Source organism: Paenibacillus sp. FSL H7-0716, assembly GCF_038002705.1.
Taxonomy (GTDB): domain Bacteria; phylum Bacillota; class Bacilli; order Paenibacillales; family Paenibacillaceae; genus Paenibacillus_AQ; species Paenibacillus_AQ odorifer.
Genome location: NZ_JBBODA010000015.1, coordinates 1 through 115,343 on the forward strand (window position 1 = coordinate 1; position 115,343 = coordinate 115,343).

Here is a 115,343-nt window from a genome sequence, read left to right on the forward strand (position 1 = left end):
CATGCCGCTGACGGGCTGGGCCCTCGGCGGCCATCTGCACTTCAGCGGCGTGACGCTGACGGCGCCGCTGCTGCGCGCGCTCGATAACTATCTCGCGCTGCCCATGCTTCTGCTCGAAGACGTCCGCGCAGGGGCGCGTCGTCCCCGATACGGCGTGCTCGGCGATTTCCGGACTCAGCCGCATGGCGGCTTCGAGTACCGGACCTTGCCGAGCTTCCTGGTGTCCCCGGTCATCGCTAAAGGCGCGGTCTATTTGGCTCACCTAATCGTGAGCCATTATGAGGACCTGACGCAACGCCCGCTCGACCGGGAAGACCTGCATATCGCCTACTACAGCGGCGATAAACCTCCGCTGCGCGCCGCAATCCCCCCATTGTTGGCGCAGCTGCGTTCCCTAGGCGGCTACGAGATTGCCGCCCCTTATATCGAGCCTTTATTCGAATATATTGCCGCTGAACGGACGTGGGATGAATCACGGGATATACGTGAGTTATGGTGCAGCAAAGTAAAAGTGTGATTTTACATTTGGTCTACATGTTAACGAGGGTCCATGAACCGATATCTTGAAAACCAAGTCGTTTATAAATAACTCCGGCATGCGGGTTGTCATAAAAGAGGCACAATGACTTTCCTTCATGGAGCAGGTCTGCACAAAGCTGTGCCATTACGCGCGAAGCAAGGCCTTGCTCTCTGAATGCTTGATGTGTGGCAACCCCTACAATCATCGCTGACATGGAATTTTCCGCTGAAGTTGAAGCGGTGACAATGACCTTATCTTCCCGTTCCATATAATACGTGCGGCCGGTGTTGCTTTCCAGCGTTTTACGCAGGCTGGTTCTAGAACCATTCCGGCTGCTTTCAAATTCTTCAATGGTATCCGTGAGTGCGCAAATCGCTTCCACATCCTGAACCGTAGCTTTTTTGACAGGCTCAGCTGAAGAGAAGGACTCACTTATTTTTTTGTTCATTTCTTTTAATTCAGCAAAATACAGCTGTTTTACTTGTTTGAAATTAATTTCCCCATCAAAAGCCTTCACCACCTCTGAAGCTCCGGAGATCATATGTATATCATTATCCTTTCGGATAATCTCAGCGAACCCCTCGACATCAAAAGGGCCATCTGCATAAGGAAGGTAACTTCTATAGAAGCGCAGCAGAACGGCTTTTATCCGCCCGTCGGCTGGATCAAACTCTCCCCATAAATCCATGAAATCCTGCTCAAACCCAAAATTCTCCACATCGCCAATGATAAATAAATTAAGCGCCGGCTCTTTCCGCAGCAATGCCATCAGCAGCTTTTGATCATCCTTCGTTAGCTTTCGTATCATATTGTATTCTCCTTTGATTTTTATATGGGCTGACGCTCTGTGTTAAGATTTTACAATATTTAAAAGCAGAAGAATATACCTCCTGTAAGTGTTTGTCTGATAAGTATTCTAGTCTTTCGTTGTACTAATGTGAGGTTTCAGGGTAACTTTGTCCACCAATTTTCTGTTATAATGGGGGACAGCATTAAATAGGCATGGAGGTTGACCATGGCACAATATACGCCGATGATAGAGCAATATTTAAAGGTAAAGGAAGGGGCTAAGGATGCCTTCCTATTTTTTAGACTGGGCGATTTCTATGAAATGTTCTTTGAAGATGCCATTTTGGCTTCCAAGGAGCTTGAGATTACGTTGACAGGCCGCGAAGGCGGGGGCGAGGAGAAAATCCCTATGTGTGGAGTGCCTTACCACGCCGCCGAGGGATATATTCAACGCCTGATAGAAAAAGGATATAAAGTCGCCATTTGTGAGCAGTTAGAGGATGCTTCAGTCACTAAAGGCATGGTGAAGCGGGATATTGTACGCGTCGTGACACCAGGAACCGTGATGGATGGAAAAATCATTGCTGACAAGAGCAATAACTACCTCGTTTGCGTCACCGAAAGTGACGGAATGATGGCATTAGCTGCCTGCGATTTAACAACTGGTGAGCTGTATGTTACTTCGGTATTATCTGGAGCCGAATGGCTGCGTGATGAGATTGGCATTTATGAACCGGCTGAGATCATCGGAGACGCTGCACTTTTGGAGATCCTGCGAAGCGAAACGCCGTTGTTAGCCAAACCTGTAGTTTACACCCCTTGGGAGAAACGCGAGGAGGAGCTGGCACGTCGTCAGTTCGGTGAAGCGGCATGGGTACGTCTAGAGAAGGAACGTGGACAATGTCTGGCGCTTCTGATCTCTTATCTGAATGAGACCCAGCGGCGTTCGTTAGGGCAGCTTAGTCAGATTTCTCCTTATGAACCAGGCAATTATATGATTCTAGATCCATTTACACGCCGGAATCTTGAACTAACCGAGACGGTTCGTGAACGCTCCAAAAAAGGATCCCTGCTTTGGCTGCTGGATCGAACGGAAACGTCGATGGGCGCCCGTCTGTTGCGTCGCAGAATTGATAAGCCGCTATTGCAGCGAGCTCCGATCGAACGGCGCCTAGAGGCTGTCGATTATTTGTACAATCAGTTTATCGTTCGCGAGGACCTGCGTTTAGCGCTTAAAGAAATTTATGATTTGGAGCGTTTGGTGGGTCGTATTGCTTTTGGCAGCGCCAATGGACGTGATATGAATGCTCTGAAATTATCGCTGGCGCAAATTCCTGCATTGAAGGAATTATGTATGACCTCCGGTTCAGCTACTTTACGAGAGATCGGTGCAAGTATGGATGAATGCGCTGAGCTGCGAGAGGATATTGACCGCGCAATCGTCGAGGATGCCCCGGTGTCTGTGCGCGACGGTGGCATTATCCGTTCCGGTTATCATGAACGTTTGGACGAGCTTAGGGAAGCTAGCAGTAACGGTAAACGTTGGATCGCTGAACTGGAAGCCAAGGAAAGACAGGCCACTGGCATTAAGTCACTGAAGATCGGCTATAACAAAATCTTCGGTTATTTCATAGAGATCACCAAATCCAATCTGGCTGCACTGCCGGAAGGACGATATGAACGTAAGCAGACGCTTGCCAACGCAGAGCGTTTTGTCACACCTGAGCTTAAAGAGAAGGAAGCACTCATACTTGAAGCTCAGGATAAAATGACAGATTTGGAATACAGCCTCTTTACCGAGCTGCGTGATCGCATCAGTGGGCAAATTCCCCGCCTGCAAAATCTTGCAGAAAAGGTTGCCGAGATTGATGTGTATCAATGCTTGGCGGCAGTTAGTGCCGAACATCGTTTTGTGAAGCCAGTCCTTTCGGATGGTTATGATCTTCGGCTTGAAGGGGGCCGTCATCCCGTTGTGGAGGCGGTGCTTAAAGATTCCGCTTTTATTGCAAATGGAAGCACGCTGAGTAAGGAAGAAGGTAACATTCTTCTAATTACAGGTCCTAATATGGCGGGGAAAAGTACTTACATGCGTCAGGTGGCGCTGATCTGTATCATGGCTCAGATTGGATGTTTTGTACCAGCAAACAGTGCTGAAGTTCCGCTTATAGACCGGATTTTTACTCGTATTGGAGCAGCCGATGATTTAATCGGTGGTCAAAGTACATTTATGGTGGAAATGGCTGATATCCAAGTTATGACCGAAAAAGCAACAGCTCGCAGCTTGATTATTATTGATGAGCTGGGAAGAGGTACCTCGACCAGTGAAGGTATGGCCATCGCTCAGGCGGTTATTGAATATGTACATGATGTTATTTCTTGCAAAGCTCTAGTTTCGACGCATTTTCATGAATTGGCTCATTTGGAAGGGAGTCTTAAAGGACTGCGGAATTACTCTATGGCTGTTCAAGAGAGCGGTGATAAAGTAAACTTCCTGCGCAAGCTAGTTCCTGGAGCGGCTGACAGCAGCTATGGGATCTATTGTGCACGTCTTGCAGGTCTTCCTGAAGGGATTATTGACCGAGCTTATGGTCTCTTACAGAACATTGAGCAGGCAGCCCATCCTGGTGGTTCTGAACTTCATTACGGGGGAAGCCTCGAAAGACAGGCGGCTGTAAGAGAAGTTGCTAGCACATCCTCGATGGCGCAAGCCGTAAGTGTCATCACTGAGGCGCCCGTAGAAAATGAGGTTGTTCAGTTGTCTATCTTTGGTGAGGAAGAACCATGCAAGAATCGCAAAGGTAGTGCACCTCAAGTTGCGGTAACTGAGATCCATGAGAATCCCGCGCTAAAAGAGTTCATTTCTTCTGTGCGTGACGCTGATCTTATGAATATGACGCCGCTACAGGCGATGAGTCTTTTGAACGAGCTGAAGATGAAGGTTAAGGATCTGCAATAAAGATTTTATAATAATGATTGCCTAAATAAGAGGTGAATGAAATGGCCAAAATTCATATATTGGACGAGCATATTGCCAACCAGATTGCTGCGGGTGAAGTAGTAGAGCGGCCAGCTTCTGTTGTAAAGGAGCTAGTCGAGAATGCGATTGACGCTGGCAGTACAAGAATTGAGGTATCGGTAGAAGAGGGGGGCTTGCAGAGCATCCGCGTTAAAGATAATGGCTCCGGGATTGATCCTGAAGATTGCGAGACCGCCTTTTACCGGCATGCTACAAGTAAAATTCTGAATGGCCGCGATCTATTTCAAATCACAAGCTTAGGCTTCCGCGGAGAGGCACTTCCCAGTATTGCCGCGGTATCCAAGGTATCGCTTCTAACTGCAACTGCCGATGACGGCAAAGGGCGCCTAGTAGACATTGAGGGTGGCAATCTCATACGAAATGAGGACGCTCCTTCCGGCCGGGGAAGTGATCTTGCCGTTCGTGAATTGTTTTTTAATACGCCGGCAAGGCTGAAATATATGAAGAGTATTCAGACGGAGCTGGGCCATATCTCAGATGCCATGTACCGCATGGCGCTGGCTCATCCGGGGATCTCTTTTACCTTGCATCATAATGGCAATCAGCTGCTGCATACGCTCGGAAATGGTGATCTGCTGCAGGTCATCGCAGCTGTTTACGGAACCAATGCCGCCAAAGCAATGCTGCCGATTACGGCAGAAGACTTGGATTACCGGATTTCCGGATATATAAGTCGTCCAGAATGGACTCGTTCCAATCGAAATGCAATCACTACTATTGTCGGTGGCCGTTATATTCGCAGTAATGGACTGAACGCAGCAATCATGCGTGCTTATCACACCTTGCTTCCGATTAACCGTTATCCGTTATTAGTTCTTGAACTGGATATGCACCCCTCTTTGGTAGATGTCAATGTACATCCAGCAAAACTCGAGGTTAGATTCAGTAAAGAGAATGAGCTTTACACCTTTGTTGAGCAGGAGATCCGCAAAATACTGCTGGGGCAAAGTCTGATTCCACGTCCAAGCAAGGAAACAATCGGACCCAAGGGCAGCAGCTCCTTTATCCAGGAGCAATTTGCTTTTTCCAAAGGAGCTGTTCCATTGTCATCTTCGAATGAGGATGAGAAGGATACAGCCCCCACGGGATCTGCCAGCTTCTTAAGTGGACTACAGTCATCGAACCTTGACCGTAATTCCCGTGATTTTAGTAAGGAAGGTCAGGCGGATCATCAGGTGGCTCGCGAGGTAGCTCCAGCTTACGGGTCAGGCTATCCGTCTTCATCTTCGCAGGGGCGCCAAACTAGTGCGAATACTAGTTATTCCAATAGCTATCGCCCGCAAGAAGCGTCAATGGCGCAGAAGCAGCTCCCTTCGGTTGAGAAGCTATGGGCTCCACCACAACAAGAAGAGCCTGGACTTCCGGCCTTTCCTGAGCTTAATTATATAGGCCAGCATCATGGGACCTATATTATTGCCCAGAATGATGGAGGACTCTATTTAATCGATCAGCATGCGGCACATGAACGTATTAATTACGAATACTTCTATGAGAAATTTGGTCGGCCGGAGGATGCCTCACAGGAGCTGCTACTGCCGATTACACTGGAGTTCACACCTTCTGAAAGTCGTCAGCTTAGTGAACGTCTACATTGGTTTCAGCAGGCCGGGGTATACCTTGAACACTTTGGCGGACAGACCTTTCTTGTTCGTTCCTTGCCCTATTGGTTTCCTGAAGGGGAGGAGAAGGCGGTCGTTGAAGAAATGGCGGAGTGGGTCTTAAGCGAGCGTATGATTGATCTTGCGAAGCTACGAGAAAAGTCATCGATTCTGTGTTCATGTAAAGCCTCGATTAAGGCCAACCATAAACTAACAGAACAGGAAGTGGAGGCTCTGTTGTCCCGACTGGCAGAGTGCAAACAACCGTATACTTGCCCACATGGACGGCCGATTGTGATCTCTTTTTCATCCTATGATTTAGAGAAATTGTTCAAGCGGGTTATGTAATTATACATTTTTTGAAATTTGTTAAGAGCAAGACTGGAGGCACCATGATTATAACTACGGGGTATAGCCCGATAATGGAAATAGTAGAACGCGCGCAAAGCCTTGCGGAGAGAACGGGTTGTAGTTATGCTCCACGTGAGAAGCTCTCCATTACAAGGATGGTTGAACATTACGGAGATGAGGATATTCTGATTCTATCTCAGGACGCTGTTCGACTACACCGCTTAGGAATGGAGCCTATGGAGTTTCATCCGAGCATGGGCTTCGTTCGCGCTAAACGAATTCTAAAGGGTGAGATCGAGCCGATGCTTGTTGCGGCTCGAATGCTTCCCGGAGATAGCGTATTGGATTGTACAGCTGGATTAGGAGCCGATTCCTTACTGTTTGCTGTGCATGGTGGTGAGTCCTCGGAGGTTACCGCTTTGGAGAGCTCTTTACCACTGTTCGCACTGCTCAGTGAAGGGATGTCTCATTACACCTCTGGGCAAGAAAAGGTCAATGAGGCTTTACGCAGAGTTAATGTTGTGCATAGTGAACATTTGGACTATTTACGGTCTCAACCAGATCGAAGTGTGGATATTGTTTACTTTGATCCTATGTTTCGCGTGCCTCTGACGGGTTCTGCCTCGATTTCCCCGCTGCGGCAATTCGCTAACCGTGCTGCCTTATCGACAGAGAGTGTAGCAGAGGCGGTTAGGGTCGCCCGTAAGACTGTTCTTTTAAAAGAAAAGGCTTTGAGTGGCGAATTTGAACGCCTAGGGTTTACTGAGCTGCTCCGAAGCAACTCCAAAACATCGTACGGGGTGATACACATTGACAACTAAAGAAAGGCATAAGGTTCTAGTGCTGTTAGGACCAACTGCCGTAGGCAAAACCCGGTTAAGTCTGGAGCTGGCAGCGGCTTATAACGCTGAGATTATTTCCGGCGATTCGATGCAGGTTTATCGTGGTATGGATATTGGTACAGCTAAGATTACACCCGCTGAAATGAAGGGGATTCCCCATCACCTGATCGATATTCATGATCCGCAGGATGCTTATTCTGCCGCTGAATTTCAAGAGCAGGGCACTAGACTTATCGAGGAGATAAGCGCTAGAGGGAAGCTTCCCTTTATCGTAGGGGGGACTGGACTGTATATTGAGTCTTTATGTTACGGCTTTCAGTTCTCGGAAGCAGTGGCTGATGAAGCTTTCCGTAAAGAGCAGGATCAATTTGCGGAAGAACATGGAGCGCTTGCACTGCATGCCAGACTCGAGGCGGTTGATCCAGTCAGCGCAGCCAAACTTCATCCTAATGACCGTCGCAGAATTATCCGTGCACTGGAAATTCATCACCAGACAAACACTACACTTTCCGCTTCTCATGCTGCTCAAAAGAAGGAATCACCCTATGACTTATGTCTCATAGGTTTGACAATGGACCGGAAAATACTATATAAACGTATTGAGGACCGAATTGATAGCATGCTGGCGGATGGTCTCGTTGCTGAGGTGAAAGGACTGCTGGATAACGGTTACAGCAGAAGCCTTGTGTCCATGCAGGGATTGGGTTACAAGGAAATTGCCGCTTACCTGGCAGGAGAGCTGACGCTGGAAGAAGCTGTGATACTGCTTAAACGCGATACTCGCCGATTCGCCAAAAGACAGTTGTCATGGTTTCGCCACATGAAGGAAATCGAGTGGATCGATGTCGAAGGTGAACAAAACTTTTCTGAGAATTTCTCAAAAATACGTGGTATAATAGCAGGAAAGTTTCTCTCAGGTCTTGAATATACTTCTGAACAATCTAATTGAACCATTGGGGGTACGTCATATGAACAAGTCCATTAACATCCAAGATACATTCTTGAACCAACTACGCAAAGAAAATATCCCTGCTACGGTATATCTGACCAACGGTTTTCAAATCCGGGGAATAATTAAAGCATTCGACAATTTTACAATCGTCATTGACAGTGATGGACGCCAGCAAATGGTGTATAAACACGCAATTTCCACGTTCACACCACAGCGTAGTGTATCACTGATGCAAGACAACAGTAGTGAAGAATAACATTTATCAAAAATGAATTGAAACCTTTCTTGTTTATAAATCGTTTGAATAGAGTGTGAGAGAGCAACCTGTGAAGGTTGTTCTTTTCATTCATGGCAGACCATTTATGTTTATTTCCGAAAGGGAGTCAGGAGGCATTATGTCTAGAGACGATACATCCAGGACGAATCACAATAGAGATAGAGGATCGTCCAGTTCCAAATCAAAATCAAAACCAAAAAAGAAAAAGAAATTTTTGACGAAGAAGCGTGTGCTGTGGAGCTTGTTCTTCGCTACGGCATTGGCCATTTTCTGTGCATTAGGTGGATATCTGTTCATTATGCTAAATGGGCAAAAGCTTCTGCTTGAGAACCAAGATAAGCTAACAGTGAATGAAACGACTAAGGTATATGACCGCAATGCTAATTTAATTGGCGAATTATCACTGGAGAAAAGTGATCCAGTAGAGTATGAAGAAATTCCACCGTTATTGGTTAACGCTTTTGTAGCCACAGAGGATAAACGTTTCTTCGAACATTCTGGTGTGGATTTATGGTCGATTGGCCGGGCAGCAGTAAAGGATATTGCCGCACGAAGTATGGTAGAGGGCGGTAGTACCATTACTCAACAGCTCGCCAAAAACATCTTCCTGACACGGGACAAGACGTTTTTCCGTAAAGCAACTGAGGTGTCTATTGCCGTAGCCCTGGAGAATCAGAAATCTAAAGAAGAGATTATTACCATGTATCTGAACCGGATTAACTTCGGGGGTACAATTTACGGAATTAAAGCAGCATCAGTAAGATATTTTGGTCAAAGTGATTTGAGTCAGCTTAAGGTATGGCAAATCGCGACATTGGCGGCCATGCCAAAAGGCCCGTCACGTTATAACCCGCTGCGTAACCCTGAACTTTCGAAGGAACGCCGCGCAGTAGTGCTTCAGCTTATGTATGAGCAAGGGTACATTACGGAGCAGGAAAGAGACGAAGCAAAAGTCGTAGATTATAACTATAAGCCGCCAGAAAAGAAACAGCGTTATCAAGCATTTATTGATTTTGCAGTAGATGAGGCGGAAGAAAAATTTGGATTGTCAGAAGATGATCTGAATATCGGCGGTTACAAAATTTACACTACTATGGATAAGCATGCTCAAGAAACGGTTGAAGATGCTTTTGCAGATAGTGATAATTTTGAAAAGAGTGTAGATGAAGAGCTGGTACAAGGCTCAATGACGATTGTGAATCAGGAGAATGGCAGCATTGTCGCGCTCCTTGGTGGACGGAATTATGAGAAAAAAGGCTACAGTCGTGTAACAGGCAGCCGTCGTTCTCCAGGTTCTGCTTTCAAACCAATTGTCTCTTATGCTCCAGCGCTGGAAACTGGGAAATTCACCATGAATTCAACGCTAAGCAATGAGAAGCAATGTTTCGCGAACTATTGTCCAACCAACCTGCATGGATATTCTAAGAGCATCAACATGAGTGATGCCATTCAGAAATCGGAGAATATTCCGGCTGTTTGGCTGCTCAATGAAATTGGTGTGAATACCGGATTTAAATTTGCCAAGAAACTAGGCATTGGATTGGAAGACGAGGATAAGAACCTTTCGCTGGCTCTTGGAGGCATGAGCAAAGGAACCAATACGCTGGAAATGGCGCAAGCCTACAGCGCTTTTGCAAATGGCGGCGAACTAAGAGAGGCTTATTCCATTAAATCCATCTCTGACAGCAGTGGTGAGACGGTCTACAAAGCGAATACAACGCCTGAGCGAGTGATGAGTAAGGAAACGGCTTATCAAATGACTGAGATGATGCAGAAGGTCGTGGAGAGCGGTACAGGTAGAAAAGCTAGGATTGACCGTCCTGTGGCCGGTAAGACCGGTACGACGCAAAGTGGATATTCTGGAATCAGCTCGAACCGTGATGTATGGTTTGTAGGCTACACGCCGGAATGGACTGCAGCAGTCTGGATGGGGTACGACAAGCCAAGTAAAAAGCATCTGCTTAAGAACAGCAGTCCGCTTGCCGCTGCTTTCTGGGGTAAGGTCATGGAGGAAGCGCTGAAGGATGTTCCTAAGAAATCCTTCCCGCAGCTCGATAACGAGATTGCCCCTGAGCCTACGGAAACACCAGAAACAGCTCAGACTGTTACTGGACTATCAGCAGCATATGATCCTTCTACGATGACAGTAAATCTCAATTGGGAGGCAGTTCCTGTTGCCGGCGTTGAGTATCGTATTTATCGTAGAGAGACATCGGAAGCTGAGTTTGGCTCACTGTTAAATACAGTGACTACCAGTGCAGGGGATTTTAGTGCACTGCCTGGTTTGGTTTACGAGTATTATGTAACTTCTTATGACCCTGCGCTAAAAGTGGAGAGCGAACCATCCAATGTGGTTAGTGTATCCGTGCAGGATGAAATGCCGACCCCTGAACCCACCATAGATCCTAATCTTCCGACCCCGACCCCAGAGGACGGTGGCAGCAACGGAGAGAATGGAAATGGTGGCAATAACGGAGGCGGCAATGAGGGAGGCGGAAATAACGGAGGTACTACAATCCCTGAAATCACACCGCCACCGCCAACACCAATGCCGACCCCAACTCCAGAACCCACCATCGGTGGAGAGGGTTCCGGCGATGAGAGCGGGAATGTATCCACAAACCCTGATCCAGAGACCGGTTTTGTGAACGGGGATTCTTCCACTCAATAAACGAGTTTGAATTTCAAAAAAATAAGCTTTATCCATGCAACCAAGCTTCGCTTTTTTATAAAGTGAAGCTTGGTTGCTGTTTTTATTAGGTTTAGAAGAAAAATTTCTTGTATTTTGCGGGATGTTTTGAGTGTATCCTCTAAATGTGTTAAGCTGAATAGACCATACTGGAGAGGGTAATTTCTATGAAACGTAAATTCGGAGACCGGGCCAACTGGCGCCGGATTACGCGTCGCCATTTTGCCTGCCGCTATGTGGAGAGCCGGGAATTCAGCGGATATATTACGCTTTATACCATCTACGGGCTGAAAGAACCACTGTGGAAGAGCTATGGACGGCATACATATCGTATTGCAGATAAAGGTTATTCCTGGCTGCAATATTTTCCGAAAGACAGTCACTATATTGTGACGGCTATGTTCGACGAAAAACAAAATATTGTTCAATGGTACATAGACACCTGTAAAGTGCAAGGCGTCACTGACCAAGGTGTGCCTTGGTTTGACGATTTGTATCTGGATGTGGTAGTACTTTGGAACGGCGAGGTGTTTTTGCTCGATGAGGATGAACTGGAGGAAGCACTGGAGAGGCAAGACATCTCAGAAAGCGATTATAAGCTAGCCTGGGAGACTGCCCATACTATTTTACGTGGCATCGATGCTCATGCTTTCCCTTATTTCTCTCTCTCCTTGAAACATCGTGCCGAATTATTTCATCATGGAGAATTCAGGAGGAAATAAAGATGGAATGGTACGTTTATGGAAGAGACTCTTCCCCGATTCGGATTGTTCCCAAAAAACGCCGGATTTGGTCTAAACGAACGTTGCTTGTTGCTTTAATGATTATGGTTGTAGTTGGTTTGTTGTGGTGTGCGTACGCATTGAGGAATATCAATAAAGCCGCAACGACAGATCCTATGCTCAAAGCCGATACAGGGATCATTCTTGGCATGTCGATGTGGGGAGATGAACCTAGCCCGGGATTGAAGGAACGATTGGATTACGGGCTTAAGCTTTATCAAGAGGGGATGTTCCCGCATATCATAGTTTCTGGAGGTTTGGATAAACCTGATCTTAAATATACCGAAGGTCAAGGCATGCGCAATTATTTAGTAGCTCATGGAGTTCCGGATAGCGCCATTTCTGTTGAAAATAAAGCTACCAGCACTTACGAGAATCTTCTGTATAGCAAAGCCATTATGACAAGTGAGGGATTGTCCTCAGCAATTATTATTACGCATACATATCATGGATGGCGTTCACACGAAATCGCGGACGAGCTCGGTTATGTGAATCCTGAACTGGGGCTTACAGAATCCACTGTTCTGTCGATGACAAGGCATAAGTCGCGTGAAATTCTAGCCTATACGAAATGGAAAATCCAGCAGTTGTTCCTGTAATTGTTCCCAAATATCAGAATCTTCTAATAACGCTTCCTATTCCGGAAGAGACTTGATTAGAAAAGCCAGCCCCCAAATGGATTAAACTCTAACTGGGGGCTATTTGATGTTTGTATATCAAAAATAATGGGGTTGTGAAATGATAAAAAAATAAATGTTTGCTCTATGGCTTTATGCATTTCGGTCATTCTATCCACGTGTACCATCGTAGATGATGCGAGAGATAGCAGGGAATCCAATGTCGAAACCCCATTCTTTAAAACAAGTGCATGATGTCATTCGGTTATTGCATATAATGCTCTAACGAGGTGATTACAATGGGTGAAGAAAATTTAAGAAAGATAACCATTAATGATTCCAGAATGAATATAACTTTCAAAAATCAAGACCCAACAAATATTACGAATGAAACATTGGAGAGCGCGCTGGCTCAAAATAATCATTTAGAATCTACAAAAGAAATCCTGCAAGAGCTTCATGAGCTTATCGGTCTTGAAAAGGTGAAGGATCTTATATATGAAATTCATGCGCTTATCCAAGTGGAAAAAATGAGACAAGAACTGGGGTTAAATGTAGTTAATCAGGTTTATCATATGTTGTTTAAAGGCAACCCCGGGACTGGAAAGACAACTGTAGCAAGAATCGTTGCCAAGCTGTTAAAGAATATGGGCATATTAAGTAAAGGTCAATTAATCGAAGTAGAGAGAGCGGATTTAGTGGGGGAATACATAGGGCATACAGCTCAAAAGACCAGAGACCTTGTTAAGAAGGCTATGGGTGGCGTATTATTCATTGACGAGGCTTATAGCTTGGCTAGAGGCGGAGATAAGGATTTTGGGAAAGAGGCAATCGACTGTCTTGTAAAGGTTATGGAGGACAGGAATGATGATCTCATCATTATCTTAGCGGGTTATCCAAATGAAATGGAGATGTTTATGGAGGCTAATACCGGACTTCCCTCACGTTTTCCAATTCAACTTGATTTTCAGGACTACACAACAGATGAACTGATATTGATTGCACATAAAATGGCAGCTGAAAGAGACTATATAATTACTCCAGAAACAAACGGGAAACTAAAAGAGTTAATCCTTAATGAGAAAATTATTGAAGAAAATTTTAGTAATGCGCGGTATGTACGCAATATCCTCGAGCAGGCAATTCGCCATCAAGCGGTTAGATTAATAAGCAGACATGTCAAAATATCCAAACAATCTTTGATGGAGATCTTACCGAGAGACCTTGTTCTTCCGGTCGATGATTATTCAAAAGGGGAGAGTATAATCTCTTAAATAAATTGACACCGGCTAAGTTATACGTGCTTAGTCGGTTTATCTTTTATAAAAGATTGAAGATTATCATAATGAAAATGCTGACAGAATGGTGAGCCGTTCCATTATCAGCCTATATTACCAATGAAACTTATGATAAAATGTTTTGAAGCGCTGTGAATGAACAGTATCATCTGTATAACCTCAGCAAGAAGTGAAAAACTGATTAAATGGTACACAAAGATTCTATTACCGTCATAAGGAGCATGAATAAATGGCAATAACTACGCATGATACAGAAACGGATATTCAAGATCGGGCGATATTGGTCACTCTCGTCACAGATAAAATTAAACGTACCGGTATTGACCCAGAGCTTTCTCTGCAGGAATTAGTACAATTAGCAGAAACAGCAGGTGTTGAAGTCCTGGATGTGTTGCGTCAGAATAAGGAAACACCGGATTCAAAATGGTTTATCGGTAAAGGTAAGGTAGAAGAGCTCCGCATGGCCGCTGATGGTCTTGGAGCTAATACGGCTATTTTTGATCAGGAATTGTCTGGAGCGCAGGTACGGAACCTTGAAGAGTCTTTGGATCTGAAGATTATTGATCGGACGCAGCTCATTTTGGATATTTTTGCTGGGCGGGCCAAAACGCGAGAGGGTATTATTCAAGTAGAGCTGGCACAGCTATCCTATCTTTTGCCGCGGTTATCCGGTCAAGGCAAAAACTTATCCAGATTAGGCGGGGGTATAGGAACCAGAGGGCCAGGTGAAAGTAAGCTTGAGACCGATCGCCGGCATATTCGCGGTCGGATTACGGAGTTGAAACGCCAGTTGGATGAGGTAGTTAAAACCCGTGAATTGCATCGTGAACGCCGCCGTAAGGCAGGAGCAGTGCAGGTTGCTCTAGTCGGCTACACGAATGCTGGTAAATCGACGCTGCTTAAGCAGCTTACAGATGCGGATGTTTATATTGAAAATCAATTGTTTGCTACGCTTGACCCTACTTCACGTGTGCTTCAACTAACGGGTGGCAAAGAGGTAGTGCTTACGGATACTGTAGGCTTCATTCAGAATCTTCCGCATGATCTTGTGGCATCTTTCCGCGCAACGCTGGAGGAAGTCAATGAGGCCAATCTGGTGTTGCATGTTGTGGATGCTTCATCTCCAATGCGTGAGGAGCAGATGGAGATTGTACAAACTATTTTGCAGGACTTAGGGGCAGCCAGCAAACCGCAAATCGTGCTTTTTAATAAAATCGATCTATGTGAGCCTGAGCAACTGGAAATGCTGCCAACAGGCACAGGATTTTTGAAGATCAGTGCGTTTAACCCTGAGGATTTAACCCGGATTATTGAAATTATCTCTGATGAGTTGGCCGGAGATACGCTGAATTTTCGCATTCCTGGAGACCGAGGCGATATTTCTTCCCTGCTTTACAGAGTAGGTGAGGTGCTGGAAACCACCTATGATGAGAACGATGTTATCTATAACGTCCGTCTTAATAAAGAGGATTATGATAAATGGGGTTACATGCTTGCTGATTTTGTGGACCAGCCGTAATCTTCTCTGTTCCCCTAAAGTGGAAATGCTTGTTGTATAGGTATAAAATAATAGCTAATGACAAAAAGCGTCAGGCAACTGTCGCTTTCTGTCATTATGATGGCAAGTAAATGTAAGGAGCGAATAAGAACTAATGGCAGTTTTTGCAGAAGATATTTTAGGAGCGGCAGAGTCCGCAGAAGTTGAAATCGAAGGTGCAGTCAAAGCTCTTGATCGAATTGTCGATAAGAATCAATGGAAGGTTATAGAAGCGTTTCAACGTCATCAGGTCAGTGATTATCATTTTGCGGGTTCAACGGGATATGCTTACAACGACCGTGGACGCGAAGTGCTGGACCTTGTCTATGCTGACGTTTTTGGTGCGGAATCAGCTTTGGTGCGCCCGCATTTTGCTTCAGGAACACATACCATTTCAACAGCCCTCTTTGGTGTGCTGCGACCAGGAGACGAGCTTTTATACATCACAGGTCGTCCATACGATACCTTACACAAGGTGATTGGCCAAGCAGGAGATGGGACAGGCTCACTCGCAGACTTCGGAATTACATATCGGGAGGTTGCCCTTACCGCAGAGGGTAAGATTGATTGGGAAGAGGTAACTCTCTCTATCAATGAGAAGACTAAAGTAATTGGAATTCAAAGATCGCGTGGTTATGATTGGCGTGCTTCCTTCACAGTAGCCGAAATAGGTGACATGACAGCGAGAGTGAAGTCATTGAAACCGGATGTTATTGTGTTCGTTGATAATTGCTATGGTGAGTTTACTGAAGAGCTTGAGCCTCCACAGGTTGGAGTGGATCTAGTAGCGGGTTCATTAATTAAAAATCCTGGTGGCGGAATTGCTGAGACGGGTGGATACATTTGTGGGCGCAGAGATCTAGTAGAGCTTACAGCGTACCGTCTTACAGCTCCAGGTATCGGCGGCGAAGTAGGTGCAATGTTAGGAACTACCCGCGGGTTATACCAAGGACTGTTCATGGCTCCGCATACAGTTGGACAAGCCCTTAAAGGTAGTGTTTTTGCGGCAGCTGTATTTCAGCGCTGCGGGTTTGAGACGAAACCAGCGTGGAATGAACCTCGTACAGATTTGATTCAGGCGGTTTCCTTTGATGGACCGGATCACTTAATTGCCTTCGTGCAGGGAATTCAACGTGCTGCGGCGGTAGACAGCCATGTAGTTCCAGAACCATGGGATATGCCGGGATATGAACATCCTGTCATCATGGCGGCAGGTACGTTTATACAAGGTGGTAGCTTAGAGTTATCGGCAGATGCGCCTATCCGTGCGCCTTATATCGGCTATATGCAAGGGGGATTAACCTACTCCCATGTCAAATATGGCGTTTTGATGGCACTCCAAAGTATGCGTGATCGAAAATTACTGTCAGAAAATCTTACACACCATTGACACGCTGTATTAGGAAATGTACAATGAGATCAGAAAAAGATCATTGGAAGGTTGGATGAGTCATGGGTGATGAAATCCGCAGAAATATGGCATTATTTCCTATTGGAATTGTAATGAAGTTAACTGATTTATCTGCAAGACAAATTCGTTATTATGAACAGCATAGTCTAATCGTTCCTGCACGTACTTCTGGGAATCAACGTTTGTTCTCTTTTAATGATGTTGAGCGCCTATTAGAAATTAAGGCCTTGATTGAAAAGGGTGTTAACATTGCTGGCATCAAGCAAGTGATGAACCCAGTCTCTAAGGAATCCGAAGAAGCTACTGTGATTACCCCTGACACAGAGGTTAGACGTAGAGAGCTATCAGATTCGCAGCTTCACCGTTTGCTGAAGCAAGAACTAGTTTCCGGTAAAAGACCGGGACAGGTATCGCTTATTCAAGGTGAGTTATCCCGGTTTTTTAATAAATAATAATATACAGAGTTTTGAAAGGGAGAGGATCACGTGAGCTTTTCTAAAGAGGATATTTTACGCATTGCCAAGGAAGAGAATGTTCGTTTCATTCGTCTGCAATTTACAGATCTGTTAGGTACTATCAAGAATGTAGAGATTCCGGTTAGCCAATTGGAAAAAGCACTCGACAACAAAATGATGTTTGATGGTTCCTCCATCGAAGGTTATGTGCGGATTGAAGAATCCGATATGTATCTCTTCCCAGACCTTGATACTTGGGTAATCTTCCCTTGGGTGACTGATAGCCGTGTTGCACGTCTGATTTGTGACGTGTATATGCCGGATGGTACTCCATTTGCTGGAGACCCACGTGGTATCCTGAAGCGTTGTCTGAAGGAAGCCGAAGAAATGGGCTTTACAGCGATGAATGTTGGACCTGAACCTGAATTCTTCTTGTTCAAAACAGATGAAAGAGGTAACCCAACTACAGAATTGAATGACCAAGGTGGTTATTTCGACTTAGCTCCTACAGATTTAGGGGAAAATTGCCGTCGTGAAATCGTATTGACCCTTGAAGAAATGGGCTTTGAAATCGAAGCTTCCCACCATGAAGTGGCTTCCGGCCAGCATGAAATTGATTTCAAATATGCTGACGCGATCACTTCTGCTGACCAAATTCAAACCTTTAAGCTCGTTGTGAAGACGGTTGCCCGTCAACATGGCTTGCATGCAACTTTTATGCCTAAACCATTGTTTGGTATTAACGGATCTGGTATGCACGCTCACCAATCCTTGTTTAATGGCAAAGAAAACATGTTCTACGATGAAAGTGACAAGCTAGGTCTGAGCAAAACTGCACGTTATTATATGGCTGGTATTTTGAAGCACGCTCGTGCTTTTGCAGCGATTACTAACCCAACAGTGAACTCTTACAAACGCCTTGTTCCTGGGTATGAAGCACCTTGTTACGTAGCTTGGTCTGCAAGTAACCGTAGCCCGATGATTCGTATCCCGGCTTCGAGAGGGCTTAGCACACGTGTTGAAGTTCGTAACCCGGACCCGGCAGCTAACCCATACCTCGCACTTGCTGTTATGTTGAAAGCAGGGCTAGACGGAATTAAGCGTAAGCTTGATCTTCCAGCTCCAATTGACCGTAACATCTATGTGATGTCTGAGGAAGAGCGTATTGAAGAAGGCATCCCAAGCTTGCCATCCGATTTGAAAGAAGCGCTAAGCGAAATGATCCGCAGCCATGTAATTACCGAAGCTCTCGGCGAACATGCGCTGGCTCACTTCTACGAGCTGAAAGAAATCGAATGGGATATCTATCGTACACAAGTGCATGAGTGGGAAAGAAACCAATACATGACTTTGTACTAGAACCTGTAAACCCTTGACACCTTTGGTGTTGAGGGTTTTTTTGTGTGTGGGTAAGGATAGGAGATATTGTAGAGGTTTATGAACGCCCCCGTAATGCCCCCGGGAAAAGTAGTGATTAATTCGAGGGTACTTCTCATATGAGTTTCAAATTTCTCCTTAATGCTTTCATTTAATTTTTTTTATATATGTGTGTTGTGCGTTGTGATTCTTATACTACCATGATCTAAACGTGTTATTCCTAAGCTTGAAAAGGGTTATAAGCTGGCTAAACGATTTTATGAATTGGACTATAAGAATGCTCTCCAACTTAGGACAAGCCATTTTCGCGACAGGTGAAACTTCTTAGCCTCTTATAATGGAGAATGCTATGACTCAGTCAAATGATTGAATTTTTGAAAATGCGAGCTCAGCAACTTTTGATAAATTTCACTCGTATGTTTCGTTATCGATAATCAATTTAAAGGCGAATCCAAAGCATGCGTTACCTTTGAATTCGTTCTTGTATAAATTGTAAAAAAGCCAGAAGGCGTATCACCATCTAGCTTAGCTGCATAGCGAAAAGTGGATTATTAGGATGAGGGCAAAAAATATGGTTTTTGAGGGAATTGTGCTGCAGACCATAGTCCGACAGTTGGGAAGTAAACGTTCGATCATATACGAAGTATCAGAAAGAAATGCGGGGAATAATGGTGGTATGGATAGAGCTGACGCATCGTTCACACACATCGTGCTACTAGGGCAGTCGATACAATGTCTACTGATTTGCAGCTGAATTTAGTAGCAATAAATTATTATATTTCGCTGCATGCTTTTGCTCATCGAGAATAATGCCATATAAAGTGTCCTTATAAACGCCATATGGAAGACCGAACCATATCTTTCGATACTTTTCAACCGCTGACAATTCACCTTGAAAGGCTTTTTGCAAACCATTGATATACGAATTAACCTGTTCAGGAACTTCGTCGCTAACTCCTGTCACTTCATGTCCTGTCAATTCTCTGTACATTTGTCGAAACATATGATTATGCCCACGTTCATCATTCCGAATAGAAGTAATTACTTCAGCTTGTTCTTTATTCGGAGCAAGTTGAATGAGTTGGTCATAAAAAAGTTCGTCATTTCGTTCACCTTGGACTGAAGTCCTCATTAATTCAAGAGCCTCTTGAGTTGAAGTTGCCCAAATGGGGACAAATTGAGTTCTGAACCAATAAGGATACACCATATACATTAGCACAACCTCCAATAATTTATAAGTATTCTATCACCAATCATATGCTTGCTAACTGATTGTATGAGTATGATCTCACTTCTTACTTTTTCTTAATTAGACCAAAGTCAAGAAAGTGGACGGTAAGAAATAGATATTCTAGTAAATTTCTCAGAAAAACGAGCAGGTAAAAGATACCTTAGCGATCCATACATTCGTTTGCACACAATTGGTTTTCTATATGATTTTCCAGTCGCCATCCTACGATTTCACGTGTACACAGATTCATTACGCTAGCCAGATACAACCGACATCCCCGGCAAGGAATATATGTAATGACAATGACCCAAACCCTGTTGGATTTGAGAATCAACAACGTCAACGGGCTATGTGGGAGCTGCAGCTCAGGGAAGATGAAGATGGATTTAATCTAGCTTTTAGTGATATCAGCAGCTTAGGAACTAAGTGCCGCTTTAGTAACTGTAATCTCGAACTGATAAAACTTTAATGCCTTTGCCGTTGAGGATTTACTTTGTGTTTGTATAGGTAGCCTCTTGAGTATCATTTATGATATGCCCATAAAACGACTACAAATAGTTTGTTAATCGAGGATATTATACAGTCTAACAATTTCAACGTGTAAAATGTTGTTCATTTATCATAAAAAATGGGATATCATGGGATGTACAAGAATTAAACGCAGAGACGGAGGAGTGAATTTGGAAATAGTTTGGTCTAACTTAATATTAACTTTGATAATTTTCGGGATATTAGTTGTTTTGATTTTTAAAGCATTTATCAAAGAGTGTTGACACAAATCTGAGTTACAGAACATTAAGAGTGGCGATTTACAGAACACCCGCGGGTTGGCTGTGAGTCGCTATTTTATTTTTTTTCTGAAAATGTTATAAATAAAGTGTTTTGTGGAATTTGTCTTTTACTTAATTGATGTGTCGTCTGCCTATTAAGATAGTAGGTGCCCGAATCGTCCGGGAACAATTTGAGTTTCGAGCACAACTCCATAGCTGTAAATAAAAACGAGTCGATTGTTTGAAATTTTTCAATCCGTAGCAATAAAAATGAGAAAAGGTTTGAAGAATAAGAGGACACGTCACTCATGTGGGTAATAACTAATATAGTAATAAGGAGGTGCGTAATGAAAAAAATATTATTAACTACAGTTACTAGTATTCTTCTGTCTTCCTCAATTCTCGGTGCATGTAGTAACAATAAAACAACAGACGAGGCAAAACCTACAGCGTCAAGTGCAGCGACAATGCCAGTTGTTGAAGCTACAAGCACTCCTGAACCTTCTGCTACTTCTTCTATGGAGGTGCAGGAGTCTCCCAGTCCGGAGGCCACTGATCCTCTAACATCCGATCGACCAAAGACCAAAGCATTTGGTGAACAGGAGGGAGGGGTCCCAGGGCAAGAAGGTACACTTGAGCAAGGTGATGGATATTCCCTGTATGTCTTTCAGGATTTCACACTAGACTCGCAGTCTAATCGTTTATTATTGACTAAGGATCCAACCTATTATGCCCAAATTGAACACTTACCTGCCGGTTACGATCTCACAGCTTTGAAGCAACAGGGACAAACCGAGCTTTCTGCAATTGGAAAGGCAAACGACCATAGCGGGGAACTAATTGAACATCCTCTAGGTTTTGCTGAGCTATATCTGCAGGCTGCCGGAGATAAAGGGATAGAAGATTATATGGTCTGGAAGAATCAGGCGGGGGAAGCTTTTCTTTTTCGGATACACAATCCTAAGGGTGATTCGTCGAATAAGTTTGCACCTTGGGTGATGGTTTCACTGGCAACACTTGAACTTGAAAGAAATTAAGTGGTATCAGAGCCGTAGAAGTAGTGTGCCATAACCATAATCAAAAAATGGTTGTTGGCACACTACTTCTTCTTTTTGGTACCTTACTTCATTCGAACGCCAATTTCCGTTTGCTGAGGTTGCAAATTTCGCGTATGAGCCCGCTATCGGACCCAGCAGACCTTATATGAAGCTTTACCCTACATTTGGGATACTAAAGGACTCCATAGTCGCTATTGGCATTGAAAAACTCAATATGAGCCTCATCCTTAGGAATAACGTCACTGGAGTCCGAAACCATGCTCCAAAGGCTGAAAAATAGCAAATAGCGTCATCTGGATCCGAAAGTCTTGGCACGTAGTAGAGGGATTTAATGTTAAAATATCTTATATATAGATAACTAATTCTTTCCTGGGAAGGAGTAAGTTCATGCAAATTTTTATTTATATAGGATTGGGCTTTTTTATAATTTCAGGTATATGTGTTGGAGCCTTCACGACAGGTACACAACAAAGAGGTAACTTTTATTCGGAATCTAAGCAAGACCGTAAAATTAAAAACAAAGTAGCGAATGGGTCCGCTTTAGGTGGTCTTATTTCATTAGCTATAGCTGGGATTCTTTATTTGTTGTAATGAACGCAAAATATAAGAAGGAGGAGTGTTGCAGATGGTGAAGATTTTTAATGAAAATACGGTCTCATTTACTCAAAAACAGTCCCCGATCCCAGAGTTTGCTTGGCATACGAGTGAAAGATTAGCTGAAATGGTGGGCTCCAAGCATTTAGTTTTTGATATCAGATCTTTAGATCCTGATAAATATTCTTATCCTTATCATTTTCATAGAAATGCTGAAGAAATATTTGTGATTTTAGCGGGAAAAGCGATGTTAAGAACACCCGAGGGTTTTACGGAGGTTACGGAAGGGGATGTAATATTTTTTGAAATGGGACCGGAAGGGGCGCATCAGCTTTATAATCATACGGATGCACCATGCAGGTATCTGGATCTCCGAACGAATCAGGGAATAGATGTTTGCGAATATCCAGACTCAGGCAAAATCAACATTTTACCCTATCAAGAAATCTATCAAGCGGATGAACAGGCGGATTATTATAAGGGAGAAGAGCATGTAAGGGAAAAATGGAATGGGGGAGCGTAATTGATTAAAGATCGTTGGTTTACAGTAACGGAAATTGATCCGACCACCTATGCAATCAGTGAATATGGACATTGGGAAAAGGTGCATTCTTTTTTACTCTTGGGGCAAAAACAAGGCGCGTTAATTGATACGGGATTAGGTATTGATAATATAAAAAGAATAACGGATCAGTTAACGGATTTACCTATCGCTGTCATAACTACGCATGTGCATGCAGATCATATTGGCAGTCATGAGCAATTCGAGACAATCTATGTTCATAAAGCGGATGAGGATTGGCTGATTAACGGAATAAAAGGCTTGTCCCTTGCCCAGATTCGAAAAGATATGAGCCGGGACATCACCCTTCCTGTTCCTGAAACCTTTGATCCTAACACCTACATACCTTTTCAAGGGAAACCAACGGCTCTTTTACAAGAAGGGGATGTGCTCGACATAGGCGGGCGCAAAATAGAAATTTACCACACACCAGGTCATTCGCCAGGGCATATCAGCCTTTTTGATCATGCCAACGGATATCTGTTTACAGGTGATTTATTATATGACGTTACGCCAATCTATGCTTTTTACCCTTCGACTAGTCCGGTTGATTTAGTGGCATCCTTAGAAAAGATTACTGAAATTCCAGGGGTTACCCAAGTATATGGCTCTCATAATACGCTGGGTCTAGATCCATCTATTTTGCAAGAGGTCAAGAAGGCAGTTCGTGAGTTGCGTGAGCAAAAGCTAGTGGCACATGGTACAGGCATTCACCAGTTTGACGGGTTTAGTGTGCAATTTTAGATCTTTCAATGTCGAAAACAAATGAGAGGTAAGGCGATAACAACTTAATTATTCAGATACGATTGACCTGAACAGTGCATGCAATTGTTGTACTTGGGAGTAAGCTTCCTTGTACTGGTTGTCGGATTGTTGAATAGGCAATAAACCCGGCAAGAAGGAAATACAATACACAGGCGTTTCTTTGCTGTTCATATATATTTTAAGCGTAAGCTCTTCTATCACATTAGCTTCTTCATCGGTGTCCTTAAGGACATTAATATCTGCACTTGTTGCAGTTGTTTTGCTGTTTTGTTGTCTTTTGGATACTTTTGAAAGGGTAAGTGCGTTAACCACAATCTCGGATCCCATTACATTATCAAAAGAGTATAGCTTTGCTACTGCTTTTTTGTTACTCTTCGGATTTTTGGTACCGATTGCCAATTTTTTATTAGGCTCGTTAAGTGCGATCAAGTGTGATTGATTGGGGGGAATGAATGTTTTGGTGAAAATGATGTTAAAAGATGAGGTCGCATTAACTAGCTTAGAAATTTCAGATGAAGCAGATAGCGTTTTCAATTTTATAATGGCGGCACTTAGAATTAAAACAACTCCTAAAATAGCGAATAAGTACATCAAGATAATCAGCATATAATCACACCTCCTAGTTATCTCATTAGACTCAAATTGTTGCTTATTGAAAGATATGCCTGAATGATCCCCACTAGTATCTTTTAAAAGGGAAATTCGTGGAATTATAGGATCGACTTCACGATTAACCCAAAAAAAGCACCCAGAGAAACCTGCCGATTCTGCAAATGATGCAAAATTAGGGGTTGCTGCAAAGGTGCTTTTTAAGGTAATTATGTAAACCTATAGAAAATTGAAGGCAGTGATATGATCGGTATAAACAATCAGCTGTTTGTATTCGATCGGAGTTCCATAACTAGCATAAGGTCTTACAGTAACGTCATTGAGGACAACAAAGTTATAGCTGAAATTTTTATCAGGGTGTTCTGCTCCCAAATAAGATATGTATTCGTCTACAATTACATCATCCATCAAAGATTTTAAATCAAATACATCCTCTTTGTTGGAGACGGTTGGAGAGACGATTCCCTGAATGCTGCCAAAAGCGGTGAGCAAATTCACTTTTTTTCCACTAGCTTGTTCATCATTTAAAAGTAAACCGGACAGCTTACCCAGTGCATCGACTTTAAAATCGACAAGGGTTCTAATTTTTGAATTATTCAAACTAAACACATCCTTTTCAATTTGCAATCCTGTTAACATTATTCGACATATAATCACCAAACTCCTAGTATGCTAATGAAAAAATACTTACTTATGTAATGACCCCCATTTTTTAATGTGATTTGGGGGTTGCCGAGTCTCCATTCGAATTTAATTTCTTATCGTTACTCGTGTACCTATAGGAACAATAGCAGCGAGTGCTAACACATCCTCGTTGTACATCCGGATGCAGCCGTGGGACACCTCTTTCCCAATGGATGAAGGGTCATTGTTTCCATGAATTCCGTAGTGTGGTTTAGACAGTCCCATCCAAAAGACACCGAAGGGACCCCCTGGGTCGGGTTGTTTGTTAATTATAGTGAATTCTCCCACTGGGGATTGGGTTAACATCTTACCGATGCCGACAGGGAAACCTCTAATCACAATATCATTGTCCAGAAGATATAACATTCGTTGAGTCAGATCTACAATAATTCGATAGTTGGGCATTATATGCAACACTCCTTTCTAATTAGGATATGAGCAGAACGCCTAAAGGGTTATTCATAGAAAATGACCATTTTAGCCGGCGAGAACAAATGTTCGTTATTGGTTGGGAAAGCAAAATACGTAGAAAAAAAAGGCTGGTCCGCATTTGCGGAACAGCCTTTTATGTTAGAAGTGCAAACTTAGTGGATATCTCGAAACAATCCGATGACTCTTCCGAGAATAGTTACGCGATTAAGGCGAAGAGGCTCATAAGCTGGATTCTCCGGTTGAAGCCGAATATGATCACGTTCCTTGTAAAAGGTCTTAACGGTTGCTTCATCTTCTTCGGTCATGGCTACAACGATATCTCCGTTGTCCGCCGTTTGTTGTTGGCGAACAATCACATAGTCACCATTCATAATGCCTGCGTCCACCATACTATCACCCATAACTGACAGCATAAATACTTTGTTGTCCCCCACATAGTGAGTAGGAAGTGGGAAGTAGTCTTCGATATTCTCTGTAGCAGTGATAGGTACCCCGGCGGTAACTTTACCTACGACAGGAATCCGTGAGATGGTCTGGGCGAATTGGTGAACATTCTCTGAATCCTCTTGGCCTAGTAATTCTATTGCACGTGGCTTCGTTGGATCACGACGAATAAGTCCCTTCTTCTCAAGCCGGTCCAAATGACCGTGAACTGTGGAGCTGGAAGCAAGGCCAACAGCTTCTCCAATTTCCCGGACGGAAGGTGGATAACCCTTGCTGCGGACTTCGCTTCGTATAAATTCCAGGATCGCCAGCTGGCGACTTGAAATCTTTGACATTGGAATCAACCCCATATAGTAATGTTTGGGAAAATTATAACATAGAACTACCGTTCGCACAAACATAAGTTCTAACTATTATAAATATTAATCTGCTAGAGTTAAAAAATGGTAGACAAGTGATAATAAAATGAACCACTTGAGTCTCTCAAAAAAAAGAGAACAATTGTTCTGAAATAGTATTGAACAAAACACATGTTCGTGTTATTATGAATTCGAAAGTAAGAACAAGTGTTTGGAGGATGATGATTATGCTAAAATACAGTACATACCGCAGCATCTACGATAAGGCCCCAGTGGTTGAATCTTTAGGACATAATGACGTTGCCCGTAATTCCGCTAAGGTGAAAGAGATAACGGAACGTTTGCTTGGAGGGATGATTTCGTTGTTCCGTCAAGATTTCTTTATTAAGTTAATATTGATTATGGTGTTAGTATTATCTGGCCTAACAGTAGTGGGAAATGTATTTGCAGGATCGACGACTATAATGAAGGAAGAGAAGCGGATTGTGGTTGAACGTGGAGATACACTATGGAGTATTGCCCTTAAGAATAAACCAGCTGATATGAAGACAGTTGTTTATATAGAAGGAATTAAACGTTCAAGTGGGATTAAGAGTAGTCAGATTAACGCTGGAGACATACTTACTTTACCTATTTATTAATTTTCTGAGAACATAATAGAATGACCAGTAGAGCTTGCAGGGAGTAGACCTTGACAAGCTCTTTTTCTCATGGCAGAGTTAGAATTAATTTATAGGGGGAGGGAAAGTATTGAATATTGATGAGTTGGTCGCGCGAATTAACGAATTGGCACGCAAACAGAAGAGCGTAGGCCTTAATCAAGAGGAAGTGGCGGAACGCGCCAAGCTTCGTGAAATTTACCTGGGGAATATCCGCAATAACTTCCGAGCACAATTAAATACTATTGAAGTAGTAGATAACGATGAGCATGAACAAGGTAACAAGGGGCTTAAACATTAGCTCGCTGTTCCTTTTCATAGATATTTCAGGATGACTAGGGGGAACGCACATGGCCCGTTCTTGGGAAAGAATGGTTCAACGCAACACACAGCAAATCAACAAGCAAAGAAAGAAACAAGGCAAGGATACGATTTATGCCTCTAAATCTCCTACCCAGAATGCCGAAGTCTTTAAAGGTCGCAACATTGCATTTCCGGTAGTGTTAGTGATTCTTGGCACTATGTTTTGGGTAGTTGGTTCTATTGATCAGGCCAAAGGCAATGGCATGCTGGCTAATTGGCTGGGAGTAGTACTGTACTATTTACTGGCAGCGCTATTGTTCTTCCGTCGTCCGTACTTGAAGGTGGAAAAAGCAAGACTGTCTACTATTAAATTCAATCGTGAACGCGGGCTGCCAGCTGCAGATATTGAGAAAATCACCCTTTCGCGTGGAGCTGTAGTCATTAAGCATAAAGGGAAACGTACGAAATGGATTTTCACAAAACTTATGAATCGCTATGATACTAATGCGATGAGTACACGATTAGAAGCATTTGCTAAAGCTCACAACATTGAAGTAGTTCACGAATAGAACTAGACCAGTTAAAGGGAGAGGGAGACCTGTAATGCCAATTTCTGCTGTACTATTTGACCTTGATGATACATTGCTGTGGGATGATCGGAGCGTCGAAGAAGCATTTCGTTCTGCTTGTGAAGCCGCTGGGGATAACATTGATCCACAAGAACTAGAAGTTGCAGTTCGTAAGGAAGCAAGTAGCTTGTATGAATCTTATGAGACGTTCCCATTTACAAAGATGATCGGAATTAATCCATATGAAGCACTCTGGGCTAACTTTACGGCAGGTGAACAGCCTGAATTCCGTCAATTGGAGCAGCTTGCACCGGTTTATCGTAAAGAGTCTTGGCGTCGCGGACTTGCAGCGTTAGGGGTGGAAGACGAAGCACTAGCTGAGACCTTGGCAACTAAATTCGCAGCAGAGCGCAGAAAACGTCCATACATCTATGAAGAAACAATGCATGTACTGGAGCAGTTACGGGGTCAAGTGAAGCTTTTGCTACTTACGAACGGCTGTCCTGCACTGCAACAAGAGAAACTAGATGGTGTGCCAGAGTTAATTCCTTTCTTTGATCATATTGTGATTTCCGGAAGCTTTGGTAAAGGCAAACCGGATAAGGAAATTTTCCTGCATGCTTTAGAGCTTCTTGATGTAACTCCTGAGCAAGCGGTTATGGTCGGCGATAAGCTTACAACGGATATCCGTGGGGGGCTGGCAGCAGGATTGACCACGGTCTGGATTAATAGAAAAGGTAGAGCACCTAGTCTTGATATTCATCCGGATCATGAAATCAATCACCTTGAGGAACTTCTTCCACTAGTTCAATCCTTGTAAGATATACAGAGCTATTAGCTCCAACATAAAGACTCTATAAGCAGCGAGTTTCTGGGATCTTAAGAAACTCGCTGCTTTTCTGTATACACATACTAACATAAGGATTTCATTAGATTTTTAAGTAAATGATTTAAGTCACAAGTCTAATGCGGAATTGGTGCAAAATACTGAAAAACCAATAATAATGTGTATAATAGATGGAGATGTATAACATGAATTGGTAGTTTCTTATTATTCGATAATGATTGGGAGGGCTCCAAATGATGAGATCGAAGAAATTAGTCGCTGTATTATTAGGTGCAACACTTCTAGTACTAGGTGGATGTTCTTCAAATGGAACCAAGCATTCAGAAATACATAACATGAATATGAACATGTCTATGGAACCTATCAAAGTCGAACTACAATGGAGTCCTGAAGAAGTTGTTGTAAATCAAAAGGTAACCTTTGAAGCTGTGGTGACCCAAGATAACGAGGCAGTAGATGATGCAAAAGAGGTTCTGTTCGAAATTGTGAATAAAAATGATGAGGGACAGAAAATAGAGCTTAAGGGAAAGCTAATTGGTAAAGGGGTCTATCAAGCAGAAGGGACCCTTGAAAAGGAAGGACAATATAATGTCACTTCACATGTGACAGCCCGGACACAGCACTCTATGCCTAGCAAAGAGCTGTCTGTGAAACCATGATTCAAAGGTTCGCAACGGTTACTGAGCAATAACAGATAAAGCAGAGTGGAAAGGAAGGCTTTTCGAAATTCCTTTATTCTGCTAAACTTACTCTAATGTTTTACTGGGGGGACTATTAGTTGGCTAAATATACACTTGAGGAAAGCTTACAACAAAGGATTTTGATCCTTGATGGCGCAATGGGCACGATGATCCAACAGGTGCCTCTTACTGGAGAAGATTTTGGTGGCGATGAGTTGGACGGCTGTAATGAAATGCTGGTATTGACACGTCCAGAAGTCATTCAGACGATTCATGAGCAGTACCTCGAAGCAGGGGCTGATCTCATTGAGACTAACACATTTGGTGCAACCTCTGTTGTACTAGCGGAATATGATATTCCTCAGCGCGCACGTGAGATCAACCTAGCGGCAGCAGAGCTGGCTCGCAGAGCAGTAGACAAATATGACACACCTGACCGTCCGCGATACGTCGTGGGGGCTATGGGGCCAACAACAAAAACGCTCTCAGTAACCGGAGGCGTTACTTTCCAAGAGCTAGTTGATAGTTATGAGGAACAAGCAGTAGCATTGATCGACGGTAAAGTAGATGTTTTGCTGCTGGAGACCTCACAAGATACACTTAACGTTAAAGCTGGAAGTATTGGTATTCGTAATGCTTTTGAAAAGACAGGCATCACATTGCCGGTTATGATTTCAGGAACAATTGAACCAATGGGTACTACATTGGCGGGTCAGAATATTGAAGCATTTTATATCTCACTAGAACATCTGAAGCCTATCTCTATGGGCCTCAACTGTGCGACTGGTCCAGAGTTCATGCGTGATCACATTCGTTCGCTTTCGGAGATCTCCTCCGCAGCCGTGAGCTGTTATCCAAACGCAGGATTGCCGGATGAGAACGGACATTATCATGAATCTCCAGATTCTTTAGCTCGCAAGATTGCAGCCTTTGCCGAAAAAGGCTGGCTGAACATTGCGGGGGGGTGCTGTGGAACGACACCAGAGCATATCCGTGCGATGAAGGAAGCACTTTCTGAATATCCTCCACGCCCGCTGGCAGGTAATCATCCGCCTGCTCTTTCAGGTATTGAGCCTATCTATATTGAGAACGACAACCGCCCATACATGGTTGGTGAACGTACGAATGTACTTGGCTCTCGTAAATTTAAACGTCTTATTGTCGAGGGTAAATACGAGGAAGCTTCAGAAATTGCTCGTGCTCAGGTGAAGAGTGGGGCACAAGTTATTGACGTCTGTGTACAAGACCCTGACCGTGATGAGATTGAAGATATTAAGCTTTTCTTAGAACTGGTTGTGAAAAAGGTTAAAGTACCCCTGATGATCGATACTACCGATCCTAAGGTTATCGATTTAGCTTTACAGTACTGTCAAGGTAAGGCGATAATTAACTCCATTAACCTTGAAGATGGTGAAGAGAAATTCGAGCTGGTGACGCCGATCATTCATAAATATGGTGCAGCTATTGTTGTGGGTACCATCGATGAGACGGGACAAGCCATTAAGGCGACAGATAAACTGGAAGTGGCTAAACGCTCCTATGACTTGCTAGTGAATAAGTACGGTTTAGCAGGAGAAGATCTTATTTTTGACACGTTGGTGTTCCCTGTAGGAACCGGAGATGAACAATATATCGGTTCAGCAAAGGAAACGATTGACGGCATTCGTTTGATCAAGGAAGCACTTCCAGGAGTTCATACAATCTTGGGCATCAGTAACGTCTCCTTTGGATTGCCGGAAGCGGGACGTGAAGTGTTGAACTCAGTATTCCTTTATGAATGTACAAAAGCTGGGTTGGATTATGCGATCGTAAATACAGAGAAAGTGGAGCGGTATGCTTCCATTCCTGCTGAAGAACGTCATCTTGCTGAGGAACTGATTTATAATACGAATGATGAGACGCTTTCTGCTTTTGTAGCTGCTTTCCGTGGTAAAAAAGTAGAGAAAAAAGAGAAGATTTCCAACCTGTCACTTGAAGAACGTTTAGCCTCCTATGTGGTTGAAGGTACAAAGGAAGGACTCATTCCTGATCTTAATGAAGCATTGACCAAATCTGGACCGCTGGAGATCATCAATGGACCGCTGATGGCAGGGATGTCGGAAGTCGGCCGCTTATTTAATAATAATGAATTGATTGTTGCTGAGGTACTGCAAAGCGCTGAAGTGATGAAGGCTTCTGTCAATCATCTAGAGCAGTTTATGCAGAAGGATGAGACAGCGGTTAAAGGTAAAATTATGCTGGCAACCGTAAAAGGGGACGTGCATGATATTGGTAAGAATCTAGTAGAGATCATCCTCTCCAATAATGGTTATCAGATCATTAATTTGGGTATAAAAGTACCACCAGAGACCATTATCGAAGCCTTCCGTCGAGAAAAAGCTGATGCGATAGGATTGTCCGGGCTGCTTGTAAAATCTGCTCAGCAGATGGTGCTCACCGCTCAGGATTTACGTACAGCTGGGATCGATGTTCCGATTATGGTTGGCGGCGCAGCTTTGACCCGTAAATTTACGAAGACCCGTATTCGTCCAGAATATGACGGCCTAGTATTGTATGCTAAGGACGCTATGGACGGGCTGGATATTGCCAATCGGCTTATGAACCCTGAAGAACGGGAGAAGATTGCCGAGGAAATTCGTGTGGAGGCAGAAGCAGCGGTTGCGGTTGCGCCTAAGCAAGAACTGCCGAAACTAACCAGAGCAGTGCGTTCCAAAATATCTCCAGATGCACCTGTTTTTGTTCCACCGGATTTAGAACGCCACGTACTGCGTAACTATCCATTGGGGCATATTATCCCCTATGTGAATATGCAAATGCTGCTGGGTCATCATTTGGGGTTACGGGGTTCTGTAGAAGCCCAATTAGCTGCTGGAGATCAGCGGACTGTTGAACTGAAGGGTACCGTAGACGATATTCTCCATCAAGCGATGCTAGAGGGTACCATTACTCCGCATGCTATGTATCAATTCTTCCCTGCACAATCGCAAGGGAATGATATTATAGTGTATAATCCACAGAATACGTCCGAGATCCTGCATACCTTTACTTTCCCAAGACAAGGGGTAGAGCCTCATCTGTGCTTGGCGGACTTCTTGAAACCTGTTGACAGTGGTATTATGGACTATGTTGGATTCCTAGTTGTAACAGCAGGTCACGGTGTACGTGAATTGTCTACTCAGCTGAAAGAAAGCGGAGATTATCTGCGTTCACACGCCTTGCAGTCGGTTGCACTTGAAGTGGCAGAAGGACTGGCGGAACGCGTCCATCATATGATGCGCGATACTTGGGGTTTCCCAGATCCGGCGGATATGACGATGAAGCAAAGACATGGGGCAAGATACCAAGGGATCCGTGTTTCATTTGGTTATCCTGCATGCCCGGATTTAGAAGATCAAGGTCCACTGTTTAAGTTGTTATCTCCGGAGGATATCGGTGTTCACCTTACAGAAGGCTTTATGATGGAGCCCGAAGCTTCCGTTTCGGCTATGGTATTTGCCCATCCAGAAGCGCAGTATTTTAATGTAGAGAAGCTGTAATTCTTTCATTTATATACCTGGTCTGTAGGGGATTGTATCCCTTTCAGCGGAACCTCCCGTAACTGGGGGGTTTTTTGCTGGAAGAAGGTCGTTTAGAATTGAAAAGAGATGGTTGAGCCAATAAGGAGAAGGGAGGAAAAAGAATGGATTTATATTTTTTAGGTACTAATGCAGGTGTGCCAACGCTACAACGCAATGTAACGTCCGTTACATTAAGACTGCTGGAAGAACGTCGCAGTATTTGGATGTTTGATTGTGGGGAAGGTACACAACATCAGGTTCTTAGTTCGCCGATTCGGTTAGGAAAGCTGGAAAAACTATTTATTACTCACTTGCATGGCGATCACCTATTTGGTCTTCCGGGCCTATTATCAAGTCGTGGCTATCAGGGAGGGACAGCGCCGTTAACGGTGTACGGACCCCCTGGATTAAAAGCATACCTAGAGATCTCCTTAGCTGTGAGCCAATCCCGAATTCCTTACAAGATTGAGATTGTAGAGCATACAGGAGGAATTATATTCGAGGATGATGGCTTTAAAGTTGAAGCGGCATTACTTGAGCATCGCATTGACAGCTATGGCTACCGGGTAACGGAAAAGGATAGTCCCGGAAGCCTCAATACGGAATTGCTTAAGAGTTATGGTTTAAAACCGGGACCGATTTATGGGAAATTAAAAAAAGGTGAAGATATTGTTACGGATGAAGGTGTGCGAATCTGTGCTGCTGATGTTGTCAGGGAACCCAAACGAGGGCGTATTGTTACTATCCTTGGGGATACAAGACCTTGTTCGGGAGCCTTAGAACTCTCTCTTAATGCAGAACTTATTGTTCATGAAGCAACCTTCGCCCACGATCTGGCTGACATGGCGTATCAATATCATCATAGTACAGCGCGCCAGGCTGCAGAGTTAGCAAAAGAAGCCAAAGCAGGACAGCTGTTGCTGACTCATTTCAGTTCTCGTTACAGCTCGCATGAAGAGCTAATTCCTTTGCTTGAGGAAGCTGAACTCATATTCCCAGAGACATTATTAGCTGAGGAATTTAATGCATATCCGGTACCTCGCAGACTAAATGGGCAATAGGGGGAATGATTATTTTCCGGGAAAGCGCAGGAAATGACAGTGCTGTGCTAAAAAATGCTGGATGGGACGGTTGTTCGATTTCATTCGACGAAGTGTGTTAGATTTAAAGTAATCACGGAGTAAAAGACGAACGAATGGCTGGACATATTGCCGAAAATCAGTAGGTGATATCTTCTACCTAAAGGGATGGAGTATGCCTGTAAATCCAAGCAGGGCAAAGGTTACGAGTTAGTTAGTATCATTAATTGTTTATTATATTAATTAAATTATTATGGAAACTGAGGGGTTAGTGATGGAACAAATTGAAGGATTATTGATTGATCTAGACGGTACATTGTACCATGGGCATAAAATGATTCCCGGTGCTGATCTGCTGATAAAAGCTCTTCGTGAAGCGGATATCCCTTTTTTATTTGTTACCAATAACTCATCGCGTACGGCAGCAAACGTTGCTGCCCACTTATGTGGAATGGGAATTGAGGCGAAAGCTGAGGAGGTATGTACCTCTTCTATGGCAGCCGCACGTTACATAGCTGAGGAATCACCCGGGGCAACAGTGGCGATACTTGGAGAAGAAGGACTGCGTATGGCTTGCGAGGAGGCAGGGCTCCAAATCGTCACAGAATCCCCTGATTATGTGGCGCAGGGTATCGATCGTTCTTTTAATTATGCTTCGTTAGCTCAAGCTTCGCGTTGGATTTTGAGTGGGGCAAAGTTTGTGCTCACCAATCCAGATTTAATGTTACCATCAGATGATGGGGTTATGCCGGGTGCGGGTACGATTGGTGCAGCAATTGAGGCTGCCAGTGGTGTGAAGCCAGTAGTGATGGGTAAGCCAGAATCGCATCTGATCAAATATGCGACAGATCTTCTGAGAATTCAACCTGAACATGCTGCTGTTGTTGGGGATAATATGCGTACGGATATCGCTGCCGGTGTTAATGCGGGCTGTCGTACAATCCTTGTTCTTACCGGTTTAACCACTAGAGAGAACCTGGAGCACTATAAAAGCATCACAGGGATCACCCCCGATGAAATATGTGCCGATTTAGCTGAACTTAAAATGTTTCTCGGTGTATAATAGCTAGGGTCTTATTACTTCACCAACTTAGAGGGGACGATGAGTATGCCAGAATTGCCGGAAATGGAGAATTATAGACAGCTGCTTAGCCAGCGTATTATAAATGTTCCGATAACTAATGTAATTGTGAACAGAGAAAAAACAATTAACATGGAAACAGAAGCTTTCATTAATGCCTTGATCGGTGCGCGTGTTGTTTTTGTAGAGCGGCGCGCCAAGTACATTTTGTTTCATCTCCATGATGGACGAAGATTACTATTGCATTTAATGCTGGGTGGATTGCTTTTTTATGGTTCAGAAGAAGAGCGGCCGGATCGTAATACGCAAGTAGAAATCGCATTTGGTGATCAGATCCTTTATTTTATGGGCCTGCGGTTAGGGTTCTTACATTTAGTATCTGTGAAGGAAAGCGAAGCAACGATGGGTAAGCTTGGACCTGAGCTGCTGGATCGACGGATGACGCCGGAACGTTTTGCAGGAATATTAAAAGGGCGGCGTGGTGCGTTAAAAAGTCTGTTAGTGAATCAGCATGTAATGGCGGGTATTGGAAATTGTTATGCGGATGAGATTGCTTTTGACGCAGGGCTTCTGCCTTCAGTTTTAGTACAAAATTTATCACCTGAAGCCATTTCCCGCCTGTATCAAAGCATTCAAAAAGTATTAACTGATGCGACAGAGATCGGCGGATACATGGAAATGCCGTTTATGACTGGTGACACGGTTACGGGTTCCTATAATGATCAATGTAAAGTCTATGACCGTGAGGGCGAGCCTTGCCTACGCGATGGGGGAACGATTATCAAAACAGAGCTGTCTGGACGCAAGGTATTTTATTGCCCAGACTGTCAGCATGAAGCCTAAACCCAAAATAGGGGCTCATGTCAGCATTCGTGGTGGATATGGGAGAGCTGCCCGATTTGCTTGGGAGAGCGGTGCAACAAGTTTTCAATATTTTCCGAAAAATCCGCGCAGTCTGAAGTTAAAGACGGTTGATATTCGAGATACAAGGGATTGTGCACTCTTTTGCCAAGAAAAAGGGATCAACTCTATCGCCCACACCCCTTATGCAATCAATATGGCTGCGAATAGGGATGACGCTACCCCTCGAAAGGTGTATGTAGACTCCCTTCTTAATGATCTGGAAATTGCTGAAGCCTGCGGTTCCTTAGGCATTGTTGTTCATTTTGGACATTTTGCTGGAATGGAGCCGTTACAAGGCTATCAAAATATTATACAATGTATGAATGAGACGCTGGAGTCTTGGGAAGGGAACGCCAAGCTGCTAATTGAGAATCAAGCGGGCAACCATGGTACCGAAGGGATTACACTTGAAGAATTGGTGAAGGTTCGTGAGCTTAGCCAGTTTCCCGAGAAGATTGGATTTTGTCTGGATACCTGTCATGCTTTTGCAGCGGGAATTTGGAATCCTGAGCATACGGAAGACTTGCTTGAACGAGGAAACCAGCTTGGATTTTGGCCACATCTTGTAGCTGTTCATCTTAATGATTCTAAGTTTCCCTTTGGTTCAAGACGGGACCGGCATGCTGGAATAGGAAAAGGTTTTATCGGCGAAAAGGGTCTTGAAAGCTTAATAACTTCTGATCCATTACGTAAAACATCTGTTGTTTTGGAAACTGAAAAGGGTCCAGATGGCAGTCATCGGAATGAAATAGCTACTGTTCGCAGTTGGTTTGAAGCGGGGGGCTAGAAAGTGATTCATATCTATATGGACGATCTCCGTAAAGGTCCGCTTGGATTTGCTTTAGCCCGGACAACAGAAGAATGTCTTCTGATGCTGCGTGAGTGTGAGGTCGGTATTTTATCGTTAGATTATGATATGGGACCGGATGATTATTCAGGCGGGGAAGTGGCTAGACGGATTGTTCTGGAAGGACTGTACCCCTGTGAAATCTATCTACACACCTCCAGCGTTTTAGGGAGAAAAGAAATGTATGAAATCTTATACGCGGCTAAACCTGAGGGGATGCGCTTGTTTAATGGTCCCCTGAGTTCTGATAAGCTTCATGATATCGCTGGGGAGACGGGACTAAAATGAAGGAAATGAATGAAGCGGATTTACTGGAGATACTCACGAGACCGGGAGAACCGCTGGTAGTGTTTTTGCATACTCCGCTGTGTGGTACCTGTAAGGCTACAGAACGCATGTTGGAAGTGGCGGCACATCTGTTGCCTGCTGAACTCCAAATGGTTGCTGGAAATGTGAACATGTTGCCTAATCTGGTCCAACAATACCGTATTACCAGTGTTCCTGCTCTACTAGTGGCTTCTGCTGACCGGATAGAGGATCCTCATATTTATTATTCAATGGTTTCAGTTGAGCGGATTCTGGAATACATAAGGAGTGTTATATCATGATCATTTCATTACAACATTTATCTCTGCGCAGAGAAGAAAGCCTAATCTTGGACGATGTGTCCTTAGAAGTTAAGGAAGGCGAAAACTGGGTCATTTTGGGACGAAATGGTTCTGGCAAAACAACAATTTTGGAGATTATGACAGGTTATTTATTCCCTAGTAAAGGAACTGTTGAGGTATTGGGGAATAAATATGGTCAATGTGATTTACGCGAGGTTCGTAAAGAAATTGGTTATATTGGTCCTTCCTTAATGGAGAAGATGTCTTTAAATGATCCGGTGTGGGAGGTTGTCGCTACAGGAGCTTACGCTTATTTGCGTTTCTACGAGAGCATTCCACACGAAGTGAAGGAGAAGGCAATCCGCTTGCTAGAGGATATGAATCTGGGCAATATGGCACTTCATCCTTTTGGAACGTTGTCACAGGGAGAGCGAAAAAAAGCAATGCTGGCAAGATGTCTTATGGCTGACCCAAAACTGCTGATTATGGACGAGCCTTGTGCAGGGCTTGATCTGTACGAAAGAGAAAAAATGCTGGCTGAAGTAGATAAACTGAGACAACGTAATGTCTCCGTTGTTTATGTAACTCATCATGTGGAAGAAATTGTCCCGCTTTTTACACATGTTGCTTTAATTCGCGACGGTAAGCTAGCTGGTTCCGGACCGAAAGAAGAAGTATTAACCAAAGAAATGATCTTGGCCACCTATGATATTCCTGTTGATGTAGAATGGGATAGCGGTCGTCCCTGGATTAAAATTAGACCTGGAGGCAAAACGATTTGAACGAATTAAGACATGATAACGAAGAGCAGACCACTGCTCCGGAAGAAATAGTGTACTCCCGATATATTTGTACAGCTAATCACGGCTTTGCGCCATATGCTCAGGAAGAGCTTCGGCGCTTGTTCGGCGCAGTGAAGAGTACGCTGCTGTTGCCGGGAGAAATCTTTCTCGCCACCTTGCAGTCTGAACCCGAGGAAGTATCACGATTGCTCACACAGAATCTGCCCATTTTCCTTCGTCATTTACAGCCTGTGCAGTTTCAGGATGAAGGAACCATGGAAGCACTACAGCGTTTGGCTGTGTATTTAAGCCGCCGCAGTGAGCTGGAGGGGGAGAAAGTATCCCTAAATGTTCGTAAAGGGGATCCTTCCTTCTGGCAGGAAAGTCCGGGCGAACTTCGTGAATGGCTGCAGGAGCAATTGCAAAGCTTGGGTGCAGAATTTACAGTACAAGATCCGGCATGGGTCATTTCTGTCTACGCAGACGGGAATGCCTTATATGCAGGAGTGTCCAGACCAGAAGAGAATCTATCCGGCTGGAATGGCGGTGCAATCCGCTTCCGCAAAGAAGACGGACAAATCTCACGTGCTAAGTTCAAGCTGATGGAAGCGGAGAAGGAGTTCGCTATTCCTTTTTACAGCTTCCGTAATGCGCTTGATATTGGCGCCTCTCCAGGGGGCTGGACTTCTTTCTTGCTGGAGCGTGGAATGAAGGTAACAGCGGTTGACCCTGCTTTGATGCATGAATCGCTGCGTAATTACCCGGGTCTGAAGATCCTGCGCAAAAATGCCGGAGAAGTGAAATTCCGCGATAATGAATTTGATCTGCTTGTATGTGATATGAGCTGGAGTCCTAAGCTGATGGCAAAGCTTGTAACCGGGCTGCTGCACAGCCTGTCACCAGGCGGAACAGCGATTGTGACCGTAAAGCTGATGCATAAGAAACCTCTAGCGATGATCAAAGAGATCATTGCAATGTTTGAGGGCGAACGTATGCAGATTCAGCGGGCTAAGCAGTTGTTTCATAATCGTGACGAGATCACGCTTTATATGATTAAATACTAGGTAAGATCCTAATTTAAAAATCTTAAGGGAAAGCATCCCGTTATTAACGTTATCGTAATCTGCGGTAACAACGTTAATGGCGGAAGCTTTCTCTTTTTTTTATGTGAAAAAGGGGGAAGTTCAGTGAATTTTGCATCGAAGCTTGGGATAGGGCAGATATTGGACGCCAGATTCAGAATTATTGATCAGATTGGAACAGGTGGAATGAGTATTGTTTATCTTGCGGAGGATCTGCGTTTAAACGGGAAACGGTGGGCTGTAAAAGAAAGTGTTAGCTCAGCAACGCTGCATTCGGACATTGAAGCGGAAGCGGAGATGCTAATGGGTTTGGATCACCCGCGGCTTCCACGTATTGTTGATTACTATCTTTCGGATAAAGGAGGGTATTCTTATTTAGTCATGGATTATATTGAAGGGATAACTTTAAGTCAGCTGATGAGGGATAATCCCGGACCTTTGCCTTGTGAATTCATCTTACAAATTGCTAAACAGCTTTTAGAAGTCCTGCAATATTTGCATGGTCATCATCCGCCCATTGTTTATCGTGATTTAAAGCCCTCCAATCTTATGTTAACTAAGCAAAAAGAATTAATGTTAATCGACTTCGGAATCGCTCGAAATTTTAGAAAAGGCATCGCTGAAGATACGGTGAAGCTTGGTACAGTAGGATTCGCGGCTCCTGAGCAGTATGGGAATGGGCAGAGTCAACCGGTTTCTGACTTATATGGTCTTGGTGCGTTGCTTTTATATATGGCTACCGGAGGATTATGCAGCCACTGGGAGTCAGGAATGGAAAATAAGTTGCGTGACCAAGTTCCCGCAGCTTTTATTCCGATAATTAGACGTTTATTACGGCCAAATCCGGAGGAAAGATATCAGGAGGCAACAGCTGTTATTCAAGCACTGGTCCGTATGGAGGCTGATATGGATGAAGGTAATCATTCAGCAGTGTCTATACCCCTAGCAGTTGATAAACGGAAAGCTAAAGTGATTGCCTTACTTGGAGTAGGGCCGGGACTTGGAACAACACATACTTCATTTGCGATTAGCAGTTATCTGGCACACATCGGTTCAACAGCTTGGGTTGATCTATCACCGGATTCATCGGTTTATGATCGGATGCACAGTATGCTTGACGCGCAGAGCGCTTCAGTTCCTGCTAAGAGCTCTGAGCTTGCATTTTCCTGGAGGAAGGTTCATTACTGGAAGCGACCTCACCATGGGGATGTAACAGAGCTTATGAGAGGGGCTTATCAATTTGTTGTCTTAGATCTGGGAACGGGTGGATTTGATGGAGCGCTGGAAGAAATCAAGCATAGCGATATTCCCATTCTGATTGCTTCAGGCGCAGATTGGCGATTGGAGGAAACTTTATTATGGATTAAACGGAGTGGGCTGTACCCTGAAAGGGAATGGAGAGTGGGGTTACCACTTGCTGAATACCAATCTGTTGAACTATTGCGAAATTCTTTAGGGATAGATAGGATTTATAATCTACCGTGTCAGCAAGATCCATTTTTACAAAAAGGGAAGTTGGCAGATGTAATTGCTGAGCTGTTAGGGGACATTAAGGGCGAGCGAAACGATGGAAAACGCCGTGGTTTTTTCTTAAGATAGGCTATTGGGACTAACATTTAATTCAGTGTTCCGCTAAAGTGTGATAAAATATATATTTATACGTGATTTGATTTACGCATTATTTAAGTATAGACAGGAGCTTGCGGAGAATTTATGAGTTTACTTACTGTAGAAGACGTTTCCCACAATTTTGGGGATCGGACATTGTTCAAAAACGTGTCTTTCCGGTTGTTACCAGGAGAACATGTTGGAATTGTTGGAGCAAATGGCGTTGGTAAATCGACGCTAATGAATATTTTGACAGGAAAGCTTTTGAAAGATAATGGTAAAGTAGAGTGGACCCCTCGGGTGCGTTACGGTTATTTGGACCAACATACGATTCTTACACCAGGCAAAACGATTCGCGATGTTCTAAAGGACGCTTTTCTGCCACTGCTTGAGATAGAGCAGGAAATGCTGAAGATCACTGAGCAGATGGGTGATGCTTCGCCTGAGGAACTAGAAGTACTACTGGAGCAGATGGGGGACATTCAGGAACAACTGGATATCGGAGATTTCTATCTTATTGATGTAAAAGTTGAGGAAATGGCCAATGGTTTAGGCCTGTCCGTGATTGGGCTTGATCGTGATGTTGCTTCTCTCAGCGGTGGTCAAAGAACCAAAGTGCTGCTGGCGAAGCTGTTGCTGGAGAAACCCAATGTGCTATTGCTTGATGAGCCTACCAACTATTTGGATGTTGAACATATCGATTGGCTGACCAACTATTTGAAACAGTATCCTTATGCGTTTATATTGATTTCCCATGACACTGAGTTCATGAATAAAGTTGTTAATGTCGTTTATCACTTAGAGTTCGGTAAATTGACCCGTTACACGGCGAACTATGACAAATTCCTCGATATGGCGGAAATGAACAAAAACCAGCATATCGATGCCTATGAAAAGCAACAAGATTTTATCAAAAAACAAGAGGACTTCATCCAGCGGAATAAAGCACGTGCTTCAACTTCAGGCCGGGCAAAAAGCCGTGAGAAGCAGCTTGATCGTATGGACCGAATTGATCGTCCTGAAGAGGCTGCTAAGCCTACCTTTAAATTTAAAGAGAGCCGGGCAAGCGGAAAAACCGTCTTCGAAGGAATTGATTTCGAGATTGGTTATGATCGTCCGCTGCTGCCACAGCTAAATATGGTCATTGAACGTGGAGAGAAGATTGCTATAGTTGGCTGCAATGGTGTGGGTAAATCGACACTGCTGAAGACAATTCTGGGAGTGATCCCAACATACAGCGGAAAAACCTATCTTGGGGATTATCTGAACCCTGCATATTTCCAACAAGAAGTGAAAGCAGCTAGTCTTACACCCATTGAGGATGTCTGGAATGAATTCTCCAGTTTAACTCAGAACGAAGTTCGTGGGCATCTGGCACGCTGTGGTCTAAAAAATGAACATATTACACGTCCGCTTAGTATGCTGAGTGGTGGGGAGCAAGCGAAGGTGCGTCTTTGTAAGCTTTTGATGCGCGAAAGCAACTGGGTACTGTTCGATGAACCTACCAATCACCTTGACGTTATTGCTAAAGCAGAGTTGAAGCGCGCTTTGCAAGAATATAAAGGTACAGTTCTGCTTGTATCTCATGAACCTGATTTTTATGAAGATTGGGTTACAAAAATTTGGGATGTTGAGCAGTGGTCAGCTGTACAGGTATAGAATAATCATAAATCCGGAGAATAGCAGACATCCTGCTGTTCTCCGCTTTTTGGATATGGGGAGGAGAGAATGTATGATTCATAACGCTGGGCGAGAAGATCGATACTCACGACAGATACGTTTCGCGCCATTTGGAACTGAAGGACAGCAGGGTCTCGCAAAATCAAAAGTGCTTATAGTTGGTGCGGGTGCGTTAGGTACAGGGATTGCAGAGACATTAGTCCGCTGTGGGGTTGGGCATGTCCTTATCGTTGACCGCGATTATGTAGAGTGGAGTAACCTGCAGCGCCAACAGTTGTATACCGAGATGGATGCGCAGGAGCGAGCTCCAAAAGCCATTGCAGCCCAGAACAGACTGCAGCAGATTAATTCTGAGGTTGTCATAGAAGCGCATGTTATGGATGTGCGTAAGGAAGAGCTGGAAGGACTCATCTCAGGGGTGGACCTGATTATGGATGGGACTGATAATTTCGATACACGTCTCATCATAAATGATATTGCCCAAAAGAATAATATCCCTTGGATTTATGGAGCATGTGTAGGAAGCTATGGAATTACATATACGATTTTGCCTGGAGAAACGCCATGTCTTCATTGTCTTTTAGGTACAGTCCCACTAGGGGGAGATACCTGTGATACAGCGGGGATTCTTCCCCAGGCCGTACAATTGGTTACTGCAAATGCTACATCAGAGGCGTTAAAGCTTCTCGGTAACCGTAAGGACCAATTAAGGAATAAACTGCTGACTTTCGATGTATGGCGTAATGAACATCAAGAAATTGGCGTGAAAAGTGCTAAAAAGGAGAATTGCCCTTCTTGTGGGACTCATCCGATCTACCCTTATCTAACAGCCTTAAATACGGAACGAAGTGATGTGCTTTGTGGCAGGGATACCGTACAGATCCGCCCTGCCCGGCCGCATAAACTTAACTTACAGGAAACAGCCAGTCGTCTGTCTCGTTTAGGAGACGGTGAGGTAGAGAGCAATCCTTATCTAATTTCCTTTAAGGAAGGTCCTTACCGGATGGTGATCTTCGCAGATGGCCGGGCATTGATCCATGGAACGAAGGATATTGCCGCTGCCCGCAGCTTTTATCATCGATATTTTGGATAAAAAAGCATGGTAAACAGATCTTCAGGCCATTTCTTAGGAATGGTCTCTTTGTTTTCCGGGGATTCTATATCTATTAATGGGATGCTGATGCATGTCTGATGGATACGGGGGATCTTCGTGAGTGAGCAAATGATATGGTACATGTCCGCGGAAAACGGAAGAGGAGAGGCAGAACTAGATGCTATTGCGAAAGTGTTTAATGATATCGGTCTGCAAATAACAAAAAGCGAAGATCCCGAAGATCTTCGCTTATCCATTTCTGAAGTAGAACCGGTATTGCTGCTTGCTGATTTAGGCGAGGTGGGAACATGGGAAGGATGGAAAATCATTTCCGCAGTAAGAGATGAGGGAATAATTCTTCCGGTCATGGTGATTTCCGCAGAATTATCTGGTAACGGAGCGGTTGCGGCCTTTTTAGCCGGAGGGAATGATTACATGACAAAACCACTACATACCGGTGAATTTAAATGTAGAATTCTAAATTTATTAACCCTCACGGGTCGGCGTCGAAATTTACAACATCTGTTAAAGGTGGATGGTTTAATGCTCGATCCCAGCCGCAGGCTGGTCACCCGTGAAGGGATCGAGCTTAAGATGACGCATAAAGAATTCGATCTTCTATATTATCTCGCTGCGAATCGAGGGATTATATGTTCCCGCGAGGAAATACTCAAACAAGTATGGGGATATCAATTCCATGCAGATACCAATGTTGTAGATGTATACATCAGGCATATCCGCTTAAAGATTGATAAAGGGTACCGGAACAAGTTGATTCATACTGTTCGCGGAACAGGATATGTAATGAGGGTGCCCGAAGGCAGCACCACATCCTGAGACTAATTCTCTTTTATAGAAAAGACTCTACTATAGAGCTGTTGTTTACAGTACGCGGCGAGCCTTTAGATAAGTCTTTTTCCATGTACCAGAATTAAGTTCAGAAACTGTAACCCCTGGTTTACCGTAAGTGTGCAGAATTTTACCGTTTCCAGCGTAAATAGCTACGTGAGTTACATTTTTACCAGTTGCTCTGCTGCCGCTGGAGAAGAATACAAGATCGCCGACACGAAGGTTAGCTTTGGATACAGCAGTTCCTACTTTTGATTGAGCCGCAGCTGTGCGGGGTAATGATACATTATATTTATTAAAGATATGCTTCATAAAGGAAGAGCAATCAAAAACCTTAGTAGTAGAAGTAGAGGCTCCGAATTTGTATGGAGTTCCCATAAAGTTTTTTCCGAAATTGACAACGCTTTGTCCTTTGGACACCGTAGCGGCTTCAACTTTAGTTGCACCTACACCAGTTGCCATCATTGTTCCTAAACCCATTGTAGTAACCATTCCTATAACAATCGCTTTTTTTATCCATTGTTGTTTATTCATGTTGTAATTACCTCCAAAGTTAGTATATCAATCTGTTTTGCTTGGCTTGTCTTGCTTGCCTGATTCGTAGTATAGCAGGTTATCTATGTCATAAAATTTGGTAGAGTAGCAATAAAGTGAGGCTGGGCCTTGGTTGTAAGCGTTTTATTAAAAATTCATTAAAAGTTACAAAAAATTAATAACTTGATATTTTGAGCAATAAAATAAGCCGTAAACCCCTTGATATATAAAGGATTTAACGGCTTTTTAATTTTGAAACAAAAGTTACAAGGATGTTTCTATATCACTATGTATTTAGTCTTTGCTCTGGATAATCAGCAATAATCCACTACGTATTCTAACTGTTCCAGTGGAGGAAATCAGTTTGTTGCTTACACCTAGAGATTGCCCTAGCTTTAAAGTAGCATCGTTCAAAGGATATTGAAATCCTTCTAATGTAATCCCTGTTACTTCAGGAGTTAATGGAAGCAAAGATACGTAAGTGTAGCCCAAATCTTCAATGACTGTTTGGGATCCGGTAAGTGTCACATAGTTATTAGAATCCATGACGTAACAATTGATTTGACGTTGCAGAGCCCTTGTCATCATTTGAATGCTGGCTAAGGAGTGGTCAATTCGAGTGCCTGTAACTCCTAATAGTAAAATAGAATCGGGCTGCTGATTCATTGCAATATCGAGTGCCATCTCACTGTCGGTTAAATCCTTGTACACGGCGTCACAAGTGATTGTTTTTTTACTTTTAGATTGAATATCCTGAAAAGCCTCAGGCGATACGGAATCGAAATCACCTACCGCAATATCTGGTATATATCCATGTGAGATGAGGAATAATGCACCCCGGTCCGCACCAATAATAAAATCTTCTTCATCTAATAGAGCGAAATAATCCGGAGATAGTTCTCCACCGGCAAAAATAACGACTCGTTTGGATGGCATAACATCCATTCCTCCTCTAAAACTCTAGTTGGTTATCCTGTCCCAGTATAATGCAGATCGAAAAGTTGCACAATTGACCAAGACAACGCTAAAATGATAGTGTGCGATTTTTTATGTGCATAAATTCATATTTACTAATGTTTTAACAATTGGGAGGTGAATGAAATCGTAAACGTGTTATTTATCTGTCTGGGTAATATTTGTCGCTCACCGATGGCGGAGGCAGTTCTGCGCCATAAAATTGATGAACGAGAGCTTTCACATAAGATTCTGGTTGACTCTGCGGGAACTGGAGATTGGCATATAGGTAAGGAACCGCATGAAGGGACCAGATGTATACTTGATCAAAACAAGATTAGTTATGCAAATATGGCAGCGCGTTTGGTCAGTAGCGAGGATTTCCAAAAGTTTGATTATATCGTTTGCATGGACAAGTCTAATGGAGAGAATGTTCGAAAGGTTCCTGGCGGGGAAGAGGCTAAGCTTTTGTTCTTCATGGATTTATTGCCTGAGGAAGAATTGAGAGAAGTGCCAGACCCTTATTTTACTGGTAATTTTGAGCAGGTATATGATTTGATCAATGCAGGCTGTGACGTTTTGCTAGAAATGGTGATCAGAGAAAAGCTGTAACCCGGTTGGGTTACAGTCCTCTCTGATTTGTATTAAAGTAAATTAAGGAAAATTTCTGGATTAAACTGTAAGCGCAAACACTGCTGAAATCTACATACGTTCTTTAGATGTTCATTTTTTGCTTCTATCAATAAGGCATTATGTGTTTAAAAAATAGAGTAGAGATTCAGGGAGTTCCTTTTGCCAAAAGCCCCAGAGATGACGACCGTCTTTCTCACGGTAGGATACAGTAGCTCCACGAGCTTCAAGCAACGCTTTTGTTTCTCTGTTCATCTGAACAAAATCATAGGTTCCAGTATCAGTCTGGTAATCTGTTTCCTGCAGTCCAACGACCATATTAATATTAAGCCAGGAGAGATCTTCCTCTTTAGCCAGCATGGCTTGGGATTCGGGATAGAATGCACCGGATAGGCTGATGATACGTGTGAAGATAGCTGGATAAGCAAGTGCCAGATGGAGGGAGACGCTGCCTCCAAGGGAATCGCCGGCTAAGATTCGTTCGTCGGGTGTACGGCGTACGGGATAATTTTTTTCAATGAAGGGAATAATCTCTTCGGAAAAGCAAGATAGGTACTGCTTGAATCGGCTGCCGAACGGAGCGTATTCTTGAGTCCGAACAGCGACGTTAACTTCTACACCAACGATAATGAAGGGCTCGACATCTTCTTCTATAATAAGTTGTCCAGCAAGTGTAGCAATGCGTCCAAAGTTGAAAAATTCTTCTCCGTCTTGGCAGTACACCACGGAGTAACTGAGAACTTCGTTGTAGCCTGGGGGCAGATAGATACGTAATTTACGTTCCTCCTGCAGATGTTCACTCCAAAGCGTTTCTTTTACAATTGTGCGTTTCAGAAAAACAGAATCGCTCATCGTTGTCACGTCACCTTTCTTGTCGAATTTTGCAATACACACAGGGTTACGCTAAAATTATTAAATGTGTAACTGTGTTATTAATCATTTACTTGTTGGAAAAGTATTAAACTGTTATATAAAATTCTCTCACCTGTTATACATACAAAATTTGAAGGAATATAAATTTTATAAGTATTTCTTTGACGAAAGTAACTAAACAGGTGTATAATAATATTATAACAGAGGCAGCTGATATTCAAATTTTTTTATTGAGGTGAAGATAATGAGTAAAGTTCCTTATGAAGTGTATACAGAGGACGTCGAGGCTCTATCGGTACTTTCCCCGGATGGAGAAATTATCAATAAGGATAAAATGCCAGATTTAACCGACGATCAACTGAAAGAAATTATGTATCGTATGGTATTTACCCGTACTTGGGATGATCGTGCAGTAAACCTTGGCCGTCAAGGTCGCCTTGGTTTCTACGCACCGGTATCCGGTCAAGAAGCTACCATGATTGGTAGTGAGTTCGCTTTGGAGAAAGAAGACTTCTTATGCCCAGGCTACCGTGATATTCCGCAGCTAGTATGGCACGGACTTCCATTGTACCAAGCTTTCTTATATTCCCGTGGTCACCAACATGGTGGAGCTATTCCTGATGGGGTTAATGTATTAATGCCACAAATTATCATTGGTGCGCAAATCCTGCACGCTACTGGTATTGCTATGGGCTTCAAATTGAAAAAACAAAAAAATGTTGCAATTACTTACACTGGTGATGGCGGTTCTTCAGAAGGTGACTTCTACGAAGGCTTGAACTTTGCTGGTCGTTTTAAACTGCCTGTAATCTTCTTTGTTCAAAACAACGGTTATGCGATTACGACTCCGTTCGCTAAACAAACGGCTTCCAAATCGATCGCTCACAAAGCGGTTGCAGCTGGTATTCCAGGGATTAAGGTTGACGGTATGGACATCTTTGCAGTAATCAGTGCTGTACGCGATGCTGCTGAACGTGCACGTAACGGCGAAGGCGCTACATTGATCGAAGCTGTAACTTACCGTTTCCGTCCACACTCCCTTTCTGACGATGCAAGTAAATATCGTTCGAAAGAAGAAGAAGGACAATGGAGTGAAAAGGACCCAATCGCCCGTCTTGCCAAGTATTTGGAGAAGAAAGGTCTTTGGACTGAAGAAGATACACTGCGCGTGAAAGATGAAGCGAAAGCTACTGTTAACGAGCAGATCAAAAAAGCTGAACAAACCGAAAAAATGACAATACCTGGCTTGATCGACAGCATGTTCGAAGTAACACCTAAACATCTGGAAGAGCAAAAAGCCGATTTTGAATAAGGGGGATATCAGGCAATGGCACAAATGAATATGAAAGAAGCGATTCGCGACGCGATGCGCGTTGAACTGAATCGTGACCCTAACGTTCTTATCTTCGGAGAGGATGTTGGTAATGTAGGTGGCGTTTTCCGTGTAACTGAAGGTCTGCAAAAGGAATTTGGCGAAGATCGTATTTTTGATACACCGCTTGCTGAGTCCGCTATCGGCGGTCTGGCATTTGGTCTTGGTGTACAAGGCTTCCGTCCGATTGCTGAAATTCAATTCGTAGGTTTTATCTTTGAAGCACTGGATCAAATCGTTGTCCAAGCTGCACGTCTGCGCTGGCGTTCTGGCGGTAAATATAACGCTCCAGTAGTATTCCGTACTCCTTTTGGTGGCGGAGTTAAGGCTGCTGAGCTTCACACTGACTCACTCGAAGGTTTGATCGCACAAAGCCCAGGGATTAAAGTTGTAATTCCTTCAAACCCATATGATGCTAAGGGACTTCTAATCGCGTCTATTCGCGACAATGACCCTGTATTCTTCATGGAGCACTTGAACCTTTATCATGCATTCCGTGCTGAAGTGCCAGAAGGTGAATATACAGTTGAGCTTGGAAAAGCGAACGTAGTACGTGAAGGTTCTGACGTTTCGATCATTACTTACGGGCTGATGGTACATACAGCTACCAAAGCAGCCGAGCAACTCGAAAAAGAAGGCGTTAATGTTGAAATTATCGACCTTCGTACTGTAAGTCCGATCGACATCGACACTATTGTAGCGTCTGTGAAGAAGACTAACCGTGCTATCGTGGTGCAAGAAGCACAAAAGAGTGCGGGTGTAGCTGCTGAAGTTATCGCACAAATCAATGAAAAAGCACTACTGCACTTGGAAGCACCTGTGCTTCGTATCGCAGGTCCTGATACTGTGTATCCATTCGCACAAATAGAAGATACATGGCTTCCAAACCCTGCACGTATTATTGCAGGCGTGAAGAAAGTTTTGGAATTCTAAATATTTTTATGAGAAACAGTTGTCATCCATATGGATGACAACGTTGTTTCATCTTATAAAGTTTAAATCATAAGGTTAGTCCCAATTTCACGAGGAGGTTTTCAAAGTGGCAAAGTTTGAATACCGATTTCCTGAACTAGGTGAAGGTCTGCATGAAGGTGAAATCATCAAAATGCATATCAAAGCCGGTGACAAGGTAACGGATGATGATATCGTAATGGAAGTTCAAAATGACAAGGCGGTAGTTGAGGTGCCTTGCCCAGTAAACGGTACTGTGTTGGAAGTTCTGACTAAAGACGGTCAAGTATGCCGTGTCGGTGAAGTAGTGGCTATTATCGAAGCAGAAGGTGACGTGCCTGATCAAGAGGGTGCTGCTACTGAAGCTCCTGCTGCTCAAGCGCCAGCTGCACCAGCTGCTCCAGCATCTAACAAAGCATCGAATTTTGAATATCGCTTCCCTGAGCTGGGTGAAGGTCTGCATGAAGGTGAAATCATCAAAATGCATATCAAAGCCGGTGACAAGGTAACGGATGATGACATCATCATGGAAGTTCAAAATGATAAGGCGGTAGTTGAGGTTCCATGTCCAGTGAATGGTACTGTATTGGAAGTTCTGACTAAAGATGGCCAAGTTTGCCGCGTAGGCGAAGTTGTTGCTATTATCGCTGCTGAAGGTGACGTTCCTGAACAAGAAGGTCATGCATCTGCTGAAGCCGATGCAGCAAAAGGAAGTGCAAACACTACTTCTTCCCCTGCAGCAACAAGCCCTGCTGATGCTAAAGAAGGCGGATCTGCAAGTGTAACACCAGCTCCTGACCGCGATGTATTGGCTACACCAAGCGTTCGCAAATTTGCTCGTGAGCAAAAAGTGGATATTTCCAAAGTGAACGGAACTGGAAAAGGTGGTAAAATCACTCGTGAAGACGTAGAAGCCTTCTTGAAAGGTGGTTCTACACCTGTAGCTCCTGCAGCAGCAGCGGCATCTGAAGCTCCTAAGGCTGCTAAGACCGAAGCTAAAGCAGCACCTGCAGCAGCTAGCGGTAACGTTAGTCTTGAAGAAGAACGTGTACCATTCAAGGGTATTCGTAAGGCGATCTCCAACGCAATGGTTAAATCGGCTTACACTGCTCCACACGTAACCATTATGGATGAAGTAGATGTTACTGAACTGGTAGCATTCCGTACACGTATGAAACCTATTGCTGAGAAAAAAGGCGTTAAGGTTACTTACCTTCCATTCATCGTTAAGGCACTTGTTGCAGCTTCCCGTCAATTCCCAGCACTCAATGCTATGATTGATGAAGAAGCAGGCGAAATTGTCTACAAGAAATACTACAATATCGGTATCGCTACTGATACACCAAACGGTTTGATCGTTCCAGTTATCAAAGACGCTGACCGTAAGAGCATTTGGATGATTGCTAGCAGCATCACTGACTTGGCTGTTCGTGGCCGTGACGGTAAATTGTCTGCTAATGAAATGAAGGGCAGCACGATCTCCATCAGTAACATCGGTTCTGCTGGCGGTATGTTCTTTACTCCAATCATCAACTTCCCTGAAGTGGCTATCCTCGGAACTGGCCGTATCAGTGAAAAAGCAGTTGTGAAAAATGGTGAAATCGTAGTTGCTCCAGTAATGGCGTTGTCACTCAGCTTTGACCACCGTATTATCGATGGTGCGACTGCTCAAAACTTTATGAACTACATTAAATCGCTGCTCAATAATCCTGAGCTGCTGGTTATGGAGGTATAATTATGGTAGTAGGAGACGCTTCACTAGATATTGATACATTGGTCATTGGTGCAGGTCCTGGTGGGTATGTGGCGGCAATTCGTGCCGCCCAGCTCGGCCAAAAAGTCCTCATCGTGGATAAATCGGAACTTGGCGGTGTATGTCTGAACCGTGGATGTATTCCTTCTAAAGCCTTGATCGCGGCTGCGCATCAATTTGAATCTGCACAGCATGGTGAAGTTTTCGGCGTTACAGCTGAGAATGTTAAAGTGGATTTTGCCAAAACTCAAGAATTTAAGAACAGCGTAGTTAAAAAAATGACTAGCGGTGTGACTAGCTTGATGAAGGGCAACAAAATTGAAGTATTTAACGGTGAGTGCATGTTTATCAGCGACACAGAAGCACGTGTGTTCAACGATCATGAATCTCCACGTTACCGCTTCAAACACTGCATCATTGCTACAGGCTCCCGTCCAATTGAACTTAAACCTTTCCCATTCGGCGGACGTATTCTGTCTTCGACTGAAGCTCTGGAACTTCCAGAAATTCCGAAGAGCATGATCGTAATCGGTGGTGGATACATCGGTGCCGAGCTTGGTCAAATGTACTCTAAATTTGGCACTAAAGTAACAATCATCGAAGGTTTGGATACTGTACTTCCAGGCTTTGATAAAGATATGACTCGTCTTGTTGCGAAAAACATGGCTAAAACTGGCATCGAAATCGTAACTAACGCTAAAGCTGAAAGTGCTGTTCAGAACGACAAAGAAGTAACCGTGAAATACTCTGTTGGTGGCGAGTCCAAAGAAGTTACAGCAGATTACTTGCTTGTTACTGTAGGTCGTCGTCCTAACACTGACGGTGAACTTGGTCTGGACCTGATCGGTCTTGAGCTCGACGAGCGCGGATTGATCAAAGTTGATCACCAAGGACGCACAAGCATTCCTACCATCTTCGCTATCGGCGACGTTGTTCCAGGTCTTGCTTTGGCTCACAAGGCTTCTTACGAAGGTAAAATCGCTGCTGAAGCAATCGCAGGACTTACATCTGTTGTTGACTACAAAGTCATCCCAGCTGTTGTATTTACAGATCCTGAGTGTTCAAGCGTTGGTTTGACTGAAAAAGAAGCAAAAGACAAAGGCTACAAAGTGAAGAGTGGCAAATTCCCATTCGCAGGAAATGGTCGCGCAGTATCTTTGAACAGCCCAGAAGGCTTCATCAAAATTGTTGCTAACTCCGAGAACAATTTGGTACTGGGAGCTCAAATTGTTGGTATCGAAGCTTCCAACTTGATCGCTGAACTTGGTTTGGCAATCGAAATGGGCGCAACGCTTGAAGATATCGCTTTGACTATTCATGCGCATCCAACCCTTGGCGAAATCGTCATGGAAGCTGCTGAGTTGGTTGAAGGTCACCCAATTCATGTAATGAAATAATTTTTCTCCAAAAATTGCTCTAGCAGGCAACAGAAAGGCGGACGCAAATGCGTTCCGCCTTTTTTTGTGTTTTCCACTTTTTTGAAAAGAGATATACTGGGAGGAAGAGCAATTACTTAATCTGTAATTTATAAATATAGGGAGGTTCAATGATGAGAGCTGATAAATTAAAGCCTGGAGATGAGCTGCGTATTATCTCTCCTTCCAGAAGTTTGTCATTAATCGATGCTCAGCAAAGAAAAATCGCTAAAGAGCAGCTTGAACGGTTAGGTTTTCGGATATCCATTTCAACAAATTCTTTTGAGACGGATGATTTTGTTTCCTCTTCTATTGATTCGAGAATTGAGGATTTGCACGAAGCCTTTTTAGACCCCAAAGTGAAAGGAATATTAACGACCATTGGGGGCTTCAATAGTAACCAGCTGCTGCGTTATATAGATTATTCAATCATTGCAGAGAATCCAAAGCGTTTATGTGGTTATTCGGATATTACTGCACTAAGTAATGCGATTTATGCTCAAACAGGTTTAGTTACATACTCCGGACCGCATTTTTCCACATTCGCGATGCTCCACGATAATGAATATACCATCGAATATTTCCGCAAGCTGATGATGGACAATAAAGAAATTCTAGTGCAGCCTTCCAAGCATTGGAGTGATGATGAGTGGTATCTGGATCAGGAGAACCGGATATTTATTAAAAATGAAGGTCCTTTCATTATCAATGATGGGGAAGCGAAAGGAACGATTATTGGTGGCAATTTATGCACTTTAAATCTTTTGCAGGGAACAGAGTATATGCCAAGTTTAAAAAATTCTATTTTGTTCATTGAGGATGATTATGAGTCAGCACCTGCAACCTTTGATCGAGATCTGCAATCCCTAATTCATCAGCCTGAGTTTGCAGAGGTTAAAGGGTTGGTGATCGGCAGATTCCAAAAAGAATCACGAATGTCCATGAAGCTGCTAACTACAATTATCCACTCAAAAGAAGAATTATCCGATATTCCTGTGATTGCAGACGTGGACTTTGGACATACATCGCCGATGATTACCTTTCCTGTGGGTGGACAAGCAAGCCTTCGTGCATACGGGGCCAGAGTGGAGCTTAGGATAGCGGAGTAGAGATACAATTGCTGAATCAATCCTTTATAATTGAATATGTAGCCTGATTATTAAATATATTTAAAAATTATCTTACCTTCTACAAAAATCGGATTTTTCAGATATAATATATGAGGTGAAATATTACGGAGGTGCAATACATTGACGAATGAGTTAGAACAAACCTATTTGAATTTTTTACAATATATTTTAGATCATGGTGTGAAAAAAGAAGATCGTACAGGAACTGGTACAATTAGTGTATTTGGTTATCAAATGCGATTTGATTTATCAAAAGGCTTCCCGCTGTTTACAACAAAGCGTACACCGTTTCGCTTAATTGCTAGCGAGCTATTGTGGTTTATTAAAGGGGATACCAATATTCGTTATTTATTGAAAAATAATAATCATATTTGGGATGAATGGGCTTTTAAAAGATGGGTTGAATCGGACGAATATACTGGCCCAGATATGACAGACTTCGGGAATCGTTGTTTAGTTGATGAAGATTTTAATCAATTATATCAAGCAGAGATGAAAGCATTCTGTGACCGTGTCTTAGAAGATGATGAGTTTGCTGCGAAATATGGCGAGCTAGGAAATGTTTACGGTAAGCAATGGCGGAATTGGACATCTTCTACTGGCGAATCAATTGACCAATTACAAGACGTTATTCATCAGATCAAAACAAATCCTGATTCTCGGCGTTTAATTGTCAGCGCATGGAATCCGGAAGATGTTATAAATGCTGGGACGAAAGGAAGCAAAGCAGCGTTACCGCCCTGCCACGTGATGTTCCAGTTCTACGTTGCAAATGGTAAACTAAGCTGTCACTTGCTGCAACGCAGTGCGGACTCCTTTCTCGGGGCAAACTTCAATATTCCATCTTACTCCTTACTTACCCATTTAATCGCATACGAATGTGGACTGGAAGTAGGCGAATTTGTATATAGCATTAGTGATGCGCATATCTATTCAAACCATGTTGAGCAAGTGAAAGAGCAATTATCAAGAGAATTAAGAGCATTGCCTACACTGGTTATTAATTCAAAGAAAGAATCAATTTTTGATATTGAACTGGAAGATCTGGTCATTGAGGGGTACAATCCGCATCCTTCGATAAAAGCGCCGATCGCAGTATAACGTAATTCTCAAAAATTAAGATTCGCAAATATAATTTCTGGAAGTATAGTTTTTAATTTAGTTTGGAGAAGGAGGGAACTTCATGAGTGTTAGCTTAATATGGGCAATGGGTGCCAATCATGTCATAGGAAAAGATAACGATATGCCTTGGCATTTGCCACTGGATTTTGCTTATTTTAAAGCAGAAACATTGGGCAAAAGAATGCTAATGGGCCGCAAAACCTGGGATTCGCTCGGAGGCAAGCCCTTAAAGGGCAGAACGAGCCTAATTCTAACAAGGGATACAGATTATTCAGCTGAAGGTGCAGAGGTTCTACACACGCTTGAAGAGGCTCTCAGCGAGGGTAGAAAAGAAGATGAGCTGATGGTGATCGGCGGTGCGGAAATTTATCGCTTGATGTTGCCGTATGCTGACAAGCTAATGTTGACGCAGATCGATCAGGATTTTGAAGGAGATACCCGGTTTCCTGAGATTGACTGGAGGATGTGGAAAGAGGTCTCCAATATTAAGGGAATTCGTGATGAGAAGAATCCGTATGATTACCGTTTTCTTGTTTACGAACGTACGGAATAGCAATAAAACGTTTTCTCTGACATAACATGTGAAATAGTACAAATAATCAGTAGATTTATCCATTACTGTGCAAAAGTGATGAATGTTACTATAATTAAAATTAGAAATGATTATGTATAGGTATAGAATAGAATGTGCAGGTACTTCATTGCGTTGCTGACAACCATACGAAGCCGCAATATGCTACAATGTACTATACTTCAACACGAAGAGAACGGATGGGGGAAACGTAAACATGTCTACACCTACAGGTTTTATGGAGTATAAACGGCAGCTCCCAGGTGATCGGGATCCTGAGCAGCGGGTAAAGGACTGGGAAGAATTCCACCATCATTTATCCGAGGACGAGCTTCGGACACAGGGCGCACGTTGTATGGATTGCGGAACCCCCTATTGCCATACAGGTATCGATATGGCTGGCGGGACCTCAGGTTGTCCAGTACACAATTTAATTCCGGAGTGGAATAACTTGGTGTATCGCGGACTCTGGAAAGAAGCACTGGAACGTCTGCATAAGACAAACAACTTTCCTGAATTCACAGGCAGTATTTGTCCCGCACCCTGTGAAGGCTCTTGCACAGTGGGTCTGATCGGACAGCCGGTAACCATCAAAACAATTGAACTTGCGATCGTTGATAAGGGTTTTGAAGAGGGCTGGGTTATACCTAATCCTCCGGAGAAACGGACTGGCAAAAAAATTGCAATCGTAGGCTCTGGACCTGCTGGACTTGCCGCAGCAGCACAGCTTAACAAGGCTGGACATACTGTAACTGTATTTGAGCGCAGTGACCGCGTTGGCGGACTGCTGACATATGGAATACCTACTATGAAGCTTGATAAAAAAGTTGTACAACGTCGTGTAGATTTGCTGGCTGCGGAAGGGATTAACTTCGTAGTGAACACTGAGATTGGTAAAGACATTCCGGCTCAGCAGCTTGTTGATGAGTATGATGCGGTCGTTCTGTGTGGTGGAGCTACTAAGGCACGCCGTTTCAACATTGAAGGCAGTGAGCTTAAGGGCGTTATGTATGCCATGGATTATTTAAATGGCACGATCAAGAGTTACTTGAATTCCAATCTGGAGGATGGTAACTATGTATCCGCTGAAGGTAAAGATGTAATCGTCTTAGGTGGCGGGGATACAGGATCTGACTGTGTTGCTACAGCGCTTCGTCATGGCTGCGGCAGTATCACTCAATTTGGTACACATGAAAAAGCGCCTCTGCAACGGGATCCGATTGCTAATCCTTGGCCACAATTTCCGAATGTGTACAGCTTGGATTATGCGCAAGAAGAAGCGAAAGCTATTTTTGGCGATGATCCGCGTGAGTTCTCTATCATGACCACTAAATTCGTTGGGGATGAAGAGGGGAATTTGAAGGAGCTTCATACGGTGCAGATCCGCCGGATCGTGGATGAGACAGGTCGTAAAATCTACCAGCCCGTTCCTGGAACAGAAGCTGTATATCCTGCTCAACTCGCTCTAATCGCCATAGGTTTCGATGGTCCGGAGCAAGATATTGTTGAGGAGCTTAATTTGGAGACCGATCGTCGTACCAATGTGAAAGCACGTTACGGCAAATTCAATACGAACGTGGATAAAGTGTTTGCTGCTGGCGATATGCGTCGTGGTCAAAGCTTGGTGGTCTGGGCCATCAATGAAGGTCGTGAAGCTGCACGTGAAGTGGATAAATACCTGATGGGCTCAAGCGTTCTTGTCTAGGCATTAATTCAAGAAGCCGTTTCAAAAGCAGTTTACCTGCTGGAGAAGCGGCTTTTTTTTGGAGCCGACGCTTGACGGAAATATTATTTTCATATAGATTTAATACAATATTTAAATGATAAAAGCATTGACCAAGGACTTACGATCCTAGAAGCGTTAGAACAGAGAGGGAACTCACCGGCTGAAAGGTTCCTCATATACGTGTGGATGGTATCCTGCCTGGGTAGCTGCAGCGTACAACCGCTGCCGGAATCGGCCGTTATTCGATTGAGGATCGCCAAATCAAGTGTAGACTATGTACGGGCTGGCGGTTAAATAAGGGTGGTATCACGACACATTCGTCCCTGACGAATGTGTCTTTTTGCGTTTAGAGCGTTCATTTTTTAGGGAGGGTATAAATATGCGTCAAAGTAATCTTTTATTAACAACTCTGCGGGAGGCACCTTCAGAGGCGGAGGTGAGCAGTCATCAGCTACTGCTGCGTGCGGGATATATCCGCCAATTAGCAGCGGGCGTGTACACTTATTTACCGCTTGGCAGACGTGTTTTACGGAAATTAGAAGCTATTGTGCGGAAGGAGATGGATGTCTCTGGGGCTCAGGAGGTATTGATGCCATCTATGCAGCCTGCGGAGCTCTGGAAAGAATCAGGCAGGTATGAGGTATACGGTAAAGAGCTGATGACGCTGCGGGATCGTCATGAGCGGGAATTCATACTAGGTCCTACACATGAGGAAGTAGTAACCACACTCGTCCGGAATGAGATCAGCTCCTATCGTAAGCTTCCTATTACCGTATATCAGATTCAGACCAAATTCCGTGATGAACGCCGACCACGTTTTGGACTGCTGAGAGGCAGAGAGTTTTTGATGAAGGATGCTTACTCTTTTGACACAAGCCTGGATGGTCTCGATAAATCATATATTCAAATGTTCGAGGCTTATCACCGGGTATTGGAGCGATGTGGATTGAAATTCCGTGCTGTCCATGCGGATTCCGGTGCGATTGGAGGCGAGGGCGGCAGTCATGAATTTATGGCGCTGGCTGAAATTGGAGAGGATACGATTGCTGCATGCTCCGTTTGTGATTATGCGGCCAATCTGGAACAGGCAGAGTCCCTGCGGCCTGTAAAAAATGAGGTTGTCATACAAGTACCGGAGATAGAGAAATTCCTCACTCCTGATTTGCGCACAATTGAGCAACTAGAGCAGGAGCTAGATATCCGGCCAGACCAGATTATCAAAACATTAATCTATGAAGGTGACGGACAGATTTTTGCTGTACTGGTCCGGGGTGATCATGAAGTAAATGAGATTAAGGTAAGTAAATATTTAGGAACGAATGAGATTAAGCTTGCTGACTACGAGGCTGTGAAATCCTTAGCGGGCGTTGAAAGTGGATTTGTAGGACCTGTAGGCTTAACGCTTACTATCCTAGCAGATGTGGCAGTAGCTGGTATGACTCAAGGGATTACAGGGGCGGGAGAAAAAGATTATCACTTCCGTAACGTCGTACCCGGCAGAGATTTTTCGCTTGAGCATGTGGGGGATTTTCGGAATGTAGCAGAAGGTGAAGTTTGTCCGCATTGTTTGGAGGGTATTCTGCATTTTCATCAAGGGATTGAAGTGGGTCATGTCTTCAAATTAGGTACTAAATACAGTGAAAAGCTAGGTGCTTCTTACTTAGATTCTTCAGGCAAAAGTCAACCTATGATTATGGGCTGTTACGGAATTGGTATCTCACGGCTTTTATCCGCTATTGCTGAACAGCATCATGATGAGGATGGATTAATGTGGCCAGCAGCATTGGCACCTTATCAGGTTCATATCTTGATAATGTCCATCAAGGATAGTGAGCAGCGGATGGTTGCCGAAGGTCTCTATGATCAACTAACCAAGCTTGGCATTGAGACTCTGATCGATGATAGGGATGAACGCGCTGGCGTCAAATTTAAAGATTCAAGCTTGATCGGGATCCCTTTATCAATAGTTGTGGGCAAGGAAGCATCTCAGGGAAGAGTAGAGTATCTGGAACGAAACACAGCGGGGAAAGAAGTCTTAGAAATTATGGAAGCTGTGTCTCGGATTAAACAATTCTATTCACCGCTGATATAAATGATCTTTTTTCATTTAATGGGAGTGCCAATGGTCAGGGCAGAAGAGTGTTGCTGGTAATTTTGTGAGAGCATTACCTTTTGCCGCATTGATCTGTGCCTGCGTGAGAAAGAGAGCTTCTGCTAAATTAGCACCTCTGAGGTCAGTATCGCGAAAGTCTGCCCCAATAAGATCGGCACCTCTGAGATCAGCGTCCCTAAGGTCTGCAGCTATTAAATAGGCTCCTCTCAAATTGGCGCCTCTAAGATCGGCTCCTTTGAGCTTAGCTCCTATTAGGTCGGCACCTCGACTGAAATTCTTCGCTGATTTCTTTAGTTTACGGCGAGCCTCAGTTCGTACAAGCTCACTGACCTGCAACAGTAACATATTGATTTGTGCTCGATGAGCGGCAACATCCACTTTTACAAGAGCTTCAGGATTAAGTAAAGTGAGCTGTTCCGTTTCATCGAGAGCTGTTTGCAGCTCAGTATGGATTGTGCGGGTTATTTCTAAGTTCAAAGATTCATGTAAATACCAAAGTAGCTCGTGCAAATGCCACATGATCGGAAATACCTCGAACATCTGCTTCGCAGTTTTCGGCTTTTTCCTCCAGTCTTCTCCAGCATAAGTGACTTGAGAAATCTTTTGCCCAGCTCCAAAACAGTCATAGACCGTACAACCACGATAGCCTAATTCTCTTAGCTCTGTATGTACACCACAGCGAAAGTCCGACTGTAGATTGTGACACGGCTGTCCAGCGTCTTTGTCTCTAGCGAAATCTACGGAAGCAGCAAAAGGTAATGCGGCACAACATAAGCCGAAGCACTGCTCACAATCCGCCTTCAGGGCAGAGAGGCTTCGATCAGAAAAAGGTTCTGTAAATCTGTGATTCTCATACAAGGTTTGTTTCCCTCCGATACATGAATACGCTTATACCAATTTATTTTAAATCAAACGAAAGACTATGAAAAGTCCGGTCGATTAAAAAAAACCGAGGTTAATGTTATAATAGAGTACTGGACCTGTTTTGGACTTAAGAACGAGAAGGTAAGGAGCGAATGTTTTTGAAGACACTGATTATTGCGGAGAAACCGGACATGGGGCGGAATATCGCCGCCGCAATAGAACCAAAGGCTAAAAATTACCGTTCCTATCTTGAAGGGGAGCAGTACATTATTACATGGGCAATAGGGCATCTAATCGGATTGGCTGAGCCGGATGCATATGATGTGAAATACAAAAAATGGAATATTAATGATCTTCCCATTATTCCGGACCAATTCAAGCTGGTTCCTAATGCGCGGACCATTGATCAGCTGAAGGTAATCGGAGAGCTGGCTAAACGAAGCGATCTGCTAGTAAATTCTTGTGACGCCGGGCGAGAAGGCCAGCATATATTTTCGCTCATTCAGCGGCATTTGAAGCTTGAACATCCTGTGAAACGGCTGTGGATTTCCGATTTGACACCAGAGACAATCCGCAAAGGCTTTCAAGAGCTAAAGGATGGGGCGGAATACGAGAATCTTACCAAAGCGGCAAAAGCGCGCAGTGAAGCCGATTGGCTAATCGGTATGAACGGATCACGTGCATTTACTACGAAACATAATGTGCTGCTGTCGGTGGGGAGAGTTCAAACTCCAGTACTTGCACTTATTTATGATCGCCAGAAGACGATTGAGGCGTTCTCATCCCTTAAGTTTTTTGAGGTGGAGGGCCATTTTACACAAAATGAAATGACTTATAAAGGTATGTGGCAGGGTGACCGGCTGACCGATGGTGAGAAGGCGGAGGCGCTGGCTGCCAAGGTCAAAGGAAAACCGGGACGAATTGATTCTTATGAGGTTAAGGAAACGAAAGAGTATCCGAATAAACTGTATGATTTGACGCTGTTGCAGCGGGAGGCGAATGGGAAGTACGCTTTTTCCGCTAAAAAAACACTCGATATCGCACAAGCATTATATGAAAAGCATAAGGTGATATCGTATCCGCGGACGAATTCTAACTATGTTACAGAACAAAATATTCCGGAGATGCATAAGACTTTATCTGCGCTCCAAGGGACGGCTTATGATGAATGGGTGAAAGGTGCGGATCGTAATCTCGTTCATAAAGGAAACAAATTTATCTGCAATCCCGCCAAGGTCGAGGATCACCATGCGATTTTGCCTACATATCGTAAAGCAACAGGGCTTAGTGCGGATGAGGGAAAACTGTATGATTTGATTGTGCGGCGCTTTTTGTCACAGTTCTATCCGGCTGCGGAATACAAAGTGCATACGGTTATGACTGATGTAGAGGATGAAAAGTTCAAAACTACTGTTAAGGAATTATTAAGCCTCGGCTGGAAGGTCATTTACGCGGACCAGAAAAAAGACAAAGCGAAGTCGTCCAAGGGAAAAAACAAGGATGATGAGGAAGACGAAGAGATTGAAGTGAATGAACCGTTCGCACTTGCTCCGACAGATGAAGTGACCTGTAGTGACGCTATCGTTAAAGAGAAAGATACACAGCCGCCAAAACACTATACGGAAGGCACGCTGCTTAGAGCGATGGAAAGTGCCGGAAAGCAGATTGAGGACGAAGAGCTTCGGGATGCTATGAAGGATTCAGGGCTGGGTACTCCAGCCACCCGTGCTGCAACCATTGAACGGCTTAAGAATGTCGGATACATTGAAATGCAAGGTAAAAAAATCGCCATCACGCAAAAAGGACGAACGGCTATTGAACTGATACGTGGAGCGGGCATCGAGCTGTTGACTTCACCTGAAATGACCGGCCAGTGGGAACGACGCTTGAACGAGATATCCAGAGGTACGGCGTCGGACGGACAATTTATGGAGAATGTAAAAAGATTTGCCTGCATGATTGTGGACAAGGTTCGTGTGCAGTCTCGGGCGTCCAAAACTTCTTTTGAAGGGGAAACTCCTTCTGTGAATACAGGGGCTAAAGGTCGGAGCGGTGGAGGTACATCTCGTAAAACCAGCGATAAACCTGCCGCGCCAAGAAAACGTAAACCAGCTAACGAAGAGGGATCAGCAAATTCTGGTCCGAAAATTATCGGAAACTGCCCGCGTCCTGGTTGTGGCGGGATGATTTTTATGGGTAAAAAAGGCTACGGCTGCTCTCATTACAAAGAAGGCTGCAAGTTCGTGATCTGGAAAGAGAACCACGGGCGTACCCTTACAGATACACAAGTAAAGGCATTGATTGAAAAAGGCCGTACGGGTAAGCTGAAGCTTGCGAGCGAAGACGGCACCCCGCTGGAAGGGAAACTTGTGCTTAATAATATGGATACAGGACAATTAACAGTGGAGTCATAGTCTAACTGGAAGTTTGTATGGATCATGAGTGATGGCATCACATTTGCATGTACGAAGCCGCTAGCGGACACAGATGACCCTAAACGCGGGAATACGTCCTTTTGGACTGCTATCGGACCGCATAGTCGTTATTGGCATAAAAAGGGCTATATATGCACCGCTTGCGGGAGAATAGCAGCACTGGAGTCCGCAAACTTGCTCCAATGGCAATAAATTCGCCAATAGCGTCAGCTGGGTCCGTAGTCAAGACAATTAGTCGGACTCGCCCTATATGGGATATGGTTTCGGTGTCGGCTGTGGGAGACTATATATTTTACACATAAAATTCATTATTTAAAGAGTGAAGGACATACCAAAGAAAATAAAATGTTAGACTATATTTGTTGGTTTAACACGGTTTCTGAGTTTGCAAATTGTCAACTTTTAATTAATAAGTTTTAGACTGACTCATTAAAAGAAGCAGCGGCAGAACAAGACTTGATAAATAAGTCTTAGACTGCCGCGGTTGTTTTTAACTAACGTTTCCCGTTAGTTCAATAAATCTTAACCTCAATCCACGTGGCTCAACTTACCCGTCAGATCAATTGATTTTCAATCCTATGATAAAATACTTATAAATCCCACTATAGCCAAATGACCAAAGCGGATATAATCTTACTCTAAATTACTGGAGGTAGCGCTCCGTACTCGGCCCACTGCTCTTTTGTCGGGCCGTATAGATCGGGCACACGAAGGCCTGCCTGACGCATCAGGACTGTCATCTGACCACGATGATGAATCTCATGCTTTACGAGAATATCCAGCATTAAGCCGTTTGGCCATTGATCACCATACATATCGCTCATGATAAGCAGATTCTCATCTTTCCAACTGGACTGTATAGCATCAAGGAATGCTTGTGAGGTCCTCTTATAGACTGACGCGATGTCTGCTGCCGAAGCTGGCACCGGCATATCTTCGTCCGGTCCTTCGAAAGACAGTCCCGTCCGAGATGGCATTTCGTGTAACGTCTGTACAAGGTGCCATGCAACACGTCCAAGCGTTCTATGATCGCTTGTTATCTGTTGGTCAAGAGACTTATCGGTCAGCATCTCCAGTGTCCGCATTGTTGCTTCCGTTTCATTCTGCCAAGTTGCGGCAAAATCTTTAATGTGTTTATACATATCCAACATCTCCTTTTTGTAATGGAATCAAGTTTATTATACCGAACACTAGTTCGCAAGTAAATATTTACATTTACATAAACTACTCCGGTTAACCAAACGAAGCTACCGAAAATCATTGCGCTAATCCCGAAATGAAATAAACTACGTAGGGTTAATATTTTTGATCATTTTGTTTACGCTAGCCTGCCCGTTAATTGAACAAACGCAGCCTAACGTGTTTGAGCTAACGTGTCCCGTTAGCGTATTGTAAATCACTGGAAGTGATGAAACGCAGCTTAGTTCTTCAACCCTCCCTACTGGTTTGTGGCAATTGACCTCCGAAGTCTTTTTCCTTCATTCTTATACCCAATATGATAAAAGCGACATAGATTAGTATGGAAATCGAATCGATTAACGTATCCATAAGTGCCGAAACATCATAAAATGCTGTTACTCCGAGAATGACCATCAGACGAACGAGCAGAAGTGACGCGATTGTCCATGCAGCAGACCGAATCTTCGATCGCTCGCTTTGAAATGACAGAATAATGAATATAATACCGAAGACCAGATTCTCTGCGGTGATAATGTGCCAGACATACGTAAAAATTATCCGTGTATCCATGGCTATATCATTCACAAGGAGCGTCGGCAGTACAGCAGATTGCCCGTTCCAAGCGTGCGTAACAGCAAACAGTATCGCAAGAACGCCAGCAATCAGATAATAATAATTCTTAATTTTGATGTCCATCACAATCCTCCTTAGTTATTCCAGGATCCTTCCTGTGAAGATCCCGGTAAATCTCCCGAACGAACACTGCAAGCCGCTGGTCACTTTCATGATTAAAGTCCCTTACCGCTTCAACGGCTACGTCGAGCAACCGACTGACCTTTTCAAGATGTGCAATTTTTTTTTGTGTTTCTGCTTTTTTGGCATCAAGGAATTCAGCGACCTCCTGGTAATAAGCAGGATCTACACTTTGCATTCTGTGGAACTGAAACTTCCCCTTGATTTCTTCTAGAGAAAAGTCCGCATACTGCATGATTTGAATATTCATCAAATCGACAAGGTCTTCCTTTGAATACCTACGGTAAGAATTGTGTCCCCTGGACGGCGATACGATTCCAATACGGTCATAGTACCGAAGCGTATCCTTCGGAATACCAAGTATCTTAGAAACCTCTTTTATAGAATATTGTTTTTCCATGCATTTACAATAACATTGGAGTAAACTCCAATGTCAATTCTTTTTTACACGGTATTCAGGTAATCTGCCCGTTAGCTTATGAAACGCCTGCCAGTCTAATACTTTATTTTCTCTGAACAACTTGTGCACACAAGATATAATGATTACGTAGGGGGCTGATCTTCACTCTTTTTCTATCCTGTGGGATAAATCCAGAGGTTACATTTTGATAGGGTAGTATAGTCACTTCTAGAATGAAAGGAAGGTTGACATCATGGGAATGCGTGGATATTACTTCGCTATGGATGACAATCTAGTGCAGCAAATTATTGCAGGCGACATTGCATTGAATAGCTTGAAAATAGATGATTATCCCGGACTGGACGTTGATAGATCCTGGGAGGCGATTCACTACTTGCTTTGTGGAGCTATTTCCGATGGAGATGCCCCTCTTGGTTATGTTGTTCCGCTGACATCAGACAAAGGCCTCGATTTTGGCTCATTCGGGGCGTTTTCCTTACGTGCCGAGCAAGTTGCAGAAGCGCATCAGGCTATTTCTGAGCTGGATGAAGCTCCGCTCCGCTTGCGGTATGATTTCCCGGCCATGGTCAAGGAAGAAGTATATCCTCTTGAACCTGATATTGTTTCAGACGAGGATAAAGATGCGTTCTTTGCCTACCTGCTACAGCATTTTAACGAAATCCGGCGTTTCTACAGCCAAGCTGTAGCCGAGGGCAAAGGCCTCATCTTTTATATTTTCTGATTCTAACCAAAAGACGATATACGTCTACTGATTCCATTGAGCGCGATAAAAAACAGAGCCTTGGACTGATGAAGATTATGACGATTAGAGAAAATAAATGACCCATTACGGGAAACGGTAGGTTCAATTAATCGATGAGACGAAGAGGGGGAAACGAAAATGAAGACGATCAAGTGCATGATGGACCACCTGTACTGGGCGGATGCAAGAATACTGGAAGCGCTCGAGGAGAGTGAGATGAAGAACAAGGATCTTCTTAAGCTGGTTCGGCATGTCGCGGTTGCGGAACGAGTCTGGTTGTCCCGATTGCAGGGCAAGGGCAGTTCGCAATATTCGTTGTGGGAGGAAGCAGAAGACCTGAAGGCGATCCGAACGATGTTCGAAGAAAACGCCGAGCAATATCGTGTGTATATCGAAGGGCTCGAGGAATTTGATTTGGACGTGATGGTCGAATATGCGAACCAGAACGGAGTCCCGTTCCAAACGTCCGTCCGGGACATCCTGTCACAGGTCATTTTACATGGGCAATATCACCGGGGACAGATCAACCGGGCATTTCGGATCGAATTGGCAGAGCCTGTCCAAGTCGATTACATCACGTTCGCGAGACTCTAACAGAGTCTAATCATCACTATTACCCGCAATGAGATGGGCATGGAACTCCCCCGAAATGAACTAGTTTACTCACACAGTCTCATGAATTTGCAGGATTCCACCTTAAGCTAAATATGAGATAAGAAGGAAACAGAGGAGGGGTGGCTTAGAACAACTATAAGGGCATATGAGATTAAAGGTGAAATGTTGATATTACAAGGCGAGTTAAGGGGAAAATATCCTCTCTTTTCCGCAAGTAGAATCAAGCAATGCAAATTCCATTACTCTACAATGACTATAGAGTGGTTGAAACGAGGTGAACAAACCGATTGTACAAGTGGCACAAGCAAATCCAAATAATCGTTAATGAAATTGACGAGTGTATTAAGAATCGTAACAGTGAAGCAATAACGCTACGATTTCTTTCTCACAAGTTAGGTTATTCCGAATTTCATACTACGAGAAAATTCAAGGAAATATCGGGTATGCAATTTAGGGATTATCTACGGCATAGAAAATTAGCCTTTGCACTAAAAGAGGTTCGGGATAGTGAAAAAAGCATTTTGGATATTGCTTTTGATTATGGTTTTTCATCACATGAAGCTTTTACCAGGGCTTTCAAGGGAACATATGGTGTAACTCCAAGTGATTACCGGAAAAAGCCTATGCCTGTCACCCTTCGTACAAAAATAAACTCTTTCGACCGCTACTTTTTCGGATTTGGAGAGATTGGTATGATGAAATCTACAGATGATCTTAACATTTATTTTGTAACCATTCCCACTCACAAATTTTTGCACATTAAAAACTATGAGAGTAATGGATATTGGGATTTCTGGCAAAAGCAAAGTCTTATTACAGGACAGGACTGCGAAACAATTTGCGGCTTACTCGATAGTATCAAGGGCAAATTGGATGACGATGGCGGGAGTGAAACTAACGGTGGCAGCGGTCAGATTATGGCTTACATTAATGACCCGGATGGCAGACTCTGCGATTGGGGTATTCCACGTACAGAGTGTTTTGGTGTACGTCTTCCTTTTGATTATAAAGGTGAAGTACCACCACAAATGCTTATGATTGATGTTCTCGAAGCCGAGTATATTGTTTTTGAACATGGGCCATTCAATTATGAACAGGAAAATCGTAGTGTAGAGGAAAAGATGGAAAGGGCAATGGCAACTTTTAATTTTGCAGACACTGGTTACTGCTTTGATACTTCCCCTGGGAGAATCATTTACGTTTATCACGATCCGGAGCGGTTTTTGAAGTATATCAGGCCAGTAGTGAAGTTGACCTCCAAGCTAATCGAAACAGATTAAGCAGGTGCTATGTGTTGATGAAGAAAATAAGCAGACTGTGGTGTAGTCTCCACAATCATATAGTTGCATGATTAGTTGGATTAGCTGCTTTAGAAGCAATATAAGTTTAAAGGTCCCTATTGTTATTTGAGTGGTTGACAGAATATTCCTATTATCTTATATAGCGGATATCCGAATCAAAAAATCACCTCAGAGCTGTCCCGCGAATTATAGTAGATTGGACCGGGATTCTACCGTTACAAAGAAGCATCGTTGTTGGACGATGGCTAAGAGGGCGTTTATTATAAACGTCAATCAGGGTGGTAACGCGGAGCAACTCCGTCCTTAATGGGATGGGGTTTTTGCGTCTTCATAACTTAATTATTAAATTGGCAGGTGAAAAATCAACAAACCGTAAGAAGAACGATTGGTTCGAAAAATCCGGAAATACGTTGAGCAGATGAAAGGGGGATATTGCAATGCAATTCAAATTGTATACGGATGTGCATGAGTTTTACAATGATACCTATGGTATGCTGATGCGTCATGAAGCACAAAATTTGATTCCTCTTGGCAATATTATAATTGGACATGAAGGAAAAGACAAAACAGACTGGCGTGACCCTGTAAATTGGCTTATGGTAACTATTTCGGATGCTAAGGGCATACAACTTACCGCCATAATGACACCGCCACACAATATTACACTTTATGCAACAGACAACATAATTAATCCAGAAGCTATAAACTGTCTGATAGATGGGCTGAAAGACCGTGAAATTCCAGGTGTGATGACCGAAAAAAACTTGGCAGATTATTTTGCCAAGGAATATACCTTGCGCAAGGGAATAACCTTTAAAACAATGATGAGCCAACGTATATATGAACTTACAGCAGTAAATCCAGACATTCAAAAGGTTGGTGTCGTTCGATTGTTAGATGATAAGGATATTCATTTTTTCCCTTACTGGGCTGAAGCATTTTATGCAGCGGGGAGTTATGGTAAAACAGAAATGTCCATTCCGCAAGATGCAGGCCCTTACCTCTACCGAATAGCATCGAAGAAACTCTATATTTTAGAGGACAACGGGATACCCGTATCTATGGCAGGATATACAAGGGAAATGCAGACGGCTATTGGCGTGGCATTTGTTTATACCCCTCCATATGAGCGCGGAAAGGGTTACGCTACTTCAATTGTGGCGCAAATAAGCCAACTTGCGTTGGATAAAGGGTTTACTAAGTGCGTCTTATATACGGACTTAGCAAATCCCACATCTAATAGCATCTATCAAAAGATAGGCTATATGCCAATTTGTGATTCGCTCCAGTTAAAATTCGAATAGTAGAATGATGCGGACAGAACTTCTACTACTTTAGAAAATAAGAGCAGAATATTCACTTTACGACGGCGCGTTATGGTGATGTAGGTTCAACAGATTTTGTTGCAAAGGACCTCTTGGATTGAAGATCCTGAAGGTCGACTGATCGAGCTTTGGGAGAATATAGAGTTCCAACCAAATCCAACTGTATAACTCCAGGGTTGACGAGTTATAAAAAAAATGAGTTGACACAAAAGTAGTTAGGGACCATACTACATATATGAACAACAATAATAAAAAAATAAACGACATTGAGGCTATTCCCTCGCTTGTACAATCCAAGCGTCAGATTGATCGTTACAACCTAGACATAGACGCACAGGCTATACTCGTCGCGTCTAGGCTAATGGCAGCGGGAGCCATGCTTGGACACGCCTCTGAGATTCATTTCTCTAGATTCGGTTTATCAACAGGGCGTTATCGTTTATTGGCAGATCTTGAAGATAACGAAGGAGAAGAGTTGCCTTCGCAATTAGCGGAGCATCTAGGCGTTACACGTGCTACAGTGACTGGTCTTATCGACATTCTTGAACGAGATGGGCTAGTATCTCGGCGATTAAGCTCAGACGATGGCCGCCAGAAATCAGTCGTTTTAACGGAAGAAGGAGCGAAGAAGCTCCGTGAAATGGCTCCTGAGCATTTCGCTCGGCTTGAAGCAATGGTGGGGTTGCTCAACATCGAAGAACGCAGCTTATTTCTCGATTTGCTGGGTCGAGTTACACAGGGCATTTCAGCACTTACGGGCGAATTAGGCTCGAAACCAAAGGGAAACATCAGTAATGAGTAGAATTGGGCTAGTGAAGCTAGCCTATTTTTACTCTTATATAGTTAGGCACCTAATTATAATTCGCTGAAATCAATCGTTGAACTATTTCAAAGAAGAAGGGAGCAACTAAATGAACCAGATGAAATACCCGAATCAGACAGATGATGTTTACAGCATCAAGGCTGTTGGTTCCAAGAAAAAGACTTTTGTACTATGGCGTGAAGTTGTAATGGCCTATGCTGCTCCTGCCATTATGGCAGGTATCGGGGGATTGGTTACTGTAGATAGGGGGCTTCAAATAGCGGCATTGACTACTATTGGCGGTGCATCGGCCTTGATGGCCTTGATGATTGGACTTTTGTTGCACAGCCGAGTGGGCCGTTTGCGATGGGTCATCGGTGCGCCTCACTTGGTTGTGGTAGGGGTATTCGCAATGGCCGGGTCCTCATTTGGGCTATACGCTGCATGGGTGACATCTGTTGTAGTAGAAATTATGATTCCGAGCAATCACTTGGCCTGGGTAAATCGTGTCTGGATCGATTTCCCGTTGTCTGGATTCATAGCGAGCACGATAGTGACATGGCGGTGGCGACTTGCCTTCACAACTAATTTTTCATCCAAAAGGAGAAGATAAAAATGATAGTTATTATCGGAGCAACAGGTACGATTGGAAGTGTGCTTTTGGAACGTTTGGTTGATCTTGGCGTACCTGTCAGGGCGCTGAGCAGAGAGCCAGAGAAGTTGCGTGATCAAATCGGAGAGAAAGGCCGATCGACTACTGAGGTCGCAAGGGTAGATGCTTCCGATCCTGAATCGCTGCGACGTGTGTTTACAGGTGCTAGCCAGCTCTTCCTTGCCATGTCCAACAGTCCAAGACAAATCGAATTGGAAACCTCAATCATTCAGATTGCCACCGAATCTGGAATCAAACATATCGTAAAAATATCCAGTCCAGCTTATGAGCAGAGCTCTCCAGTGGCAGTGGCGGGCTGGCATCAAGAAATTGAGAACACGTTGAGGGAATCGGGTATCACCCATACCGTATTGCGCCCTTATGCGTTCATGCAAAATTTAATGCGCTTTGCACCAACGATCACAACCCAAAATGTTTTCTTCGGCTCTATGGGCGTTTCACCGTGTAACTTTATTGACTGTCGCGATATTGCAGACGTTGCCGCAGAAGTTCTGACCAACCACAAGGTATCAGGCCATATATATACGCTTACTGGTTCGGAGATTTTCAGTTATCCCCAGATCGCGAGTCGACTATCTGCCCTGCTTAATCGGCCGATAAGTTACATCAACATGGAACCTCAAGTACTACTCCGTAATCTTATTGAGCATGGGAATCTGCCTCCTTGGCTCGCGAACCACGTTGTGGAAATTCAAACCATGTCTAGGATGGTGCCAGAAAGTCCAAATGACACTGTGAAGCGTTTGCTCGGCAGAGATCCACGCACACTAGACGCCTTTCTACATGAGTGTGTAGATAATTTCCGGTAGAGGCGGAGTCCACCTATTCTGATATTTGTATCGATAGCAGTATTTTATTCCGATTCCCATATCTCAATGGTTCAGAGTGTATCCCAAAGGTCTTAAAATGACTGCTGGGATACACTCTTTTTATTATGTTCTATGGAACTCATAGAACTTGTTCTTCTATAGCATTTATAACAGCAATACAAGAAATAAGCTAAAATTCGTCAATAAGTTAGTGTTATTTACGAAATAAAACTAAAAAAGCTAATAAAATATTAACTAAAAGTTCATATTCAACAAATAAGTTATATTAATTATAACTAGTTATGCTAACTAACGTAACATTTTTTCTTGACAATCTTTGTGGAAAATTTTAGAATGTAAGCGATTACTCTTAGTTTTCTAAGTGAAATTCAAAAGAAGACATTCGAAACTTCACAAACAAACATCTGAGTTTAAATTTAGGGGGGCAAAACATGAGAAGGTGAAGGATAACATCATAGATAACAAAAAATAAAATGTTATTTTTTAGATTCATGACTATGTACGAGGGGGTTCACTTGAGGATGAAAAAAAAGAACGCGTTCTTAGCTCTACTTCTGTCATTTTCTTTGTTATCTGTGACTGCTTGCAGTAATTCCTCTAATAGTGCCAATGAGAACGGTAAAAATGCTGCAGGCAATAGCAATACTTCGGTAAAAGCAACCAGTGATGTAGGTCAAACGGCAGTTAAGAATGAAGGCGCTTCTGATCTTGAAATTAAAGCGGGAAGTTCGGTAACCGTTTTCAATCCAAAGATCCCGACGCTCGATCCTACACAATGGCAAGGACAAATTCTGGTAGGGCAAGGAACTTTGCTCGAAGGGCTTTATGGCTACAATCAGGATAATGAAATCGTTCCGAAAATTGCGACAGGTTATACCGTCTCCGATGACAAAAAAACTTGGACATTTACCCTCCGTAAAGATGCCAAATGGTCAAACGGCGATCCAGTAACCGCCCATGATTTTTATTTTTCTTATATGTATCAATTGGATCCAGCTAACACAACCGCACAACTTTGGCTAAGTGTACTTAATTTTGTGAAGAACGGATATGCATACCATGCCGGATCAGTAAGTAAAGAAGAAGTTGGTCTAAAAGTAGTTGATGATTACACGCTGGAAATTACGACCACGCTGCCTCACGCTATTCTGGGGGATATGGTTCTTTCCGGGTCGATGCCTATGAATCCTAAAGCGGTCGAAGCGAACCCTGGTAAGTGGTTTGAACCGGGGAATTTTGTGAGCAATGGCCCTTACATGGTTAAATCTTTTACACCTAACGGTGAACTCGTCATGGTGAGCAATCCGAATTATGTAGGTGCAGCTGGCCAGCTTAATCACGGTAATGTAGAGACCATCCATGTTCTTCCGGCAACAACTGTGCCGGTGGAGGATTATATGTCCGGCCATGCGGATGTCGTTCTAATCCAAAGCGCGTCTGATTTACAATACGTGAAGAAAACGGATGAGCTAAAGTCCCAGCTGTATACTGCAGCGACATATGCGATCAAATATTTGCTCTGGAGCAACCCGACAACGGAATCTCCATATGACAAAAAAGAGGTGCGCCAGGCTATCGCTAAAGCGATCCAGCGTAAACCGATCGTAGAATCGGTGCTGAACGGCATGGGCGGTGCGACCAATATCTTTGCTTCTCCAGGCTGGCCAACGGAAAAACTGGAGCAAGGACTTCCGGAAGATCTGGAGGCAGCCAAACAATTGTTGAAGGATGCCGGTTATGAAGGCGGTAAAGGTCTGCCAACCTTATCGCTGTATGTTGGGGTCAAGCAAGTAGATGCTCAGGGTGAACAAATTGCTTTGGCGCTAGGTCAATTACTCCAACAAAATCTTGGCATCAAAACAGAGCTAGTTCAGCTCAATGAGGCGCAGTTTAACGCTTATCAGTACAGCGGACCTCAGGGCGACGCAAAACCAGGCTTTATCCTGGCGTCGGGCGCAACCAACTGGAGTGAACCAGGAAGTTTGGACATGGGTGCAACGCAGCAACTATATTCCATAGGAACACTGGATGCCCCGTTAGAAGCTACGAAACAATTCGTGGCTTGGACCAAGGAAACTTATTATAAACCGGCCATTGAAAAATATGGGGATCCGGATAATAAGAACGCCGGTGTGGAATGGAGCGACTGGGCAGCATTAGAAAAAGCTGCTAAAGAGGATATCGCCTTCTTGGATAAATGGACAGCAGAGCAGCCTGCGGATTGGCAGCCTTATTTGAAACAACCGGGGCTTCCAACGGCCGCTGAACAATGGCAACAGATTGTAGACCTTTGGAAAAACGCTAAAAATAGCGATGAAAAACATGCCGCCTTTGTAACCGCTTGGACCTTCGTAGCACCAAATGCGCCAGGTGGCAAGTTGAATCAAAATGCTCTTGATGTACAGGTATACTACAACAGCTATCAATCTGATACCTTAAGAGATTTGAGAATGTGGCAAGCGCAATTCGTAAATGCGCTGACCGTCGAAGACGCTGCTCCTATCGCGGCTAAGGTAGTTAATAACCTGCTCGAGGAAGCTTATGCTGTTCCGTTATATTATCAACAGCAATACTTCTTGGTAAAACCCGGCATTACAGGAGTGCAATCAAATCCTTGGGCATGGGGCAACTTCTATGGGCTGCATCTTTTATCTGTAGAATAATCCTAAATGGGTTGAATAATTACCAATCGCGGGCGCCAATTATGGTGCCCGTGAATCGGTAAAGGAGGGTCGGATTTGACCATATTGAAATTTATTTCAAAGCGCATTTTACAAATTATTATCACTTTAATCTTGGTCATTTCAGTTAGCTATACCATGATGTATTATTCACCTGGCGGTTTCATGAATACGAATACCATGGCTACGGCACTGGCTCCGCTGCAAGGGCAAAACCCTGTTCTCTACCAACAAGTCATGGACCAATTTCAAAGCCGGTATGGTTTGAATTTACCGCTGTGGCAGCAAATCATGAAGTATATTTGGCATCAATTAACCTTCGATTTCGGTAATTCGATGCAGAATCCATCTTTGCAAATTGCGACTCAACTGAAGCAGGCTTTGCCGATCAGTACACTTCTGGCCTTTGGATCTGTTGTTCTTTCGGTAATTATCGGGGTTCCGCTTGGCATTATTGCAGCACTCAAACGTAACACTTGGAACGATTATGTTGTTAGCACCATCTCATTGACGGGTCAGGCCATTCCGGCATTTGTTCTCGCGGTGATTATGGTTTTGTTATTTGGTGTTGTGTTTCAAGGGATTCTGCCTGTAACGGGATGGGGTCACTGGAGGCAAGCAATTTTGCCGATTATTTGTTTATCTGCGGCGAATGTCGGTGTTGTTGCCAGATATATGCGGGGCAGTCTGATCGAAACTATGAGGTCGGATTTTATGCGAACCGCAAAAGCTAAGGGTGTCAAATACTGGCCGATGATATTTAAGCATGGTGTTAAAAACTCGCTGACTGCGATGATAACCGTCATTGGACCTCAATTTGCTTTTACAGTGATGGGCACGATCTGGGTGGAGCAAATTTTCGCCATTCCAGCGCTTGGTCAGGTGATGCAGACGGCATTTACCAGTTTCGACTATCCGCTCGCCATTACATCTGTATTTCTGCTGGGATCCATGATTATGATTATGAATTTACTCGTTGACATTATTTATGCCTTTATTGATCCGCGTGTCAGATTATAAGCGGCACAGACTATACGAACCTAGGAGGGGGAGCAATTGGCTGGCACAGTTGCAGCAACTCAATCGGATGTAGCTTTGAAGAGAAAAAAGAATCTTCAGAGATCCCAGTTTTATCAAGGTTGGAAGCGATTTAAAAGACATCGTCTTGCCGTTATTGGTTTGGTCTGGGTTATCCTTTTTTTGATCGCGGGGATTATTGGACCTTGGGTGGCCCCATATGACTATCGCACGGGGGATTTTTTGGCCATCAATCAAGGGCCGACCTGGCAGCATATTTTTGGTACGGATAATGTGGGGCATGACATGTTCAGCCAGATTCTGTTCAGTGTTCGAAGTGCTCTGATTATTGCTTTTGGAGCGACTTTGGTCAGCTTCATCATTGGAATCATATTGGGCTTGTGGGCCGGATTGCGCGGCGGAATCGCCGATATGATTATTATGCGTGCTGTGGATTTCATGATGACTTTGCCGGGATTTTTGTTCGCCTTGATATTAGTCATTATGCTGGGACGTGGGTATTTATCTTTGATTCTAGCAATTGGAATTCCGGGCTGGGCGGGGTATGCACGCTTGATCCGAAGTCTGGTCCTAAGTATGCGGGACGGGGAGATGGTGGAAGCGGCAAGAGCGTTAGGCGCATCTCAGGCGCATATTGCCAGAAGGTATATGTTGCCGAATGTTATCGGCAGTATGGGTGTCTCTCTCGCCTTCGGGATTCCCGGTGATCTCATCCAGATTGCAGGCTTAAGTATTTTTGGCATGGGGCTTCGGCCGCCAATCCCTTCATTTGGGAGTATGATTGCCCAAGCCAGTGAGAATATTCTCGGCTTTCCATGGCTGCTGTATTTTCCGGCAGGTATCTTTGCAATAACCTTGCTTTCGTTTCTGTTTGTAGCAGACGGTCTCCAGGAAGCATTCAGTCCAAAAGGAGGCAATTAATATGGGTCAACCACTACTTTCTATTGATGACCTTCATGTGAAGTTTTCCCGCAGTGAAGATGAAGTTTATGCCGTAAACGGCGTCAGTTTTTCAATCAATGAAAATGAATCTTTAGGGATTGTTGGTGAAAGTGGCTCCGGCAAGTCCGTTACATTGATGTCATCAATTGGGCTTATCCGCGAAAATGGAAAAATAACATCGGGGACAGCTCAGTTTAATGGTAAGGACTTACTTAAAATGCGTCCCAAACAATTAGAAGATATTCGTGGACGTGACATCGGCGTTGTTTTTCAAGATCCGATGACCAGCTTGAACCCGATCATGCGTATCGGGGATCAAATAATGGAAGCCATGCTTACGCATCAATATGCAAACCGAAAGGAAGCTTTTGACCGAACCATTCAGCTCTTGCATGAAATGGGGATTCCGGATCCCAAATCACGGTTTAAAAGTTATCCTCACGAATTTTCCGGGGGTATGCGCCAACGTATTATGATTGCTATTGCTTTGGCATGTGAACCACAATTATTGATTGCCGATGAGCCAACAACCGCGCTTGATGTCACTGTGCAGATGCAGATTCTTGCACTATTGCAGGAATTACGCAGAAAACATGGGATGAGCGTAGTGATGGTAACGCATGATTTTGGCCTTGCGACCAACTTTTGTGACAAAATCATTGTGATGTACGGGGGCCAAATCATGGAGAAAGCCACCACGGACAAGTTCATAAGTGAGGCAGCGCATCCCTATTCACTTGGATTGAAACGTTCCATTATCGAAGTGGGCCACAAGGGAAAAGAAATAATGCCTATTCCAAAGACGGCAAAGACACTTACACAGACATTGACCGGCTGCCCATTTGCCGATCGTTGCTTCTATACAACTGAACGGTGTCAGAATGAAGTACCCAAGCTTCGAGATTTTAGCACCGATCATCAGATCGCCTGCCATCATGCTGAGGAGGTCGCTTCCTATGCCCAATAATCCGCTCTTGCGCGTAGAAAATGTCTCGAAAACTTTTCGGGTACAAGGAAAAAAGCTGCATGCCATCGAGAATGTTTCCTTTACACTGGAAGCGGGGAAAACACTGGGGCTTGTTGGGGAAAGCGGCTCGGGAAAATCAACCTTAGGGCGAATGGTTCTGCGTCTACTCGAATCTGACAAAGGAAAAATATTTTTTGAGGATGTTGAACTCTCAAAGGCAAATAAAGAAAAGCTGCGGGCAATGCGCCGGGATATGCAAATTATTTTCCAGGATCCCAAGGCGAGCCTCAGCCCGAGAATGACGGTAGGAGACGCTATTGAAGATGCAATGGCAATCCACAAAATCGGAACTAAACTAAGCCGGCATGAGCGTGTGATCGAACTTCTTGAGCGGGTCGGTTTGCCTTCTGAAGTCCAATACGCTTATCCGCATGAACTGTCAGGGGGACAATTGCAGCGGGTTGGGATTGCCAGAGCGTTGTCACTGAATCCCAAATTGCTTATTTGTGATGAACCGGTGTCCGCATTGGATGTATCTATTCAGGTTCAAGTCATTCAACTACTAAAGGATTTGCAGAAGGAGTTTAACTTGACTTATATCTTTATTTCGCATAATTTGGCAGTAGTGGAGTATTTGAGTGATGATATCGCGGTTCTTTATTTAGGAGAGGTGGTTGAGCAAGCTCCGGCGGATGAATTGTTCAAGAAACCTACGCATCCTTACACGCAGGTCCTGCTAAATTCGATTTTGAAGATTCCGGATAGTGTGGAGCAGAAGCAGCAGATGGTGTCGATTCAAGGCGAGGTGCCATCACCGCTTAACCCACCAAGTGGATGCACTTTTCATCCGCGGTGTTCTTTTGCCTCGGATGTATGTATGGCTGTCAAGCCTGAACGGAAAATCGTGTCAGAAGGCCATAGTGCCGTGTGTCATTTGGTAGAATAAGCAGTGGCTTAATTAAGTAATCAGCAGATGACTTTTGTATATCACAGAAGTCATCTTTTTTAATTCATAGACACAAAAAATCCCTGTAAGAAGGTCACTTTTTTCAAAGTGAACAGCTTATAGGGCACAAGTTAAAGGCTGCTTACTGCTTGTCAATCGCTGCTGCTAACCCTTCATAGGAAGAATCCTGAAGCAGCACTCCGTTCACCATAAATTTAGGAGTACCGTTCACTCCGTAGGAACCAGCGATCTTAAAGTCTTCTTTTACATCGAACATGTAGGTATGATTCTTGAGATCTGTTTCAAATTGAGCGTAATCAATGCCCTCGATGTTATTCTTAACGAATTTTAGAATGAATTTCTGAGTGGCCCAAATTTCGCTCTCATCGCCTTGATTAGCGTACAGCTTATGAAGGTATTCCCAGAACTTCTCGTTGCTTTGCTTGTAGATGGCTTCGCCGGCGCTAGCTGCAAGATAAGAGTCCCGGTCCAAAAATGCAAAGTTCATGAAGAAAAGTTCCACTTTTCCGGTATCCACGTAGTCTTTAATAAAAGTATCCAGATACTTTTCAGTCCACATTTTGCAGGCGGGACATTTGAAATCTGCGAATTCGATAACTTTAACTTTGGCATCAGGACTTCCAAGATGAGGTTGCTTCTCATATTTCAGCCCATCAACAACAATGCTTCCCTTTACGTCGGTGTAGTTGGGTAGATCTGCTGTATCATCAGTCTTATTGCTTAAGATGAAAACAATTACAGCGAGAAGGATTACAACAACGACACCTAATATCATGGGAAGCAAAGGTCTTTTGGTCTGAGATTGTTTAGCTGACACTTTCTTATTCATATCTCACCTCCTAGATAATATAGGAATACTATAAAAATAGTATAATCATCCAGTAGGTAGTGTAGATATGTCATTTGTAACAATGCTACGTAACGTTGTAGCTAGATTATTAGTTTTTGAATTTAGCGGCTGAGCGAATGACAGGAGGCACCTCGTGGATGGACGAAATAGTCATTACGGCTTGCTGCATCTCTTGCTCCAGCTCGATAAGGTTATAGCTCCATTCATTTTGTTGCTTCAGGTAGATACTGTTAATGCCTGCGGTAACTGCGGGAAGTACATCTGTACGTAACGAGTTGCCAATCATCCAAGTACGTTTGCGGTCAAAGCTTTGGGTAGCCAAAATATTTTCAAGTGCCTCAACATTTTTATGCTTCCGAATATAGATACGATCGTCAAAGTAAGCATCCAGCTTCATTTGTTCAATTTTACGTTGCTGAATGGTGTCGTCCCCGCCAGTATACAAGAATAAATGGTGACCCTCTTGCTTCAGCGTATCGAGTGTTTCAACCATGCCAGGGTAAGCTTCAATTTCTTGGTCATAGACGCTTAGACCGAGCTTGTGTAATTGCTGCTCTTGAAAGCGATCTGTCGGACGGTTATATTTGGCGCAGAAATAACGGTAGGTGGCGATTAAGGATTTAGGGAAGTTGTCGCTGGCCAGGCCACTCGTGTTGACGGTATCAACATCAATTTCTATTTGCTTGCTGCGTAATTCACTGGTGCTTGGGCCAAATTCATTAAACCAATCAGTCATGAGCTCGAAATATTGCCCTAAAATTAAATCGAAATATTTGTTGCAGTGAACCAGCGTATCATCTAGATCGAAAATTACCTGTTGAGTTGTGTATTTCATATCTCTCACTCCTTGGATCTGTATCTGTATAGTGTTCTATAGGTGAATATAAGATTCTAGAAACATTTGAAGCTCAGAAGCGCCGTCTGGACGGATACTGAAGCGCTCGTCTTGTTCCCCGCGAAGATGGATACGGAGTAAACCGGCTACGCGTAGGATCATTAGGTGATGCATAAGCATTTCTCTGGATTGATTTAGATCGGACTGCATCTCCCATAGAGATTTGGGTTCATGGGCGACATACCGAAGCAATCGGAGTCTGGTTGGATCTGACAGCGCCTTGGTCATGCGCAATAGCACCATCGGTGGCTCATTTTCATCTTCCAATGGCACATCTACAGGATACTGTACAATCACCATAGTTTTGTAGAAGCAGTAGGTGTTGATTGGTCGATTATGAACGGTAGGCAATAATACTATAGTCTTAAGATCCCGTATATCCTCGAAAACTACACCACCGGATGCGTATTCAATTAAAGAAATAGGATCCATTTTGCTTTCCAGCATTTTTTTCTCAGAGGCATCTTCAATTAATAACGGTAAAATCTTGTGTTCAACATGACGGAAATATTGCTCATACCAGAGTCTAAGAAGCGGACTATAGCTGCTCTTGATCCGGAAAGCTTCATCTATGGTGAAATCGTGAATTAGCGGTGCGATCTGCTGATAACACTCTTCTGTAGAAGCTGAATCCAGATCATCCAGGAAATGCAGCACTGATGTTGCGGGCCCTCGGCTATAAACCCAAGCATATAACACATCATAATCTGTAAATGGCCACTCGGCAGCTTGCATGAGAGCTGTTACTTTATGAGGAGTAATGCGATCTTCCACATCACTTACCCAGTGGGGACCGAGGTCTAAATTGGAGATCCATTTTCTGGTTACATATATCATAAAACTGTCCAGCAGTTCATAAACCGGCGATACGTCGATTTTTAATTCGTAATCCATGTAACATGCACCCCCAGAAATCCGTAACTTCTACATATTATCTCTTGTTTTGAAGAGGGTTGTCCACTATAATGTTCGGTGTTTGCCAATTGGCGTTAGATCACATCATTGTTTTTATTATAGGGGGATATCATCCGTGTCAGACCGGCTTAAAGTATCTATACGAAGTAATAGCAAAATGACTTTCATGATTCTTATTACCGCTACTATAGCCGCAGGGCTTAGCCAAGGGCTGTTGCTGCCCATTCTATCCATCCTTTTGGAGCAAAAAGGAGTCTCCTCGTCACTGAACGGACTGAATGCTGCTGCGCTATACATAGGATCATTTGGGATGACCTTGATTGCTGAACGTGTTCTTGGAGCGGTTGGATTTAAAAAATTGATAGCTGGTGGGATTAGTTTAGTCTTAGTAAGCTTGCTCATGTTTCCCTTTTTTACAGGGATCAAGGTATGGTTTGTATTGCGTCTGCTTGTGGGGGTGGGCGATGCTGCGATTAATTACGGGGCTCAGCTTTGGGTTCTGCTCATGACACCTGCCGAGCATCGTGGACGTAATCTTTCACTATATGGCATGTCCTATGGTCTGGGTTTTAGCTTGGGACCACTTGGGATTAGTCTGCTGCGTTATGGACAGGCAGTGCCTTTTATTGTTCTCGCATTTCTATTTTTGTTAGTCTTAATCCTTGTGACTACAATTCTGCCGGATTCCCGGCCAGATAAAGCGGAGAGTGGTGAAAGCCAGGTTCGCCGTTTCGGTCGCTGTTACAGCTTAGCCTGGTTCGCTTTAATTCCAGCCCTTTTATATGGCTTTATGGAAGCTAGCTTAAATAGCAGCTTTCCGGTATATGGTCTGCGTATCGGTTACAGCACAGATCAAATTGCAGCATTATTGCCTTTTGCGGGGATCGGAGGACTGCTTCTGCAGTTTCCATTAGGTCTGTGGAGCGACCGGTTTGGCCGCAAGCGGGTACTGATTATTGCCGGGATCGGAGGCGGGATCGCCTTTACGATGTTGCCGCTGGCAGGTGATCATTTTACGTTGACAATGGTGCTTCTGATGATCGCAGGAGGACTAGTGGGCTCCTTTTTCTCGTTAGGGCTAAGTCTGGCCGCGGATATTTTGCCACGACATCTACTGCCAGCTGCCAATGTGGTTGCTTCTTTCCATTTTAGTATTGGCAGTATTATCGGCCCCGGCATCGGTGGTTTGTTACTGCAAGTGGGCTTAAGCGGCGGTATTTTTGCCCTGATGGGTGGTTTATATATCGTGTTCGGCTTGCTTGGGTTATTATTCTCGCCACAACCTAGAAATTGAGGTAAGATAAGAACGAGTGCTCGCATGGAAATTGAACTCACATTCAGAGTACACTATAGATTATAGATGAAGACAGGGAGAGGCTGAACTATGATCACAGTTGAACACTTAGCCAAGGCAGTTGGGGAAGACAAAAATCCGGTCCTGCAGGATATAGGATTTCAATTAGAGCCGGGTGAGCTCGTAGCCATACTTGGAGCGAGTGGGAGCGGTAAGACCACTTTATTACGCTGTTTAGCGCTGCGAGAGAAGTGGGACAGAGGGAATTTTAGAGTGGACGGTACGGATATTATGGCGAGCGCCTTTTCCGGAAAAAGAAAAATCCGCCGGGAGTGGGCTTATCTGGAGCAGAATGCAGAGCTCAATCCTAACCGCACAGCGCTGAAAAACGTGCTGATCGGCCAGTCCGCACAGACGCCAATGTGGCGTATGGTTACAGGGATGGTTCGTTCAGATGATTATATGGGTGCGATGGATGAATTAGATGCCCTTGGACTTCTAGACAAAGCGAAGATGAAGACTAGCCAGCTAAGCGGTGGTGAACGCCAGCGTGTAGCGATTGCTAGAGCATTAACTCATGGTGCCAAAGTAATTCTAGCGGATGAACCGGTTACGGGTCTGGACCCCAAATCGGCAGAGAGTGTATTGGAAACTTTGCGCAGACTCTGTAAAGAGACGGGTCTTACCGTAGTGACGGTGCTGCCTATTGAACTGGCAGAACGTTTCGCTTCACGTATATGGGTACTAGAAGATGGGCGAATTAAGCATGATATAAAGGGACGTAGATTAACGTCTCAGGAACGAGCGAATTTGTAAAGTTCGGACACGGATAAGGAAAAGAGTGATGAGGTTGAGTATAAAAAGTCTTAGGTGCCTGGCAGCTGCAACACTGTCGTTATCCGTACTTTCGGGTTGTACTTTCATCAGTGATCCCGTTTCGAAGATGAAAGCTCCGCAGCTGTCTGCTGACAAAGCAACACTTATGGCTGCTATTAATTCACATATTCCAGCGGGTACGGAGTTGATCCGTCCGGTTAATGATGAGAGCTCAATTTTCACAGAGGATCTCAATAACGATGGAATTATGGAGTCGTTGGTGTTCTATAGAACGCCAAGCGAAGCTGTAGAGATTCACGGGATGATCTTAGAGAAGCAAGGAGATGCCTGGGTCAAAAAGCTTGTTTTTGATGGGGATGGAACTATGCTGGAGTCCGTCGATCTGAAAGATATGACAGGTGACGGGAAGCTGAATATCATTACAGGTTATTCACGCGGGGAAGAAAAAGGCCTCGTCGTGTATAGCTATTCCAGCGGATCATTGGAAGAAGTGCTTTCACTTCCTTACACCAAATATATGATTGATGATCTTAACAAGGATGGAATTGAAGATATCACCGTAGTTTATTTTAAAAGAAATGAATTTGCAACCATTTCGATCTATCAGTACAATGATGGCTTTAAGGTGCTCGATAAGATCGAGGATATCGATCCGTATTTTTTTAATTATTACAATATTGTCGCAGGAAAGATTGCCAAGGATAAAGAAGGAATCGTATTGGACGCTTCGGTGGATTTCCAATCCGCCTACAGTTTAATTGTTCTTATGGAGCACAACAAGCTGCGCGTGGTTTTGCCAGGTGATACGAGGACTTACAAAGATCGTCTGATTGCAAGCGAAGATATCGATCATGATGGCATTATTGAAGTTGGATTGCTTGAAGCGCCAAAAGGATGGGAGTATTTCGACCCCGCAGATATTCCTTATTTCACCTCCTATTATAAATGGGATGGAAAAGATGGCCTAACCTTCGCAGTCCAGCTATATCGTGATCCATCGGATCGCTTTACTATTAATTTTGATCCGGAGCTGCATGGAAAGGTAAGTATTGATACGAAATCTGTTCTGGATAAAAATCTTAAGTTCATCATGACTGATACCGGAGAGACTTTTGCGGAGGTTTCCTTCTTTTCTCCTTCGGAATGGGATAAGGCTAAGAATGAAGGCTGGGAGCTGCTTGGACGGGATTTAGATAAAGTCATCGGCTACCGTGGTGAGCTAGAACAAAGTACAACTAAAGAAGGAAGCAATAAGATTGCCTCCCCTATTGAAAGGAAGGGAATAGATGAGTAAAGTTCTGATATTGGAAGATGAAGAGTCCATTCGCAGTTTCATAGTCATTAATTTGAAGCGTAATGGTTTCGAAGTGCTGGAGGCTGCTGACGGGAATGAAGCATTGCATAAATTAACCACTATACCTGATATTGATATTGCGTTATTGGATGTTATGGTTCCCGGCATTGATGGATTTGAAGTTTGTAGACGGATTAGGGAGACTAATGAACGCTTGGGAATTATTTTTCTTACCGCCAAGGTTCAGGAGCAGGATAAAGTTTACGCTTTGTCCGTAGGTGCAGATGATCATGTTAGTAAGCCATTTAGCCCAACAGAGCTAATTGCGCGTATTCAATCTTTGCTGCGCCGAGTAAATGTGCATCGTGAACAGTCGGCCAAGGTTTCTTTTCATTCGGGGCCTTTCAGCTTGGATCTTATTACCAAACAATTCAAACGTGATAATGTAGCCATTGAACTGACGCCTACGGAGTTCTCTCTGATTCAATTCTTTCTTGAAAAAGAAAACACTCCGCTTAGCCGCGATCTTCTGTTGGATCATGTGTGGGGCAAGGAGTATATGGGTGATCCCAAAATTGTAGATGTAAATATCCGGCGCTTACGCCAGAAGATTGAGAACAATCCTTCGGAGCCGGAATTTTTGCAGACTGTATGGGGGCACGGATATAGATGGAAAGGCCAAGGACAATGATTAAGAAGGGGATGCGCAGACAGATTGTTCTGCACTACATTCTTGTAGTTTTTTTGGCGCTTCTCCTCGTAGAAGTTATCTTCCTGCTGGCCATCAGAACATATTATTATGACAGTGTATACAGCAAGATTAAGAATCACATTTCCGTTTCAGAGTCGTTTTTTCAAAAAAACATGATACCAAGCGATAATAGCATCTATTTGCTACAAGAAGTACTGGAGAGGTTCTCATTGAGTAAGACGGAGCTGGAAATCTTATCGCTAAATGGGGATATCATCACTAGTTCCACTGGCTTTCAGCCGGATCGGACCATTACGACCAGTGATGTACCAGAAGCCGTTGGCGGCAGCGTTGGGCGCTGGGTAGGGCGTCAGGCAGGCACGAATGAGAGCGTAATGGCGGTTTCCAAAATGCTGCAGATTCATGGACAGGATAAGTATGTCCTAAGGTATATTACTTCACTAGAAGAAATCAATAATGATTTGCTTAATCTTACCTTATTGTCTACTGCTATTGCTGCAGCTGTTATGGCTGTAGTTGTTGGTTTTAGCTTCGGACTGGCCAATTCGATTGTGAAACCGCTGAATAATATTACGGCAGTTTCAGCCCAGATGGCCAAGGGGAGATTCAACGTACGGATTAAGGGAGACTATAAATTTGAGATTGGTGATTTGGCTTCAACGCTGAATTATATGGCTCAGGAAATTGTACGTAGCAATCAGATTAAGGATGATTTTATCTCGTCCATTTCTCACGAGCTGCGGACACCTCTTACAAGTATCAAGGGCTGGAGTGAAACCTTAGTTTCCGGCGGGTATGATCCGGAGGAGACAAAACTTGGAGTCAGCATCATCTCCAAAGAAAGTGAACGTCTGATTGGGCTGGTGGAGGAAATTCTCGACTTTTCTAAGCTGCAGCAGAACCAAATGAAGCTGTCGATTGGGGTTGTAGATGTAAAGGTACTGCTACAAGAGACTATACTGAATGTATGGGCTAAAGCGGAAAAGAAACGAATTCATCTGTTGCTGGAATGTGAAGACGCGATCTTTGTTAAAGGGGATGCCAATCGCTTAAAACAGGTATTCTTGAACTTGGTAGACAATGCAGTAAAATTCTCACATGAAGATTCCAGTATTGAATTGTCAGCAAAGAGGCTGTCTGCTACAGAAACAGCAATTATGGTACGAGACAGCGGGATAGGGATTAGTGAAGCGCATATCTCCAGAGTTAAGGACCGTTTCTTTCAAGTGGATGCACTTAATGGAGGAACAGGCTTGGGGTTAGCGATCTCACAGCAGATTGTAGAACTTCATAATGGGACACTTGATATGGCAAGTGAGCTTGGAAAGGGAACGGAAGTAACCGTCATCTTGCCTCTTACTGAACCACAGCCGGAAGTTAACTCAGATGAGGTAACTCAAATTACAGCTACCTTTCCTGAATTAGATGATTGGGAGACGTGACCTGAGATGGGGATAACGAAGAATTCGATCCGTATAGTTCGTGGAGAGCCTGATCGGGTTCACGACATCTTGAGGCTGTTGCAAGAAGCGGCAGGATGGATGGAGCGTAACGGGATTAACCAATGGACACCCGGACAATTTAATGAGACCGATATTGCAGGATATTTCGCTGACAGACATGTTTATTTAGCCCTTGACGATGGGGCTGTAGTTGGCATGTTCACGTTGCAATTCAGTGATCCACAGTACTGGGGCAGTAAAAATGATGAGTCCTACGCTTATTTGCACCGATTAGCTGTGAAAGACTCCCACCGCGGCCGAGGACTTGGACAGCAAATGCTTAAATATGCAGTAGTTCTAGCCAAAGATCTAGGCTGTGAGAGTCTTAGGTTTGACACTGTGGCACATAACATTAAGCTCAATCGTTATTATCAGAGCATGGGTTTTCACTACATGGGCACTAACGATATGGGAAATGGTCGTTTAGTGAACTTATATGAACATTTTGAGGAGAGAGCTGAGTCAGACCGTCTGATCCTCAGATTTATATCAGAATCTGATTTTGAACACATAAAGCGCTGGAGTGTTTCTCCAGAGTATCTGAAGCAGTGGGCAGGACCTTCGTTAACTTATCCTTTAGATGATGAGCAGCTTGTTAAATACTTAAAGGATGCTAATCATCCAGGCTTATCCGATCGCCTTATCTTCTGTGCAATTCAAGAAGCTACGCAGCAGGTAGTGGGCCATATTAGCTTTTCAGTCATTGACCGGGTTAATCGTTCTGCACGTATCGGCAGGGTAGTAGTAGATCCTGAGTTTCAAGGTAAAGGCATTGGCAAACGGATGATGCAAGAAATGCTTCGAATCGGATTTGAAGGTCTGAACCTGCATCGTTTGTCTCTGGGTGATTTCGATTTCAATACGGCTGCCCTGAAAGCTTATGAAGCTGTTGGCTTTAAGCGGGAGGGTGTTCAACGTGAGTCTGCGTTATTCGGAGAGCAATATGTAGATTGTGTGGAAATGAGCATATTAGACAGAGAATGGACGGCTAGCCGTAATTCATAAAATTACTAATTCTTTACAACCGAAGGGGCTGTTGTTCTGGTCATGATCGACCAGGACAACAGCCCCTTTTTATATAAAGTATTTTTCTATATAATGGTTGTTATGAAGGAAGAACTTCACGCAAACGTCCTGTCTTCTCATACACATCCTGAAACAGACGGGAAGGTTGGTTTCGGACCGCCGGCTTGGCAGCCACAGTCTCATGTGGTCCAACGACAACGATATTATTTATGCTTCCTTTGATGACTGCTCCATCCTTAATGATTGCCCCTTCACCAATAATGGCATTCTCAATCAGCACTCCACGGCCAATGCGAACTCCAGGCATAATAACACTTTGTTTGATCTGGCTCATCTTACCGATTTCTACACCATTAAAGACTACAGAACGTTGTAGACTACCTTCTTGGGAGCAGGATTCATTCACGAGAGAGTCCGTTGAGGGGTTCTGTACACGTGGTTTATGAACTGCAAGCTTAGTCCGGCGAACCCGACTATACATAGGCCAATGAGTCTTGTCTAACTTCATGCCATTGTCTTTTTGCAGAAGGTCCATATGTGCTTCCCAAAGACTGCCGACTGTACCTACATCTCTCCAGTAACCCTTGAAACGGTAAGCGAATAAATCATCGTTCTGATCCAGCATGGTAGGAATTACGTCTTTACCAAAGTCATGACTGGAATTAGGATTAGCTGCATCCCGCAACAAGTGCTCCTTCAGATAAGCCCACTCGAACAGGTAGATACCCATTGAAGCAAGATTACTTTTTGGTACTTTAGGTTTTTCCGCAAATTCGGAAATTTTCAGATCATCGTTTACGTTCATTACTCCAAAACGACTAGCTTCATCCCAAGGAACCTCCATTACGGAGATGGTTGCTTTTGCTCCTTTTTCAATATGATAATTCAGCATCTTACGGTAATTCATATGGTAAATATGATCACCGGATAGAATGAGCACATGTTCTGGGTTGCGGCTATCAATAAAGTCAATGTTTTTATAAATCGCATCAGCAGTTCCTGTATAACTGTCTCTGCCTTCAACACCTGAAGGAAGGAGTGTGACTCCTTTATCCTTTTGACTAACTAAGCCCCAAGGCTCACCTTCACCGATATGATTATGCAAAGAGTCAGCTTCGTATTGTGTCAGAACACCTACTGTATCAATGTTCGAATTTACACAGTTACTTAGCGGGAAATCAATAATTTTATACTGTCCACCGAAAGGGACTGCAGGCTTAGCCATACTGGAAGTCAAGGGAGCCAATCTGCGGCCTTCCCCTCCTGCCAATAACATGGCGATACAATCTTTTTTGTTGTTCATTTGTTATCCCTCCCATTATTTTGTCAATGCTTGTAATATAAACTTACGACAAGCGCTTGAAACGACATAGGTGAAATATATTGCTTTGTAAACAGAAAAATTACAATTAATATTTCTTTATCAGAAAATCTTTTCTTTTAACATCAAAACATTTTCAAAATGGTAATATTCGGGTAAGGTAATAGGTACAAGCACATTGAAAAAGGTGGTGTAGAATTGGCTGAAAAAGCAAAAATCGAGACCCTTCCGTCAGCTGCTGATATCTATCTGTTCCATGAGGGCACCAATTATCGCAGCTATTCTATGCTGGGTGCACACACTGCCGCTGAAGAAGGCGTTACCGGTGTGCGCTTTACCGTGTGGGCTCCTCATGCGACATATGTAGGACTAGCTGGTGATCATAATGATTGGGACGGAACACAGGGCGTGGACTCGTTATATAAGATACCCGATTCAGGATTTTGGAGTCGTTTTTTTCCGGGAATACAGCCGGGAACTTTTTACAAATACAGGATTCTTGCCTCAGATGGATCAAGTTTCCTTAAAGCGGATCCTTTTGCTTTCAAAGCTGAGGTTCGGCCGGCAACGGCTTCGGTAGTAGCAGAACTGGATGGCTACCGCTGGGGAGATGCAGCATGGCGTCGGAAAAGCAAAGCTCCATATCAACAACCAATGAACATTTATGAAATGCACTTTGGTACCTGGCGTCAAAAAGAGGATGGAGAGTTCTACACCTACCGGGAAATGAGCGAGCTGTTAATTCCTTATTTGGTGGAGATGAACTATACACACGTGGAATTTATGCCGCTGGCAGAACATCCATACGATCTATCCTGGGGTTATCAAGGGACGGGGTATTTTGCGGCAACCAGCCGTTATGGCGAACCCCATGAGTTGATGTATTTGATCGATCAGCTGCATCAGGCAGGTATCGGTGTGATTTTAGATTGGGTTCCAGCTCACTTTGCCAAAGACGCACACGGCTTGCGTATGTTTGATGGAGCGCCACTTTATGAATATGCCGATCCAATGTTAGCTGAAAAACCAGGCTGGGGGACACTTTCGTTTGATTTCAGCAAGCCGGAGATTTCTTCTTTTCTTATTTCTAATGCGCTGTTTTGGTTTGAGTATTATCATATCGACGGAATGCGTGTAGATGCGGTTACGAGTATGCTTCGATTAGATTTCGAAAAGCGTGATCATCAATATCGGCGGAATGCTAATGGTGGATTGGAGAATCTGGAGGCCATCAAATTTATCCAGAATCTGAACAAGGCTATCTTTCATTATTTCCCAAAAGCATTGATGATGGCGGAGGAGTCCAGTGCTTGGCCGGGGGTTACTGCACCAGTGCATGAAGGGGGCCTTGGCTTCAATTACAAATGGAATATGGGTTGGATGAATGATACGCTAGGCTACATAGAACATGATTTTGGTGGGCGTCCTTATCATCATAATTTACTTACGTTCCCAATATGTTATGCTTATGCCGAAAATTACGCATTGCCGCTATCGCATGATGAGGTTGTTCACGGCAAGAAGTCTTTGTTAGACAAAATGCCGGGTGCTTATGAACAAAAGTTCGCAGGCCTCAGGCAGCTGCTGGGATATCAGATCTCACATCCCGGTAAAAAGCTTCTGTTTATGGGTGGAGAATTTGGTCAGTTTATCGAATGGAAGGATCAGGAGCAGCTGGACTGGCTGCTGTTGGATTATGAAAGCCATCGTCGTATGCTCGCCTACACGGCTGCACTTAATAAACTGTACCGCTCCGAAAAAGCGTTGTGGGAGCTGGATCATTCGCAAGAGGGTTATCAGTGGATTGATGCGGATGACAATGAACAAAGTGTGATTTCGTATATACGGCGAGGGAAGAAACCAGGAGATACGCTGCTTATAGTCATCAATTTTCAACCGGTAGAGCGGCACAATTATCGTATAGGCGTGCCGCGGGCCGGGACTTATGAAGAGCTCTTTAGCTCAGAAAATGTAGAGTATGGTGGCTCCGGATTGCACAATGTCCCTCAAAAGAGCGTTAAGCTGGAATGGCACAATCAGGTGAACAGCATAGAGCTGACTCTTCCGCCCCTTAGCTTTCTGGTGTTTAAAAAAACGTCACGAATGGGTAAGAATAAAGAGGCAAAAGAGTTATAGATCTAAGTACGAATAGAGAATCCGTACAGTTTAAGGGGGAAATAATCATGAAAGTTTTATTTGCCGCAGCTGAAGCCCATCCTTTTGTTAAAACGGGTGGTTTGGCCGACGTCATTGGAGCATTACCTAAAGCGCTGAAGGCTGCCGGGGTAGATGTACGAGTGATTTTGCCTAAATATCGTGGGATTCCTGACAAGTTCACCGCTCAAATGGAGCATTTAACGGAAGTGTATGTTCCAATTGGCTGGCGAAAACAATATTGTGGAATTGAACGCATTATCTATGAGGGTATCCCCGTTTATTTTATCGACAATGAGTATTATTTTGGCCGTGATGGAATTTATGGTTATATGGACGATGGTGAACGGTTTGCGTTCTATAATCGTGCAGTGCTGGAGTGTCTGCCAGCCATTGATTTCCAGCCTGATGTTCTGCATTGCCATGATTGGCACGCGGCCGTAATTCCAATGCTGCTACAGGGGCATTATCGCCACAATCCATTTTACAGTGAAATGCGGAGTGTATTTACAATACATAACCTGTTGTATCAGGGAGTGTTTCCTTATGAGGTACTTGGAGAGTTGTTAGGTCTGGATAGCAGTTATTTTGGTAGTGTGGAGTACTATGGTAATGTGAATTTCTTAAAAGGCGGGATTGTATTCAGTGATCGGATCACGACCGTTAGTCCGACCTATTCAGAAGAGATTCGCACACCTTATTATGGTTACGGCCTGGATGGTTTGTTGAACGCACGGTCAGATGTTTTAAGTGGGATTGTGAATGGCATTGATACTAAAAGTTATAATCCAGCGACAGATTCCAGCCTTGTCACCCGTTATCGTTCCAATTTAACCAAGAAGACGGAAAACAAAGTAGCCTTGCAGGAAGAGCTGGGATTACCCGTAGATGCTAATATCCCAATGGTAGCTATGGTCACGCGTCTTGTGGACTCCAAAGGCTTAGATCTGCTTACCCGAGTGCTGGATGAGCTGCTATATCACGATGATATTCAATTTGTGCTTCTAGGAACAGGTGATGAATCCTACGAGCGTTGGTTCAAGGAAGCGGCATGGCGGTATCCGACCAAGCTGTCTTCACAGATCTTATTTAATGATGCACTCTCACGAAAAATATATGCTGCCAGCGATATCTTCCTTATGCCGTCTAAGTTTGAGCCCTGTGGCATCAGTCAGCTGCTCGCTTTACGGTATGGTAGCATACCCGTTGTACGTGAGACAGGTGGCCTCAATGATACTGTGCACGCTTATAATGAAGAAACCGGTGAAGGCAATGGCTTTACGTTTGGCAATTATAATGCACACGATATGATGTTTACGCTGCGCCGGGCGCTTTCTTTTTACAAGCACCCTGAACATTGGAAAAAGATCACAAAAAATGCTTTCGCGGGAGATTATAGCTGGAATGTATCCGCTCAGCAGTACATGGATATCTATGATGATATAACCAGATAAAGTTTAACAAATTCTGTAATGGGTTAATAAGGGATTGCACCCGGGAGTATGGTAAATACTCTGGGAGCAGTCCTTTTTTTATGAAATTAGGAATAAACAGTCGAATGATTTAGCCAGTATAGGGGATAGTAAAAATGTATAAATTTAGCTTCAACGTGAATAAAAGTGATTTTTTAGCTGCGTATTATAGAATTCCCCTCATAGAAATCCATTAAAAGGAAGTTATTGTCACAATTATGCCTTTGCATATTCATGCGTTCTGATTTATAATAAGTCAGTCATTGGGTCAACTTAGATTTTTTCATATGAATAGGGGAGATATAGAAATGAACAAATGGGGTAAACTTAGTTTAGGAATGGTATTAGCGGTAGGTCTGCTCTCAGGCTGCGGTCAAAATAAAAATGATAATGATACCGCTGCTAGTGGTAATGCAAATACTGGTGCAGTTACTAAAAAGCTGATTATGGGAACAAGTGCAGATTTTCCTCCGTACGAATTCCATAAAGTAGTGGACGGAAAAGATACTATCGTAGGTTTTGATATCGACATCGCTAAGGAAATTGCTGCCGACATGGGCGCTGAGCTTGAAGTTAAGGATCTGCCTTTTGATTCACTGCTTAACGAATTGTCCAGTGGACGCGTAGATATGGTGATCTCCGGTCTTAGCCCGACTGAAGAACGCAAAAAAGCGGTTGAACTTTCAGATATTTATTACAAAGCAGAACAAGCTATTGTAGTACGCGAAGCAGATAAAGATAAATACGCTACTATGGACGCAGTGAAGGGTACCAAAATTGGTGTACAGACAGGCTCTATTCAAGAAGAAATCGCCAAAGAGATTGAAGGCGCAAAAATCACTTCTCTTGGTAAAATTTCCGAGATCGTTCTGCAATTGCAATCTAACCGTATCGATACAGCAATTATTGAAGGACCTGTAGCCAAATCTTTTGTTAAGAATTTAGCGGGTCTTGTAATTACCGATGCTAAGCCTGAAGTAGAAGATGATGGATACGCAATTGGGATTAAAAAAGGCAATACAGAGCTTCTGGATAAAGTAAATGCTACACTTAAACGTCTAGAATCAGAAGGTAAGATTGATGAATATGTAGCGGCTGCCAGCGAGCTTGCTGAAAGCACGAAGTAAGGAATGTATATTGTTTTAGGTCTGCTGAAGTAAATTGTACGTGTATTACAGAAAATAGCGGAACTTTGCTATTTTCTATTTTTTTGGAGATAGGAGGATAAGATATTGGATATTACTTTATTTAGAATGGCCTATGATTATCGTGATCTTTTCTTGACTGGACTACAATATACCTTGCTACTTGCTGTTCTTGGTGTATTATTTGGCTTCATTCTTGGGATTATCGTCTCTCTACTGCGCATGTCAAAATGGAGAGTGTTACGTTTCTTAGCCACAGCTTGGGTTGAATTTTTGCGGGGCACTCCAATGCTTGTACAACTGTTTCTCATCCATTACGGGCTGGCGACATTTGGTATTGAGTTTACTCCGATTCAGTCCGGGGCGATTACACTCTCTATTAACAGTTCTGCTTATCTGGCAGAAATTTTTCGCGCCGGGATTCAGGGTGTCGATCGTGGACAAACGGAGGCCGCACGTTCACTTGGAATGAAACAAGGGATGACAATGCGTCATATTGTACTTCCTCAGGCACTTAAAAGTGTCCTTCCGGCAATCGGTAATGAGTTCATTACCATTATCAAGGAATCATCGATTATTTCATTTATCGGAGTAACGGATTTGATGTTTCAAGCTCGTACAGTTACAACGATTTCGTATGATGGCATGACACCACTCGTGATTGCTGCATTTATGTATTTTGTTCTAACATTTACGCTTTCCAAGATCCTAGGTAGACTCGAAAGGAGGCTGAATACCGATGATCGCCGTTAAGAACCTGCAGAAGCATTATGGAAAGCTGGAGATTCTCAAGGGAATCGATTTGGAGATTAAAAAGGGTGAGGTTGTCGTTGTAATCGGGCCCAGTGGTTCGGGAAAAAGTACCTTTCTGCGCTGCTTGAATCTATTGGAGCAGCCTACAGGTGGAGAGATCACTTTTGAAGGGGAATCGATCACCTCAAAGAAGCATGATATCAATGCAACGCGTGAAAAGATGGGGATGGTTTTTCAGCAGTTTAACCTTTTTCCGCACAAAACTGTTCTGCAAAACATTACGCTCGCCCCGATTAAAGTAAGAAAACAGCAGCAGGCTGTAGCCGATAAATTCGCAATGGAGCTCCTCAAGACGGTAGGGCTTGAAGATAAAAAGGATGTTTATCCAGCTCAATTGTCCGGTGGACAAAAGCAGCGGATCGCGATTGCTCGTGCATTAGCCATGCAGCCGCATGTGATGCTTTTTGATGAGCCTACCTCAGCGCTTGATCCGGAAATGGTAGGAGAGGTACTTGAGGTTATGAAAAAGCTTGCCGAAGACGGAATGACAATGGTTATTGTTACTCATGAGATGGGCTTTGCCCGTGAAGTAGGCGACCGCATTCTGTTTATGGATGGCGGGTTTATCGTTGAACAGGGTACTCCTGAACAAGTATTTGGTAATCCTACACATGCTCGGACTAAGGATTTTTTAAGTAAAGTATTATAAATAATTCTTCAAAACGGCCCTGGACAAGTATCCGGTGGCCGTTTTGTTATAGGGTCCTGAGGGTAATGTGGGAATATATCGCTGGGGGCTGAGTTCATTTATTTATGTAAACCATGTATAATAGATGGTCAGTCAATCAACAGGAAAAGGAGTACATACATAATGAGAGATGATCTACGCCGGATAGGCATTATTGATATTGGTTCGAACTCCATTCGTCTTGTAATTTATGATACAACGCGCGAAGGAGGCTATAAGATCATCAAGGAGTGTAAGTACTCCGCTCGCCTTAGTGAGAAGATTACCAAGGAGAATAGACTGGAACAAAAGGACATGGAAACGATTGTTCCAGTCTTGCGTCAGTTTAAGGAAATCTGCAACGCTTTTGCAGTGGAAACCATTCGTGCGGGTGCAACGGCAGCCATTCGTAATGCGGCTAACTCAAGTGAAATAATAAGCTTTTTGTCACAATCCTCTTCCATTCCGATTGAGGTGATCAGTGGCCACCAGGAGGCATATTATGGCTTCTTGGGTGTTATTAATGCCTTTAATGTAGAGGATGGTTATGTGATTGATATTGGTGGCGGGAGTACTGAAATCACTCTTTTTTGTGAGCGGCGTTATCAACACAGCATTTCTTTCCCGTTCGGGGCAGTAAATACCAATCTAATGTTTGGTCAAGGTGGGAATTGGAGCGATGAGCAGATTCACAAGCTGCAGACTTTTGTTCTGGGCAGACTGGTTGAGCATGATTGGCTAAGTGCCAAAGCTGGTCTTCCTTTATTCGGATTAGGAGGGACGGTTCGTTCTTTAGGGAAGCTGGATCAGAAGACACGAGCATACTCATTGCCTAACTCCCATGGCTATACGATGACCAGTGAGACGATCGAGCACTTTATGAACACCCTACCTTCAATGCCTTACGAAAAACGTAAGGATCTAGATGGATTATCTAAGAGTCGGGCAGATATCATTGTATCTGGATTGATTATTTTCCATACAGTGTATCAGTATATTGGGGCGAGTGAGGCGGTAATCAGCGGGGAAGGGCTCAGAGAAGGCTTGCTGCATGATCTGCTGGAGCCGGAGCAGCCAGTGCGTGATAGTGCTTTGGAATATAGCTTAAACACGATCATTCGCTTTGATATTCATACTTCCAAACGGTATTTAGATCATATCAACAAGCTAGCACTCAGCCTGTTTGACGCATTTAAAGATGAATCGAATAGAGCAGAGCACGAGATGTTAATTTACGTGTCCATCATGCTGCATCGTACGGGAACGAATATTAACTATTACCAATCCAAAAGACATACTTTGTATTGGTTGATGAATTCACCGATTCGTGGACTTACCCACCGTCAGCTTATTCTTTGCGCTATGATTGCCTCATACAGCACAAAAAGCCGGAAGCAGAAATTGTCCCAACAACATAAGGACATTTTGCTGCCAGCCGACGAAGAGTGGATTCATAAGCTCGGGTCGCTTGTCCAGCTTAGCATTGCATTGGACAGCACGGAGATTGGAATTGTAAGCGGCCTGAAGGCCAATCTGCACGGCAATACGCTTCATCTGGACTTAGAGGGCGCATCGTCACTGTTAATTGGCCTAGAGGACATTGAGAACGCGATAAAAGCATTTAAGAATGCTTGGGCGGTGAAGGTAAAACTCGGCTTCCCTTCCAACGTGTAACATCCATTGCAGCGAACTGGCTCCGGAAAGGGGCCTTTTTGTCGTCTGGTTGTTCGTAATATCCATTAGCCTGCAAGAAGCTGGCTTTAACATTATCTTTTAGAGACAACTCTAGAATCTTGACGATCTGTTTACGGATACCGCTGTCTCTGACAGGACACATCAGCTCAATCCGGCGGGTTAGGTTTCTAGTCATCCAGTCGGCACTGGATAAATACACCTCAGGTTTGCCGCCATTTTCGAAATAATAGATCCGGGAGTGCTCCAGAAAACGGTCTACGATACTGCGTACGGTAATGTTTTCGCTTAAGCCCTCTATTCCCGGACGTAGGCAGCAAACCCCTCGCACAATTAAGTCAATGGAGACACCGGCTTGGGCTGCGCTATATAAATCGTCGATCACTTGCTGATTAGAGAGCGAGTTCATCTTGGCGATTATGCGAGCGGGTCTGCCTGCCCGTGCATGTTCAGCTTCACGCATCATTAGCTTTTGCAGGGATAAGCTCATATTTGTTGGCGCAACAATGAAGGAATGCCAGTCAAAATTAGCCGAATATCCAGTCATTTGATTAAACAGCTCAGAAGCGTCCAGTCCGATATCGCTTTGGGCGGTGAATAGACTGAGATCCGTGTAGGCCTTGGCTGTACTGTCATTATAGTTTCCTGTGCCTACATGCACGTAACGGCGCAGTTCAGGGCCTTCCTGGCGGACAATCAAGGTCACTTTGGCATGCGTTTTGAGTCCGATCAGACCATAAACGACATGACAGCCTGATTTTTCAAGCTGGCGTGCCCAAGCGATGTTCCGTTCCTCATCAAATCGAGCTTTTAACTCTACAACCACTGTAACTTGCTTTCCAGACTCCGCAGCATTGGCTAGTGCAGTAATAAGTGGAGAATTTCCGCTGACACGGTATAAGGTCATTTTAATCGCCATCACTTGCTCATCCTCTGAAGCTTGAATGATAAAGTCTGTCATCGCATCAAAAGACTCGTAAGGGTGGTAGACTAATACATCCCGTTCACGCAGCACCTCGAAGAAATCCTCATTTTCTTGAAATTCAGCAGGATAAACCGGCTCAATAGGTGGATAGTTCATGTAACCAAAACCTTTTAAACTTCCGGCAAAATTACGAAGAAAGCCTAAATCAAGCGGACCTTCAATTTCAAATACGAAGTCCTCCAGCTCAAATTCCGCTTGCAGCTGCTCAAGAGCATAGGGATGGATACCTTTTTGTACTTCCAGACGGGCAGGCACCCCGCGACGGCGCTTGCGCAGCTCTTTTTCGATCTCTTCCAGCAGATCCTCTGCACCTTCCTCATCGATCGTAAGATCTGAGTTGCGAGTCAAGCGAAACTCACTAACCGCAACAGGTTCGTAACCGCTGAATAAGGTTTGAATGTGATGGCGGATCACATCTTCAATAAATACAAATTGTCTTTTCTTACTATTGGAGCGGTGGGGAAGAGGGATACATCTTGGCAGATTCGAAGGAATTTGCAGGATAGCAAAATAAGGCTCCTCTTCAAGACCATTCTTACGAGTAAGAACAACAGCTAGGTAGATAAACTGGCTGTGCACGAGTGGAAACGGCCGGCTCTGATCAACAGCCATTGGCGTAAGTACAGGATAGATGATATCCCGGTAATACTGTTCTATGGACTGCTCTTGGGCATGGGTAAGATCCTCATAATCCACAAATACGATGCCTTCTTTATGCAAACTCCGCGAAATATCACGGAACGTCCGGTATTGATCGGCAATGATTTTGGTTACGCGTTTGATGAGGCGTTTATACAGCCCGGAAGGGGTGTAGCCTGTGAAATCTTTTTTAGTATAGCCAGCCCGGATCTGATCCTGAATTCCCGCCACTCGAACGCTTATGAATTCATCCAGATTGCTCGAGACGATCGCCAGAAATCTGGCACGTTCCATTAAAGGGTTATCAGGGTCCTGAGCCTCCTTGAGTACGCGGCGGTTAAATTCGATCCAGCTCAAATCCCTATTGAGGTAAGCAGTGGCTGGACTGCTCTGATTGTTTTTAATCTCTTCTGTATTCATGGGACCTCCAAATATGCTTCGATGTCTATATCTCAAATCTATTTATCATATTCTATCATTTTACTATTGGATGAGGCGCGAAATGTTAAATCTATGTAAAATCTCAAAGAATATTATTTAATTATCTTATATAATAGGATGTGATTGTCGCTATTTTGTTTACATAATCAAAATTACGTTAACTTCTTAATGAGTAAAAGACAATAATTAAACATGTTATTTCAGAATGGTAACAATTACATACGCATAGGTTACAAAATTGTGATATATTAAGTCCTGTCAGTTTTACAAATGACAACAATACATCAGGACATCACACAAGATGTACATAAGCACAGGAAATGTACACGAGCGTATACGGAAGTCATACCGCTTACGCCCATCTAAAGAGGAGGCATTTATGAAGAACAAGTTCAGAACCATTAAAACCCTTGCTGCAGTTATGGGAATTAGTGCATTGCTGCACACCGCTCCTGCTTTTGCAGACAGCGTTCATATTGCAAAGGAAGGCAATACTTTCTATACTCTATCTCAGCAATACAATGTCGGTGTTAATGATTTAATGAAAGCTAATCCAAATGTTGCTGCTCTTAATATTTACGATGGACTTAAAATAACGATCCCAAGTAAAATGCAAGCAGAGTCTGTAGCTACGACAGAAACTCCAGTACTTACACCAAGCTTGAATGTTACTCCAGCATCAAAAACAGTTGAAGCATGGGGCAAGTCCTTTAACTACGAGAAATCGATACAAGTTAAGGCTTCTGCTTATTCCTCAGCGGCTAGTGAGAATGGAGGCTGGGGTGCCGTTGATTATTTCGGGAACCCACTCAAGCTAGGAACCATCGCAGTTGATCCAAGTGTAATTCCTCTCGGAACAAAAGTATTGGTTACCGGACATTCACACGCAGGATTGCCTAAAGAAGCTTTTCTGGCTACTGCAACCGATATGGGAAGTGCCATTAAAGGTAACCGGATCGATATCTTTATCCCAGGCAGCCAAAGCTTTGTAGCCGATTTTGGTTATCAATATGTACAATTATACATTGTTAAATAGCTAGATAAAAATATAGAGATTTATTATAGAGATATGAAATGGTTTTAAATAGGTTAAACAAGAAACGGAGGGAGTCCTTAGCGGCTGCCTCCGTTTCTTGTTTATTTATTTTTAGAGACCTGCAGCATTTGAGGAACGGTAACGAAAGAATAGCCACGTTTACGCATTATCGTGATTACCTCAGGTAAAGCCTGAATTGTTCCGCGAAGATCACTACCCGGCCCACCCCCACCATGCTGAAGGATAATTGCTCCTTTTCCAGCATTAGCTAAGATGTTATTTCTAACTTGAGTTTTGGAAAGTCCCTTCCAGTCCAACGAATCCACATTCCAATTTACAAGCTTATAACCATGATTTTTTGCCCATCTCAACTGTTGCTCAGAGATATCTCCATAGGGTGGACGAATCAAGCGTGGTTTATATCCGGCTAAGGTTTGAATAATGTTCTCGGTCTCAATGATCTGTGATCTGAAATCATGCATCTTTAGCTTTACAAACTGAGGATGATCATAAGAGTGATTTCCAATAGCATGTCCTTCTCTAATCATCCTCTTCACTAGAGCGGGATGTTTCTCGGCTCGGCTTCCCACCACGAAGAAGGTTGCTTTGACATGATATTTCTTAAGAACATCTAGCAATTGGGGTGTAAACCTTGGGTCAGGCACATCATCAAAAGTTAAGGCGATGACTTTATTCCGAGGACCGCTGGTCTTAAAGGTTTCGGGATATTTGTGTAATAGCTGACTCAGAGACAAGCCCTTAGTGTTCTTATTGTTGCTGCTCGTTGAATTATTTGTAGTAGAAGTTCCCGCAGATATCGCCTTGTCTTCGTCAGTGGTTTGCGTGCTTTTAATTTGATCCTGTGAGGATTTCTGACTCTGAGCTGGGGCTGAAGCAACCTCTGCTGAAGAGGTTGGAAATAGCAGGACAATGATTGATCCTAATACTACTAGCAGTTTCTGGACTCTCCGTTGATCATACATCCCCATATGCCTCCTTTACTACCTGATCATCACCATATTCTTCATTGTTATCTCCATTGAAGGATGAATTTATGCCGTTTCTTCAAGGTCTCTGGTAAAGATTTCTTGCACACCCTAATGCGTGTATACTAAATAGAACGGGATATTCCCGGGCCAATTATAGACAGGTGGAAGGATGGGGACAAGGATGTCAGAATTGTTTGCACCTTATGAATTGAAGGGTTTAACGCTGAAAAATCGTATTGTTATGCCGCCTATGTGCCAGTATTCGGTAGATAAAGAGGATGGCATTCCTAATGATTGGCATTTTGTTCATTATGTAAGCCGTGCTATTGGAGGTACTGGTCTAATCATTGTCGAGATGACTGGAGTACATCCGGACGGTAGAATAACGAACCGGGATACAGGGATTTGGAGTGATACACATATAGAGGCTTATCGTAAGCTCACAGATAGTGTACATGCCTATGGGGCAAAAATAGCTATTCAACTAGGCCATGCCGGACGTAAAGCGGTCGATGCTGAACCGCCGGTTGCCCCTTCTGCAATTCCATTTGATGCTCGTTCTAAGCAGCCACAGGCGCTTTCTAAGGAAGGAATCCTTGAGATGATAGAAGCCTTTCGTGCTGCCGCTCGTCGAGCTGTGGAGGCAGGATTTGATACTGTGGAGATTCATGGTGCGCATGGCTACTTAATTCACCAGTTTCATTCACCTCTGACCAACATTAGATTGGATGAATATGGACAAGATCCAGCACTTTTTGGAGTACAAGTAGTTGCAGCAATTCGAGAAGTAGTGCCAGTAGATATGCCCTTGATCATGAGGGTTTCTGCGAAAGAATATGTTGATGGTGGATATGATGCTGACTATGCCCTGGAGTTTTGCCGCCGATATAAGGATGCTGGAGTGGATATGTTCCATGTGTCTTCAGGTGGTGAAGGGCCCATTGGCTCTAATGGTGGACCTAATGCGGGCCCAGCCTACCAAGCAGATCTGGCAGAATATATTCGCAGTGGATTACAAGTGCCAGTAATTGCGGTAGGACGGCTTGAAGCCTATTCTGAGGCACAGTCCATCATTGCAGAAAAAAGGGCGGAGCTTGTAGCTATTGGCCGTGGGATGTTAAGTGATCCTTATTGGGCTTTACATGCTGAAGAAGCGCTTGGTGGCGCACATGATGTACCTAAACCTTATGAACGTGGGATTTGGAAAAGAGGCTAGACCGTTTTCGATGTGAAGTTTGTCACAGATTTTATGCTCCTTCTAAGGCAATCTTAATAAAGATAAAATTTGAAGGAGCTTGATAACGTGGGGACGGTTCTAAGTAACGAACGGCTGACAGATGGTGTGTATCACCTTAAGGTAGAGACGAATAGTGGCGGAGCAATGGGTCAATTCTACATGTTACGGGCATGGGGAGCTTACCCCATCCTATCCAGACCCTTAAGTATACATGAAGTACACGAGGATAGTGTTGAATTTCTGTATCACGTAGTTGGGGAAGGTACGGAGATATTCTCACGACTGGGTTCAGGTGATTCGGTAGAGCTTGAGGGCCCTTTTGGAAATGGATTTCCACAGGTCGAAGGGAAGGTTGCGCTCATTGGCGGTGGGATCGGAATTGCACCGCTATATTATTGTGCGAAGCAGCTTCCGGGGAGTGATATCTTTTTGGGCTTTAGCCGTGAAGCTTACCGGACAGAAGCGTTTCGCCCACTTGCAAGTGAGCTTGTAGTCGATGTTGGCGGTTTAATTTTGGATAGTGTGGATTTCAGCCAATATGATCATGTCTTTGTCTGCGGCCCACACCCTATGCTTAAAGCTGCTCAACGTAAAGGCATTGCTGCTGAAGAAGCAGGCAGTAGAACGAAAGTATACCTTTCTCTAGAGAACCGAATGGCTTGTGGAATTGGAGCCTGTCTGGTCTGCAGTGTATCCTGCCGTGATGGCCAAAAGAAGGCCTGTGCAGACGGACCTGTGTTTCTTTCTGAGGAGGTGATTTTCCATGACTAAGTTGAACACAACAATTGCTGGCGTTCATTTTAAAAATCCAATAATAATGGCCTCTGGAACGTTTGGTTTTGGCCGTGAATATGGCAAGCTGTATGATGTGTCTCTGCTGGGTGGAATCTCTGGCAAGGGGTTAACCCTCAATCCGAAAGCGGGGAATCCCGGCACTCGTGTATATGAGACAGCTTCTGGTATGCTGAATAGTGTGGGACTCGAGAATCCGGGTGTAGCTGCATTTTTAGATAAGGAATGCCCTTATTGGGAAACACTCGATACTGCTCGTTTGGTCAACCTGGGTGGAGGCACACTTGAAGATTATGTTCTTGGTGCTGAGATGATTCAGCGGGATGCAGATGCTCGTGCGAGTGCAGGTAAGACAGCAGTGGACATGATTGAATTGAATATCTCTTGTCCAAATGTTAAAGAGGGCGGCATTGCGTTTGGGATCCAAACTTCAGAAGCTCAAAAAGTAGTACAGGCTGTTAGACGCGCAACTAAACTGCCCCTCGCTGTAAAGCTGTCGCCGGGAGCTGAAAATATCGTTGAAATGGCACAAATGTGTCAGGAGGAGGGAGCAGACGCTGTCTCGCTCATCAACACGATCTCAGGAATGAAGATTGATGTCCGCCGCAGAAGCAGTGTATTCAATAACTTATATGCTGGATTGTCTGGACCTGCGATTAAGCCTGTCGCTCTGCGTATGGTGCATCAAGTTGCACAAAACGTAACGATTCCCGTGATCGGAATGGGTGGCATCACTTCAGCAACGGATATCATCGAGTTTATTATGGCAGGTGCTGCAGTTATCCAAGTGGGAACTTATAATTTCATGAATTTGCGTGCAGGTAGTCAGCTAGTTGCAGAGCTTGAGCAATTTATGGTTGAAGAAAATATTCAATCACTAGAGGAAATACGGGGCATTATATAAAGTGAAGTAGTGAGGGGAATACTATTGACTACTAACCAGATTGATCCTGAGGATATTCAGCTGAAGGCGACGGCTGTCGGACGTGATCTCTTGCTCTTAATTAGTGGAGGGGTTCGGCATATTGGTGCCACGAGTACTGCTTATCTGGAGGGGGAGCAGGTTAAAGTACTGACTTCAGCGGTTCCTCATCACAAAGAGCACACGATAAGCGAGCTCATAGCGATCAGAGTAGCTGAAGCGCTGAACAAGACAGTGACAGTAGTGATGGGGATTCATTACGACAATCTCACGAAAGAAGGTATTATGGAAGTCGTGGAAATTGTGAATTTAAAAGTAAATCAATATTTAGCGCAACAAATATGAAACGGTAGTGGCAATTCTACGTAAAAGATAGCATGTGAGGAATTAAATTATCTTTTGGAGGAATGAAACCATGTCTATATTTAAAAGATTGCGCGATTTAACCATGTCTAATGTGAACGCGATTATTGACAAAGCAGAAGACCCGATTAAAATGACAGATCAATACATTCGTGATATGACCGAAGATTTAGAAGATGCAGAAAAAGCTGTAGCGGCGCAAATCGCCATTGAGAAGAAATTCAAACAGCTGTATGAAGAACAAGAAGCGCTTGTTAACAAACGTACCCAACAGGCTCATGCAGCAGCTCAAGCGGGTAATGTTGACCTTGCTCGCCGCGCTCTGGAAGAGAAAAATGCTGCTGAAGCTAAACTGGTAGAATACAAAGCCAGCTTTGATCAGAACAAAGCCTCTGCGGATAACCTTCGTGGCAAGCTTGAAGAGATGCGCAAACAGCTTACCCAAATGAAGAACAAACGTGAGACATTGGTTGCACGTTATAACGCTGCCAAAGCTCAAACCGAGATCAACAAAGCAATGAGCGGATTTAGCTCCGATTCAGCGTCTGCAGGACTCAAACGTATGGAAGATAAAATGCTGCAAGCAGAAGCTCAGGCTGAAGCCAGCAATGAGATGAGTTCAGGCAATAAATCTCTGGATGATGAATTCGAGAAGCTGAACAAAGATCAAGCGGTTGAAGATGAACTGGCGGCTCTGATGAAACAATACGAGAAGCAATAACATTTGATCTTTAGCCGGTTCACGGCTGGTGTTCACAGGCGAAGGAGAGACAGAAATTCGTTTCTTCTTCGCTTTATCTATGCTTATGAAAGGCATGCAAAATGATTAAGCGGGGGCTATAGAATGGATCTCCATATTCTGGTGTCCATGGTCGTGTGGACGGTGAGCGGCGCTGTGTTGCTGTTTGTACTGATGTATATAGATTCACTTTTTACTCGTTATAACGATATAGAAGAGTTAAAGGCTGGAAATATGGCGGTGACTACACGGTTTGTAATGAAGCTTCTAGCTCAGGCCTTCATTTTATCTTCATCGATAGCAGCTTCCAATAGTTTGTTAGATGCGTTGCTGATTTCGTTGGTATCATTTTTGCTTTTGTTAATTTTAGAAAGAACGGTTCGACTTCTACTAGCAAATTGGGGGAAGCTGGATCTGGATCATGGTACACAGCTTGGTAAAATCGGATATGGCCTGCTATCAGGTTCACTGCAAATTACGGGTGCTTTAATTATTACTGCCTTTATGTAGGAGGAACGATCAAGTTGAGTATGTGGAAACGTATAGGTAACCTTTTCTCTAAGCCAGCGCCTCAGGAAGTTCAAAAAAGTATGCTTAATTTGTCTCCCGGAGACATTTGTGAAGTATCGCTTGTCACCTATGAAGTCACTGGCCGGACACATAATCGGGGCCGTAATGCTGTAGTTCTGACCCTTAGAGATGGAAGCCAGATAGCTTATCTTCATATAGAAGAGCGGGAACAGCTGCAATATGGATTGTACAGACCTATCGATGGGCGGCTTGATAATCCTGCTGAGGTTCCAGCAACTCTTGAGCTCGATGGCTATACATTTTTCCTGGAGGAAGAATATGAAGGTTTTGTTGCTGTTGCAGGTCAGACTCCATTTATGAACGGTGGAGAGCAGCATGTGTGGCAATATCAATCCGATGATTCACGTCTACTGCGTGTAGAATGGCAACATGGACGGTTTATGCTTTATGAAGGGGAGAAAATAATCCCTGGGGATGTAAAGGTAATTAGAGCATCCTAGCCTAGTAGAGAAGTAACGGATCACTATACCGGAAAAGATTTGTAGAAAAGGCTACTGCCCATTAACATGGATGGTGGCCTTTTGTGTTTATAATTTTACTTCAAGAGGTGTCATGTTAAAATAATATTTATTACTGCAAACATCGACGTTTCAGAGCGGAGGTCTTTATGAAGGAAAATAAATTTCAGCGTGAAGCGCTGCAAGTAAAAGAAGCTCAGGCCAAAATAATCAAATATGCTAATCCGCTAGAATCAGAAGACGTATCACTGGATGAGTGTAGTGGACGTTATTTGGCTGAAAAAGTGATCGCTCCACACCCATTTCCTGCGTTTAATCGTTCGAGTATGGATGGATATGCGATTATCGCGGGGGATACCCGTAACTGTGTTAATGGACAAGTGGTATGGTTAGAAATTGTGGATAATATTCCGTGTGGTGCAGTGCCTGCGGTAGATATAACTCCGGGAACAGCCGCAAGAATTATGACTGGTGCACAAGTACCGGTTGGTGCAGATGCTGTGGTGATGCTGGAGGTCACGGAGAGACGTGAAGAGGAAGGAAAGACTTACGTTGGAATTCGAAAAAAACTAGAAGCAAACAGCAATATCACACCTCAAGGTTTCGAATTAAGCCAAGGTGATCTTGTATTGCCAACAGGAACGTTAATCTCTGCGGGGGATATAGCTGTTCTTGCAGCGTTTGGATTACATACCGTGAAAGTCTATCGTCGTCCCAAGGTAGCTATCTTTGCTACAGGAACTGAGCTGCTGGAAGTGCATGAGCCGCTGGTGCCTGGCAAAATCCGCAATAGTAACTCCCCTATGCTCGAAGCTCTAGTCAAAGAGACAGGGGGTGTTCCAGTAATGTTAGGCGCTATTGTAGATGATCTGGAGCTGGCTAGAAGTAAAGTACAGATGGCGCTGGAAACTTATGATTTTGTGATTACTACGGGTGGCGTTTCTGTGGGGGATTATGATATCATGGGCGATTTGGTTCGTGAACAAAGTGGAAATATGTTGTTCAACAAAGTGACGATGCGTCCGGGAAGCGTAACTACTGCTGCGGTTAGAGGGGGTAAGCTGCTGTTAGCTTTATCCGGAAATCCGGGGGCTTGTTTCGTTGGGTTTCAACTGTTTGCACGGCCTGTGATTTCACTGATGCAAAGTGCTTCTCAGCCTTTTTTACCGGAATGGAGCGCTACACTCGGTACAGATTATAAAAGAGTGAATAATTTTACTAGATTTGTGCGAGCGCGGTTAGAAATTAAAGACGGCAGCCTGTTTGCTTATCCGGCACTCATTGATGAATCTTCCGTAACGGTTACGATCAAGGATAGCGACTGTCTGATAGTTGTACCCCCAGAACAAAAGGGGCTATCCGCCGGAGATAAGGTAACAGTGATCAAGCTGCCAGGAGAGATTCGGGGCTAGATGTGGAGGGTACTCAGGCCATCGATGATGAATAAAAGTTCACCGCAGGTATTGGAGTAATTAAAGGTATTTGATATCCAAGCACGTACGGTAATCAACATATAATTGCGGGGTCAACGACATTATTTCCAACATTTCAACATATGAAAAATTCACAATAGATAAGTAAAAAACAACTTTCCTGCTAACCCAATTGTCGCTAACAACCGGTTTAAGGGGGAATTTTACCCCGGAAATTAGAATAAGAAAACCCACTTGCGTACCGTAAGTGGGTTTTTAGTGCAACAATAAAAGGGTTAGAGGTGTCCGCCGAATGTTAATTCAAATTTGAAAGATGGCGGAATGAAGTGTCCGGGTAGACGACACAATCATTGTAATTCTCTATCGGAAGAGTCGCTGCTCTGCTGGTTGGAGTTATTAGCCTGCACCACTGCCGAGATTAATCCCCCGCGGATGCTTAAGGACTCAGATGATCTTATTTGTTTATTTATCACTTTTTGAGCGGGGTTTCGGACCTCAGTGTCGCTATTTCATTGAATGGAGCTCATATTTACTTATTTCAGGCCAATAGCGACCTTGGGGTCCGTTAGCAATCCAAATGTGAGATAATCCCGCGTTTAAGGTCCGTTGAGTCCGATAACAACTCTGCACTAGCGAAGAGCGGCTACTCATTTGAAGTATAAACTCCCTTTGGTGATGATTAATTATCGACACGCCGCTCGATTGCCTCGGACATCGTTTTATCTGTTAGATGAGCGTAGATCTCAGTTGTTTCGGTGGATGCGTGCCCAAGCTGTTCCTTCGTTTTATAAATATCATTTTGCAGATAATAATCTGTTGCAAAAGAATGACGCAGCTTATGAACCGTAAGATATGGTTTACCAAAGCGTTTAGCGTACTTAATAATCATTTCTTGAATCGCACGTTTGGTCATACGTTTGCCTTCTTGACGCCCGTTAGGAAGAGAGATAAACAAGGCTTTTTCTCTCTTGGGTGTTTTGTAGCGAGACTGGCGCAGACTAAGATAAAGAGCTAGATCATCTTTAGCTTGCTCTCGAAAATAGACAGGTGTCTTAAACGTTTCGTCATTATTCCCTTTGCGGGTGACATAGAGCAACTTGTTGCTAACATCCAAATCGTCTACGTTTAGATTAACTACCTCAGATACACGCAGGCCAGAGTTCAGAATCAAGCTGGCAATACAGGCGTCGCGCTCGTGATTTAATTGAAACGAATAATAAGCCTGTTTGTTGCCCTCGACATCCCGTCCATAACCTTCATAAATGTACCCCACAAACTCCAGTAATTCCTCATCTTCCAAAATCTTACCCTTTAACTTAGCGGCAGTATCCTTTGGTTTATGTGTTCGTTTGACCTCAACCTTAGCCATAATGTTGCGTTTAAGCAATGGATAAAAGTTCTCATCCTCGGCGATTTGACTTAAATAATGAAATAAGGAGCGTAATGCAGATAACTTACGGGATACAGTAACACGAGTGTTCGTTCCCTCGGCGCGAGTAGTTAGGTGCAACCGATATCCGACAATACTGTCCATATGTAGGGTTTCCAATTCTAGAAGCGTGATCTCGGTATTTGAGCCAGCTTGAGATAAGCCCTCTGCACGCAACCAGCCGAAAAAAGATTCATAATCCCGGATATACTCCAGCAGTGTGGAAGGGGAGAGATCTGGGCGTTTATAATCAATAAACTGCTGAACGAACCAGGGCATGAGGGGTAGCTTTTGATCAAGTTTTTTACGGTCATCGTTCTTTTGAACGCTCATGTGATTCACCTTTTTCCATAGATTGCATAAAATCTCTTCCTTCTATCTTAACATGTTTTGTCCCAGATTGGACTTCGAATGAAGGGAAAACTAGGGCCGAGCCTTGCTCCTGATGCCGGTAAGCTTTATGATGTGAAGTAAACATAAATGTCAGAGGTGCACATAATGAAACTTGAAATTGAGATGGTTCCCAAAGAACGTAAGCATACTATAAGCAGATTAATGCAGTTCTACCTATATGATTTCACCCGTTATTTAGAATTTGATGTCAATCAAGACGGGGTATTTCCAGCCTATCCGGGTCTAGAAGCTTATTGGAGTAGCGGAAATAATAAATCAGCGTATTTGTTTAAGGTGGACGGGCATATTGCTGGTTTTGCTTTGGTGGACAGGTTATTGCGTAATCCTGAAGGCCAGTTTTATATGACTGAGTTTTTTGTGATGCAAAAATACCGCCGAAGTGGTGTAGGTACATGGGCTGCGCATAAGCTCTTTGATATGTACTCTGGGGAATGGAAGGTTTCACAAGTCCGTGCGAATACACCTGCTCGTGATTTCTGGCATAAAGTGATCGGGGACTATACCCATGGAGAGTTTCAAGAGCGCTTTAATCCACAACAAGGCAACCCCAGCCAATACTTCAACACATTAACTATTAATAGGATTAAGAAATAAAAAACCTTATATTGCTGGTTTCTTTTAGCTAAGGAGCTTACTACTAACAGCAAATACGAATTGTAATGAAGGGAGCATCTAATGCTCTCTCTTTTTAGTTAACATAATATTAATTATGTTAACCTATTAAACCATTCACCATAAAAAGGGTCGTTGGTTTATTTTTTGTGTTCAAAATACCCAGTCAGTGAGGGCAATATTGCATATCTTATGATGTACTCAATTACAAAGGAGGAGTCAACAATGGGCGAATTTGCAGGTGGATACGGTGGTTTCACTTCCACAGGAGCTATTCTGGTTCTGTTTATCCTGTTAGTTATCATTACTAAAACCCTCTGTCTGTAATCCTTTAACTTCACAAATTAAAGGTTCCGTCAGTCTAAATGACTGGCGGATTTTTTATGTCCAGATAATTACATTAGGTGAGGGGAATACATGTGACTAAGGATATTGACATAAAACTAATCCGAAATATATATTAAACAGTGTTCAAAGATTAAACAGTGTTCAACTCATGAGGAGACAAATTTATGACTAAAGAACAACGAAAAGTACGTGAGCGTGAAGAAATGAGAAATCTGATCCTGCAAAATGCAGCTTTATTGATTGCTGAAGAGGGAATAGAGAAGCTCTCTATCCGAAAAATCGCTGAGAAAATCGAATATTCTCCGGGAATTATTTATCATTATTTTAAAGGCAAAGAAGAGATTATCGAGAGCTATTTGCAACAAAAATATACGGATATGCTTACTGAGCTTCAGTTTGTGCAACAAGAGGTACAGCAGGAATTACCTCCAGATACACTTTTAAAACGATCATTGGAGAAGTTCATCAGGATGTCTCTTTCTACGGGTGTAGAATACCGGAATATCATGCTAAACAATACACCTGCTGTTCTTAGTTACACAGCTGTTCTATTTAGAGGAGCTGCACAGGAACGTAACGCGATTGGGATGCTCTGCCAGGGCTTGCTCAGATTTGAAGCGCAAAAAAACCGTGAAGAAGCTTTCGTAGAACTCACTGCTCAGGTGATATGGAGTGCAGCGTTCGGTTTAATTATGCGTTTGCTTGTCGAAAAGGATCTGCCTGATGATCAGGTCGAAGCTCTAATTTCATGTCAATTGGATTCAATGGTTGCTATTGCCTCCAGATGAAATCTAAATATTTTCATGAAGGGAGGGGGAGGTTGTTATAAAACATATAAGGAAAGTCGTAGTGCTGTCGGTGTTGATTTCGGTTATTGCAGTGTTTGCAACAGCGGATGGGTTGTTTTCAGATGGGATAAGTGATGGAACAAAATATACTTTCACGTCAATATGGGGCGAGGATGTAAAGCTTCAGGGGTCAGGAGTGTACAGCCATGATTCTGTCTCTGCGGCGGCACAAGCTAAAGCACAGGATGGTGTTACATTATTTTTTGCCATACCTTTACTGCTCAGTTCGCTCATCATGACATTTAAAGGCTCGATAAAGGGTAGGATGCTCCTTACGGGCACTCTGGGATACTTTTTATATACTTACGCATCCTACAGCTTTCTGACGATGTACAATTCATTGTTTTTAGTTTATGTGCTATTGTTTTCTTTAAGTTTTTTCGCATTTATCCTAGCTTTATTTTCCTTTGATAAAGAATCCATACATACTTACTTTAAAAACAGTTTACCTTCTAAAGGAATCGGCTTTTCACTAATGGTTATTGCTTTTATGATTTTATTGCTCTGGCTAGGGAAAATACTGAATTCACTACTGGGGGGAACACCGCCACAAGGGCTAGAGCACTATAGTACATTGGTAATTCAAGTTTTGGATCTTGCGATCTTAGTCCCATTAGCAATTGTAACGGGGATTATGGTCATTCGTAGACAACCTTTTGGGTACCTACTGGCAACTGTCGTTGTTTTCAAAGGAGTTACATTACTGCTAGCAATTACGGCAATGCTGGCGGCAATGATCTATAGCGATGTGACTGTGTCTATAGCCGAGTGTGTAATTTTTCCGACGATGACTGTAGCTATTGCTGCTTGTATGGTTATTTTGTTAAAGCATGTACGTGAACCCTAAAGATAATAAGTAACTAGCGAGCGGAAGGGAGCGATTAGAATGAAGGCAATAATTATGTTTACCTCGAAATATGGGTGTGCGGAGAAAGCGGCTTATTTATTAAAATCTCAACTGGGCGAAGAAACCGAAGTAGTTAACCTGATGCATGCTAAAGAGCCGACACTGGAACGATATGATACGGTCATCTTGGGAGGATCTATTTATTATGGAAAAATCCAAAAACAAATGACTGATTTTACAACAAAATATCAAAATGAACTAGGGAAAAAACGAGTAGGATTGTTTGTTTGTGCAGGAGCAACAGGTGAACAGGCCTCACAAGAATTGAAATCTGCGTTTCCAGAAGTGTTATATGACCAATCGGTGACGAAAGAAGTTTTTGGAGATGAGATCTATGAAGAGAAGCTAACTTTGCTAGACCGGTTTGTACTGCGGATGGTAAAAGGAAAAAATAAGAACGTAAATGGGTTGTCAAAAGAGACGATAGAGCGTTTTGCTCTTGCTATGAAAAGGTTGTGAAAGTGAGTGGACGAGCGAGCATCTGAACGCACTTCAAATTATAGTTAACATAATTATTATTATGTTAACTATAATCTTGACATTCAAAAAAAGTGGTCCTTCTTGTGAGAAGAGTTTTACTTCCTTATATCCAGTGTCTGTTCATCGAAACATGAAAACCCTACAGAATCGTGCAGAAAAAGTCGGGAAGATAAAAACCTTCTCTGATAACCTTTAATTAACGAGGGGAGGAACGTCATGGATACGCTGGTACAACTGAACAAAGCAATAAACTATATTGAGGAGAACCTAACAAATCCCATTGATTATCAGGAGGTTGTGAAAATAGCCTGTTGTTCGGAATATCATTTTACTCGTATGTTCTCCTTCCTAGCAGGCATTACTCTGTCGGAATACATCCGGCGTCGACGTCTAACTTTGGCAGCACTCGAGCTTTCACAAAGTAATATCAAAATTATCGATGCCGCTCTGAAGTATGGTTATAATTCGCCTGATTCCTTTTCTAGGGCTTTCCATAGCATGCATGGGGTTAGTCCTTCAGAAGCTCGGGTCCATGGACATTCCCTTAAGGCGTTCCCTCGGATGTCGTTTCAGCTGACTATCAAAGGAGGAAATGAAATGAATTATCGTATTGAAAACAAAGAATCTTTTCGCATCGTGGGTATAAAAAAACGGGTTCCAATCATTTTCCAAGGGGTCAATCCGGAGATTGCATCGATGTATGAAGGGTTGACGCCGGAAATGATTGATGAGATGAAGAGATTTTCTGATGTTGAGCCCTCAGGATTTATAAGCGCCTCTACAAATTTCTCTGAAGGACGTATGGAGGAAAAAGGAGAGTTCGATCATTATATTGGCGTTGCCACTACGAAAGATGCATGGAATGGCCTGGATCAGCTGGAAGTGGCGGCCTCTATGTGGGCTGTATTCACAGTCGTCGGCTCTTTTCCGAGTGCGCTACAAGAGATCTGGGGGCGAATATATTCGGAATGGGCTCCGTCATCGGGATATGAGCTGATTAAAGGGCCTGAAATTCTATGGAATGAGCACAAAGATATCACATCGCCAAATTTTAAAAGTGAAATATGGGTGCCTATCACTAAGAAATAAAAGAGTTTGGTTGGACTAATGAAACTGAGAGCTGAATATCCTTTCACAACGAAGCTGCCGCGAAAAATCATTCCGGCAGCTTCGTCAAGCTATAGGCAGGATATTTCAAAAATGTTGTAGAAGTACAATTGGTGGGTCGAATGATTTTTGGAATGTAGTAGATTTCAATTTTAATGATTCAGACAAAGATTGAATCATTGAATCCTTCTATTTTAAAGGAGGCTCTTATGACGAACGAGAAGCTTTTGGACTTACTAGGCAGGTACGATATCCAACACCCTGAGATTATTTTCTTAAGGCATAACGAGAACAGAACCTATCGTATTAATGACAGAACGGGAAAATCATATTTACTCCGCATTCATGACCCTTTTATAGATGACATGAAAGGTCTGCAACATACATACAGCGGCATTCTTGGAGAATTGCAAATGCTTGAGAAGCTGGGAAGCTGGAGCAGCAACGAAATACAGACTCCCGTAAGAAACAATGAGGGTGAACTTATTACGATCATTGATTACGAAGGTGAACTGCTAAACTGCTCCGTCCTCACCTGGCTGGATGGAAGAGACATGAATATGAATGATATTAACAATCTTGAACGGGTAAAAGAACTGGGATCGCAAATAGCAGAACTGCATACTTTTTTTCGGCAGTACGAACATACAGGTATGGAGATTCGACCGAGTCAAGGTAAAGCTTATAATGAACGGATGATCCGTGTGATTCATTCGAGTGTGAAAAAGAATTTATTTACGCATTCTGATGCTAATGTCATTGAACAAACGTTGCAATTGATCAACTCCCGGTTAGATGACCATGGCGGGGAGGCTGGCCCGGACCTTATTCATGGGGATTTGTGTATGGGTAATATCATCATCACAACCGAAGGAGAGGTACGCTTCATCGATTTTGGCTTTTTCGGAAAAGGTTATGCCTTACTTGATGTAGCCATGGGAGCTATGATGCTGCCATCCGATCGAAGAGATACTTTCCTAAAGGGGTATTACAGAGAGTGTGAAAATACAGCGAATGATCTACTGCAGTTGGAAGGTTTAATGTTGGTCGCTATTATCGGATATTACGTCTTCCAGATAGAGAATGTACATGTTCATGACTGGATGCGTGAAAGAATGCCTAAATTATGCGCTGAGTATTGTCGCCCCTTCCTCAATGGTGAAAGTATATTTTATAAAATATGAAATGGAACGTTCATGGTTGATCTAACGAGGATTGGTATGTTTGATAAAAATTGATTATATACGTTTATCACCAAACGTATTATCAAAAAAATAGTAAAATAATACTGTTAAGCACGATGGTTGTCGGTGACCATTTATTTCGATTATCCTATAACAAGAAATGAAAGGGGAATGGTGTTGATTGAACATAGCAATCTTGAAGAATTTCAAGATCCGATAAATTACGATCTTGAATTTGACGGTGAAATGGACAAATATCAGTTCTATCTTGAACTTGCCAGATCGAGTCCTGGGGAAGTGTTAGAACTTGCTTGTGGTACAGGCTTAACAACGATCCCCCTCTCGAAAGCCGGTATAACAATGACCGGTGTAGATATCTCTTCAGCGATGATTGCATATGCGCGGTTGAAAGCGAAAGGGCTGACTGTTACTTTTATGGAAGGTGATGCCCGTACCTTCGAATCGGACAAGCGATTTTCGATGATTTATTTGACTGGTAATGCATTTCAGGCATTTTTAAGTGATCAAGATCAAAGCGATTTGCTCACGACTGTTCACAAACATTTACAATCTCATGGAATCTTTGCATTTGAGACCCGTAATCCGGAGGGAACGGATTTATCCGATCAAGAGGAGACAGAATGGGGATCATTTATTGATAAAGATGGAAATAACGTCAAGGTATCAGGCACCCAATGTTACGATGCTGGCCAGCATATCATGCATTGGGTTACGATGCGTGATTGGGGGTATAAGCGAACGACTTCCCGAATTGCTTGTCGGTTTACGGATCCAAATACGCTGCATGCTTTATTAACCCGTCACGGCTTTCGCATCGAACATCAATATGGTGA

108 protein-coding genes (1 of these 108 running past the window's edge) are annotated in these 115,343 nt (G+C 43.6%); 88 read left to right on the plus strand and 20 right to left on the minus strand.

Features of this window, described 5'->3' with window-relative positions; translation table 11 throughout:
- A partial coding sequence (locus MHH60_RS18705; RefSeq protein WP_445667985.1) for a putative amidoligase domain-containing protein occupies window positions 1–517 on the plus strand: 517 nt, incomplete at its 5' end.
- Window positions 518–530: 13 nt separating this feature from the next.
- Here MHH60_RS18705 and MHH60_RS18710 read toward each other — a convergent pair.
- Window positions 531–1,328 (minus strand): GNAT family N-acetyltransferase, encoded by a 798-nt coding sequence (locus MHH60_RS18710; RefSeq protein ID WP_076133789.1) that lies wholly within the window; start codon window positions 1,326–1,328, stop codon window positions 531–533.
- A 207-nt stretch (window positions 1,329–1,535) separates the two neighbouring features.
- On the opposite strand from MHH60_RS18710, the gene mutS reads away from it, so the two are divergent.
- From mutS to glnA, 13 genes are all read left to right on the plus strand, one after another.
- Complete coding sequence (mutS, locus tag MHH60_RS18715; protein WP_076133788.1) at window positions 1,536–4,265, plus strand: DNA mismatch repair protein MutS; 2,730 nt, start codon at window positions 1,536–1,538, stop codon at window positions 4,263–4,265.
- Window positions 4,266–4,306: 41 nt separating this feature from the next.
- The gene (gene mutL / locus MHH60_RS18720; RefSeq protein WP_076133787.1) at window positions 4,307–6,292 is read left to right on the plus strand and encodes a DNA mismatch repair endonuclease MutL; all 1,986 of its coding nucleotides are present in this window, start codon (window positions 4,307–4,309) and stop codon (window positions 6,290–6,292) included.
- A gap of 11 nt (window positions 6,293–6,303) precedes the next feature.
- Complete coding sequence (locus tag MHH60_RS18725; RefSeq protein WP_305953748.1) at window positions 6,304–7,116, plus strand: class I SAM-dependent methyltransferase; 813 nt, start codon at window positions 6,304–6,306, stop codon at window positions 7,114–7,116.
- Window positions 7,106–8,086 (plus strand): tRNA (adenosine(37)-N6)-dimethylallyltransferase MiaA, encoded by a 981-nt coding sequence (miaA, locus tag MHH60_RS18730; protein ID WP_172628829.1) that lies wholly within the window; start codon window positions 7,106–7,108, stop codon window positions 8,084–8,086. Before MHH60_RS18725 ends, miaA begins: the two co-directional genes overlap by 11 nt.
- Before the next feature lie 19 nt (window positions 8,087–8,105).
- Window positions 8,106–8,345 carry an RNA chaperone Hfq gene (gene hfq / locus MHH60_RS18735; protein WP_076133785.1) on the plus strand — a complete coding sequence of 80 codons (240 nt, stop codon included), beginning with the start codon at window positions 8,106–8,108 and terminating at the stop codon, window positions 8,343–8,345.
- Window positions 8,346–8,484: 139 nt separating this feature from the next.
- Window positions 8,485–11,037: a transglycosylase domain-containing protein gene (locus MHH60_RS18740; RefSeq protein ID WP_076133784.1), complete on the plus strand. Its 2,553-nt coding sequence runs from the start codon at window positions 8,485–8,487 to the stop codon at window positions 11,035–11,037.
- 185 nt (window positions 11,038–11,222) lie between these two features.
- Window positions 11,223–11,777 carry a DUF402 domain-containing protein gene (locus MHH60_RS18745; RefSeq protein ID WP_036687739.1) on the plus strand — a complete coding sequence of 185 codons (555 nt, stop codon included), beginning with the start codon at window positions 11,223–11,225 and terminating at the stop codon, window positions 11,775–11,777.
- A 2-nt stretch (window positions 11,778–11,779) separates the two neighbouring features.
- Complete coding sequence (locus tag MHH60_RS18750) at window positions 11,780–12,436, plus strand: YdcF family protein (RefSeq protein WP_076133783.1); 657 nt, start codon at window positions 11,780–11,782, stop codon at window positions 12,434–12,436.
- 317 nt (window positions 12,437–12,753) lie between these two features.
- A complete protein-coding gene (locus MHH60_RS18755; RefSeq protein ID WP_076098759.1) occupies window positions 12,754–13,728 on the plus strand; it encodes an AAA family ATPase in 975 nt (324 codons plus the stop codon).
- 253 nt (window positions 13,729–13,981) lie between these two features.
- Entirely contained in the window at window positions 13,982–15,271 is a 1,290-nt protein-coding gene (gene hflX, locus MHH60_RS18760; RefSeq protein ID WP_076128387.1) for a GTPase HflX, read from the plus strand.
- Between the two features lie 133 nt (window positions 15,272–15,404).
- The gene (locus MHH60_RS18765) at window positions 15,405–16,679 is read left to right on the plus strand and encodes a methionine gamma-lyase family protein (RefSeq protein WP_076133782.1); all 1,275 of its coding nucleotides are present in this window, start codon (window positions 15,405–15,407) and stop codon (window positions 16,677–16,679) included.
- A 62-nt stretch (window positions 16,680–16,741) separates the two neighbouring features.
- Entirely contained in the window at window positions 16,742–17,152 is a 411-nt protein-coding gene (locus MHH60_RS18770; RefSeq protein WP_019910684.1) for a MerR family transcriptional regulator, read from the plus strand.
- A 33-nt stretch (window positions 17,153–17,185) separates the two neighbouring features.
- Window positions 17,186–18,514 carry a type I glutamate--ammonia ligase gene (gene glnA, locus MHH60_RS18775; protein WP_036687730.1) on the plus strand — a complete coding sequence of 443 codons (1,329 nt, stop codon included), beginning with the start codon at window positions 17,186–17,188 and terminating at the stop codon, window positions 18,512–18,514.
- 754 nt (window positions 18,515–19,268) lie between these two features.
- Here the strand turns inward: glnA and MHH60_RS18780 are convergent.
- Window positions 19,269–19,745, minus strand: a complete 477-nt coding sequence (locus MHH60_RS18780) for a ferritin-like domain-containing protein (protein ID WP_076133780.1) — start codon at window positions 19,743–19,745, stop codon at window positions 19,269–19,271.
- A gap of 1,135 nt (window positions 19,746–20,880) precedes the next feature.
- Between MHH60_RS18780 and MHH60_RS18785 the strand changes: the two genes are divergently transcribed.
- From MHH60_RS18785 to MHH60_RS18800, 4 genes are all read left to right on the plus strand, one after another.
- Window positions 20,881–21,570 (plus strand): hypothetical protein, encoded by a 690-nt coding sequence (locus tag MHH60_RS18785; protein WP_076133779.1) that lies wholly within the window; start codon window positions 20,881–20,883, stop codon window positions 21,568–21,570.
- A 408-nt stretch (window positions 21,571–21,978) separates the two neighbouring features.
- Window positions 21,979–22,182, plus strand: a complete 204-nt coding sequence (locus MHH60_RS18790; protein WP_076103952.1) for a DUF5316 domain-containing protein — start codon at window positions 21,979–21,981, stop codon at window positions 22,180–22,182.
- A 34-nt stretch (window positions 22,183–22,216) separates the two neighbouring features.
- Complete coding sequence (locus MHH60_RS18795) at window positions 22,217–22,708, plus strand: cupin domain-containing protein (RefSeq protein ID WP_051491529.1); 492 nt, start codon at window positions 22,217–22,219, stop codon at window positions 22,706–22,708.
- Window positions 22,709–23,491: an MBL fold metallo-hydrolase gene (locus MHH60_RS18800; RefSeq protein WP_076133778.1), complete on the plus strand. Its 783-nt coding sequence runs from the start codon at window positions 22,709–22,711 to the stop codon at window positions 23,489–23,491.
- Between the two features lie 48 nt (window positions 23,492–23,539).
- On the opposite strand, the gene MHH60_RS18805 is transcribed toward MHH60_RS18800, so the two are convergent.
- From MHH60_RS18805 to lexA, 4 genes are all read right to left on the minus strand, one after another.
- On the minus strand, window positions 23,540–24,118 hold the full coding sequence (locus MHH60_RS18805; protein WP_076133777.1) for a hypothetical protein: 579 nt from the start codon (window positions 24,116–24,118) through the stop codon (window positions 23,540–23,542).
- 222 nt (window positions 24,119–24,340) lie between these two features.
- Entirely contained in the window at window positions 24,341–24,721 is a 381-nt protein-coding gene (locus tag MHH60_RS18810; RefSeq protein WP_143767271.1) for a hypothetical protein, read from the minus strand.
- A 150-nt stretch (window positions 24,722–24,871) separates the two neighbouring features.
- Window positions 24,872–25,210 (minus strand): L,D-transpeptidase, encoded by a 339-nt coding sequence (locus MHH60_RS18815; RefSeq protein ID WP_076128407.1) that lies wholly within the window; start codon window positions 25,208–25,210, stop codon window positions 24,872–24,874.
- A 179-nt stretch (window positions 25,211–25,389) separates the two neighbouring features.
- On the minus strand, window positions 25,390–26,016 hold the full coding sequence (gene lexA, locus MHH60_RS18820) for a transcriptional repressor LexA (RefSeq protein WP_036687720.1): 627 nt from the start codon (window positions 26,014–26,016) through the stop codon (window positions 25,390–25,392).
- Between the two features lie 251 nt (window positions 26,017–26,267).
- On the opposite strand from lexA, the gene MHH60_RS18825 reads away from it, so the two are divergent.
- The 18 genes from MHH60_RS18825 to MHH60_RS18910 all read left to right on the plus strand — a co-directional run bounded on the left by MHH60_RS18825 (window position 26,268) and on the right by MHH60_RS18910 (window position 44,255).
- A complete protein-coding gene (locus tag MHH60_RS18825; protein WP_076133775.1) occupies window positions 26,268–26,681 on the plus strand; it encodes a LysM peptidoglycan-binding domain-containing protein in 414 nt (137 codons plus the stop codon).
- 109 nt (window positions 26,682–26,790) lie between these two features.
- The gene (locus MHH60_RS18830) at window positions 26,791–27,000 is read left to right on the plus strand and encodes a DUF896 domain-containing protein (RefSeq protein WP_036687717.1); all 210 of its coding nucleotides are present in this window, start codon (window positions 26,791–26,793) and stop codon (window positions 26,998–27,000) included.
- Between the two features lie 49 nt (window positions 27,001–27,049).
- Window positions 27,050–27,571 carry a hypothetical protein gene (locus MHH60_RS18835; RefSeq protein ID WP_076128411.1) on the plus strand — a complete coding sequence of 174 codons (522 nt, stop codon included), beginning with the start codon at window positions 27,050–27,052 and terminating at the stop codon, window positions 27,569–27,571.
- 34 nt (window positions 27,572–27,605) lie between these two features.
- Entirely contained in the window at window positions 27,606–28,391 is a 786-nt protein-coding gene (locus tag MHH60_RS18840; protein WP_076133774.1) for an HAD family hydrolase, read from the plus strand.
- Between the two features lie 260 nt (window positions 28,392–28,651).
- Window positions 28,652–29,077 (plus strand): FixH family protein, encoded by a 426-nt coding sequence (locus MHH60_RS18845; protein ID WP_038571571.1) that lies wholly within the window; start codon window positions 28,652–28,654, stop codon window positions 29,075–29,077.
- Between the two features lie 179 nt (window positions 29,078–29,256).
- Window positions 29,257–32,634 (plus strand): methionine synthase, encoded by a 3,378-nt coding sequence (gene metH, locus MHH60_RS18850; RefSeq protein WP_370510530.1) that lies wholly within the window; start codon window positions 29,257–29,259, stop codon window positions 32,632–32,634.
- 143 nt (window positions 32,635–32,777) lie between these two features.
- A complete protein-coding gene (rnz, locus tag MHH60_RS18855; protein ID WP_076133773.1) occupies window positions 32,778–33,716 on the plus strand; it encodes a ribonuclease Z in 939 nt (312 codons plus the stop codon).
- A gap of 292 nt (window positions 33,717–34,008) precedes the next feature.
- Window positions 34,009–34,797, plus strand: coding sequence for a TIGR01457 family HAD-type hydrolase (locus MHH60_RS18860; protein ID WP_076133772.1), 789 nt, complete (start codon window positions 34,009–34,011; stop codon window positions 34,795–34,797).
- Between the two features lie 45 nt (window positions 34,798–34,842).
- On the plus strand, window positions 34,843–35,658 hold the full coding sequence (locus tag MHH60_RS18865) for an Fpg/Nei family DNA glycosylase (protein WP_076133771.1): 816 nt from the start codon (window positions 34,843–34,845) through the stop codon (window positions 35,656–35,658).
- A complete protein-coding gene (locus MHH60_RS18870) occupies window positions 35,648–36,505 on the plus strand; it encodes a deoxyribonuclease IV (RefSeq protein ID WP_076133770.1) in 858 nt (285 codons plus the stop codon). Before MHH60_RS18865 ends, MHH60_RS18870 begins: the two co-directional genes overlap by 11 nt.
- A 3-nt stretch (window positions 36,506–36,508) precedes the next feature.
- Window positions 36,509–36,853 carry a cyclic-phosphate processing receiver domain-containing protein gene (locus MHH60_RS18875; protein WP_036687703.1) on the plus strand — a complete coding sequence of 115 codons (345 nt, stop codon included), beginning with the start codon at window positions 36,509–36,511 and terminating at the stop codon, window positions 36,851–36,853.
- Window positions 36,850–37,173 (plus strand): thioredoxin family protein, encoded by a 324-nt coding sequence (locus tag MHH60_RS18880; RefSeq protein ID WP_038571558.1) that lies wholly within the window; start codon window positions 36,850–36,852, stop codon window positions 37,171–37,173. The genes MHH60_RS18875 and MHH60_RS18880 overlap by 4 nt, the downstream gene beginning before the upstream one ends.
- Window positions 37,170–37,955: an ABC transporter ATP-binding protein gene (locus MHH60_RS18885; protein WP_282579836.1), complete on the plus strand. Its 786-nt coding sequence runs from the start codon at window positions 37,170–37,172 to the stop codon at window positions 37,953–37,955. The genes MHH60_RS18880 and MHH60_RS18885 overlap by 4 nt, the downstream gene beginning before the upstream one ends.
- On the plus strand, window positions 37,952–39,019 hold the full coding sequence (locus MHH60_RS18890) for an SAM-dependent methyltransferase (RefSeq protein WP_076133769.1): 1,068 nt from the start codon (window positions 37,952–37,954) through the stop codon (window positions 39,017–39,019). Before MHH60_RS18885 ends, MHH60_RS18890 begins: the two co-directional genes overlap by 4 nt.
- Window positions 39,020–39,142: 123 nt before the next feature.
- On the plus strand, window positions 39,143–40,636 hold the full coding sequence (locus tag MHH60_RS18895; RefSeq protein WP_076133768.1) for a serine/threonine-protein kinase: 1,494 nt from the start codon (window positions 39,143–39,145) through the stop codon (window positions 40,634–40,636).
- 114 nt (window positions 40,637–40,750) lie between these two features.
- Complete coding sequence (locus MHH60_RS18900; RefSeq protein WP_076133767.1) at window positions 40,751–42,304, plus strand: ABC-F family ATP-binding cassette domain-containing protein; 1,554 nt, start codon at window positions 40,751–40,753, stop codon at window positions 42,302–42,304.
- A 73-nt stretch (window positions 42,305–42,377) separates the two neighbouring features.
- Window positions 42,378–43,418 carry a ThiF family adenylyltransferase gene (locus tag MHH60_RS18905; RefSeq protein ID WP_218640666.1) on the plus strand — a complete coding sequence of 347 codons (1,041 nt, stop codon included), beginning with the start codon at window positions 42,378–42,380 and terminating at the stop codon, window positions 43,416–43,418.
- Between the two features lie 117 nt (window positions 43,419–43,535).
- A complete protein-coding gene (locus MHH60_RS18910; RefSeq protein ID WP_081388867.1) occupies window positions 43,536–44,255 on the plus strand; it encodes a response regulator transcription factor in 720 nt (239 codons plus the stop codon).
- Window positions 44,256–44,300: 45 nt separating this feature from the next.
- On the opposite strand, the gene MHH60_RS18915 is transcribed toward MHH60_RS18910, so the two are convergent.
- On the minus strand, window positions 44,301–44,801 hold the full coding sequence (locus MHH60_RS18915) for a C40 family peptidase (RefSeq protein ID WP_076133766.1): 501 nt from the start codon (window positions 44,799–44,801) through the stop codon (window positions 44,301–44,303).
- A gap of 294 nt (window positions 44,802–45,095) precedes the next feature.
- A complete protein-coding gene (locus MHH60_RS18920) occupies window positions 45,096–45,737 on the minus strand; it encodes a thiamine diphosphokinase (protein WP_076133765.1) in 642 nt (213 codons plus the stop codon).
- 165 nt (window positions 45,738–45,902) lie between these two features.
- On the opposite strand from MHH60_RS18920, the gene MHH60_RS18925 reads away from it, so the two are divergent.
- Window positions 45,903–46,367 (plus strand): low molecular weight protein-tyrosine-phosphatase, encoded by a 465-nt coding sequence (locus tag MHH60_RS18925; RefSeq protein WP_076133895.1) that lies wholly within the window; start codon window positions 45,903–45,905, stop codon window positions 46,365–46,367.
- Between the two features lie 138 nt (window positions 46,368–46,505).
- On the opposite strand, the gene MHH60_RS18930 is transcribed toward MHH60_RS18925, so the two are convergent.
- Window positions 46,506–47,237, minus strand: coding sequence for an alpha/beta hydrolase (locus MHH60_RS18930; protein ID WP_076133764.1), 732 nt, complete (start codon window positions 47,235–47,237; stop codon window positions 46,506–46,508).
- 265 nt (window positions 47,238–47,502) lie between these two features.
- Here MHH60_RS18930 and pdhA point away from each other — a divergent pair, with 265 nt between their 5' ends.
- The 9 genes from pdhA (at window position 47,503) to MHH60_RS18975 (ending at window position 59,390) form a co-directional block, all read left to right on the plus strand.
- Window positions 47,503–48,570, plus strand: coding sequence for a pyruvate dehydrogenase (acetyl-transferring) E1 component subunit alpha (gene pdhA / locus MHH60_RS18935; RefSeq protein WP_038571556.1), 1,068 nt, complete (start codon window positions 47,503–47,505; stop codon window positions 48,568–48,570).
- A 15-nt stretch (window positions 48,571–48,585) separates the two neighbouring features.
- A complete protein-coding gene (locus MHH60_RS18940) occupies window positions 48,586–49,563 on the plus strand; it encodes an alpha-ketoacid dehydrogenase subunit beta (protein WP_038571553.1) in 978 nt (325 codons plus the stop codon).
- A 106-nt stretch (window positions 49,564–49,669) separates the two neighbouring features.
- Window positions 49,670–51,316, plus strand: coding sequence for a 2-oxo acid dehydrogenase subunit E2 (locus tag MHH60_RS18945; protein ID WP_076133763.1), 1,647 nt, complete (start codon window positions 49,670–49,672; stop codon window positions 51,314–51,316).
- Between the two features lie 2 nt (window positions 51,317–51,318).
- A complete protein-coding gene (gene lpdA, locus MHH60_RS18950; protein WP_036687684.1) occupies window positions 51,319–52,731 on the plus strand; it encodes a dihydrolipoyl dehydrogenase in 1,413 nt (470 codons plus the stop codon).
- Window positions 52,732–52,883: 152 nt separating this feature from the next.
- Window positions 52,884–53,858: a S66 family peptidase gene (locus MHH60_RS18955; protein WP_076133762.1), complete on the plus strand. Its 975-nt coding sequence runs from the start codon at window positions 52,884–52,886 to the stop codon at window positions 53,856–53,858.
- 141 nt (window positions 53,859–53,999) lie between these two features.
- Entirely contained in the window at window positions 54,000–54,980 is a 981-nt protein-coding gene (locus MHH60_RS18960) for a thymidylate synthase (protein WP_076133761.1), read from the plus strand.
- Between the two features lie 82 nt (window positions 54,981–55,062).
- A complete protein-coding gene (locus MHH60_RS18965; protein ID WP_076133760.1) occupies window positions 55,063–55,554 on the plus strand; it encodes a dihydrofolate reductase in 492 nt (163 codons plus the stop codon).
- A gap of 235 nt (window positions 55,555–55,789) precedes the next feature.
- Entirely contained in the window at window positions 55,790–57,277 is a 1,488-nt protein-coding gene (locus tag MHH60_RS18970) for a glutamate synthase subunit beta (RefSeq protein ID WP_076133759.1), read from the plus strand.
- Between the two features lie 400 nt (window positions 57,278–57,677).
- Entirely contained in the window at window positions 57,678–59,390 is a 1,713-nt protein-coding gene (locus tag MHH60_RS18975; RefSeq protein ID WP_076133758.1) for a proline--tRNA ligase, read from the plus strand.
- A gap of 15 nt (window positions 59,391–59,405) precedes the next feature.
- Here the strand turns inward: MHH60_RS18975 and MHH60_RS18980 are convergent, their stop codons facing one another.
- Window positions 59,406–60,269: a pentapeptide repeat-containing protein gene (locus MHH60_RS18980; protein WP_076133757.1), complete on the minus strand. Its 864-nt coding sequence runs from the start codon at window positions 60,267–60,269 to the stop codon at window positions 59,406–59,408.
- Window positions 60,270–60,433: 164 nt separating this feature from the next.
- Between MHH60_RS18980 and MHH60_RS18985 the strand changes: the two genes are divergently transcribed.
- Entirely contained in the window at window positions 60,434–62,689 is a 2,256-nt protein-coding gene (locus tag MHH60_RS18985) for a type IA DNA topoisomerase (RefSeq protein WP_076133894.1), read from the plus strand.
- Window positions 62,690–63,348: 659 nt separating this feature from the next.
- On the opposite strand, the gene MHH60_RS18990 is transcribed toward MHH60_RS18985, so the two are convergent.
- The 3 genes from MHH60_RS18990 to MHH60_RS19000 all read right to left on the minus strand — a co-directional run bounded on the left by MHH60_RS18990 (window position 63,349) and on the right by MHH60_RS19000 (window position 65,042).
- Window positions 63,349–63,852 (minus strand): DinB family protein, encoded by a 504-nt coding sequence (locus MHH60_RS18990; protein WP_076133756.1) that lies wholly within the window; start codon window positions 63,850–63,852, stop codon window positions 63,349–63,351.
- 286 nt (window positions 63,853–64,138) lie between these two features.
- The gene (locus MHH60_RS18995; RefSeq protein ID WP_179088862.1) at window positions 64,139–64,585 is read right to left on the minus strand and encodes a hypothetical protein; all 447 of its coding nucleotides are present in this window, start codon (window positions 64,583–64,585) and stop codon (window positions 64,139–64,141) included.
- The gene (locus MHH60_RS19000; RefSeq protein WP_076133755.1) at window positions 64,569–65,042 is read right to left on the minus strand and encodes a MerR family transcriptional regulator; all 474 of its coding nucleotides are present in this window, start codon (window positions 65,040–65,042) and stop codon (window positions 64,569–64,571) included. The genes MHH60_RS18995 and MHH60_RS19000 overlap by 17 nt, the downstream gene beginning before the upstream one ends.
- A 253-nt stretch (window positions 65,043–65,295) precedes the next feature.
- On the opposite strand from MHH60_RS19000, the gene MHH60_RS19005 reads away from it, so the two are divergent.
- The 12 genes from MHH60_RS19005 to MHH60_RS19060 all read left to right on the plus strand — a co-directional run bounded on the left by MHH60_RS19005 (window position 65,296) and on the right by MHH60_RS19060 (window position 77,925).
- Complete coding sequence (locus MHH60_RS19005) at window positions 65,296–65,784, plus strand: YfbM family protein (protein ID WP_076133754.1); 489 nt, start codon at window positions 65,296–65,298, stop codon at window positions 65,782–65,784.
- Window positions 65,785–65,943: 159 nt separating this feature from the next.
- Window positions 65,944–66,399, plus strand: a complete 456-nt coding sequence (locus tag MHH60_RS19010; RefSeq protein WP_076133753.1) for a DinB family protein — start codon at window positions 65,944–65,946, stop codon at window positions 66,397–66,399.
- 308 nt (window positions 66,400–66,707) lie between these two features.
- Window positions 66,708–67,700 (plus strand): helix-turn-helix transcriptional regulator, encoded by a 993-nt coding sequence (locus tag MHH60_RS19015; protein ID WP_076133752.1) that lies wholly within the window; start codon window positions 66,708–66,710, stop codon window positions 67,698–67,700.
- A gap of 458 nt (window positions 67,701–68,158) precedes the next feature.
- Window positions 68,159–69,025, plus strand: coding sequence for a GNAT family N-acetyltransferase (locus tag MHH60_RS19020; RefSeq protein WP_076133751.1), 867 nt, complete (start codon window positions 68,159–68,161; stop codon window positions 69,023–69,025).
- 256 nt (window positions 69,026–69,281) lie between these two features.
- Complete coding sequence (locus MHH60_RS19025) at window positions 69,282–69,848, plus strand: MarR family winged helix-turn-helix transcriptional regulator (RefSeq protein ID WP_076133750.1); 567 nt, start codon at window positions 69,282–69,284, stop codon at window positions 69,846–69,848.
- A gap of 109 nt (window positions 69,849–69,957) precedes the next feature.
- Entirely contained in the window at window positions 69,958–70,461 is a 504-nt protein-coding gene (locus MHH60_RS19030; RefSeq protein ID WP_172628827.1) for a hypothetical protein, read from the plus strand.
- A gap of 2 nt (window positions 70,462–70,463) precedes the next feature.
- Window positions 70,464–71,330, plus strand: a complete 867-nt coding sequence (locus MHH60_RS19035) for an SDR family oxidoreductase (protein ID WP_076133749.1) — start codon at window positions 70,464–70,466, stop codon at window positions 71,328–71,330.
- Window positions 71,331–71,872: 542 nt separating this feature from the next.
- A complete protein-coding gene (locus MHH60_RS19040; protein WP_076133748.1) occupies window positions 71,873–74,014 on the plus strand; it encodes a peptide ABC transporter substrate-binding protein in 2,142 nt (713 codons plus the stop codon).
- Between the two features lie 75 nt (window positions 74,015–74,089).
- Window positions 74,090–75,052: an ABC transporter permease gene (locus MHH60_RS19045; RefSeq protein ID WP_076133747.1), complete on the plus strand. Its 963-nt coding sequence runs from the start codon at window positions 74,090–74,092 to the stop codon at window positions 75,050–75,052.
- A gap of 36 nt (window positions 75,053–75,088) precedes the next feature.
- Window positions 75,089–75,991, plus strand: a complete 903-nt coding sequence (locus tag MHH60_RS19050; RefSeq protein ID WP_081383373.1) for an ABC transporter permease — start codon at window positions 75,089–75,091, stop codon at window positions 75,989–75,991.
- A 1-nt stretch (window position 75,992) separates the two neighbouring features.
- On the plus strand, window positions 75,993–76,979 hold the full coding sequence (locus tag MHH60_RS19055; protein WP_076133746.1) for an ABC transporter ATP-binding protein: 987 nt from the start codon (window positions 75,993–75,995) through the stop codon (window positions 76,977–76,979).
- The gene (locus MHH60_RS19060; protein ID WP_076133745.1) at window positions 76,969–77,925 is read left to right on the plus strand and encodes an ABC transporter ATP-binding protein; all 957 of its coding nucleotides are present in this window, start codon (window positions 76,969–76,971) and stop codon (window positions 77,923–77,925) included. Before MHH60_RS19055 ends, MHH60_RS19060 begins: the two co-directional genes overlap by 11 nt.
- A gap of 142 nt (window positions 77,926–78,067) precedes the next feature.
- On the opposite strand, the gene MHH60_RS19065 is transcribed toward MHH60_RS19060, so the two are convergent.
- The 3 genes from MHH60_RS19065 to MHH60_RS19075 form a co-directional block, all read right to left on the minus strand.
- Window positions 78,068–78,775, minus strand: a complete 708-nt coding sequence (locus MHH60_RS19065; protein WP_036687653.1) for a DsbA family protein — start codon at window positions 78,773–78,775, stop codon at window positions 78,068–78,070.
- Between the two features lie 109 nt (window positions 78,776–78,884).
- Entirely contained in the window at window positions 78,885–79,631 is a 747-nt protein-coding gene (locus tag MHH60_RS19070; protein ID WP_076098782.1) for an HAD family hydrolase, read from the minus strand.
- A 36-nt stretch (window positions 79,632–79,667) separates the two neighbouring features.
- Window positions 79,668–80,585 (minus strand): ArsR/SmtB family transcription factor, encoded by a 918-nt coding sequence (locus tag MHH60_RS19075; protein ID WP_076133744.1) that lies wholly within the window; start codon window positions 80,583–80,585, stop codon window positions 79,668–79,670.
- A gap of 178 nt (window positions 80,586–80,763) precedes the next feature.
- Here MHH60_RS19075 and MHH60_RS19080 point away from each other — a divergent pair, with 178 nt between their 5' ends.
- The 6 genes from MHH60_RS19080 (at window position 80,764) to MHH60_RS19105 (ending at window position 87,250) form a co-directional block, all read left to right on the plus strand.
- Window positions 80,764–81,900 carry an MFS transporter gene (locus MHH60_RS19080; protein WP_370510606.1) on the plus strand — a complete coding sequence of 379 codons (1,137 nt, stop codon included), beginning with the start codon at window positions 80,764–80,766 and terminating at the stop codon, window positions 81,898–81,900.
- 90 nt (window positions 81,901–81,990) lie between these two features.
- Window positions 81,991–82,716, plus strand: coding sequence for a phosphonate ABC transporter ATP-binding protein (locus MHH60_RS19085; RefSeq protein ID WP_036687647.1), 726 nt, complete (start codon window positions 81,991–81,993; stop codon window positions 82,714–82,716).
- 34 nt (window positions 82,717–82,750) lie between these two features.
- Window positions 82,751–84,031, plus strand: a complete 1,281-nt coding sequence (locus tag MHH60_RS19090) for a hypothetical protein (RefSeq protein ID WP_232061383.1) — start codon at window positions 82,751–82,753, stop codon at window positions 84,029–84,031.
- Window positions 84,024–84,722 (plus strand): response regulator transcription factor, encoded by a 699-nt coding sequence (locus tag MHH60_RS19095; protein ID WP_036687642.1) that lies wholly within the window; start codon window positions 84,024–84,026, stop codon window positions 84,720–84,722. The genes MHH60_RS19090 and MHH60_RS19095 overlap by 8 nt, the downstream gene beginning before the upstream one ends.
- On the plus strand, window positions 84,719–86,185 hold the full coding sequence (locus MHH60_RS19100) for a HAMP domain-containing sensor histidine kinase (protein ID WP_051491526.1): 1,467 nt from the start codon (window positions 84,719–84,721) through the stop codon (window positions 86,183–86,185). Before MHH60_RS19095 ends, MHH60_RS19100 begins: the two co-directional genes overlap by 4 nt.
- Before the next feature lie 6 nt (window positions 86,186–86,191).
- Complete coding sequence (locus MHH60_RS19105; protein ID WP_179088861.1) at window positions 86,192–87,250, plus strand: GNAT family N-acetyltransferase; 1,059 nt, start codon at window positions 86,192–86,194, stop codon at window positions 87,248–87,250.
- 100 nt (window positions 87,251–87,350) lie between these two features.
- Here MHH60_RS19105 and MHH60_RS19110 read toward each other — a convergent pair whose 3' ends face one another.
- Complete coding sequence (locus tag MHH60_RS19110; RefSeq protein ID WP_076103928.1) at window positions 87,351–88,574, minus strand: glucose-1-phosphate adenylyltransferase; 1,224 nt, start codon at window positions 88,572–88,574, stop codon at window positions 87,351–87,353.
- Between the two features lie 216 nt (window positions 88,575–88,790).
- Here MHH60_RS19110 and glgB point away from each other — a divergent pair, with 216 nt between their 5' ends.
- The 6 genes from glgB to MHH60_RS19135 all read left to right on the plus strand — a co-directional run bounded on the left by glgB (window position 88,791) and on the right by MHH60_RS19135 (window position 96,517).
- Window positions 88,791–90,728, plus strand: coding sequence for a 1,4-alpha-glucan branching protein GlgB (gene glgB, locus MHH60_RS19115; protein WP_076133743.1), 1,938 nt, complete (start codon window positions 88,791–88,793; stop codon window positions 90,726–90,728).
- A gap of 47 nt (window positions 90,729–90,775) precedes the next feature.
- Complete coding sequence (glgA, locus tag MHH60_RS19120) at window positions 90,776–92,200, plus strand: glycogen synthase GlgA (RefSeq protein WP_076133742.1); 1,425 nt, start codon at window positions 90,776–90,778, stop codon at window positions 92,198–92,200.
- A gap of 326 nt (window positions 92,201–92,526) precedes the next feature.
- Window positions 92,527–93,345, plus strand: coding sequence for a transporter substrate-binding domain-containing protein (locus MHH60_RS33305; RefSeq protein WP_076133741.1), 819 nt, complete (start codon window positions 92,527–92,529; stop codon window positions 93,343–93,345).
- A gap of 105 nt (window positions 93,346–93,450) precedes the next feature.
- Window positions 93,451–94,116: an amino acid ABC transporter permease gene (locus tag MHH60_RS33310; RefSeq protein ID WP_232061382.1), complete on the plus strand. Its 666-nt coding sequence runs from the start codon at window positions 93,451–93,453 to the stop codon at window positions 94,114–94,116.
- The gene (locus tag MHH60_RS19130) at window positions 94,103–94,825 is read left to right on the plus strand and encodes an amino acid ABC transporter ATP-binding protein (protein WP_076130044.1); all 723 of its coding nucleotides are present in this window, start codon (window positions 94,103–94,105) and stop codon (window positions 94,823–94,825) included. Before MHH60_RS33310 ends, MHH60_RS19130 begins: the two co-directional genes overlap by 14 nt.
- A 162-nt stretch (window positions 94,826–94,987) precedes the next feature.
- Window positions 94,988–96,517 (plus strand): Ppx/GppA phosphatase family protein, encoded by a 1,530-nt coding sequence (locus MHH60_RS19135; RefSeq protein WP_076133740.1) that lies wholly within the window; start codon window positions 94,988–94,990, stop codon window positions 96,515–96,517.
- Here MHH60_RS19135 and ppk1 read toward each other — a convergent pair.
- Window positions 96,465–98,579: a polyphosphate kinase 1 gene (gene ppk1, locus MHH60_RS19140; RefSeq protein ID WP_076130046.1), complete on the minus strand. Its 2,115-nt coding sequence runs from the start codon at window positions 98,577–98,579 to the stop codon at window positions 96,465–96,467. The two genes, MHH60_RS19135 and ppk1, sit on opposite strands and share 53 nt — an antisense overlap.
- Before the next feature lie 400 nt (window positions 98,580–98,979).
- Between ppk1 and MHH60_RS19145 the strand changes: the two genes are divergently transcribed.
- Entirely contained in the window at window positions 98,980–99,636 is a 657-nt protein-coding gene (locus MHH60_RS19145) for a 3D domain-containing protein (protein ID WP_076133739.1), read from the plus strand.
- Window positions 99,637–99,737: 101 nt separating this feature from the next.
- Here MHH60_RS19145 and MHH60_RS19150 read toward each other — a convergent pair whose 3' ends face one another.
- Window positions 99,738–100,619, minus strand: a complete 882-nt coding sequence (locus MHH60_RS19150; protein ID WP_076133738.1) for a polysaccharide deacetylase family protein — start codon at window positions 100,617–100,619, stop codon at window positions 99,738–99,740.
- Between the two features lie 187 nt (window positions 100,620–100,806).
- Between MHH60_RS19150 and MHH60_RS19155 the strand changes: the two genes are divergently transcribed.
- The 8 genes from MHH60_RS19155 (at window position 100,807) to MHH60_RS19190 (ending at window position 107,139) form a co-directional block, all read left to right on the plus strand.
- Complete coding sequence (locus tag MHH60_RS19155; RefSeq protein ID WP_076133737.1) at window positions 100,807–101,841, plus strand: NADH:flavin oxidoreductase/NADH oxidase; 1,035 nt, start codon at window positions 100,807–100,809, stop codon at window positions 101,839–101,841.
- 87 nt (window positions 101,842–101,928) lie between these two features.
- Window positions 101,929–102,633: a dihydroorotate dehydrogenase electron transfer subunit gene (locus MHH60_RS19160; RefSeq protein ID WP_038571515.1), complete on the plus strand. Its 705-nt coding sequence runs from the start codon at window positions 101,929–101,931 to the stop codon at window positions 102,631–102,633.
- Complete coding sequence (locus tag MHH60_RS19165) at window positions 102,626–103,558, plus strand: dihydroorotate dehydrogenase (RefSeq protein ID WP_076098788.1); 933 nt, start codon at window positions 102,626–102,628, stop codon at window positions 103,556–103,558. Before MHH60_RS19160 ends, MHH60_RS19165 begins: the two co-directional genes overlap by 8 nt.
- A 24-nt stretch (window positions 103,559–103,582) precedes the next feature.
- Window positions 103,583–103,921 (plus strand): prenylated flavin chaperone LpdD, encoded by a 339-nt coding sequence (gene lpdD / locus MHH60_RS19170; RefSeq protein ID WP_256715064.1) that lies wholly within the window; start codon window positions 103,583–103,585, stop codon window positions 103,919–103,921.
- A 70-nt stretch (window positions 103,922–103,991) separates the two neighbouring features.
- Window positions 103,992–104,660 (plus strand): PspA/IM30 family protein, encoded by a 669-nt coding sequence (locus MHH60_RS19175; RefSeq protein ID WP_036687619.1) that lies wholly within the window; start codon window positions 103,992–103,994, stop codon window positions 104,658–104,660.
- A 123-nt stretch (window positions 104,661–104,783) separates the two neighbouring features.
- Window positions 104,784–105,188, plus strand: coding sequence for a DUF350 domain-containing protein (locus tag MHH60_RS19180; protein WP_036687618.1), 405 nt, complete (start codon window positions 104,784–104,786; stop codon window positions 105,186–105,188).
- Window positions 105,189–105,202: 14 nt separating this feature from the next.
- A complete protein-coding gene (locus MHH60_RS19185) occupies window positions 105,203–105,709 on the plus strand; it encodes a DUF4178 domain-containing protein (protein WP_076130052.1) in 507 nt (168 codons plus the stop codon).
- 167 nt (window positions 105,710–105,876) lie between these two features.
- Window positions 105,877–107,139, plus strand: a complete 1,263-nt coding sequence (locus tag MHH60_RS19190) for a molybdopterin molybdotransferase MoeA (RefSeq protein ID WP_076133736.1) — start codon at window positions 105,877–105,879, stop codon at window positions 107,137–107,139.
- Between the two features lie 700 nt (window positions 107,140–107,839).
- Here the strand turns inward: MHH60_RS19190 and xerS are convergent.
- Window positions 107,840–108,922: a tyrosine recombinase XerS gene (gene xerS / locus MHH60_RS19195; protein ID WP_076133735.1), complete on the minus strand. Its 1,083-nt coding sequence runs from the start codon at window positions 108,920–108,922 to the stop codon at window positions 107,840–107,842.
- 165 nt (window positions 108,923–109,087) lie between these two features.
- Between xerS and MHH60_RS19200 the strand changes: the two genes are divergently transcribed.
- The 8 genes from MHH60_RS19200 to MHH60_RS19235 form a co-directional block, all read left to right on the plus strand.
- Window positions 109,088–109,597: a GNAT family N-acetyltransferase gene (locus MHH60_RS19200; protein WP_076133734.1), complete on the plus strand. Its 510-nt coding sequence runs from the start codon at window positions 109,088–109,090 to the stop codon at window positions 109,595–109,597.
- 243 nt (window positions 109,598–109,840) lie between these two features.
- Window positions 109,841–109,942 (plus strand): sporulation protein YjcZ, encoded by a 102-nt coding sequence (locus tag MHH60_RS19205; RefSeq protein ID WP_197069683.1) that lies wholly within the window; start codon window positions 109,841–109,843, stop codon window positions 109,940–109,942.
- 185 nt (window positions 109,943–110,127) lie between these two features.
- Window positions 110,128–110,751, plus strand: a complete 624-nt coding sequence (locus MHH60_RS19210) for a TetR/AcrR family transcriptional regulator (RefSeq protein WP_076133733.1) — start codon at window positions 110,128–110,130, stop codon at window positions 110,749–110,751.
- Between the two features lie 61 nt (window positions 110,752–110,812).
- Complete coding sequence (locus tag MHH60_RS19215; protein WP_081388865.1) at window positions 110,813–111,658, plus strand: hypothetical protein; 846 nt, start codon at window positions 110,813–110,815, stop codon at window positions 111,656–111,658.
- 39 nt (window positions 111,659–111,697) lie between these two features.
- The gene (locus MHH60_RS19220; protein WP_076133732.1) at window positions 111,698–112,177 is read left to right on the plus strand and encodes a flavodoxin domain-containing protein; all 480 of its coding nucleotides are present in this window, start codon (window positions 111,698–111,700) and stop codon (window positions 112,175–112,177) included.
- A gap of 237 nt (window positions 112,178–112,414) precedes the next feature.
- Window positions 112,415–113,287, plus strand: coding sequence for an AraC family transcriptional regulator (locus tag MHH60_RS19225; RefSeq protein ID WP_076133731.1), 873 nt, complete (start codon window positions 112,415–112,417; stop codon window positions 113,285–113,287).
- A gap of 227 nt (window positions 113,288–113,514) precedes the next feature.
- Window positions 113,515–114,489, plus strand: a complete 975-nt coding sequence (locus MHH60_RS19230; protein ID WP_076133730.1) for a phosphotransferase enzyme family protein — start codon at window positions 113,515–113,517, stop codon at window positions 114,487–114,489.
- A gap of 171 nt (window positions 114,490–114,660) precedes the next feature.
- On the plus strand, window positions 114,661–115,343 hold the 5' portion of the coding sequence (locus MHH60_RS19235; RefSeq protein ID WP_076133729.1) for a methyltransferase domain-containing protein. The gene runs 64 nt beyond the window's last position; 683 of the gene's 747 nt are visible here — the first part of the coding sequence; its start codon is at window positions 114,661–114,663; its stop codon lies beyond the right edge, outside the window.

Excerpts from the sequence above, each read along its gene's own strand:
- MHH60_RS18710 (WP_076133789.1), bottom strand. The coding sequence starts at position 1,328 with ATGATACGAAAGCTAACGAAGGATGATCAAAAGCTGCTGATGGCATTG.
- mutS (WP_076133788.1), top strand. The coding sequence starts at position 1,536 with ATGGCACAATATACGCCGATGATAGAGCAATATTTAAAGGTAAAGGAA.
- mutL (WP_076133787.1), top strand. The coding sequence starts at position 4,307 with ATGGCCAAAATTCATATATTGGACGAGCATATTGCCAACCAGATTGCT.
- hfq (WP_076133785.1), top strand. The coding sequence starts at position 8,106 with ATGAACAAGTCCATTAACATCCAAGATACATTCTTGAACCAACTACGC.
- MHH60_RS18740 (WP_076133784.1), top strand. The coding sequence starts at position 8,485 with ATGTCTAGAGACGATACATCCAGGACGAATCACAATAGAGATAGAGGA.
- MHH60_RS18745 (WP_036687739.1), top strand. The coding sequence starts at position 11,223 with ATGAAACGTAAATTCGGAGACCGGGCCAACTGGCGCCGGATTACGCGT.
- MHH60_RS18750 (WP_076133783.1), top strand. The coding sequence starts at position 11,780 with ATGGAATGGTACGTTTATGGAAGAGACTCTTCCCCGATTCGGATTGTT.
- MHH60_RS18755 (WP_076098759.1), top strand. The coding sequence starts at position 12,754 with ATGGGTGAAGAAAATTTAAGAAAGATAACCATTAATGATTCCAGAATG.
- hflX (WP_076128387.1), top strand. The coding sequence starts at position 13,982 with ATGGCAATAACTACGCATGATACAGAAACGGATATTCAAGATCGGGCG.
- MHH60_RS18765 (WP_076133782.1), top strand. The coding sequence starts at position 15,405 with ATGGCAGTTTTTGCAGAAGATATTTTAGGAGCGGCAGAGTCCGCAGAA.
- MHH60_RS18770 (WP_019910684.1), top strand. The coding sequence starts at position 16,742 with ATGGGTGATGAAATCCGCAGAAATATGGCATTATTTCCTATTGGAATT.
- MHH60_RS18780 (WP_076133780.1), bottom strand. The coding sequence starts at position 19,745 with ATGTATATGGTGTATCCTTATTGGTTCAGAACTCAATTTGTCCCCATT.
- MHH60_RS18785 (WP_076133779.1), top strand. The coding sequence starts at position 20,881 with ATGAAAAAAATATTATTAACTACAGTTACTAGTATTCTTCTGTCTTCC.
- MHH60_RS18790 (WP_076103952.1), top strand. The coding sequence starts at position 21,979 with ATGCAAATTTTTATTTATATAGGATTGGGCTTTTTTATAATTTCAGGT.
- MHH60_RS18795 (WP_051491529.1), top strand. The coding sequence starts at position 22,217 with ATGGTGAAGATTTTTAATGAAAATACGGTCTCATTTACTCAAAAACAG.
- MHH60_RS18805 (WP_076133777.1), bottom strand. The coding sequence starts at position 24,118 with ATGCTGATTATCTTGATGTACTTATTCGCTATTTTAGGAGTTGTTTTA.
- MHH60_RS18815 (WP_076128407.1), bottom strand. The coding sequence starts at position 25,210 with ATGCCCAACTATCGAATTATTGTAGATCTGACTCAACGAATGTTATAT.
- lexA (WP_036687720.1), bottom strand. The coding sequence starts at position 26,016 with ATGTCAAAGATTTCAAGTCGCCAGCTGGCGATCCTGGAATTTATACGA.
- MHH60_RS18825 (WP_076133775.1), top strand. The coding sequence starts at position 26,268 with ATGCTAAAATACAGTACATACCGCAGCATCTACGATAAGGCCCCAGTG.
- MHH60_RS18835 (WP_076128411.1), top strand. The coding sequence starts at position 27,050 with ATGGCCCGTTCTTGGGAAAGAATGGTTCAACGCAACACACAGCAAATC.
- MHH60_RS18840 (WP_076133774.1), top strand. The coding sequence starts at position 27,606 with ATGCCAATTTCTGCTGTACTATTTGACCTTGATGATACATTGCTGTGG.
- MHH60_RS18845 (WP_038571571.1), top strand. The coding sequence starts at position 28,652 with ATGATGAGATCGAAGAAATTAGTCGCTGTATTATTAGGTGCAACACTT.
- metH (WP_370510530.1), top strand. The coding sequence starts at position 29,257 with ATGGGCACGATGATCCAACAGGTGCCTCTTACTGGAGAAGATTTTGGT.
- rnz (WP_076133773.1), top strand. The coding sequence starts at position 32,778 with ATGGATTTATATTTTTTAGGTACTAATGCAGGTGTGCCAACGCTACAA.
- MHH60_RS18860 (WP_076133772.1), top strand. The coding sequence starts at position 34,009 with ATGGAACAAATTGAAGGATTATTGATTGATCTAGACGGTACATTGTAC.
- MHH60_RS18865 (WP_076133771.1), top strand. The coding sequence starts at position 34,843 with ATGCCAGAATTGCCGGAAATGGAGAATTATAGACAGCTGCTTAGCCAG.
- MHH60_RS18870 (WP_076133770.1), top strand. The coding sequence starts at position 35,648 with ATGAAGCCTAAACCCAAAATAGGGGCTCATGTCAGCATTCGTGGTGGA.
- MHH60_RS18880 (WP_038571558.1), top strand. The coding sequence starts at position 36,850 with ATGAAGGAAATGAATGAAGCGGATTTACTGGAGATACTCACGAGACCG.
- MHH60_RS18885 (WP_282579836.1), top strand. The coding sequence starts at position 37,170 with ATGATCATTTCATTACAACATTTATCTCTGCGCAGAGAAGAAAGCCTA.
- MHH60_RS18900 (WP_076133767.1), top strand. The coding sequence starts at position 40,751 with ATGAGTTTACTTACTGTAGAAGACGTTTCCCACAATTTTGGGGATCGG.
- MHH60_RS18905 (WP_218640666.1), top strand. The coding sequence starts at position 42,378 with ATGATTCATAACGCTGGGCGAGAAGATCGATACTCACGACAGATACGT.
- MHH60_RS18915 (WP_076133766.1), bottom strand. The coding sequence starts at position 44,801 with ATGAATAAACAACAATGGATAAAAAAAGCGATTGTTATAGGAATGGTT.
- MHH60_RS18920 (WP_076133765.1), bottom strand. The coding sequence starts at position 45,737 with ATGCCATCCAAACGAGTCGTTATTTTTGCCGGTGGAGAACTATCTCCG.
- MHH60_RS18930 (WP_076133764.1), bottom strand. The coding sequence starts at position 47,237 with ATGAGCGATTCTGTTTTTCTGAAACGCACAATTGTAAAAGAAACGCTT.
- pdhA (WP_038571556.1), top strand. The coding sequence starts at position 47,503 with ATGAGTAAAGTTCCTTATGAAGTGTATACAGAGGACGTCGAGGCTCTA.
- MHH60_RS18940 (WP_038571553.1), top strand. The coding sequence starts at position 48,586 with ATGGCACAAATGAATATGAAAGAAGCGATTCGCGACGCGATGCGCGTT.
- lpdA (WP_036687684.1), top strand. The coding sequence starts at position 51,319 with ATGGTAGTAGGAGACGCTTCACTAGATATTGATACATTGGTCATTGGT.
- MHH60_RS18955 (WP_076133762.1), top strand. The coding sequence starts at position 52,884 with ATGAGAGCTGATAAATTAAAGCCTGGAGATGAGCTGCGTATTATCTCT.
- MHH60_RS18965 (WP_076133760.1), top strand. The coding sequence starts at position 55,063 with ATGAGTGTTAGCTTAATATGGGCAATGGGTGCCAATCATGTCATAGGA.
- MHH60_RS18970 (WP_076133759.1), top strand. The coding sequence starts at position 55,790 with ATGTCTACACCTACAGGTTTTATGGAGTATAAACGGCAGCTCCCAGGT.
- MHH60_RS18975 (WP_076133758.1), top strand. The coding sequence starts at position 57,678 with ATGCGTCAAAGTAATCTTTTATTAACAACTCTGCGGGAGGCACCTTCA.
- MHH60_RS18990 (WP_076133756.1), bottom strand. The coding sequence starts at position 63,852 with ATGTATAAACACATTAAAGATTTTGCCGCAACTTGGCAGAATGAAACG.
- MHH60_RS18995 (WP_179088862.1), bottom strand. The coding sequence starts at position 64,585 with ATGGACATCAAAATTAAGAATTATTATTATCTGATTGCTGGCGTTCTT.
- MHH60_RS19000 (WP_076133755.1), bottom strand. The coding sequence starts at position 65,042 with ATGGAAAAACAATATTCTATAAAAGAGGTTTCTAAGATACTTGGTATT.
- MHH60_RS19005 (WP_076133754.1), top strand. The coding sequence starts at position 65,296 with ATGGGAATGCGTGGATATTACTTCGCTATGGATGACAATCTAGTGCAG.
- MHH60_RS19010 (WP_076133753.1), top strand. The coding sequence starts at position 65,944 with ATGAAGACGATCAAGTGCATGATGGACCACCTGTACTGGGCGGATGCA.
- MHH60_RS19020 (WP_076133751.1), top strand. The coding sequence starts at position 68,159 with ATGCAATTCAAATTGTATACGGATGTGCATGAGTTTTACAATGATACC.
- MHH60_RS19025 (WP_076133750.1), top strand. The coding sequence starts at position 69,282 with ATGAACAACAATAATAAAAAAATAAACGACATTGAGGCTATTCCCTCG.
- MHH60_RS19030 (WP_172628827.1), top strand. The coding sequence starts at position 69,958 with ATGAACCAGATGAAATACCCGAATCAGACAGATGATGTTTACAGCATC.
- MHH60_RS19035 (WP_076133749.1), top strand. The coding sequence starts at position 70,464 with ATGATAGTTATTATCGGAGCAACAGGTACGATTGGAAGTGTGCTTTTG.
- MHH60_RS19040 (WP_076133748.1), top strand. The coding sequence starts at position 71,873 with ATGAAAAAAAAGAACGCGTTCTTAGCTCTACTTCTGTCATTTTCTTTG.
- MHH60_RS19055 (WP_076133746.1), top strand. The coding sequence starts at position 75,993 with ATGGGTCAACCACTACTTTCTATTGATGACCTTCATGTGAAGTTTTCC.
- MHH60_RS19060 (WP_076133745.1), top strand. The coding sequence starts at position 76,969 with ATGCCCAATAATCCGCTCTTGCGCGTAGAAAATGTCTCGAAAACTTTT.
- MHH60_RS19065 (WP_036687653.1), bottom strand. The coding sequence starts at position 78,775 with ATGAATAAGAAAGTGTCAGCTAAACAATCTCAGACCAAAAGACCTTTG.
- MHH60_RS19070 (WP_076098782.1), bottom strand. The coding sequence starts at position 79,631 with ATGAAATACACAACTCAACAGGTAATTTTCGATCTAGATGATACGCTG.
- MHH60_RS19075 (WP_076133744.1), bottom strand. The coding sequence starts at position 80,585 with ATGGATTACGAATTAAAAATCGACGTATCGCCGGTTTATGAACTGCTG.
- MHH60_RS19080 (WP_370510606.1), top strand. The coding sequence starts at position 80,764 with ATGACTTTCATGATTCTTATTACCGCTACTATAGCCGCAGGGCTTAGC.
- MHH60_RS19085 (WP_036687647.1), top strand. The coding sequence starts at position 81,991 with ATGATCACAGTTGAACACTTAGCCAAGGCAGTTGGGGAAGACAAAAAT.
- MHH60_RS19095 (WP_036687642.1), top strand. The coding sequence starts at position 84,024 with ATGAGTAAAGTTCTGATATTGGAAGATGAAGAGTCCATTCGCAGTTTC.
- MHH60_RS19100 (WP_051491526.1), top strand. The coding sequence starts at position 84,719 with ATGATTAAGAAGGGGATGCGCAGACAGATTGTTCTGCACTACATTCTT.
- MHH60_RS19105 (WP_179088861.1), top strand. The coding sequence starts at position 86,192 with ATGGGGATAACGAAGAATTCGATCCGTATAGTTCGTGGAGAGCCTGAT.
- MHH60_RS19110 (WP_076103928.1), bottom strand. The coding sequence starts at position 88,574 with ATGAACAACAAAAAAGATTGTATCGCCATGTTATTGGCAGGAGGGGAA.
- glgA (WP_076133742.1), top strand. The coding sequence starts at position 90,776 with ATGAAAGTTTTATTTGCCGCAGCTGAAGCCCATCCTTTTGTTAAAACG.
- MHH60_RS33305 (WP_076133741.1), top strand. The coding sequence starts at position 92,527 with ATGAACAAATGGGGTAAACTTAGTTTAGGAATGGTATTAGCGGTAGGT.
- MHH60_RS19130 (WP_076130044.1), top strand. The coding sequence starts at position 94,103 with ATGATCGCCGTTAAGAACCTGCAGAAGCATTATGGAAAGCTGGAGATT.
- MHH60_RS19135 (WP_076133740.1), top strand. The coding sequence starts at position 94,988 with ATGAGAGATGATCTACGCCGGATAGGCATTATTGATATTGGTTCGAAC.
- ppk1 (WP_076130046.1), bottom strand. The coding sequence starts at position 98,579 with ATGAATACAGAAGAGATTAAAAACAATCAGAGCAGTCCAGCCACTGCT.
- MHH60_RS19145 (WP_076133739.1), top strand. The coding sequence starts at position 98,980 with ATGAAGAACAAGTTCAGAACCATTAAAACCCTTGCTGCAGTTATGGGA.
- MHH60_RS19150 (WP_076133738.1), bottom strand. The coding sequence starts at position 100,619 with ATGTATGATCAACGGAGAGTCCAGAAACTGCTAGTAGTATTAGGATCA.
- MHH60_RS19155 (WP_076133737.1), top strand. The coding sequence starts at position 100,807 with ATGTCAGAATTGTTTGCACCTTATGAATTGAAGGGTTTAACGCTGAAA.
- MHH60_RS19165 (WP_076098788.1), top strand. The coding sequence starts at position 102,626 with ATGACTAAGTTGAACACAACAATTGCTGGCGTTCATTTTAAAAATCCA.
- MHH60_RS19175 (WP_036687619.1), top strand. The coding sequence starts at position 103,992 with ATGTCTATATTTAAAAGATTGCGCGATTTAACCATGTCTAATGTGAAC.
- MHH60_RS19180 (WP_036687618.1), top strand. The coding sequence starts at position 104,784 with ATGGATCTCCATATTCTGGTGTCCATGGTCGTGTGGACGGTGAGCGGC.
- MHH60_RS19190 (WP_076133736.1), top strand. The coding sequence starts at position 105,877 with ATGAAGGAAAATAAATTTCAGCGTGAAGCGCTGCAAGTAAAAGAAGCT.
- xerS (WP_076133735.1), bottom strand. The coding sequence starts at position 108,922 with ATGAGCGTTCAAAAGAACGATGACCGTAAAAAACTTGATCAAAAGCTA.
- MHH60_RS19200 (WP_076133734.1), top strand. The coding sequence starts at position 109,088 with ATGAAACTTGAAATTGAGATGGTTCCCAAAGAACGTAAGCATACTATA.
- MHH60_RS19205 (WP_197069683.1), top strand. The coding sequence starts at position 109,841 with ATGGGCGAATTTGCAGGTGGATACGGTGGTTTCACTTCCACAGGAGCT.
- MHH60_RS19210 (WP_076133733.1), top strand. The coding sequence starts at position 110,128 with ATGACTAAAGAACAACGAAAAGTACGTGAGCGTGAAGAAATGAGAAAT.
- MHH60_RS19220 (WP_076133732.1), top strand. The coding sequence starts at position 111,698 with ATGAAGGCAATAATTATGTTTACCTCGAAATATGGGTGTGCGGAGAAA.
- MHH60_RS19225 (WP_076133731.1), top strand. The coding sequence starts at position 112,415 with ATGGATACGCTGGTACAACTGAACAAAGCAATAAACTATATTGAGGAG.
- MHH60_RS19230 (WP_076133730.1), top strand. The coding sequence starts at position 113,515 with ATGACGAACGAGAAGCTTTTGGACTTACTAGGCAGGTACGATATCCAA.